At 73.1% G+C, this 92,040-nt stretch carries 78 protein-coding genes, 1 rRNA gene, 2 pseudogenes and 1 riboswitch; of the genes and pseudogenes, 49 read left to right on the forward strand and 32 right to left on the reverse strand.

Annotated elements, in window-relative coordinates; genetic code table 11:
* From rrf to ABZ951_RS13720, 11 genes are all read left to right on the forward strand, one after another.
* Positions 1 to 93 (forward strand): 5S ribosomal RNA (gene rrf, locus ABZ951_RS13670); the annotation flags it as partial.
* 154 nt (positions 94 to 247) lie between these two features.
* Positions 248 to 868, forward strand: coding sequence for a CDP-alcohol phosphatidyltransferase family protein (locus ABZ951_RS13675; RefSeq protein WP_344090346.1), 621 nt, complete (start codon positions 248 to 250; stop codon positions 866 to 868).
* A 106-nt stretch (positions 869 to 974) separates the two neighbouring features.
* The gene (locus ABZ951_RS13680; protein WP_344090348.1) at positions 975 to 3,470 is read left to right on the forward strand and encodes a mannose-1-phosphate guanyltransferase; all 2,496 of its coding nucleotides are present in this window, start codon (positions 975 to 977) and stop codon (positions 3,468 to 3,470) included.
* 150 nt (positions 3,471 to 3,620) lie between these two features.
* Positions 3,621 to 4,520 carry a DUF881 domain-containing protein gene (locus ABZ951_RS13685; RefSeq protein ID WP_344090350.1) on the forward strand — a complete coding sequence of 300 codons (900 nt, stop codon included), beginning with the start codon at positions 3,621 to 3,623 and terminating at the stop codon, positions 4,518 to 4,520.
* Positions 4,517 to 4,849: a small basic family protein gene (locus ABZ951_RS13690; protein WP_344090352.1), complete on the forward strand. Its 333-nt coding sequence runs from the start codon at positions 4,517 to 4,519 to the stop codon at positions 4,847 to 4,849. The genes ABZ951_RS13685 and ABZ951_RS13690 overlap by 4 nt, the downstream gene beginning before the upstream one ends.
* Before the next feature lie 353 nt (positions 4,850 to 5,202).
* Positions 5,203 to 5,991 (forward strand): DUF881 domain-containing protein, encoded by a 789-nt coding sequence (locus tag ABZ951_RS13695; RefSeq protein ID WP_344090486.1) that lies wholly within the window; start codon positions 5,203 to 5,205, stop codon positions 5,989 to 5,991.
* 82 nt (positions 5,992 to 6,073) lie between these two features.
* Positions 6,074 to 6,952 (forward strand): FHA domain-containing protein, encoded by an 879-nt coding sequence (locus tag ABZ951_RS13700; protein WP_344090488.1) that lies wholly within the window; start codon positions 6,074 to 6,076, stop codon positions 6,950 to 6,952.
* Between the two features lie 17 nt (positions 6,953 to 6,969).
* Positions 6,970 to 7,752, forward strand: a complete 783-nt coding sequence (locus ABZ951_RS13705) for a MerR family transcriptional regulator (protein WP_344090354.1) — start codon at positions 6,970 to 6,972, stop codon at positions 7,750 to 7,752.
* A gap of 52 nt (positions 7,753 to 7,804) precedes the next feature.
* On the forward strand, positions 7,805 to 8,278 hold the full coding sequence (locus ABZ951_RS13710) for a bifunctional nuclease family protein (protein WP_184736688.1): 474 nt from the start codon (positions 7,805 to 7,807) through the stop codon (positions 8,276 to 8,278).
* A 216-nt stretch (positions 8,279 to 8,494) separates the two neighbouring features.
* Positions 8,495 to 9,112 carry a MerR family transcriptional regulator gene (locus ABZ951_RS13715; RefSeq protein ID WP_344090360.1) on the forward strand — a complete coding sequence of 206 codons (618 nt, stop codon included), beginning with the start codon at positions 8,495 to 8,497 and terminating at the stop codon, positions 9,110 to 9,112.
* 88 nt (positions 9,113 to 9,200) lie between these two features.
* Entirely contained in the window at positions 9,201 to 10,658 is a 1,458-nt protein-coding gene (locus ABZ951_RS13720; RefSeq protein ID WP_344090362.1) for a DNA polymerase IV, read from the forward strand.
* Here the strand turns inward: ABZ951_RS13720 and ABZ951_RS13725 are convergent.
* Positions 10,556 to 10,951 (reverse strand): PRC-barrel domain-containing protein, encoded by a 396-nt coding sequence (locus tag ABZ951_RS13725; RefSeq protein ID WP_344090490.1) that lies wholly within the window; start codon positions 10,949 to 10,951, stop codon positions 10,556 to 10,558. The two genes, ABZ951_RS13720 and ABZ951_RS13725, sit on opposite strands and share 103 nt — an antisense overlap.
* A gap of 151 nt (positions 10,952 to 11,102) precedes the next feature.
* Positions 11,103 to 11,210, forward strand: a riboswitch (glycine riboswitch).
* Positions 11,211 to 11,399: 189 nt separating this feature from the next.
* Here ABZ951_RS13725 and gcvP point away from each other — a divergent pair.
* Positions 11,400 to 14,285, forward strand: a complete 2,886-nt coding sequence (gene gcvP, locus ABZ951_RS13730) for an aminomethyl-transferring glycine dehydrogenase (protein WP_344090364.1) — start codon at positions 11,400 to 11,402, stop codon at positions 14,283 to 14,285.
* Between the two features lie 156 nt (positions 14,286 to 14,441).
* Here the strand turns inward: gcvP and ABZ951_RS13735 are convergent, their stop codons facing one another.
* Both ABZ951_RS13735 and ABZ951_RS13740 read right to left on the reverse strand, forming a co-directional pair.
* The gene (locus ABZ951_RS13735; protein WP_344090366.1) at positions 14,442 to 14,648 is read right to left on the reverse strand and encodes a DUF5999 family protein; all 207 of its coding nucleotides are present in this window, start codon (positions 14,646 to 14,648) and stop codon (positions 14,442 to 14,444) included.
* 304 nt (positions 14,649 to 14,952) lie between these two features.
* Positions 14,953 to 15,540 carry a hypothetical protein gene (locus ABZ951_RS13740; RefSeq protein WP_344090368.1) on the reverse strand — a complete coding sequence of 196 codons (588 nt, stop codon included), beginning with the start codon at positions 15,538 to 15,540 and terminating at the stop codon, positions 14,953 to 14,955.
* Between the two features lie 497 nt (positions 15,541 to 16,037).
* On the opposite strand from ABZ951_RS13740, the gene ABZ951_RS13745 reads away from it, so the two are divergent.
* Positions 16,038 to 17,540 (forward strand): glutamate--cysteine ligase, encoded by a 1,503-nt coding sequence (locus ABZ951_RS13745; protein WP_344090370.1) that lies wholly within the window; start codon positions 16,038 to 16,040, stop codon positions 17,538 to 17,540.
* Between the two features lie 181 nt (positions 17,541 to 17,721).
* Positions 17,722 to 18,513 (forward strand): CPBP family intramembrane glutamic endopeptidase, encoded by a 792-nt coding sequence (locus tag ABZ951_RS13750; RefSeq protein WP_344090492.1) that lies wholly within the window; start codon positions 17,722 to 17,724, stop codon positions 18,511 to 18,513.
* An 18-nt stretch (positions 18,514 to 18,531) separates the two neighbouring features.
* Here ABZ951_RS13750 and ABZ951_RS13755 read toward each other — a convergent pair whose 3' ends face one another.
* The gene (locus tag ABZ951_RS13755; protein WP_344090372.1) at positions 18,532 to 19,347 is read right to left on the reverse strand and encodes a PhzF family phenazine biosynthesis protein; all 816 of its coding nucleotides are present in this window, start codon (positions 19,345 to 19,347) and stop codon (positions 18,532 to 18,534) included.
* A 167-nt stretch (positions 19,348 to 19,514) separates the two neighbouring features.
* Between ABZ951_RS13755 and ABZ951_RS13760 the strand changes: the two genes are divergently transcribed.
* The 3 genes from ABZ951_RS13760 (at position 19,515) to ABZ951_RS13770 (ending at position 21,910) form a co-directional block, all read left to right on the forward strand.
* Positions 19,515 to 20,165: a PadR family transcriptional regulator gene (locus ABZ951_RS13760; protein WP_344090374.1), complete on the forward strand. Its 651-nt coding sequence runs from the start codon at positions 19,515 to 19,517 to the stop codon at positions 20,163 to 20,165.
* 184 nt (positions 20,166 to 20,349) lie between these two features.
* Positions 20,350 to 20,883 (forward strand): Clp protease N-terminal domain-containing protein, encoded by a 534-nt coding sequence (locus tag ABZ951_RS13765; protein WP_361279873.1) that lies wholly within the window; start codon positions 20,350 to 20,352, stop codon positions 20,881 to 20,883.
* Positions 20,884 to 20,914: 31 nt separating this feature from the next.
* Positions 20,915 to 21,910 carry an EamA family transporter gene (locus ABZ951_RS13770; protein WP_344090378.1) on the forward strand — a complete coding sequence of 332 codons (996 nt, stop codon included), beginning with the start codon at positions 20,915 to 20,917 and terminating at the stop codon, positions 21,908 to 21,910.
* A gap of 27 nt (positions 21,911 to 21,937) precedes the next feature.
* Here ABZ951_RS13770 and ABZ951_RS13775 read toward each other — a convergent pair whose 3' ends face one another.
* Positions 21,938 to 22,966, reverse strand: a complete 1,029-nt coding sequence (locus ABZ951_RS13775) for a DMT family transporter (RefSeq protein WP_344090380.1) — start codon at positions 22,964 to 22,966, stop codon at positions 21,938 to 21,940.
* 75 nt (positions 22,967 to 23,041) lie between these two features.
* On the opposite strand from ABZ951_RS13775, the gene ABZ951_RS13780 reads away from it, so the two are divergent.
* The gene (locus tag ABZ951_RS13780) at positions 23,042 to 23,947 is read left to right on the forward strand and encodes a LysR family transcriptional regulator (RefSeq protein ID WP_344090383.1); all 906 of its coding nucleotides are present in this window, start codon (positions 23,042 to 23,044) and stop codon (positions 23,945 to 23,947) included.
* Positions 23,948 to 23,972: 25 nt separating this feature from the next.
* Here ABZ951_RS13780 and ABZ951_RS13785 read toward each other — a convergent pair whose 3' ends face one another.
* On the reverse strand, positions 23,973 to 24,440 hold the full coding sequence (locus ABZ951_RS13785; RefSeq protein WP_344090385.1) for a pyridoxamine 5'-phosphate oxidase family protein: 468 nt from the start codon (positions 24,438 to 24,440) through the stop codon (positions 23,973 to 23,975).
* A 129-nt stretch (positions 24,441 to 24,569) separates the two neighbouring features.
* On the opposite strand from ABZ951_RS13785, the gene ABZ951_RS13790 reads away from it, so the two are divergent.
* Positions 24,570 to 25,235, forward strand: a complete 666-nt coding sequence (locus ABZ951_RS13790) for an isochorismatase family protein (RefSeq protein ID WP_361279877.1) — start codon at positions 24,570 to 24,572, stop codon at positions 25,233 to 25,235.
* Between the two features lie 75 nt (positions 25,236 to 25,310).
* Here ABZ951_RS13790 and ABZ951_RS13795 read toward each other — a convergent pair whose 3' ends face one another.
* Positions 25,311 to 25,790 (reverse strand): Rieske (2Fe-2S) protein, encoded by a 480-nt coding sequence (locus ABZ951_RS13795; protein ID WP_344090392.1) that lies wholly within the window; start codon positions 25,788 to 25,790, stop codon positions 25,311 to 25,313.
* Positions 25,791 to 25,966: 176 nt separating this feature from the next.
* Here ABZ951_RS13795 and ABZ951_RS13800 point away from each other — a divergent pair, with 176 nt between their 5' ends.
* The 5 genes from ABZ951_RS13800 to ABZ951_RS13820 all read left to right on the forward strand — a co-directional run bounded on the left by ABZ951_RS13800 (position 25,967) and on the right by ABZ951_RS13820 (position 29,673).
* Positions 25,967 to 26,791 (forward strand): HipA family kinase, encoded by an 825-nt coding sequence (locus ABZ951_RS13800; RefSeq protein ID WP_344090394.1) that lies wholly within the window; start codon positions 25,967 to 25,969, stop codon positions 26,789 to 26,791.
* On the forward strand, positions 26,788 to 27,183 hold the full coding sequence (locus tag ABZ951_RS13805) for a DUF3037 domain-containing protein (protein ID WP_344090397.1): 396 nt from the start codon (positions 26,788 to 26,790) through the stop codon (positions 27,181 to 27,183). Before ABZ951_RS13800 ends, ABZ951_RS13805 begins: the two co-directional genes overlap by 4 nt.
* Positions 27,184 to 27,337: 154 nt before the next feature.
* Entirely contained in the window at positions 27,338 to 28,099 is a 762-nt protein-coding gene (gene fabG, locus ABZ951_RS13810; protein ID WP_344090399.1) for a 3-oxoacyl-ACP reductase FabG, read from the forward strand.
* A 14-nt stretch (positions 28,100 to 28,113) separates the two neighbouring features.
* The gene (locus ABZ951_RS13815) at positions 28,114 to 28,869 is read left to right on the forward strand and encodes an SDR family oxidoreductase (protein WP_344090401.1); all 756 of its coding nucleotides are present in this window, start codon (positions 28,114 to 28,116) and stop codon (positions 28,867 to 28,869) included.
* Between the two features lie 117 nt (positions 28,870 to 28,986).
* Entirely contained in the window at positions 28,987 to 29,673 is a 687-nt protein-coding gene (locus tag ABZ951_RS13820; RefSeq protein ID WP_344090403.1) for a uracil-DNA glycosylase, read from the forward strand.
* A gap of 26 nt (positions 29,674 to 29,699) precedes the next feature.
* On the opposite strand, the gene ABZ951_RS13825 is transcribed toward ABZ951_RS13820, so the two are convergent.
* From ABZ951_RS13825 to ABZ951_RS13835, 3 genes are all read right to left on the reverse strand, one after another.
* Positions 29,700 to 30,365 carry a hypothetical protein gene (locus tag ABZ951_RS13825; protein WP_344090405.1) on the reverse strand — a complete coding sequence of 222 codons (666 nt, stop codon included), beginning with the start codon at positions 30,363 to 30,365 and terminating at the stop codon, positions 29,700 to 29,702.
* 72 nt (positions 30,366 to 30,437) lie between these two features.
* A complete protein-coding gene (locus ABZ951_RS13830) occupies positions 30,438 to 30,950 on the reverse strand; it encodes a DinB family protein (protein WP_344090407.1) in 513 nt (170 codons plus the stop codon).
* Positions 30,951 to 30,992: 42 nt separating this feature from the next.
* On the reverse strand, positions 30,993 to 31,598 hold the full coding sequence (locus ABZ951_RS13835; protein ID WP_344090410.1) for a TetR/AcrR family transcriptional regulator: 606 nt from the start codon (positions 31,596 to 31,598) through the stop codon (positions 30,993 to 30,995).
* A gap of 147 nt (positions 31,599 to 31,745) precedes the next feature.
* Here ABZ951_RS13835 and ABZ951_RS13840 point away from each other — a divergent pair, with 147 nt between their 5' ends.
* On the forward strand, positions 31,746 to 32,651 hold the full coding sequence (locus ABZ951_RS13840; protein ID WP_344090412.1) for a Gfo/Idh/MocA family oxidoreductase: 906 nt from the start codon (positions 31,746 to 31,748) through the stop codon (positions 32,649 to 32,651).
* Here ABZ951_RS13840 and lnt read toward each other — a convergent pair.
* Positions 32,623 to 34,173, reverse strand: coding sequence for an apolipoprotein N-acyltransferase (lnt, locus tag ABZ951_RS13845; RefSeq protein ID WP_344090414.1), 1,551 nt, complete (start codon positions 34,171 to 34,173; stop codon positions 32,623 to 32,625). The genes ABZ951_RS13840 and lnt overlap by 29 nt on opposite strands.
* A gap of 425 nt (positions 34,174 to 34,598) precedes the next feature.
* Between lnt and ABZ951_RS13850 the strand changes: the two genes are divergently transcribed.
* Positions 34,599 to 35,732: a hypothetical protein gene (locus ABZ951_RS13850; RefSeq protein ID WP_344090494.1), complete on the forward strand. Its 1,134-nt coding sequence runs from the start codon at positions 34,599 to 34,601 to the stop codon at positions 35,730 to 35,732.
* Here the strand turns inward: ABZ951_RS13850 and ABZ951_RS13855 are convergent.
* From ABZ951_RS13855 to ABZ951_RS13875, 5 genes are read right to left on the reverse strand one after another with little or no spacing between them, the layout of a single operon-like run.
* The gene (locus ABZ951_RS13855; protein WP_344090416.1) at positions 35,630 to 37,057 is read right to left on the reverse strand and encodes a cytochrome P450; all 1,428 of its coding nucleotides are present in this window, start codon (positions 37,055 to 37,057) and stop codon (positions 35,630 to 35,632) included. The genes ABZ951_RS13850 and ABZ951_RS13855 overlap by 103 nt on opposite strands.
* On the reverse strand, positions 37,054 to 37,692 hold the full coding sequence (locus tag ABZ951_RS13860; RefSeq protein WP_344090418.1) for an ATP/GTP-binding protein: 639 nt from the start codon (positions 37,690 to 37,692) through the stop codon (positions 37,054 to 37,056). The genes ABZ951_RS13855 and ABZ951_RS13860 overlap by 4 nt, the downstream gene beginning before the upstream one ends.
* Positions 37,673 to 38,041, reverse strand: coding sequence for a DUF742 domain-containing protein (locus ABZ951_RS13865; protein ID WP_344090421.1), 369 nt, complete (start codon positions 38,039 to 38,041; stop codon positions 37,673 to 37,675). Before ABZ951_RS13865 ends, ABZ951_RS13860 begins: the two co-directional genes overlap by 20 nt.
* Complete coding sequence (locus ABZ951_RS13870; RefSeq protein ID WP_344090496.1) at positions 38,038 to 38,424, reverse strand: roadblock/LC7 domain-containing protein; 387 nt, start codon at positions 38,422 to 38,424, stop codon at positions 38,038 to 38,040. Before ABZ951_RS13870 ends, ABZ951_RS13865 begins: the two co-directional genes overlap by 4 nt.
* Before the next feature lie 25 nt (positions 38,425 to 38,449).
* Positions 38,450 to 39,976 (reverse strand): ATP-binding protein, encoded by a 1,527-nt coding sequence (locus tag ABZ951_RS13875; RefSeq protein ID WP_361279897.1) that lies wholly within the window; start codon positions 39,974 to 39,976, stop codon positions 38,450 to 38,452.
* A gap of 438 nt (positions 39,977 to 40,414) precedes the next feature.
* Here ABZ951_RS13875 and ABZ951_RS13880 point away from each other — a divergent pair, with 438 nt between their 5' ends.
* Positions 40,415 to 43,120 (forward strand): AAA family ATPase, encoded by a 2,706-nt coding sequence (locus tag ABZ951_RS13880; RefSeq protein ID WP_344090424.1) that lies wholly within the window; start codon positions 40,415 to 40,417, stop codon positions 43,118 to 43,120.
* Between the two features lie 40 nt (positions 43,121 to 43,160).
* On the opposite strand, the gene ABZ951_RS13885 is transcribed toward ABZ951_RS13880, so the two are convergent.
* A complete protein-coding gene (locus ABZ951_RS13885; RefSeq protein ID WP_344090426.1) occupies positions 43,161 to 44,228 on the reverse strand; it encodes a Ku protein in 1,068 nt (355 codons plus the stop codon).
* A gap of 32 nt (positions 44,229 to 44,260) precedes the next feature.
* On the opposite strand from ABZ951_RS13885, the gene ligD (ABZ951_RS13890) reads away from it, so the two are divergent.
* Positions 44,261 to 45,163: a non-homologous end-joining DNA ligase gene (gene ligD, locus ABZ951_RS13890; protein WP_344090428.1), complete on the forward strand. Its 903-nt coding sequence runs from the start codon at positions 44,261 to 44,263 to the stop codon at positions 45,161 to 45,163.
* 31 nt (positions 45,164 to 45,194) lie between these two features.
* On the opposite strand, the gene ligD (ABZ951_RS13895) is transcribed toward ligD (ABZ951_RS13890), so the two are convergent.
* Together ligD (ABZ951_RS13895) and ABZ951_RS13900 are read right to left on the reverse strand one after the other, a co-directional pair.
* Complete coding sequence (gene ligD / locus ABZ951_RS13895) at positions 45,195 to 46,148, reverse strand: non-homologous end-joining DNA ligase (protein WP_344090430.1); 954 nt, start codon at positions 46,146 to 46,148, stop codon at positions 45,195 to 45,197.
* Entirely contained in the window at positions 46,145 to 47,179 is a 1,035-nt protein-coding gene (locus tag ABZ951_RS13900; protein WP_344090432.1) for a PHP domain-containing protein, read from the reverse strand. Before ABZ951_RS13900 ends, ligD (ABZ951_RS13895) begins: the two co-directional genes overlap by 4 nt.
* 123 nt (positions 47,180 to 47,302) lie before the next feature.
* Between ABZ951_RS13900 and ABZ951_RS13905 the strand changes: the two genes are divergently transcribed.
* Positions 47,303 to 48,724: an FAD-dependent monooxygenase gene (locus ABZ951_RS13905; RefSeq protein ID WP_344090434.1), complete on the forward strand. Its 1,422-nt coding sequence runs from the start codon at positions 47,303 to 47,305 to the stop codon at positions 48,722 to 48,724.
* A 3-nt stretch (positions 48,725 to 48,727) separates the two neighbouring features.
* On the opposite strand, the gene ABZ951_RS13910 is transcribed toward ABZ951_RS13905, so the two are convergent.
* Complete coding sequence (locus ABZ951_RS13910; RefSeq protein WP_344090437.1) at positions 48,728 to 50,161, reverse strand: lipase maturation factor family protein; 1,434 nt, start codon at positions 50,159 to 50,161, stop codon at positions 48,728 to 48,730.
* 330 nt (positions 50,162 to 50,491) lie between these two features.
* Between ABZ951_RS13910 and ABZ951_RS13915 the strand changes: the two genes are divergently transcribed.
* From ABZ951_RS13915 to meaB, 4 genes are all read left to right on the forward strand, one after another.
* Positions 50,492 to 52,606 carry a SpoIIE family protein phosphatase gene (locus tag ABZ951_RS13915; RefSeq protein ID WP_344090440.1) on the forward strand — a complete coding sequence of 705 codons (2,115 nt, stop codon included), beginning with the start codon at positions 50,492 to 50,494 and terminating at the stop codon, positions 52,604 to 52,606.
* A gap of 96 nt (positions 52,607 to 52,702) precedes the next feature.
* Positions 52,703 to 54,604, forward strand: a complete 1,902-nt coding sequence (locus ABZ951_RS13920; protein WP_344090442.1) for a methylmalonyl-CoA mutase family protein — start codon at positions 52,703 to 52,705, stop codon at positions 54,602 to 54,604.
* Positions 54,604 to 56,820 (forward strand): methylmalonyl-CoA mutase, encoded by a 2,217-nt coding sequence (gene scpA, locus ABZ951_RS13925; RefSeq protein ID WP_344090444.1) that lies wholly within the window; start codon positions 54,604 to 54,606, stop codon positions 56,818 to 56,820. Before ABZ951_RS13920 ends, scpA begins: the two co-directional genes overlap by 1 nt.
* A gap of 4 nt (positions 56,821 to 56,824) precedes the next feature.
* Positions 56,825 to 57,829 carry a methylmalonyl Co-A mutase-associated GTPase MeaB gene (gene meaB / locus ABZ951_RS13930; protein WP_344090446.1) on the forward strand — a complete coding sequence of 335 codons (1,005 nt, stop codon included), beginning with the start codon at positions 56,825 to 56,827 and terminating at the stop codon, positions 57,827 to 57,829.
* A 37-nt stretch (positions 57,830 to 57,866) separates the two neighbouring features.
* On the opposite strand, the gene ABZ951_RS13935 is transcribed toward meaB, so the two are convergent.
* The 6 genes from ABZ951_RS13935 to ABZ951_RS13960 form a co-directional block, all read right to left on the reverse strand.
* Complete coding sequence (locus ABZ951_RS13935; RefSeq protein ID WP_344090449.1) at positions 57,867 to 59,180, reverse strand: aldehyde dehydrogenase family protein; 1,314 nt, start codon at positions 59,178 to 59,180, stop codon at positions 57,867 to 57,869.
* 171 nt (positions 59,181 to 59,351) lie between these two features.
* A complete protein-coding gene (locus tag ABZ951_RS13940) occupies positions 59,352 to 59,771 on the reverse strand; it encodes a type II toxin-antitoxin system VapC family toxin (RefSeq protein ID WP_344090451.1) in 420 nt (139 codons plus the stop codon).
* A 114-nt stretch (positions 59,772 to 59,885) separates the two neighbouring features.
* A complete protein-coding gene (locus tag ABZ951_RS13945; protein ID WP_344090453.1) occupies positions 59,886 to 60,488 on the reverse strand; it encodes a hypothetical protein in 603 nt (200 codons plus the stop codon).
* A 63-nt stretch (positions 60,489 to 60,551) separates the two neighbouring features.
* Positions 60,552 to 61,445, reverse strand: a complete 894-nt coding sequence (locus ABZ951_RS13950) for an undecaprenyl-diphosphate phosphatase (protein WP_344090455.1) — start codon at positions 61,443 to 61,445, stop codon at positions 60,552 to 60,554.
* Between the two features lie 173 nt (positions 61,446 to 61,618).
* The gene (locus ABZ951_RS13955; protein WP_344090457.1) at positions 61,619 to 61,942 is read right to left on the reverse strand and encodes a nuclear transport factor 2 family protein; all 324 of its coding nucleotides are present in this window, start codon (positions 61,940 to 61,942) and stop codon (positions 61,619 to 61,621) included.
* A 120-nt stretch (positions 61,943 to 62,062) separates the two neighbouring features.
* Entirely contained in the window at positions 62,063 to 62,773 is a 711-nt protein-coding gene (locus ABZ951_RS13960) for a TVP38/TMEM64 family protein (RefSeq protein ID WP_344090459.1), read from the reverse strand.
* A 370-nt stretch (positions 62,774 to 63,143) separates the two neighbouring features.
* On the opposite strand from ABZ951_RS13960, the gene ABZ951_RS13965 reads away from it, so the two are divergent.
* Together ABZ951_RS13965 and ABZ951_RS13970 are read left to right on the forward strand one after the other, a co-directional pair.
* The gene (locus ABZ951_RS13965; protein ID WP_344090461.1) at positions 63,144 to 64,322 is read left to right on the forward strand and encodes a GTP-binding protein; all 1,179 of its coding nucleotides are present in this window, start codon (positions 63,144 to 63,146) and stop codon (positions 64,320 to 64,322) included.
* A gap of 75 nt (positions 64,323 to 64,397) precedes the next feature.
* A complete protein-coding gene (locus ABZ951_RS13970; RefSeq protein WP_344090463.1) occupies positions 64,398 to 65,243 on the forward strand; it encodes a fused MFS/spermidine synthase in 846 nt (281 codons plus the stop codon).
* A 36-nt stretch (positions 65,244 to 65,279) separates the two neighbouring features.
* On the opposite strand, the gene ABZ951_RS13975 is transcribed toward ABZ951_RS13970, so the two are convergent.
* On the reverse strand, positions 65,280 to 66,299 hold the full coding sequence (locus ABZ951_RS13975) for a hypothetical protein (RefSeq protein WP_344090465.1): 1,020 nt from the start codon (positions 66,297 to 66,299) through the stop codon (positions 65,280 to 65,282).
* A gap of 82 nt (positions 66,300 to 66,381) precedes the next feature.
* Between ABZ951_RS13975 and ABZ951_RS13980 the strand changes: the two genes are divergently transcribed.
* The 5 genes from ABZ951_RS13980 to ABZ951_RS14000 all read left to right on the forward strand — a co-directional run bounded on the left by ABZ951_RS13980 (position 66,382) and on the right by ABZ951_RS14000 (position 71,060).
* Positions 66,382 to 66,834, forward strand: coding sequence for a DUF4442 domain-containing protein (locus ABZ951_RS13980; RefSeq protein ID WP_344090467.1), 453 nt, complete (start codon positions 66,382 to 66,384; stop codon positions 66,832 to 66,834).
* 113 nt (positions 66,835 to 66,947) lie between these two features.
* Positions 66,948 to 67,628, forward strand: coding sequence for a DedA family protein (locus tag ABZ951_RS13985; protein WP_344090469.1), 681 nt, complete (start codon positions 66,948 to 66,950; stop codon positions 67,626 to 67,628).
* A gap of 354 nt (positions 67,629 to 67,982) precedes the next feature.
* Positions 67,983 to 68,732 (forward strand): hypothetical protein, encoded by a 750-nt coding sequence (locus tag ABZ951_RS13990; RefSeq protein ID WP_344090471.1) that lies wholly within the window; start codon positions 67,983 to 67,985, stop codon positions 68,730 to 68,732.
* A 2-nt stretch (positions 68,733 to 68,734) separates the two neighbouring features.
* Complete coding sequence (locus tag ABZ951_RS13995) at positions 68,735 to 69,469, forward strand: tRNA-dependent cyclodipeptide synthase (RefSeq protein WP_344090473.1); 735 nt, start codon at positions 68,735 to 68,737, stop codon at positions 69,467 to 69,469.
* A 34-nt stretch (positions 69,470 to 69,503) separates the two neighbouring features.
* Entirely contained in the window at positions 69,504 to 71,060 is a 1,557-nt protein-coding gene (locus ABZ951_RS14000) for an MFS transporter (protein ID WP_344090475.1), read from the forward strand.
* 13 nt (positions 71,061 to 71,073) lie between these two features.
* Here the strand turns inward: ABZ951_RS14000 and ABZ951_RS14005 are convergent, their stop codons facing one another.
* Together ABZ951_RS14005 and ABZ951_RS14010 are read right to left on the reverse strand one after the other, a co-directional pair.
* On the reverse strand, positions 71,074 to 71,601 hold the full coding sequence (locus ABZ951_RS14005) for a gamma carbonic anhydrase family protein (protein WP_344090477.1): 528 nt from the start codon (positions 71,599 to 71,601) through the stop codon (positions 71,074 to 71,076).
* 73 nt (positions 71,602 to 71,674) lie between these two features.
* A complete protein-coding gene (locus ABZ951_RS14010) occupies positions 71,675 to 71,896 on the reverse strand; it encodes a helix-turn-helix transcriptional regulator (protein WP_344090479.1) in 222 nt (73 codons plus the stop codon).
* 295 nt (positions 71,897 to 72,191) lie between these two features.
* On the opposite strand from ABZ951_RS14010, the gene ABZ951_RS14015 reads away from it, so the two are divergent.
* From ABZ951_RS14015 to ABZ951_RS14030, 4 genes are all read left to right on the forward strand, one after another.
* On the forward strand, positions 72,192 to 73,472 hold the full coding sequence (locus ABZ951_RS14015) for an MFS transporter (protein ID WP_361279889.1): 1,281 nt from the start codon (positions 72,192 to 72,194) through the stop codon (positions 73,470 to 73,472).
* Complete coding sequence (locus ABZ951_RS14020; protein WP_344090483.1) at positions 73,469 to 76,765, forward strand: type I polyketide synthase; 3,297 nt, start codon at positions 73,469 to 73,471, stop codon at positions 76,763 to 76,765. Before ABZ951_RS14015 ends, ABZ951_RS14020 begins: the two co-directional genes overlap by 4 nt.
* Positions 76,762 to 84,366 (forward strand): MupA/Atu3671 family FMN-dependent luciferase-like monooxygenase, encoded by a 7,605-nt coding sequence (locus ABZ951_RS14025; RefSeq protein WP_361279891.1) that lies wholly within the window; start codon positions 76,762 to 76,764, stop codon positions 84,364 to 84,366. The genes ABZ951_RS14020 and ABZ951_RS14025 overlap by 4 nt, the downstream gene beginning before the upstream one ends.
* 139 nt (positions 84,367 to 84,505) lie before the next feature.
* On the forward strand, positions 84,506 to 85,267 hold the full coding sequence (locus ABZ951_RS14030) for an acyltransferase (protein WP_344097592.1): 762 nt from the start codon (positions 84,506 to 84,508) through the stop codon (positions 85,265 to 85,267).
* 169 nt (positions 85,268 to 85,436) lie between these two features.
* On the opposite strand, the gene ABZ951_RS14035 is transcribed toward ABZ951_RS14030, so the two are convergent.
* Positions 85,437 to 86,306 (reverse strand): DMT family transporter, encoded by an 870-nt coding sequence (locus ABZ951_RS14035; protein WP_344097595.1) that lies wholly within the window; start codon positions 86,304 to 86,306, stop codon positions 85,437 to 85,439.
* A 97-nt stretch (positions 86,307 to 86,403) separates the two neighbouring features.
* Here ABZ951_RS14035 and ABZ951_RS14040 point away from each other — a divergent pair, with 97 nt between their 5' ends.
* Entirely contained in the window at positions 86,404 to 86,976 is a 573-nt protein-coding gene (locus ABZ951_RS14040; protein WP_344097597.1) for an XRE family transcriptional regulator, read from the forward strand.
* A gap of 22 nt (positions 86,977 to 86,998) precedes the next feature.
* On the opposite strand, the gene ABZ951_RS14045 is transcribed toward ABZ951_RS14040, so the two are convergent.
* On the reverse strand, positions 86,999 to 87,895 hold the full coding sequence (locus ABZ951_RS14045; protein WP_344097600.1) for a methyltransferase domain-containing protein: 897 nt from the start codon (positions 87,893 to 87,895) through the stop codon (positions 86,999 to 87,001).
* Between the two features lie 79 nt (positions 87,896 to 87,974).
* Between ABZ951_RS14045 and ABZ951_RS14050 the strand changes: the two genes are divergently transcribed.
* Positions 87,975 to 88,574, forward strand: a complete 600-nt coding sequence (locus ABZ951_RS14050) for a helix-turn-helix domain-containing protein (RefSeq protein ID WP_344097602.1) — start codon at positions 87,975 to 87,977, stop codon at positions 88,572 to 88,574.
* Positions 88,575 to 88,611: 37 nt separating this feature from the next.
* Here ABZ951_RS14050 and ABZ951_RS14055 read toward each other — a convergent pair whose 3' ends face one another.
* On the reverse strand, positions 88,612 to 89,106 hold the full coding sequence (locus tag ABZ951_RS14055) for a rhodanese-like domain-containing protein (protein WP_344097605.1): 495 nt from the start codon (positions 89,104 to 89,106) through the stop codon (positions 88,612 to 88,614).
* 296 nt (positions 89,107 to 89,402) lie between these two features.
* On the opposite strand from ABZ951_RS14055, the pseudogene ABZ951_RS14060 reads away from it, so the two are divergent.
* The 3 genes and pseudogenes from ABZ951_RS14060 to ABZ951_RS14070 form a co-directional block, all read left to right on the forward strand.
* Positions 89,403 to 90,034 (forward strand): annotated as a pseudogene (locus tag ABZ951_RS14060) (HAD family hydrolase).
* An 84-nt stretch (positions 90,035 to 90,118) separates the two neighbouring features.
* Entirely contained in the window at positions 90,119 to 91,369 is a 1,251-nt protein-coding gene (locus ABZ951_RS14065) for a helix-turn-helix transcriptional regulator (RefSeq protein ID WP_344097607.1), read from the forward strand.
* Positions 91,370 to 91,694: 325 nt separating this feature from the next.
* A pseudogene (locus tag ABZ951_RS14070) lies at positions 91,695 to 92,040 on the forward strand (hypothetical protein); the annotation flags it as partial.

Here is a 92,040-nt window from a genome sequence, read left to right on the forward strand (position 1 = left end):
ACGCCCGGTAACATTCCGAACCCGGAAGCTAAGCCTTTCAGCGCCGATGGTACTGCATGGGGGACCGTGTGGGAGAGTAGGACGCCGCCGAACAATTTTTGATGAAAGCCCCGGTGGGAACTTCGGTTCCTACCGGGGCTTTCTGCATTTACGGGGGCTCTTCCCCGACCCCTCTGCAGCCCCCCACGCCCGCTGCGGGTAGGGTCATGAGGCATCGTTGGTACATATCCCCACAGGAGGCCCCCGGGTGGAGGTCCAGGAGACGCGCGTACAGACCAACCGCGTCCTCACCATCCCGAACATCCTCAGCATGGCCCGCCTCGTCGGCGTACCCCTCTTCCTGTGGCTGATCCTCCGGCCGGAGCTCGACGGCCACAACAGTGACGGGTGGGCGCTGCTGGTGCTCGCGCTCAGCGGCATCAGCGACTACCTCGACGGAAAGCTCGCCCGGCGCTGGAACCAGATCAGCAGCCTCGGCCGGCTCCTCGACCCCGCCGCCGACCGGCTCTACATTCTCTCCACCCTCGTCGGCCTGACCTGGCGCGAGATCCTCCCGCTCTGGCTCACCGCGGCCCTCGTGGCACGCGAGGCGATGCTGCTGGTCATGGTGTGGATTCTGCGCCGCCACGGCTATCCGCCCCCGCAGGTCAACTTCCTCGGCAAGGCCGCGACCTTCAATCTGATGTATGCGTTCCCGTTGCTGCTTCTCAGTGACGGAGACGGCTGGTTGAGCGAGCTCGCCGCCATTTTCGGATGGGCGTTCGCCGGATGGGGTACAACCCTCTATTGGTGGGCAGGGATTCTCTATGTGGTCCAGGTCCGCCGACTCGTCAAGGCGGACCGCCAGGCCCGACTGACCTCGCCGTAGTACCTGAGTCATGCCGGGGCCGGACGGCGTATCCCAGATACGCAGACCGGCCCCGGGGCGTGCAGTCGGGAGGGACCGTCGTCTCGTCAAGGAGGATCCTTCCGACATGAAGGCCGTCGTGATGGCCGGCGGCGAAGGCACCCGTCTTCGCCCCATGACCTCGAGCATGCCCAAGCCGCTCCTCCCCGTGGCCAATCGGCCGATCATGGAGCATGTGCTGCGACTGCTCAAGCGGCACGGACTCACCGAGACCGTGGTGACCGTGCAGTTCCTCGCCTCTCTGGTCAAGAACTACTTCGGGGACGGCGAAGAGCTCGGCATGGAGCTCACCTACGCCAATGAGGAAAAGCCACTCGGCACCGCGGGCAGCGTCAAGAACGCGGAGGAGGCGCTCAAGGACGATGCCTTCCTGGTGATCTCCGGAGACGCCCTCACCGATTTCGATCTGACCGACCTGATCCGTTTCCACAAGGAGAAGGGCGCCCTCGTCACCGTCTGTCTGACGCGCGTCCCCAACCCCCTCGAATTCGGGATCACCATCGTCGACGAGAACGGCAAGGTCGAACGCTTCCTCGAAAAGCCCACCTGGGGCCAGGTCTTCTCCGACACCGTGAACACCGGCATCTACGTCATGGAGCCGGAAGTCTTCGACTACGTCCAGGCCGATGTGCCCGTCGACTGGTCGGGCGATGTCTTTCCCCAGCTCATGAAGGAAGGCAAGCCGATCTACGGCTATGTCGCCGAGGGCTACTGGGAGGACGTCGGCACCCACGAGAGCTACAACAAGGCCCAGGCCGATGTCCTCGAAGGCCGGGTCGACGTCGACATAGACGGCTTTGAGATCTCGCCCGGCGTCTGGGTCGCCGAAGGCGCGGAGGTCCACCCGGACGCCGTGCTGCGCGGGCCGCTCTACATCGGCGACTACGCCAAGGTCGAAGCCGGCGCCGAGATCCGCGAACACACCGTCGTGGGCTCCAACGTCGTCGTCAAGACCGGTGCCTTCCTCCACAAGGCCGTCGTCCACGACAACGTCTACGTCGGCGAGCAGAGCAATCTGCGCGGCTGTGTGATCGGCAAGAACACCGACATCATGCGGGCCGCCCGCATCGAGGACGGAGCCGTCATCGGCGACGAGTGCCTCGTCGGTGAGGAATCGATTATCCAGGGCAATGTCCGGGTGTACCCCTTCAAGACCATCGAGGCGGGCGCCTTTGTCAACACCTCGGTCATCTGGGAGTCCCGCGGCCAGGCACACCTCTTCGGCGCCCGCGGGGTGTCCGGCATTCTCAATGTGGAGATCACCCCCGAGCTCGCGGTACGGCTGGCCGGCGCGTACGCCACCACGCTCAAGAAGGGCTCCACGGTCACCACGGCCCGTGACCACTCCCGGGGCGCGCGGGCCCTCAAGCGGGCCGTGATCTCCGCGCTGCAGGCCAGCGCCATGGACGTCCGCGACCTGGAGAACGTGCCCCTCCCGGTCGCCCGTCAGCAGACGGCGCGGGGCAGCGCCGGCGGCATCATGATCCGCACTTCCCCGGGCGTGCCCGACTCCGTGGACATCATGTTCTTCGACGAGCGCGGCGCGGACCTCTCCCAGGCCGGCCAGCGCAAGCTCGACCGCGTCTACGCCCGCCAGGAGTACCGCCGCGCCTTCCCCGGCGAGATCGGCGACCTGTCCTTCCCCTCCAGCGTCTACGACTCCTACGCCGGGTCGCTGCTGCAGTCCGTGGACACCACCGGTGTCGCCGAGGCCGGGCTCAAGGTCGTGGTCGACGCGTCGAACGGCAGCGCCGGGCTCGTCCTTCCCAGCCTGCTCGGCCGGCTGGGGGTGGACGCGTTCACGATCAACCCCGGGCTCGACGAGTCCCGGCCGACCGAGACCGCCGACACGCGCCGCTCCGGGCTGGTGCGGCTCGGGGAGATCGTCGCCTCCGCGCGGGCCGCGTTCGGCGTGCGGTTCGACCCGGTCGGGGAGCGCATCTCCCTGGTCGACGAGCGCGGGCGCATCGTGGAGGACGACCGGGCGCTGCTCGTCCTGCTGGACCTCGTCGCCGCCGAACGGCGCAGCGGGAAGGTGGCCCTGCCGGTGACCACGACCCGGATCGCCGAGCAGGTGGCCGCCTACCACGGTACGCAGGTGGAGTGGACCACGACGTCGCCCGACGACCTGACCAGGGTGGGCCGGGCGGATACGACGATCTTCGGCGGTGACGGCCGCGGCGGCTTCATCGTGCCCGAGTTCAGCAGTGTCTTCGACGGTACGGCCGCGTTCGTCCGGCTCGTCGGGCTGGTGGCCAGGACCCAGCTCACGCTCAGCCAGATAGACGCCAGGATCCCGCGGGCCCACGTCCTCCGCCGGGACCTGGCCACCCCGTGGGCCGTCAAGGGGCTCGTCATGCGGCACGTGGTCGAGTCGGCCGGCGACCGTTCGGTGGACACCACCGACGGCGTGCGGGTCGTCGAGGCCGACGGGCGCTGGGTGCTGGTGCTCCCCGACCCCGCCGAGGCCGTGACCCACCTGTGGGCGGAGGGGCCTGACGAGGCGTCCGCCCAGGCGCTGCTGGACGAGTGGTCGGCCGTCGTGGACGGCGCCGGGCGCTGACCCACCCGCCGTGCCGGGGCGTGCCGGGGCGCCGACGCCGTAATTCCCGGCGTGTCCCGGCGTGTCCTGGCGTGTCCGGTGCCCGCGGGCGTTTCCCGGGCCCGGCACGCCGGTGGGGCCATTGGGAGACGGCACCTCCCACGTGCGACGATGTGCGGCATGTCGCAGCAGCCCCCCGTTCGGAGGACGGCACCGCCGTCCCCGCGCCCCGATGCTTCCATGTCGCTGCTGACCAACGTGATGGACCACAGCCTCGACGAGGGCTACGCGGAGGCGGCCGCCCGGCGCGGCGCGGACGGCGGCAAGGGGCTGCCGACCACACTGCGCGCCAAGTTGGGGCTCGCGGCCGCGCTGCTGCTCGCCGCGGTGGTGGTCACCATCGGTGCCGCGCAGGCGCGCATATCGGCACCCACCCTGGCCAAGGAACGCCAGCAGCTCATCGGCCGCATCCAGAAGGAATCCTCGGACGCGGACACGCTGCAGAAGAATGTCGACACGCTCCGGCACACCGTCGGCAGCAAGCAGCGTGACGCGCTGGAGAAGCACGGCGGGGACAAGGCCGACTCGGTGGCCCTGCTCGCCGGTGCCACCCCCGTTCGGGGGCCCGGCGTCAAGCTCGTGGTGGACGACGCCAAGCAGACCAAGCAGAGCGGTGGCGGCGGGCCGCGGGAGAGCAGCGGCTTCTCCGATACCGGGCGGGTGCGCGACCGCGACATGCAGCGCATCGTCAACGGTCTGTGGCAGTCCGGGGCGGAGGCGATCGCGGTGAACGGCCAGCGGCTGACGGCTCTCTCGGCGATCCGGGCCGCCGGTGACGCCATACTGGTCGACAACAAGCCGCTGGTGCCGCCGTACACGGTCCTGGCGGTAGGGGACGGACAGCGGCTGAGCTCCGCTTTCCAGCGCAGTGCCGACGGCCACTACCTGCGCGTTCTGCAGCAGGACTACGGGGTGCGCTCCAGCATTTCCGCTCAGGGCGAGGTCCGGCTGCCGGCCGCTCCGAGCCTGATCGTACGAACCGCACAGCCGCAGGGGAAGGGCACATCGTGATCGCCGTATTGGGCCTCGTCGTGGGAGTCGTGGTCGGACTGTTCGTCCGCCCCGTGGTGCCGACGGCGGTCGAGCCCTACCTGCCCATCGCCGTCGTGGCGGCGCTCGACGCGGTGTTCGGCGGCCTGCGGGCCATGCTCGACGGGATCTTCGACGACAAGGTGTTCGTCGTCTCGTTCCTGTCCAACGTGGTCGTCGCCGCGCTGATCGTCTTCCTCGGCGACAAGCTCGGCGTCGGGGCGCAGCTGTCCACCGGTGTCGTGGTCGTCCTGGGCATCCGGATCTTCTCCAACGCGGCCGCCATCCGGCGGCACATCTTCCGGGCGTGAGGCCGATGAGCACCGACGACACCCCGGAAGAGCCCACGCCCGACAAGCCCGGTACCGGCGATCCCGCCTCGGCCGAGCCCGGCCGGCCGGAGAAACCCGGTTCCGCCGGGAAGCCGGAACCGGCCGGGAAGCCTGAACCCGCCGCGGAGCCCCGGCCCGCGCAGCCGGCTGAGCGGCCGTCACCGGCGGAGGGCGCCGGGCAACCGGAAACCTCCGGGGCACCTGACGCACCTGAGACATCCGAGGCACCCGAGGCCCCGGGAAAGCCCGGGAAGCTCCGCAAGGGCAAGAAGCCCCCGGCCCCCGAAGAGACGGAAGCGGCGGAGGTGACGGAAGAGGCCCCGGGCGTGCCGGTGAGCCCGCCCGAGCCGGACGCCGAGCCCCTTCCGGCACCCCCGGAAGAAGTTCCCGCCGCCGGGCCGTTGACGGGCCGTCAACGCCTCGTCAACGGCCTCTGGCCCCCGAGGCTGACGCGCGCGCAGCTCACCGTGGCCGTGTTGCTCTGCGTCCTCGGGCTGGGCCTGGCCATCCAGGTCCGTTCGACGAACGACACCAGCGCCCTGCGCGGGGCCCGTCAGGAGGACCTGGTGCGCATCCTGGACGAGCTGGACAACCGCAGCAAGCGGCTGGAGGACGAGAAGCGGCGCCTGGAGAACCAGCGCACCGAGCTGGAGAGCAGCTCCAACCAGGCCGCGGAAGCCCGCAAACAAACCGCGCAGAAGGAGCAGCAGCTCGGGGTACTGGCGGGTACGGTGGCGGCCCAGGGGCCGGGCATCGAGCTCACGGTGAGCGACCCCAAGGGCCTGGTCGAGGCGGACAAGCTGCTGGACACCATTCAGGAACTGCGGGCGGCGGGTGCGGAGGCGATCCAGATCAACGACGTGCGGATCGTGGCCGACACCTATTTTTCGGGCACGGCGGGGAAGGTGGAGATCGACGGCAAGAAGGTCTCCCAGCCCTACCGGTTCAAGGTGATCGGCAAGCCCCAGGACCTGGAGCCCGCGCTGAACATCCCCGGAGGTGTCGTGCAGACCCTGGAGAAGGGGCAGGCGGGCGTGACGGTCACCCGGTCTGAGAAGATCGTTGTGGACGCCTTGCGCCCGGTGAAGCGGCCTGACTACGCTCGGTCGTCATCGCAGTGAGCCGGGCCGGGACGGAGGCTCCACGCGGAGGCATCGAGCTTGCGGGGGGTCGGCGCACGAAGTCGAGGGTGCGTGGTGGAAACTGTCTGTTGACCACGGACGTTATAAGGATGTCCAGGTCGGACGGTGTGTGCATCGAGGGTTTGTCCTGCCCCACGGGCGGGTCTGTTTCGGTCAAGGGGAATCGCCCGTGAAGTTGTTTGCGAAGTTGTTCGGCAAGAGCGCACGCCAGGAGGGCGGCAGCCGCCACCGCGCCTCGCGCCCGGTCGCGGGCGGGCAGGAGCCCCAGGAGGGGCGCCCGCTCTTCCGTGACCAGGTGGGTACACCCGGCGCGGACATTCCGGGTGAGCAGGGCGCTGTTGACCCTGCGGCCACGGGCCGCATAGGTTTCGGGGCACCAGCGACCTCAAGCGCGGGTGGAGGGTTTGCCTTGCCGGTATGCACGCGGTGTGGCCACCGGAACGCCGAGGCCAGTCGGTTCTGTTCCAACTGCGGTGCGCCGCTGCGGCCCGGTGCCGTCGCCGAGCGCGCCTCGGAGACGACCTCGACCATCTCCATCTCCGGTCTGGAGGCGTACGACTCCGAGACCACCGGCCAGACGCCGATCCCGACCCTCTCGCCCGAGGCGCAGGCCGCCGTCGACGCCCTGCCGCTGGGCTCGGCGCTCCTGGTGGTCCGCCGGGGCCCGAACTCCGGCAGCCGCTTCCTGCTGGACGGCGAGCTCACCACGGCGGGCCGGCACCCGCAGAGCGACATCTTCCTCGACGACGTCACCGTCTCGCGGCGTCACGTCGAGTTCCGCAGAGGACAGGACGGTGGCTTCACCGTCGCGGACGTCGGCAGCCTCAACGGCACCTACGTCAACCGCGAGCGGATCGACTCGGTGCCGCTGTCCAACGGTGACGAGGTGCAGATCGGCAAGTACCGGCTGGTCTTCTACGGTAGCCAGCGAGGCATCTGACCGCCCGGGGAAGGGCCATGCTGCGAACACCGTCGGACGGCGCCGGGAGTACCGGGGCCGTCGGCGCGGACGGGCGGCTGGTGAGCATCGGCACGGTGCTCACCCTGCTGCGCGAGGAGTTTCCCGAGGTCACCATCTCCAAGATCCGTTTCTTGGAGGCGGAGGGCCTGGTGGAGCCGCAGCGCACCCCCTCCGGCTATCGCAAGTTCAGCGCGGCGGATGTCGAGCGGCTCGGGTACGTCCTGCGCATGCAGCGCGACCACTATCTGCCGCTCAAGGTCATCAGGGAGCACCTGGACGCCCTCAGCAGGGGCGAGCAGGTGCCCTTGCCGTCCCCGGGGGCCTCACGTGACGCTGTGGCCCCAGGAGGCGCCTCCGAGGCGGAGAGCGGCCCGGCAGGGGCCGCGGAGGGGGCACCCCACCGTGCTCCCGTCCCCCGGATCGGGCGGGCGGAGCTGCTGGGCGCCGTCGGGGTCACCGAGGGTGAGCTGGTCGAGTGGGAGTCGTACGGCCTGGTCGCCGCCCACCCGGACGGCGGATTCGACGCCGATTCCGTCGCCGTCGCCAAACTGGTCGTGGACCTGGGCCGTTTCGGTCTGGAACCACGGCACCTTCGCGCCATGAAGGGCGCCGCAGATCGCCAGGCCGGTCTGGTCGAACAGGTGGTCGCACCGCTGATGCGGCACCGTAACCCCCAGACCAGGGCCCGTGCCGAGGCCACCGCGCGGGAGCTGGCGACGCTGTCCGTGCGGCTGCACGCGGCGCTGGTGAAGGCCGCTCTGCGCACCGGTTCGCACTGACCGGCGAGTGCCCGACTACCCAAACCTGCCAGGCACGTCCTAGGGTTGCTGTGTGAACGAGCTCGATGTCGTGGGTGTCCGGGTGGAAATGCCCTCCAACCAGCCGATCGTGCTCCTGCGTGAAGTGGGAGGCGATCGCTACCTCCCGATCTGGATCGGTCCGGGGGAGGCGACGGCTATCGCCTTCGCCCAGCAGGGCATGGCTCCGGCCCGCCCGCTGACCCACGATCTCTTCAAGGACGTGCTCGACGCGGTCGGGCAGCAGCTCACGGAGGTCCGGATCACGGATCTGCGCGAGGGCGTCTTCTACGCGGAGCTCGTCTTCGCCAGCGGCGTGGAGGTCAGTGCCCGGCCGTCCGACGCCATAGCGCTGGCCCTGCGCACCGGCACGCCGATCTACGGCAGTGATGGGGTGCTGGATGACGCGGGGATCGCGATTCCGGACGAGCAGGAGGACGAGGTCGAGAAGTTCCGTGAGTTCCTCGACCAGATCTCGCCGGAGGACTTCGGCACCAACAGCCAGTGAAGCGCGCGGCCAGTGAGGCACGCGGGCCGGTGGGGGGCGTCGGCCGAGGGTCGTGCGCCGGGTGGTAAAGGCGCATTCGGGTAGTTATTCCCGGCGCGAGGATACGTAAAACCACCCTCTGGGTGATTATCACTCGGCGTGCCGAGTGTGGCGATCGTTGACGCACCCCGGGTGACTGCCTACCGTCGACAGGGCAGGTCAAGGACGGAGGTCGGCGTGAGAAGCATGGGCGACGGTACGGCGGTCGGCAGTCCGTATCCGCTGTTCGGGGGGACAGTCGAACAGGCCTCCCGTCCTGTTGTTCCGGCGGCGGGGCTCGGCGCACCGCAGGGTCCGGAGACCGACAGCATCGGATACCGGGGGCCGACGGCGTGCGCGGCGGCGGGCATCACCTACCGCCAGCTCGACTACTGGGCTCGGACCGGGCTGGTGGAGCCGAGCGTGCGGCCCGCGTACGGATCGGGCAGCCAGCGGCTGTACAGCTTCCGGGACGTGGTGGTCCTCAAGATCGTGAAGCGGCTCCTGGACACGGGGGTGTCCCTCCAGAACATCCGCACGGCCGTGCAGCACCTGCGCTCGCGCGGGATGGCGGATCTGCCGCGGATGACGCTGATGAGCGACGGCGCGACGGTGTACGAGTGCACCTCGCCGGACGAGGTCGTCGACCTCCTCCAGGGCGGGCAGGGCATCTTCGGCATCGCGGTGGGCGTCGTGTGGCGTGACGTCGAGGCGGTGCTGGCCCAGCTCCACGGCGAGCGGGTGGACACCGGCGAGACGCTCGTCGGGCACAACCCGGCGGATGAGCTCGCCCGCCGCCGCAACCGGGCCGGCTGAGCCGGCGGCGCACCTGCCGCACCCGCCGGCACCCGTCGGCAGGGGCACATGCGTGCGATTGTCAGTGGTGTGCGGCAGCATCAAGGGTGTGAGAGGTGCACCGACGATCCTGCATCTGGACATGGACGCCTTCTACGCCTCGGCGGAGCAGGCGGCCAAGCCCAGCCTGCGGGGAAAGCCCGTGGTGGTCGGCGGGATCGGCCCCCGGGGGGTAGTGGCCACGGCGTCCTACGAGGCGCGGGTCTTCGGCGTCCGCTCGGCCATGGCCACGGCACAGGCCCGCCGCCTGTGCCCAAATGCCGCCTACCTCACGCCCCGGTTCACGCTCTACCGGCAGGTCAGCGAGGCCGTGATGGAGCTGCTCGGCCGGCTGTCGCCGCTGGTGGAGCCCCTCAGCCTGGACGAGGCGTTCGTCGACCTCGAAGCGGGGGGCGTCGAGCCCACGTCGGCGGCCGTCCGGGCCGTCGGCGAGCAGCTGCGGCGGGACATCCGGGCGGTGACGGGGCTCAGCGGGTCGGTGGGGCTCGCCGGCTCCAAGATGCTCGCCAAGATCGCCTCCGAGGAGGCGAAGCCCGACGGCCTCCTCCTCATCGAGCCCGGTACCGAGAGCGGGCTGCTCGGCCCCATGTCGGCCCGGGTCATCCCGGGGGTCGGCCCCGCCACGGCCGAGGCGCTGCGCCGGGCCGGGATCACGACGGTCGCCGAGATCGGTGAGGCGGGCGAGGCGGAGCTGGTGCGGCTGCTGGGCAAGGCCCACGGCGCGGGGCTGTACTCCATGGCGACCGGCCATGACGACCGCCCCGTCGTCGCCGAGCGGGACGCCAAGTCGGTGTCGGTCGAGGACACCTTCGAAGAGGACCTGACCGACCGGACACGGGTCCAGCTGGAGATCGCCCGGCTCGCCGACCGGTGCGTGCAGCGGCTCCGCGCGGCCGGGCGCTCCGGCCGCACGGTCGTCATCAAGGTGCGCCGCTACGACTTCTCCACGCTGACCCGCTCGGAGACCCTGCGCGGGCCCACCGACGACCCCGGGGTGGTCCGGGAGGCCGCCGCCCGCCTGATCGAGACCGTCGACACCACCGCGGGCGTCCGGCTGCTGGGCGTGGGGGTCACCGGGCTCGCCGACTACACCCAGGAGGACCTCTTCGCCCAGGCGGCGAACGAGGCCGCCGAGGCCCTGGCCCGGACGCCGGACCCCGAGGACGCGGCGGCGCCCGAGGCCACCGGTGCCGAGCCGGTGGCCGAGCGGCCCCGGCGCTGGTTCCCCGGGCTCGACGTGCGGCACCGCGAGTACGGGACGGGCTGGGTCCAGGGCAGCGGGGTCGGGCGCGTCACCGTCCGCTTCGAGCAGCCCTGGTCGGCCCCGGGCCGGGTGCGGACCTTCGCCGTCGACGACCCGGCGCTCGAACCGGGCGAGCCCCTGCCCCTGGTCGGGGCCGGGGATCAGCCGCCCGGGCCGCCCGCCGAGCCGAGTTCCCCGGAGGACGGCGAGGCCGGCGAGCCGGCCCTCCCCGGGCCCTCCGGCGTGGGGAGCGTGAGCCCGTAGTGGTGGTAGAGCTGCAGCTCCTGCTCCGGGGAGAGGTGGCGGCCCACCCCGAAGTCCGGGGCGTCCTTGATCAGGGAACGCTCGTAGGGGATCCGCAGGGCGTCGTCCACGACCACGCTCGGTTCCAGGGGGACGAAGGCGTCCCGGCCGAACAGCCCGGTGCGCACGGCCGCCCATTCCGGTTCACCGGTCGCGTCGTCGAGGTACACCTCGTCCACGGTGCCGATCTTCGCGCCGTTGCGGTCGAACGCCTTGCGGCCGATCAGGCTCCGCGGGTCGATATCGGTCTGCACCGTTCCTCCCATGGTTCGCTTCCCCGAGTCCCCCCGCGGGGCGCAGGCACCCCCTTGCGCACCTCCCGACAACAACGAAAAGCCACAAAGCGGGAACCGGCCACTCGAGGGTTCGCCTCGGACCCGCGCTGGTAGTCTGGCCAGTGGCCGCAGACCCCGTGCGGGAGAGTCCCCCGAGAGCCCTCACCGGCTTCGACGGGGGCGCCGAAGGAGCAAATCCTCCCCGGAATCTCTCAGGCACACGTACCGCACGGACGAGGTCACTCTGGAAAGCAGGGCGGGCCCCGGTCAGGCACCACGCCGAAGCCCCTCCTCACCGACGGTGAAAGCCGGTCCGCTCCCTGCGGCCCGGTGAAGCTCTCAGGTTGAGATGACAGAGGGGGAGGCCGTCCGGGTACCCGCGCCGTGGTACCCCTCGCAGGTCGTGACGACCAGGAGGCCTCCGCAGATGACAGCCCACCGCATCCCCCTTTCCGACCTCGAGCGCGGCACGCCCTTCGAGCGCCGCCACATAGGTCCTGACGGCGGGGCGCAGGCGAAGATGCTCGCCCAGGTCGGCTTCGGGTCGCTCGACGAGCTCACCGCCGCCGCCGTGCCGGATGTGATCAAGAGCGCCGAGGCGCTGGACCTGCCCGAGGCCCGCAGCGAGGCCGAGGTCCTGGCCGAACTCCGCTCGCTGGCCGCCCGCAACGCCGTGCTGACCCCGATGATCGGCCTCGGCTACCACGGCACGTTCACCCCGCCGGTGATCCTGCGCAACGTCATGGAGAACCCCGCCTGGTACACGGCCTACACGCCCTACCAGCCCGAGATCTCCCAGGGCCGGCTGGAGGCCCTCCTCAACTTCCAGACCGTCGTCGCCGACCTCACCGGGCTGCCCACCTCCGGCGCCTCCCTGCTCGACGAGGGGACCGCGGCCGCCGAGGCCATGTCGCTCGCCCGCCGCGTCGGCAAGGTCAAGAACGGCGTCTTCCTCGTGGACGCCGACACCCTGCCGCAGACCGTGGCGGTCATCGAGACCCGCGCCGAGCCCACCGGCGTCGAGGTCGTCGTCGCCGACCTCACCGGGGGCATCCCCGAGGAGATCGCCGAGCGCGGCGTCTTCGGCGTCCTGCTCCAGTACCCCGGTGCCTCCGGTGCCGTGCGGGACCTGCGCCCGGTCATCGAGCGCGCCCACGAGCTCGGCGCGATCGTCACCGTCGCCGCCGACCTGCTCGCCCTGACCCTGCTCACCTCGCCCGGCGAGCTGGGTGCCGACATCGCCGTCGGCACCACCCAGCGGTTCGGCGTGCCCATGGGCTTCGGCGGTCCGCACGCCGGCTTCATGGCCGTGCGCGAGCAGTTCGCCCGCAGCCTCCCCGGCCGCCTCGTCGGTGTCTCCGTCGACGCCGACGGCAACCAGGCCTACCGGCTGGCCCTGCAGACCCGCGAGCAGCACATCCGCCGCGAGAAGGCCACCAGCAACATCTGCACCGCCCAGGTCCTGCTCGCCGTCATGGCCGGCATGTACGCGGTCTACCACGGCCCGGACGGCCTCGCGGCCATCGCCCGGCGCACGCACCGCTACGCCACCGTGCTCGCCGAGGGGCTGCGCGCCGCCGGCGCCGAGGTCGTGCACGGCGCGTACTTCGACACCCTGACCGTACGCGTGCCCGGCCGGGCGGCCGAGGTCGTCGCCGCGGCCCGGCAGCGCGGCGTCAACCTCCGCCTGACCGACGCCGACCACGTCGGCATCGCCTGCGACGAGACCACCACGCGCGCCGACCTGGCCGCCGTGTGGGCCGCCTTCGGGGCCGGCGACGCCGACATCGAGGCGCTCGACGCCCGCACCGAGGACGCCCTCCCGCAGGGTCTGCTGCGCGGCGACGCGTACCTCACCCACCCCGTCTTCCACGAGCACCGCTCCGAGACCGCGATGCTGCGCTACCTGCGCCGCCTCGCCGACCGGGACTACGCCCTGGACCGCGGCATGATCCCGCTCGGCTCCTGCACCATGAAGCTGAACGCGACCACCGAGATGGAGCCGGTCACCTGGCCGGAGTTCGGCGCGCTGCACCCCTTCGTGCCCGTCGAGCAGGCCGGCGGCTACCTCACGCTCATCACGGAGCTGGAGGAGCGCCTCGCGGAGGTCACCGGCTACGACAAGGTGTCCATCCAGCCGAACGCGGGCTCCCAGGGCGAGCTCGCCGGCTTGCTGGCCGTGCGGGCCTACCACCGCGCCAACGGCGACGAGCAGCGCACCGTCTGCCTCATCCCCTCCTCTGCGCACGGCACCAACGCCGCCAGCGCCGTGATGGCCGGGATGAAGGTCGTCGTCGTCAAGACCGGTGAGGACGGCGAGGTCGACGCGGCCGACCTGCGGGCCAAGATCGAGCAGTACCGCGACGAGCTGTCCGTCCTGATGGTCACCTACCCCTCCACCCACGGGGTGTTCGAGGAGCACATCAGCGAGATCTGCGGGCTCGTCCACGACGTGGGCGGCCAGGTGTACGTGGACGGGGCGAACCTCAACGCCCTGGTGGGCCTCGCCAAGCCCGGCCACTTCGGCGGCGACGTCTCGCACCTGAACCTGCACAAGACCTTCTGCATCCCGCACGGCGGCGGCGGCCCGGGCGTCGGCCCGGTCGGGGTCCGCGCCCACCTGGCGCCGTACCTGCCCAACCACCCGCTGCAGCCCACCGCCGGGCCCGAGACCGGTGTCGGCCCCATCTCGGCCGCCCCCTGGGGTTCGGCGGGCATCCTGCCGATCTCCTGGGCCTACGTGCGGCTCATGGGCGGCGAGGGGCTCAAGCGGGCCACGCAGGTCGCCGTGCTCGGCGCCAACTACATCGCCAAGCGCCTGGAGCCCCACTACCCGGTGCTCTACACCGGCCCGGGCGGCCTCGTCGCGCACGAGTGCATCGTGGATCTGCGGCCGCTGACCAAGGCGACCGGCGTGAGCGTGGACGACGTCGCCAAGCGCCTGATCGACTACGGCTTCCACGCGCCCACCATGTCCTTCCCGGTGGCCGGGACGCTGATGATCGAGCCGACGGAGAGCGAGGACCTCGCCGAGCTGGACCGGTTCTGCGAGGCGATGATCGCGATCCGCGCCGAGATCGAGAAGGTCGGCTCGGGCGAGTGGGCGAAGGACGACAACCCGCTGCGCAACGCCCCCCACACCGCCGGCTCGGTGACCGGCGCGTGGGACCACCCCTACACCCGCGAGGAGGCCGCCTTCCCGGCCGGGGTGTCCGCCGACAAGTACTGGCCGCCGGTGCGCCGCGTCGACGGTGCGTTCGGTGACCGCAACCTCGTCTGCTCCTGCCCTCCGATGGAGGAGTACGAAGGCTGAGGGGCTCAACGAGCCTGAGGGACCCCGGGGCTGACGGCCCGGGGCACAGATCGGGGCCGGTTCGGCGAGTGCGCCGGGCCGGCCCCCTTGTGCGTGGTGCGACGAGATGTGGTGCGTCAAGCTGTGGTGCGTCGAGCTTCCGTGCGAACTGCGGGATCAGGCAGCTGTCACCACGTGGTCGGTGTCCAGCGGCCGGTGCGGTGCGATGATCTGCCCGTCCGGCAGCAGCTCACCGGTGTCCTCGAAGAACAGGACGCCGTTGCACAGCAGGCTCCAGCCCTGCTCCGGGAAGTGCGCCACAAGGTGGGCGGCCTCCCGGTCGGTGGAGTCGGCTGACGGGCACGTGGGCTGGTGCTGGCACATGGGCGGGTTCTTTCGCTGTGATGTGGAGACTGTCCTGCGGCTCGATGCGGTCATGCCGCCCCCCGTTGGCGAATCGGTTGGTCGATACCAGTGTTGCCCTACGGGCGTCATTCCGCAGGGATTTCCCGGCAGCGCTCCTCACTGGGTGAGGACGCGTCACCCGTGCGGGCGGTTGCTCCCAACAGGACTGTCCTGCCGGGTGGTTAGGAATGGTCCCGGCGGACTAGTCCGAGAGGGTGAGGAGGGGGCACGTATGTGCGCCCCGCGGCGCCGGGCCGCGGGGCGGAGACGGGGAGTGCGTCGCTCAGGCGGGCGTCTTGAGCAGCGGGGGCGGGGCCAGCCGGAGGGTGAGGACGGGCAGCAGCTCGGTGAAGCGGTGCGGCCGGTAGGCGGCGATGCCCGGCGGCGCGGGGGCGAGCGGCACCAGGAGGTCCCCGGGGGTGGGCAGGGCCGACGAGGCGTCGGCCGTGATGTCGCCGTGGAGCCAGAGGGTGAGCATGTACAGCTCCGGGACCGACAGCAGCCGGGGCTGGTACGGCGTGGCCATGGCCTCGGCCTGGCGCAGCGCCCGCTCGGTGGAGGCGAGGTAGGGGCCCTCGAAGAAGTGGGAGAACACCCAGCCGTCGGGCGCCGGTGCCGTCTCGGCCGCGGCCACCACGCGCTCGGCCCCCCGGATCAGGAACCGCCAGCCGGTGAGCCGGGTGCGGGGTGTGGCGCCGCGGTGGCTGGCCTGGTCCAGCACGTGTACGGGCAGCGGGAGTTCGGGGGTCAGCGGCCCCGGCGCGGACTTCAGGGACGGGGTGCGGGCCTCGCGGACGGCGGTGGGGGAGCCGAGCGCGGTGACGACGCTGAGCAGGGCGGGCGCGGGGGCAGGGGGGACATGCAGCGGCATGGTGGGTCGCCTCTCACTTCGGAGACACGTGGTGCTGGCAGGGTGCGGACGGCGCTGTCGGCTTGCGGGGTCAGAGGGGGGCCGGGGACCGAACCGACTTGCCGCGGCCAGGGCGCCTGCTCTCTGCCTCGTTCCCGGAGTTTATACGACACGTGTTCACATGGTGTTTCGGCTAGCTGTCGTGAGTATTTCCGGCAAGGGGATATCAGGGCGCCGTGCCGGGGTGATTTCGGTGATTCTGTGCCGGATTCGCGCGTGCCACCTCGGGTTATTCCCCGGGCACGGTAGGCTGAATCTCGCCCGTGTTTATTGCCAGCGTCGTGCGCAAAAACGGAGTTTCGTGCCATGCCGACGGAATGTGCCGTCGCGCGCGTAGCGGAGAGCCTACTGGGTATGCGGCGGCCGCGGGGCGTTATCGATCACATCGGCTGGGCATCATCGACCGTGACATGGGCGGCCGACAGCCGCGGGCGACCCACATGAGGAGGGACGCTGCGATGGGTGAGAAGGTCGGGGCCGAGGGGTTCGACCTGGCCGACCGGCAGCGCCACCGGGACAAGCTCCATCAGTGCCTGGATGTGTTGGCGAGGCTCTTGGCGGAGAAGCGGTTCGACCGCCCGAGGAATCTCATGGGCCTGGAGATCGAGCTGAATCTCGCGGGGGCCGATGGGATGCCGAGCATGGTGAACAGCGAAGTGCTGAATCGTATCGCCAGTGGGGATTTCCAAACCGAACTGGGCCGGTTCAACCTTGAAGTGAACATTGTGCCGCACCGGCTCTCCGGGCGGGTCTTCGATCAGCTCGCGGAAGAGCTGCGCACGGGGCTGTCCTATGCCGACCGCAAGGCCCGGGAAGTCGATTCCGGCATCGTGATGATCGGTATTCTGCCGACGCTGGACGACCGGCATCTGGTCTCCGCGAATCTCTCCGAGGCCGATCGCTACACGCTGCTCAACGAGCAGGTACTGGCCGCCCGCGGCGAGCATTTCACGATCGATATCGAGGGTGTCGAGCGGCTGACCTGCACCGCGGCGTCGATCGCCCCCGAATCGGCCTGTACGTCCGTGCAATTGCATCTCCAGGTCACTCCGGGGCGTTTCGCAGCCGTGTGGAATGCCGCGCAGTGCGTCGCGGCCGCGCAGATCGCCGTCGGCGCCAACTCCCCGTTCCTCTTCGGCCGGGAGCTGTGGCGCGAGTCCCGGCCGCCGCTGTTCGTCCAGTCCACCGACACCCGCCCGCCCGAGCTGACGGCGCAGGGCGTCCGGCCGCGCACCTGGTTCGGCGAACGCTGGGTGGAGTCGGCGTACGACCTCTTCGAGGAGAACCTCCGGTACTTCCCGCCGCTGCTCCCCATCTCCGACGAGGAGGACCCGATGCGGGTCCTGGACGCCGGCGGGGTGCCCATGCTGCACGAACTCACGCTCCACAACGGCACCGTCTACCGGTGGAACCGCCCCGTCTACGGCATCGCCGACGGGATACCGCACCTGCGCGTGGAGAACCGCGTCCTGCCCGCCGGCCCCACCATCACCGACGTCCTGGCCAACGCCGCCTTCTACTACGGGCTGGTCAGGGCCCTGGCGGAGGAACCACGGCCGCTGTGGACCCGGCTGCCCTTCGCCGTCGCCGAGGAGAACTTCGACGCCGCCTGCCGGCACGGCATCGACGCGTGGCTGCGCTGGCCGAAGGCCGGCCGCAACGGTGCCCTGGCGCGGGTGCCGGCCGTCCGGCTCGTTCTGGACGAGCTGCTGCCGCTGGCGGCGGCCGGGCTGGACGCCTGGGGCGTCGAGCCCGCCGACCGGGACCGGTACCTCGGCGTCATCGAGGGGCGCTGTGCGCGGCGGACGAACGGCGCCTCCTGGCAGGCCGCCACCTACCACCGGGCGCTGGAGCAGGGGCTGGACCGGGACAAGGCACTGGCCGCCACCACACGCCGCTACAGCGAACTGATGCGGACCGGTGAGCCGGTGCACACCTGGCCGGCCGGTCCCGCCGGCTGACGGACACTGCCGCACCCCCTGCCGCGGGCGCGCCGGGCCGTCGGGCAAGCTGTGACGACGGTCCCGCGGCCCCGCGCGGACCCGGGGAAACCTCCTCTCCACCCGGCCGGAGCGCCGGAGCCGGAGAGGGCGGGCGGAAGTGGAGGCGGTTGTGCGGCGACACGCGGGCGAGGGCGACACCCTGCCCGGGGCCCGGCCGGGCCCGCAGGGCGGCGCGGCGGCGGGGCGGCGCACGCTCCGCGACGAGCTGCTGCTCGTGCTGGCGCTCTCGGTCGGCGCCAGTGCCGTCTCGGCGCTGATCAGCTTCGTCGGCTCGGTCACCCGGCCCGGCGGGCTGAAGGACCAGGCCGCCCACCTCAACGCCTCGCAGGCCCCCGGACGGCCGTGGCTGGACCTGTCCTGGCAGGTCTTCGGCATCGCGACCGCGCTCGTGCCCGTCCTGCTCGTGATCCATCTGCTGCTGCGCGAGGGGTCGGGACCCAGGGCCATCGGCTTCGACCGGGCGCGTCCCGGCTTCGACCTCGCGTGGGGCACGGCCGTCGCGGCGGCCGTCGGCGGCACCGGGCTGGCCTTCTACCTCGGGGTCCGGGCGGCCGGCTTCAATCTCACGGTGGTGCCGGAGTCGCTGCCGGACGTGTGGTGGAAGCTGCCGGTGCTGATCGCCTCGGCCGTGCAGAACGCGGTGCTGGAGGAGGTCGTGGTCGTCGGCTACCTGCTGCGCAGGCTCGGGCAGCTGGGCTGGACGCCGGCGGCCGCCCTGGCGGCGAGCGCCGCGCTGCGCGGCTCGTACCACCTGTACCAGGGGATCGGCGGGCTCGTCGGCAACATGGTGATGGGCGTGGTGTTCGTCCTGCTCTACCGGCGCTGGGGGCGGGTCGGGCCGCTGGTCGCCGCGCACGCGCTGATCGACATCGTGGCCTTCGCCGGCTACGCGCTGCTCGCGGGCCGGGTGGGCTGGCTGCCCACGGCCTGATCCCGCCCCCGGCCGGGCCTACGCCAGCAGTTCGCCCTCGATGACGGTGACGGCGTCGCCGGTCAGCAGGGTGCGGTCGCCGCGCAGGGCGGTCCGTACGACGCCGGTGCGGGCGGAGCCCTGGAGCCCCGTCAGCTCGTCGCGCCCCAGGCGGGCGGACCAGAAGGGGGCCAGCGCGGTGTGGGCGCTGCCCGTCACCGGGTCCTCGTCGATGCCGACGTTGGGGAAGAAGCCGCGCGAGACGAAGTCGTAGCCGCGGGCGGGGTCCTCGGCTCGGGCGGTGACGATGACGCCGCGGCCGGAGTGGCGGGCCAGGGCCGGGGTGTCAGGGGTCAGTTCCCGCACGGTCCGCTCGTCGGCCAGCTCCACCAGGAGGTCGCCGGTGTGCGGGCCGGTGTCGTACGTGCTGAGCGGCTCGGCGCCGAGCGCGGCGGCGACGCCCTCGGGGACGGCGGCCGGGGTCAGCGGCGCGGTCGGGAAGTCCAGGGTGATGGAGCCGTCCTCGTGCGCGGTCGCGGTGAGGACGCCGCAGCGCGCGGTGAAGCGGACGGTGCCGGTGGCGGCGCCCGTGGTGTGCAGGACGTGCGCGGTGGCGAGGGTGGCGTGCCCGCACATGTCGACCTCGGTGGCCGGGGTGAACCAGCGCAGGGCCCAGTCGGCCGCGCCGCCGGCGGGCAGCGGGTGCGCGAACGCGGTCTCGGAGAGGTTGACTTCGGCAGCGATCCGCTGGAGCCGCGCGTCGTCGGGGAACCCGGAGTCGGGGAGCAGGACGACCCCCGCCGGGTTGCCGGCGAAGGGGCGGTCGGTGAAGGCGTCGACGATTCGAATCCGCATGCCCGGACCGTAGGGAGCCGGTGCTGCCGCAGGCCAGGGCCAATCCTCGAAAGCTGGACCGGAAGTGTTGTCGTTCGAAAGTTTCCGATATATCGTTGAAACATCGCGAACTATACGCGACTGATCAACGAATGTGGTCACGAGCACGATCGACGAGGAGGATCACCATGTGGCGTTCTCATGGACACGGACACCCCGGGGCGCACCCCGGGCACCCGCACCACGGCCCCGGCCCGCACGGCCCGGGTGAATTCGAGGGCCGGCGCGCCGCGTTCGGGCCCTTCGGTCCCGGGTTCGGCGGCCCGCCCTTCGGTGGTCCCCCCTTCGGCGGTCCGCCCTTCGGCGGGCGGCCCGGGAGGCGCGGCGGCCCCGGCGGCCGGGCCCGCCGCGGCGATGTCCGCGCGTCGATCCTGGCCCTGCTCCAGGACCGGCCGATGCACGGCTACGAGATGATCCAGGAAATCGCCGAGCGCTCCGGCGGGGCCTGGAAGCCGAGCCCGGGATCGGTCTACCCCACCCTGCAAATGCTGGAGGACGAAGGTCTGATCGTGAGTGAGAGCGAGGGCGGCAAGAAGCTGTTCACGCTCACCGACGCGGGCCGGACCGAGGCCGAGGCCGGGGAGCGGACGCCCTGGGAGGCGGTCGGCCGCGGTGTCGACTGGGAGTCGGTGCAGGAGACCCGCCAGGCGGGCTTCGCCCTGATGGAAGCCTTCGGGCAGGTCTGGAAGACCGGCAGCGAGGAGCAGCGGAAGAAGGCGCTGGACGTCATCAACGAGTCGCGCAAGAAGCTGTACCTGATCCTCGCCGACGAGGGCTAGGGCACCGGGCGGGCCCGGCACGGGGATCGCTCCGAGGATTTTCCCTCGGGGCGATCCCCGATGCGTTTCCCCCCTCGTCATCCTCAAGGAGGAGAGCCCGGCCGCTCGCGCCCAACCCTCGTCGGAGGCGCGAATGGTCCGCGTCGGGGATGTTTTATGGGCATGTGGCTGATGGGGTGAGAAGGTGCAAAGCCGTACACGTGAGACAGAGCCGGCCGGCACCGTCCGCGCGAGCCGCCTCAGCGCCGAGCTGGCCGCCGCGGCGGCGGGCGCCCGCCGCCGCGCCGTCCGCGACGGCGAGCGGCAGGCCGACACCGCCCATCTCCTGCACGCCCTCCTCGAAGCGGACCCCGAGGCGTGCCGCGTCCTGGCGGAGGGAGACGCCGGGCAGGTCGGGCGGCTGCTGGGCTACCTCGTGCAGCGCACCATCGGCTACGGGCTGCGCTGGAGCGGGTCCGTGGAGGACTCCGGAGCGCTGTCGCGGCTCCCCTGCGACGAGGTGCCGGGCTGGTCGCCTGCCGCGACCGCGGCCATGGCCGGCGCGCTGGCCCGCGCCCGGGCCCGGGGGACCGGACCGGCGACGGGGACCGACCTGCTCGCCGCCCTCGCCCGCGACTCCCGCTGCCGGGCGGCCGAGGTGCTGGGCCGGGCCGGGGTCGACACGGGACGCGTCACCGCCCGGCTGGACGCCGTCTCACGCCATGAGCAACAGGGGTGACGGTCCTGTCGTCGACTGCCATGATGATCCGATGCACGCGTCTGAGCAGTCTCGGGGGAGGAGCGTCGGCCTGGGCCTGGCCCTGGTGTCCGCGCTCGCGTTCGGTGGATCGGGGGTCGCGGCCAAGCCGCTGATCCTCGCGGGTCTGGACCCGCTCCACGTCGTATGGCTGCGGGTGGCCGGGGCCGCGCTGGTCCTGCTGCCCGTCGCCTGGCGCCACCGCGCCCTGGTGACGAGGCGGCCGGCGCTGCTCGCCGGCTTCGGCCTGCTGGCCGTCGCGGGCGTCCAGGCGTGCTACTTCGCCGCGATCTCCCGGATCCCCGTCGGCGTCGCCCTGCTCGTGGAGTACCTCGCCCCCGCCCTGGTGCTCGGCTGGGTGCGCTTCGTCCAGCGGCGCCCGGTGAGCCGGGCCGCGGCCGTGGGCGTCGTCCTCGCCGTCGGCGGGCTCGCGTGCGTCGTGGAGGTGTGGTCCGGGCTGAGCTTCGACGCGGTGGGCCTGCTGCTGGCCCTCGGCGCGGCCTGTTGCCAGGTCGGTTACTTCGTCCTGTCCGACCACGGCAGCGACGGCGACGAGCCCGCCGACCCGGTCGGGGTGATCGCCTACGGCCTCCTCATCGGCGCCCTCGTCCTGACCGCCGTCGCCCGCCCCTGGTCCATGGACTGGTCCCTGCTCGCCGGCAGCGCCGACATGAACGGGACGAGCGTCCCCGCCGCGCTGCTGCTCGCCTGGATCGTGCTGGTGGCGACCGTGGTCGCCTACCTCACCGGAGTGATCTCCGTGCGCCGGCTCTCGCCGCAGGTCGCCGGGGTCGTCGCCTGCCTGGAGGCGGTCATCGCCACGGTGCTGGCCTGGGTGCTGCTGGGCGAGACCCTCTCCGCGCCGCAGGTCGTGGGCGGCGCCGTGGTGCTGCTGGGCGCCTTCATCGCCCAGAGCTCTACGCCCAAGCCGGCCGCCGAGGGCCCCGTGGCCCGGGGCGAGGGGCTGCCCGCGGCGGAGGAGGAGACGGTGCCCGCGGGGCGTCCGTAGGAAGGCCGCGGCCGGGGAGGCCCGGGGTCAGACCCGTGCCTTCCCGGCTTCCTTCCCCGCCGTCTTCGGCCGTGCCGCCCCGCGCAGCCGGATCCGGCTCACCGATGGGCCCTTGCTCTGGGTGAGGGCCGCGCCGATCAGCACGATCACCGCCCCCACCGGGGTGTTCCACGTCAGCTCCTCGCCGAGGACGGCGACGCCCGCGACGGTCGCGATGACGGGCAGGAAGTACGTCGTCAGGGTCGCGGTGGTCGGCCCCACCTCGGCGACCAGGCCGTACTGCAGCAGGAACGCCAGGCCCGTGCCCAGGGCGCCGAGCGCGAGGACGGCCAGCAGCGGCACGGCGGGGAAGGAGGTGGGCAGGGGGCTGAAGAGCGGGGCGACGACGGCGAGCTGGACGGTGCCCAGGAGCAGTTGGGCGCCCGACATCGACAGGTGGGAGTCGCCCGTCGAGGCGAGGGTGCGCCGCACGTAGATCCAGCCGACCGCGTAGCTGGCGGAGGCCACGAGGGCCATCACGGTGCCCGCCGGGTCCTGGCCGGCGAAGCCGCGCCAGGCGCCGAGGACGGTGAGGACGCCGAGGAAGCCGATGCCCAGGCCGGCGAACCGGCGCCGGGTCGGCCGGTCGTCCGAGAGGGCGACGAGCGAGAGCACCATGCCCCACAGCGGGGTGGTGGCGTTGCAGATGCCCGCCAGGGTGGAGGGGATGCGCAGCTCGGCGTAGGCGAAGAGCGTGAAGGGGAGGGAGTTGAGCAGGAAGGCGGCGACGACGAGGTGCCCCCAGGTGCGGGCCGCCCGCGGCAGGCGCTGCCGCTTGACGGCCAGCGTGGCCAGGAGCACCACGGTGCCGAACAGCATGCGGCCGAGGGAGACGTACAGCGGTGCGAAGCCGTCGGTGCCCAGCTTGATGAAGAGGAAGCTGCACCCCCAGATGAGGGTGAGCACACCGAAGCGGATCCTCCAGTCGAGGGCGGGGCGCCCTCGCTGGCCGGGGGGTGCCGAGGCGGTGCCGGAGGGTATCGAGGGCGGAGAGGCCGGGGTGCTCGTGGTGCGCATGAGCATAACCATGACGTGATCTCAAACCTTAGAACAAGCAAATAAAAATGCGCACTATCGCGTAGTGTTGCTTACATGTTGAACCTGGACCGCCTGCGGACCCTTAACGCCGTCGCCCGCCACGGCTCCGTCAGCGGCGCGGCGGACGGCCTCCACGTGACCACCTCCGCCGTCTCCCAGCAGCTCGCCAAGCTGGAGCGGGAGACCGGCCAGCAGCTGCTCGCGAAGCACGGCCGCGGCGTGCGCCTCACCGACGCCGGCCGGCTCCTCGCCGACCACGCCTCGCGCATCCTCTCCCAGGTGGAGCTCGCCCAGGCCGACCTGGAGGCCCAGCGCGGCCAGGCCGTCGGCGAGCTGCTGCTCGGCGCCTTCCCCACCGCGGCCCGCGGCCTCTTCCCCGCCGCCCTCGCCGAGCTGCGCGACGTCCACCCGCAACTGCGCGCCCGGCTGGAGGAAATGGAACCGGACGACGCCGTACCGCGCGTCGTCCGCGGCGACATCGACGTCGCCATCGTCCTCGACTGGTACAACAAGCCCCTGCCGATGCCCGACGGGCTGGCCAAAGCCCCCATCCTCGACGACCCCGCCGATGTGGCCGTCCCCGTCGGCCACCCCCTCGCCGGCCGGGCGGAAGTGGACCTGGAGGACTTCGCCGACGACGAATGGGTCTCCTGGCCCCGGGGCGAGTTCTGCCACGACTGGCTGATGCTCACCCTGCGCGGCAAGGGCATCGAGCCCCGCATCTCCCACATGGCCGAGGAGCACCACACCCAGCTCGCCCTGATCGCCGCCGGCCTCGGGGTCGCCGTCGCCCCGCGCCTGGGCCGCGGAGCGGTGCCGGAAGGGGTGCGGATCCTGCCCGTACGCCACTCGATACGCCGCCACGTCTACGCCATCTGGCGCGCGGACGCCGACCGGCGGCCGTCGATCAGGGCGGCGGTCGACGCGCTGCGCAAGGCCGGGGAGTCGCTCACCGGCTGACTCCGGAAGCGGCGGCCACCACCCCTCAGGCACGGGCCAGCTTGCGGAAGTCCCACGAGGCCACCGCTTCCGGGGTCAGCCGCAGCCAGGCGTGCCGGCCGTCGTGCGGCATGGCGGGCAGGCCGAAGTACTTGGCGGCGAACAGCGCCTCCGGACCGTCGAGCTCGGGGCAGGGGGCACCCGTGCGCGGCGCCTCCCCGACGAAGACGGCCGTGCCGGACAGCTCGGCCCCGCGCAGCTCCCCGTACTCCCGGCCGTCGTCGACCACCACCGCGACGCGGGCGTCCCGCCGCAGCTCGGCCCACCGCCGGCTGCGGACGATCGAGTACAGCCACAGCGCCCCGCCCTCCCAGACGAACCACAGCGCGCCCACGTGCGGGCGGCCGTCCCGGCCGACCGTCGCCACCCGGCAGGTGCGCTGCCCGGTGAGGAAGGCGTCCAGCTCCGCCGCCGTCATCATGATCCGGCGGCCCCGCCGCTGGGTGGCGACCATCCCCGCACCTCCCGGTACCTGACTGAGTATCAGAAAGCATGCGCCCCGCTTCCCCCGCGCGCAATGCCCCGCTACCCTCACGCGGCCCCGCCCGCACCCGCCGGGCCCGCACGCGACGAGGGAACCACCATGGCGCCGACGCCCCGCGCAGCCGCACCGGCCACCCCACCGCTCGAACCGCTCGACCCCGCCACGACCGTCCTGCTGACCGTCGAGTGCCAGCGCGGTGTCGTCGGCCCCGACAGCGCCCTGCCCGAACTCGCCGCGGCCGCGCGCACCTCCGGGGCCCTCGCCGCCGTCGCCCGGCTGGTCGCCGGCGCCCACACCGCCGGTGTCCAGGTCGTGCACGCCGTCGCCGAGCGCCGCCCGGACGGCCGGGGAGCGAGCCGCAACGCCCGCCTCTTCCGCGCCGCCGAGCGACTGCCCGTCCAGCAGCTCGCCGGCACCACGGCCGTGCGCGTGGCCGAACCGGTCCCCGTCGGCGACGGCGACCTCGTGGTGCGGCGGCTGCACGGCCTCTCGCCCCTCGCCGGCACCGGCCTGGACGCCCTGCTGCGCAACCTCGGCTGCCGCACCCTGATCGTCACCGGCGTCTCCGCGAACATCGCGATACCCAACGCCGTCTTCGACGCCGTCAACCTCGGCTACACCGCCGTCGTCCCGGCCGACGCGATCGCCGGGGTCCCCGCGGACTACACCGCGGCGATGATCCGCCACACCCTCGCGCTCGTCGCCACCGTCACCACGGCCGACGCCGTCCTGCGTGCCTGGCGGCCCCCGCGCCGGGCACGGTGACGGGCCCGGCGCGCCGTGCGGCGCCGGAGGCGGGCCCCCGGCGCCACGGGCCCGCCCCCGGCGCCGCGGGCGCGCTCAGCCCAGGCGGACGGTCCCCCCTTCGACGGTGACGCGCTCCTCGGGCAGCGGCCGCTGCGCCGGACCCGCCTGCACGCTGCCGTCCGCCACGCTGAACCTGCTCCCGTGACAGGGGCAGTTGACGGTGCCGCCGGAGACCTCCTTCACCAGGCAGCCCGTGTGGGTGCAGACCGCCGAGAAGGCTTTGAACTCACCCTCCGACGGCTGCGTCACCACCACCTTCCGGTCCGCGAAGACCTTTCCCCCGCCCTTCGGGATGTCCGCGGCCGAGGCCAGCACCCCTTCCCCGGCTTCCCCGGCGTTCGGCGGCCTCTCGGACCCGGGGGTCCGCTGCCGCGGCGGCGTGGCGGCGTCCTCCCCGCCGTCCCCGCCGTTCGAGCCGCAGGCGGCGAGCGCCGCGGCCAGCCCGGTGACCCCGGCGGCCGCGACGACGGTGCGGCGGCTCGTACCCGCCCGGACCGGTGACGTGTGTGCCATGTGCGCTCCTCTGGCCTTACTGGTGGGCTTGCTGGTTCACATGAGACATACGGCTCCGGCGGCGCCGGCGTTCAGCGGCCCGGCGCGCTTTCCGGCGAAACCCCCGCGGGCGGCGGCGGGGAACGGCCCGGCCCGCCGTGGCCGTGCGGCGCCCGCGACCCCAGTAGCCTGGGGCAATGCTCCCCGAAGTCACCGCCACCCGCTATGTCACGCCCTTGCGTGAGGGTGGCTCGCTCCCCGGCATCGTCGAGGCCGACGATCTCGGCACCTACGTCATGAAGTTCACCGGCGCCGGCCAGGGCCGCAAGACCCTCGTCGCCGAGGTCATCTGCGGCCGCCTGGGCAGCGCCCTGGGGCTGCGCGTCCCCGACCTGGCGCGGATCCAGCTCGACCCGGTCATCGGCCGGGGCGAGCCCGACCAGGAGGTGCAGGGGCTCCTGAAGGCCAGCGGCGGGCTCAACCTCGCCATGGACTTCCTGCCCGGCGCCCTCGGCTTCGACCCGCTCGCCTTCGAGGTCGGCGCGGCGGAGGCCGGGCGCGTGATCTGGTTCGACGCGCTCATCAACAACGTCGACCGCTCCTGGCGCAACCCCAACCTCCTGGTGTGGCACGGACAGATGTGGCTCATCGACCACGGTGCCACCATGATCTGGCACCACAACTGGCCGGCCGCCGGCGCCGCGGCTGCCAAGCCCTACGACGCCTCCGACCACGTCCTGGCGACCTTCGCCCCGGACATCGCCGCGGCCGCGGCCGCCCTCGCCCCGCGCGTCACCGAGGAACTGCTCACCGAGGTCGCCGCGGACGTCCCCGACGAGTGGCTCGCGGACGAGCCGGGCTTTGAGAGCCCGGACGCCCTGCGCCGCGCGTACGTGGAGGTACTGCTGGAGCGCGCGGCGAGTGTCGGCGAGCGGATCACGCTCGGCGAGCGCAGCAAGGACAAGCCCTCGCAGGCCCCGGAGTGGGTCCGTGTCAGGCTCGACGGAAGGGCCGGAAAGTGACCGGGCGCCACAACGGACGCGATGTCTTCGAGTACGCGCTGCTGCGGGTCGTCCCGCGCGTCGAGCGCGGCGAACTGATCAATGCCGGAGTCGTCGTCTACTGCCAGGCGCGCTCCTACGTCGCCGCGCGCGTCCACCTGGACGAGGCCCGGCTGCTGGCGCTCGACCCGGCGGCGGACGTCGCTGGGGTACGGGCCGCGCTGGGCGCCGTCGAAGGCGTCTGCCTCGGCGGGGACCGGGCCGGTCAGGCCGCCCGCGACGACGCCGGGCGGCGCTTCCGCTGGCTGATCGCGCCCCGCAGCACGGTCGTCCAGCCCGGGCCGGTGCACAGCGGGCTGACCGCGGACCCGGAGCGGGAGTCGGAGCGGCTGCTGGAGCTGCTCGTGCGGTGAGGCCGGGCGGGGCGCGGGAGAGCCCGGGAGAGCGTTGACAGCAGGTGGCCGGGCTTCTAGCGTCAGCTCTGCTCACGCTACTAAGCGGTTGCTCACCCACGGATCCGGGTCGGTGAGCCGCCGTGTCCTGTTGTCCGAAGCGAGGAGAACCCGCATGTCCACCACCGAGCAGCGCGTCGCCGTCGTCACGGGCGCCGCCCGTGGCATCGGCGCCGCCACCGCCGTCCGCCTGGCCGAGGAGGGGCACGCGGTCGCCGTCCTCGACCTCGACGCGGCGGCCTGCGCGGACACCGTGGAGAAGATCACGGCAGCGGGCGGCAAGGCCCTCGCCGTCGCCTGTGACGTCTCCGACTCCGCCCAGGTGGACGCGGCCGTCGCCCGGATCGCCACCGAGCTCGGCGCGCCCGTGATCCTCGTCAACAACGCGGGCGTGCTCCGGGACAACCTGCTGTTCAAGATGAGCGACAGCGACTGGGACACCGTCTTGAACGTGCACCTGCGCGGGGCGTTCCTGATGTCGCGCGCCTGCCAGAAGCACATGGTCGACGCCGGCTTCGGCCGGATCGTGAACCTCTCCAGCAGCTCCGCGCTCGGCAACCGCGGCCAGGCCAACTACGCCGCCGCCAAGGCCGGCATGCAGGGCCTGACCAAGACCCTGGCCAAGGAGCTCGGCAAGTTCGGCATCACCGCCAACTCCGTCGCCCCCGGCTTCATCGCCACCGACATGACCGCGGCCACCGCCGCCCGCGTCGGCATGGGCTTCGAGGACTTCAAGACCGCGGCGGCGAGCCAGATCCCCGTACAGCGCGTCGGGGAGCCCGCCGACATCGCCCACGCCGTCGCCTTCTTCACCGGCGAGCAGGCCGGCTTCGTCTCGGGCCAGGTCCTGTACGTGGCCGGCGGACCGCTCAACTGACCGGGGGCACGGACATGACCGCACAGGAACTCTCCGGCAAGGTCGCCCTCGTCACGGGCGCCAGCCGCGGCATCGGCTACGGCATCGCCGAGACGCTGGTGGCCCGCGGCGACCGCGTCGTGATCACCGGGCGCAACAAGGACTCCCTCGAACAGGCCGTGCAGGCCCTCGGCGCCGACCGGGTGATCGGCGTGGCGGGCAGGGCGCACGACGAGGCGCACCAGGAGGCCGCCGTCGCGCGCGCGATGGAGGCGTTCGGGCGCGTCGACTTCCTCGTCAACAACGCCGGTACCAACCCGGTGTTCGGCCCGATGGCCGAGGTCGACCTCGCCGTCGCCCGCAAGGTCTTCGAGACCAACGTCATCTCGGCGCTCGGCTTCGCCCAGCAGACGTGGAAGGCGTGGCAGAAGGACAACGGCGGGGCGATCGTCAACATCGCCTCCATCGCGGGCGTCACCGCCGCCCCCTTCGTCGGCGCGTACGGGATGAGCAAGGCCGCCATGGTCAACCTCACCCTGCAGCTGGCCCAGGAGATGGCACCGGGCGTCCGGGTCAACTCCGTGGCCCCGGCCGTGGTGAAGACCAAGTTCGCCGCGGCCCTCTACGAAGGGCGCGAGGAGGAGGTCGTGGCCTCCTACCCGCTCGGGCGGCTGGGGACGGCGGAGGACATCGGGGGAGTCGCCGCCTTCCTGCTCTCCGACGCCGCCGCGTGGGTCACCGGCCAGAACCTCGTCGTGGACGGCGGGCTCTTCCTCAACGCCGGGTTCTGACCGGCCGCACGCCCCCGGGCCGCGCGTCCCCGGCCCGAGGGGTCTCGCGTCAGGCGTTGTCAGTGGTCGCCGGTAGGTTCTCGGGTGAGAGCTGATCGAACCCCGGAGGTTGTCGACGTGACCGTCACCGACTTGCTGCCCGCGTCCTGGCGCGGTGTCCTCGGCGAAGAGCTGGAGAAGCCCTACTTCAAGGAGCTCATGGACTTCGTCGAGCAAGAGCGGGCGAAGGCGCCGGTGTACCCGCCGCGCGGCGAGGTCTTCGCCGCCCTGGAGGCGACCCCTTACGACCAGGTGAAGGTCCTCATCCTGGGCCAGGACCCCTACCACGGGGCGGGCCAGGGCCACGGGCTGTGCTTCTCGGTCCGGCCCGGGGTGCGGACGCCTCCCTCCCTGCGGAACATCTACCGGGAGATGAGCGAGGAGCTCGGCCACGACGTGCCGGACAACGGCTTCCTCATGCCGTGGGCCGAGCAGGGCGTCCTGCTGCTCAACGCCGTGCTGACGGTCCGCGGCGGGGAGCCCAACTCCCACAAGGGCAAGGGCTGGGAGAAATTCACCGACGCGGTCATCCGCGCCGTCGCCTCCCGGCCGGACCCGGCCGTCTTCGTGCTCTGGGGCAACTACGCGCAGAAGAAGCTGCCGCTGATCGACGAGGAGCGGCACAGCGTCGTCAAGGGCGCCCACCCCTCACCGCTGTCGGCGAAGAAGTTCTTCGGCAGCCGCCCCTTCACGCAGATCAACGAGGCGATCGCCGCCCAGGGGCACCAGCCGATCGACTGGCGCATCCCCAGCCTCGCGGTCTGAGCACGCCGCCCGCGCGGGCCGGCCGGTCAGTGTCCGTAGACCTGGCCGCAGATGCGGTTGGCGTCGCTGTTCGGCTGCCACTGGCCGTAGGTACGGCCCGCCGCGCAGACGCCGTTGCCCGAGCGGGGCGCCGGCGCCGGGGCGGGGGCCTCGCGGCGGGGCTCCCGGGCGGGCTCGGGGTCGGCCTGCCGCTGGGACGCCGGGGGCGGCGGTGGCTCGTACCGGGGAAGCGGCTCGCCGCGGGAAGGATCCGAGCGGCGCGGGGACGCCTCCCCGCGCTCCCTCCGCCAGGACGGGCCCGCCGAGCCCGGGCGGGGGCTGCGGACGTCCGGGTGCGGGCTGCGGACGTCCGGCGGGCCGCCGGGCCGCGAGGGGTCCGTCCGGTGTCCGCGGAACGAGGGCAGCGAAGCGTCGGCGCGGTACGGCCCGTCCGTGGCCGGCAGACCCGGGGGCGTGCCGGAGGGCCGGCCCTCGCGCGCATGCCGGGAAGGATCCTCCAACAGGTCGTCCGAGCCGTCCGGGCCCGTGTAGACCAGGGCCTCCCGTGCGGGGCCCTGCGCGATGCCCGGCGCCGCCGGGCGTGAGCGGCCGGGCGGAGCGTCGGGCGCGGCGTGCGGGGAGACGGAGACGCAGCCGACGGCTGTCGCCATCGCCACCGCCGCCAGGGCCGCCGCTGCGGGCATGCGATACATTCGCTCAACTCTGCCGCCCCGGCGGCCGGGTTGGGAATTCCCCGCACGGGTGACGCGCCGGAGCCCGGCGCGTCAGGCGCCGGTGGCGCCGTCTATCCGCTCACGGACGAGGTCGGCGTGGCCGTTGTGGCGCGCGTACTCCTCGATCATGTGGACGTAGATCCACCGCAGGTCGTACATCTTGCCGTGGTGGGACGGCCGCAGGCCGATGTCGTCCAGCGTGCGGCCCCGGGCCGCCTCGCGGGCCGCGGCGATCTCCGCCTGCCAGGTGGCGTGGGCCTCCTCCCAGGTGTCCCCTTCACCGACGCGGAAGTCCCCGTCGAGGTCGTCGTCGCTGTAGTAGATCGGCTCGGCGTCCTCCCCGGCGAGCACGCGCCGGAACCAGTTGCGCTCGACCTCGGCCATGTGCCGGACGAGCCCGAGCAGGCTGATCGACGACGGCGGCACCGACGCCTCGCGCAACTGGGCGTCGCTCAGCCCCTCACACTTCAGGGCCAGGGTGCTCCGGTGGAAGTCGAGCCAGCTTTCCAGGCCGGTGCGCTCGTCGGAGATGGTGGGCGGCACGGGCCGCTCGGATGTCGACATGGCGACCATCCTGGCGTTCCGCCCCACCTCCCGCCACGGGTTTTACCGGAGCAGCATGCCGCGCAGGAGCTCGCCGACCCCTTCGCGCAGCCGCTCCCGCTCCGGCGCGCGGGCGTGGAAGGCGCCCGCCACGCACGAGAACATCAGCCCCTCGCACCAGGCGACGAGGGACAGCGCGTGCCGCTCGGGGTCGGCGGACCCGGCCGCGGCCATCAGGTGGACGAGCGGCTCGCGGAACACCCGGCCCGCCGAGTCGTAGACCTCCCGCAACTCCGGTCGCCGCGAGGCTTCCAGGGCCAGCTCGTAGCGGGCGACGAGCAGCTCCCGGTGCCCGGTCAGGGCCCGGTGCAGGGTGAGCGCGACCGCGTCGGCGAGCCGCTCGTGCCCTTCCGCCGGGTCCGGCAGCTCCCCCAGCGCCAGCGCCTCCGTCTCCCGCGCGGCGAGCCGCTGCACGGCGGCCTCCAGCAGGGCCAGGCGCGTCCGGGCGAGGTTGGACGTCGACCCGGCGGGCAGCCCGGCCGCCTCGTCGACCGCCCGGTGGGTCAGCCCGCGCATGCCGCGCTCGGCGAGGAGGGCGAGCGCGGTGTCGGCGACCAGCCGGGCCCGTTCCCGCGCGGCGGACTTCGGGGGGAGGTTTTCCACTGCCATGCCCTCAACCTATCCGGCGCGTCCCCCGGGGGCCGTGGCGCTGTGTGACCGCCGCCCCGCTGCCCGTCGGCCCCCGGAGCGGCCGGCCGGCGGCCACCCGTACCCCCGTATGCTGCTCGAACGCACAGCACACGCCAGGGAGGCTCAGTGAAGGTCGGCTGCATCGGGCTCGGGGACATCGCACAGAAGGCGTACCTGCCGGTACTCTCCGCGCGGCCGGGGATCGAGCTGCACCTCCACTCCCGGACACCGGCCACCGTGCACCGGGTCGCCGACACGTACCGCATCCCCGCCGCCCGGCGCCACACCGACCTGGACGCCCTCCTCGCCGCCGGCCTCGACGCGGCGTTCGTCCACGCGGCGACGGCCGCGCACCCCGGGATCGTCACGCGCCTCCTCGACGCCGGCGTCCCCGTCTACGTGGACAAGCCCCTCGCCTACGACTTCGCCACCAGCGAGCGCCTCGTCCACCTCGCCCGGGAGCGGGGCGTGAGCCTGGCCGTCGGCTTCAACCGCCGCTACGCGCCCGGGTACGCGCAGTGCCTGGACCACCCCCGCGACCTCGTCCTGATGCAGAAGAACCGCGTCGGGCTCGCCGAGGACCCCCGCACGCTCGTCTTCGACGACTTCATCCACGTCGTGGACACCCTGCGGTTCCTCGTGCCCGGCACCGTCGACCACATCGACGTCCGTGCCAGGGTCCGCGACGGCCTCATGCACCACGTCGTGCTCCAGCTCTCCGGCGACGGCTTCACCGCCATCGGCTCCATGAACCGGCTGAGCGGCTCCACCGAGGAGGTCCTGGAGGTCTCCGGCCGGGACACCAAGCGGCAGGTCAGCAACCTCGCCGAGGTCGTGGACCACCGGGGGCAGCCCACCGTCCGCCGCCGCGGCGACTGGGTGCCCGTGGCCCGCCAGCGCGGCGTCGAGCAGATCACGCTCGCCTTCCTCGACGCGGTGCGCGAGGGCAGGCTGCTCGACGCCGGGGACGCCCTGAGCACCCACGAGCTGTGCGAGCGGATCGTCAGCTCCGCTCTGGAGCAGGCTTCCTGACGCGCCGCCGCAGGGTGCGCAGGCCCTCGGCCGCCAGGTAGCAGCCCAGGGCGGCGAGGGAGCCGGCGACGACCCAGTCGCCGGCGCGGACGTACGGGCTGGTGCCCTCCGCGAGGGGCACCTCGTAGACGGCGGCCGTGCTGCGGTCGGTGCCCAGCGGCGGGCCGACCGCCCTGCCGCGCGCGTCCACGACCGTGCTGACGCCGGTCAGGGTCGCGTGCACCATGGGCCGCCAGGTCTCCGCGGCCCGCAGCGCGGCCAGCGAGGCGTGCTGCCGCGGCGCCCAGCTGTGCTGGAAGGTGGAGGTCGCCGACTGGGCGACGAGCAGGGCGGCCCCGTCCCGCGCCAGCCTCCGGCTCATGTCGGGAAACGCCGACTCGAAGCACACCAGCGGCCCGATCCGCAGCCCGTCGGGCAGCCGCATCACCACCGGGTGGTCACCGCGCCTGCGATCCTCGCCCGCGGCCTTGCCCACGGAAGTGGCCCAGCCCAGGACCGAGCGGGCCGGCACGTACTCCCCGAAGGGCACCAGCCGCATCTTGTCGTAGCGGTCCCCGGTCGGACCGTCCGGGCCGACCAGCACGGAGCTCTTGAAGATCCCCGGCCGGCCGGAGCGCCGCGCGTCGACGTTCACCAGCAGCTCGGCACCGACCGTCCGGGACAGCGCGGTCAGCCGGTCCCTGAGATCGGGCCGTTGGTCCAGGTCCTGGCCCACGCTGCTCTCGCCCCACACCACCAGGTCCGGGTGCTGCCCGGCCAGGCCCCGGGTGAGCTGCTCCTGGCGGTCGAAGCGCCGCTGCGGACTGTGGCTGCCGGAGATCACTCCCGGCTGGACGACCGCGATCCGTACCGAGCCCGCGCTTTTCGGGACCGGCGCCCAGACCCATACGCCCGCGGTCGCCATGGCGCAGACAAGGACCCCTGCCACCCCCGCGATTCGGGACCGAGGGGCCCAAATCAGGGCGGTGAGCGCGGTGTTGAGGCACACCAGGAGGAAAGTAACCAGCCAGATCCCACCGACGGAACTGAGCCGCAGGGCGGGGGAAACCTGCCATTGGCTCGCCCCGAACAGACCCCATGGTCCGCCCAAATACTCCCATGAGCGAACAAGTTCGACCATCAACCAGCCGGCCGGGATCAGGAACAGCGCTGCCAGGGCCCGTCCCGGCCCTGGCGTGCCGTTGAGCAACCGGTGCACCAGCAGCCCCCAGGGTGCCCACAACAGCCCCAGCAGCGCGGCCAGTACCAGAATGAAGACATGCAGGCTCGGCAGCAGCCAATGGTGAACCGAAAGGAGGAATCCGCCCCCGCCGAGCCATCCGTAGCGCGCCGCCACGCGACCCGTGGGAGCGGAGCGGATCAGGAGCAGCCAGGGGACGAGGGCGGCGTACGCGAGCCACCACAGCCCCGGCGCCGGAAAGGTGAGAGCGGGCAGCGCGCCTGCGGCGACCGCCGCCGCGCCCCGCCACCGGGGCCGGGTGCGGGGCGGGCGGTGCCGCTCGACCGACGGCGCCATGGTCATGCCGTGCCTCCCTTGGGTGTGTGGATCAACAGCGTGGATCAGCGGCGTGGATCAGACGCGTGGATCACAGTGTGGCGAGTCTTCGCTCGCTCATTCGTCAAGCAGGTGGTCGGGTTCCGGCTGCCCTCGGGATTTCGAACAGTTGTGGATCATGGGGAAAAATCCTTGTCATCGGTGTGCAATATTCAACCGTTTTTTGTCTTCTGGAAAACGCACTTGGCTAGATCCGCTCTAAAGTGATCCGAAGTGGGCCTTGCCTCCCGCGCTGGAAAGGTGTGACCGGATATGCGGTCCGGGTTATCCGTGGTCCACCCTGGGCAGGTACCGCGCAAAAGTGGACAGGAACAGTGGACAGGAACGCTGCGGCCCGGGGAGACGGCGTGTCAGGCGTGCGAGACCGTATTTCAGTACAGCCGTTGGAGATCATGCCCTTCTACTGTCCGGTACCGCCGGCCGTCCATCCCCGCCTCCGGGAGATCGACAACGCCTCGGTGGACTGGATGCTCGACCAGGAGCTCGACACCTCGCCCCACCAGCGGCAGCGGCTGACCCGGTGCGACTTCGGCGGCCTGACCGCCAGGACCATGCCGTACGGCCAGGCCGGCCCGCTGACCGTGGTCGCCAAGCTGCACTCGGTGCTCTTCTCCTTCGACGACGCCGTTTGCGACGAGTCCGGAGCGACCGCCCACGGCCTGGCCCGGGCGACCTCGCGCATCATGCGCGTCCTGGAAGCGCCGGTTCCGTCGTGGCCGGACGACTCGCCCCACGCGGCGGCGCTGCGCGGCGTGCGGAGGGAACTGGCCGCGCACGCGACACCGCGTCAGTTAAGGCGCTGGACCGAGGGCATGCGGGTCTACCTGTCCAGCCTGGTGTGGGAGGCCGCCTGCCGCCGCGACCGGGCGCTGCCGTCCGTCAACGACTACACGGCCATGTGGATGCGCGCCATCGGCATGGCGCCCTCCACGGCGCTGATGGACATCGCGGGAGGCTATGAACTCCACGACCGGGACCTGGACCGGCCCGAGGTGAAAGCCCTCACCGAGATGACGTGGACCCTCGTGGCCTGGGACAACGACTTCTACTCGCGGAACAAGGAGATCCAGCGAGCCGGTGACAACCTCAACCTGATCGACGTCCTCGCCGCGGAGCGGGGCTGGGAGCCCGCCCGCGCGCAGGAAGAGGCCATGGCGATGCGCGATCGCGTCATGACGCTCTTCCTGCGGCTGCGCGAACAGCTGTGGCCGCGGGCCGGGGTCGAGCTGCGCTGCTACCTGGTGGCCCTCGGCCACTTCGTCCGCGGGCACCTGGACTGGGCTTCCCGGTGCGCCCGCTACGTCGACCCTTACGATCCCGCCCGGCCCGTCCAGTGGTGGAAGCCGCTCCCCGCGGACGACAGCCCGGAGCCCGTGCCGATTCCCGCCATCGCCTGGTGGTGGGGCCAGCTGGAGACCGCTGCCTACCCGCGCCGCAGCCAGCTGCGCAGCGACCGCCACCACGACCGCCGGGAAGGCGCCGGCCGGTCGGCGGTGACCGGGGTGAGAACCGGCTGCGCCGGCTGAGAGGGCACCGCCGGCTCCACCACCACGGGGTCGGCGGGCACCTCCGGTCGCGGCCGCTGCGCGGTGAACTTCACCGGCAGCGACTGGAGATGACGGGACATCAGGACAGAGGAGTAGTCGAGCGACGACTCGTCCACCGCGAGGGTGAGGTCGGGCAGCCGCAGGAGCAGGGCGTCGATGCCGGTGTCCGCGATGGCCCGGCCCACGTCCTGCCCCGGGCACTCGTGCTGGCCGCCGCTGAACGCCAGGTGGGAGCGGTTGCCGTGGATGGGGGCGTCCGGATCGGGCCGGACGACCGTGTCCATGTTGGCGGCGGCGAGCCCGAGGACCAGGGCGTCCCCCTGCTTGATCTGCTGCCCCGCGAGCTCCGTATCCTGGGTCGCCCAGCGGCCGAGGATCGCGATGAAGGGCGGCTCGTCCCACAGGACCTGCTCCACCGCGTCCGGCAGCGTCATGTGGCCGCCCGCGAGCGAGGCCCGGAAGCGGACGTCGGTGAGCACCATCTTCAGGGTGTTGGCGATGAGGTTCGCGGTGGTCTCGTAGGCGGCGATGAGCACCAGCCGCAAGTGCTGCTGCACCTCGTCGTCCGAGAGCCCCGCGGGGTGCTCCAGGAGCCAGGTGGTGAAGTCGGCGCCGGGCTCGACCCGCTTGCGCGCGACCAGCTTGCGCAGCGTCTCCTGGACGAAGGCGTTGCTGGAGACGGCCGTCTCGGTGCCCTTGATCATGTCGCGGGCGGCGTCGACCAGCCGCTGGCTGTACACCTCGGGCATCCCGAGCAGCTGCGTCATGGCCATCATCGGAAGGTGGTCCGCGAACTGGCTCACCAGATCCGCCCGGCCCGAGGCGCAGAAGCGGTCGACCAGCTGGTTGGAGAAGTGGGTGACGTGGCGGCGGATGCCGCGCTTGTCGAAGCGCGCGATGGCGTCGTTCACGGCACCGCGCCAGCGCTCGTGCTGCGTCCCGTCGGCGAAGACGCAGATCGGCTGGTAGGTGGTGATCGGCGCCAGCGGGTGGTCGGGGGGCACCTTCCCCTCCCGCGCCAGGTTCCACAGCCGGGAGTCCCGCGAGAAGCGCGAGGGGGTCCGGGCCACGTCGAGGTTCTCGCGGTAGCCGAGGACGAGCCAGGCCGGGAGGTCGCCGTACAGCAGGACGGGCGCGACCTGGCCGTGCTGCTGGCGGAGCCGCTCGTACAGCCCCATGGGGTCGGCCTCGGCCTCCTTCCCGTACAGCCGGGTGACACCGCCGGGGCCGAGGTCGTGGGCCGGGCACTGCGGGGGAGGCGCGACCACGGAGTCGGCGCGGGAGTGTTCGGGGGGGAGGGTCACTGTGGCTCCGGGGCGACGGTCGTGAGGGTGTAGAGGTAGCGCATCAGGGTCATCAGGGTGTCGCGGCAGGAGCCGCGGTCGCGGGCGTCGCAGTCGACCATGGGAACGCTGTCGTCCAGGTCCATGGCGGCCCGCAGTTGCTCCATGGGGTAGCTGGGGGAGCCGGGGAAGCGGTTGACGCCGACGACGAACGGCACACCGCGCTCCTCCAGGCGGCCGATCACGTCGTAGCTGACCTCCAGGCGGCGCGTGTCGAGCAGGACCACCGCTCCGAGGGCGCCTTCGAAGAGGCCGTTCCACAGGAACCAGAAGCGCTCCTGGCCGGGGGTGCCGAACAGGTACAGCACCAGCTGCTCGTTGATGCTGATCCGGCCGAAGTCCATGGCCACGGTCGTTTCGGTCTTCTGCTCGATGCCGGCGAGGTCGTCCACGCCGACACCGGCCTGGGTCATGGTCTCCTCGGTGGTCAGCGGCCGGATCTCGCTGACGGCGCCCACCAGCGTCGTCTTGCCGACGCCGAAGCCACCGACGATCACCACCTTGACGGCAGCGGTGGCCGACGCCGGGAGGACGTCCTCCGTCCGCGGCCCCGCGTGGATCTCGGGGCCGTAGGCGTCAGAGCCGTTGTAGTCCATTCATCACCGCCTCCAGAAGTTGGATGTCGGGCAGTGCCGCCGCCGGGACCGGGGGACGGGCCTCCACCTGCCTGCTGGCCAGCAGATCCGTGAGCAGCAGGGTGAGCGTGCTGACGGGGAGCTCCAGGTACGCGGATATCTCGGCGACGGACAGCGGGTAGTCGCACATCCTGACGATGGCGGCGTGCTCGGGCTGCAGGCCGGGGTCGGTCTCCGAGCGGGAGACGATCAGTGTCACCAGATCGAGCTCTGTCTTTTTCTCCCCACGGGCCTGGCCGCCGGTGAGGATGTAAAGCCGGTCCGGACTGCCTGGTGCCTTCCCCGGGTCGGGTCCTCCGGCTCCGTTCATGTCACCGGGCCGCTGACCCGCGGCGGGCTCGTCAGGTGCGAACCGATCCGGGCCACCAGATCCCGCATCCGCAGCCCCATCAGGCCGGCGTCCACGTCGTCGTCGGCCAGGACGGCCAGGAACGCCCCGGCTCCGGCGGCCATCAGATAGAAGAAACCACCGTCGACCTCGATCACGACCAGGCGCATCTCCCCGTCCCCGTTGGGGAATTCGGCGGCGATGGCCGTCGAGAGGCTCTGCAGTCCGGCACAGGCGGCGGCGAGCCGGTCGGCGGCGTCCGGGTCCGTGCCGTGCTGGGCCATGCGCAGGCCGTCCGAGGACAGCACGATCACGTGGCGGGTCTGCGGAACGCTGGTTGCCAGGTCCTTGAGCATCCAGTCCATGTTGAACCGCGGCTGCGTCACTTGGCTACTCTTCCTTGTCTGACGAGGTATCACTGTTCGGCCGGCCGGCGTCCGGCTCCGGGAGCTCCCCGTTGATGCCGCTGGTGAAGGCGGCCAGCCACATGCCCGGCTGCTTGGGTGCCTCCTCCGGTTCGGCCGGCCGGGCGGGGTGCCGGGCCGGGGCGGCCGGCGCCCGGTCCCGCTGGGCGGCCGCCGCCCGGCCGAACGGCAGGGGCGCGGGACCCTGGCGCCGTCGGCGCTGCGGCAGTCCGCTGTCCCCGAGCGGCGGCGGGATGGGGTGCTCCATCATCGGCGGGGCCGTCTGGGGGCCGGGGGCGGGGATCTTCTGGCCGGGGCGCCGCTTGGACTTGATGGGGGGAAGCTTGGGAGCGCGCGCGATATCGCCTCCGGGGTGCTTGCTGGCGGTGATGAGGTCCATGGGGATGACCAGGACCGCGCGGACGCCTCCGTAAGCGGAAGGCCGCAGCGACACCAGGAAGTTGTAGCTGAGGGCGAGTCGGCTGACCACCGCCAGGCCGAGCCGGGGCGCCTCGCCCAGGTCGTCCAGGTCCAGCGCGCCTTCCCGGGAGAGCACCCGGTCGGTGCGGCGCCGGGCCTCGTCGGTCAGGCCGACGCCGGCGTCCTCGATCTCGACCGCGATGCCGGACTGGATGTCCACGGCGGTCAGGTGCACCCGGGTCTGCGGGGGCGAGTAGCGGGTGGCGTTGTCCAGCAGCTCGGCCAGCGCGTGGATCACGGGTTCGACGGCGGGTCCGACCACGGCGACGTCCGCCACCGAGTGCAGGTCGACCCGCCGGTACTCCAGGATCCGCGACATCGCGCCGCGCAGCACGTTGTAGAGCGGGATCTCGTTCTTCCACTGGCGGCCGGGGCGGGAGCCGCCCAGGACGGCGATGCTGTCCGCGAGCCTGCCGGTGAGGGCGTTGCCGTGGTCCAGGTGGAGGAGGTCGCCGAAGACGTCCGGGTCGTTGCCGTGCTTGTGCTCCATCTCCCGGATGTCGTAAGCCTGTTGGTGGACGATGGCCTGCACCCGGCGGGCGATGTTCACGAAGGCGCGCTGGGCGGAGTCGCGCAGGCCCTCCTCGGCCTGGACCGCCTCGATGACGGACTTCAGCACCGACCGGTGCGCGGCCGCGTACCCCGGCTCCAGGTCATGGGCGGGCAGGGTGTGGCGCAGGACGACCTCGGTGGGCGCCCCCCGCTGGAGCAGCTGGATCGCCTTGGGCAGCAGCTCGCGGGCCAACCGCCGGGTCTCCGCCTCGTGTTGGTCGAGCTGGTAGCGCAGCACGGCTTCCTGCTCGGCGGACCGCCGGCGCAGACCGGCGATCACGCGCCCCCGCCGCGCGGCCTCGGACGCGGCCAGTGCCACCGCGACCGTGGCCGAGGACCCGCACCAGGCCACCGGCGCGCGGGCCGCGGGGGTGACGGCGATGACCGCCGCCACCGTGCACACCGCCAGTACCAAAGGGGAGATCAGCCATATCAGGGCGGAGGCGGGCCGCCGCTGAGCTGACGAGCCAGTACGAACCATCAAGATCCTCGGACTCCTGGAAAGGGCGTGGGTGCCGGGGCGCAGCGTTCTCGGGGTTCACCCGGAGAACGGCGACAGCGCAGCACTTGTCCGCAACGTGAAGTAGTCACCGCAACCCGCTGCGCGACATGGAGCGTAGCCTGTCGCGCGCCGCTCCGGCGCGAAGTTGTCATATTCGCGGATTGGCCTGACGAGGGAATTCGAAAGCCTGCATAATGGGCCTTCGTTTTAAACTCCGAATATATTTCCGAACCCCAGGAATGGGAGTTCGAAGAAATCCGGCCAGCGGGACGGTGACGCTACCGGTGCGCTACGGTCCCGTGTTCCGCGCGCGGCCCGAAGGTCACGCTCTCGGGTGGTGCGTCCGTCGAACCCTGCCCCTCGCGCGACGGACGGGGCTAGGCTCGATCCACCACCATCCTCCCGGGAGACCTCGCCATGTCAGGGCTTCAGCGTGAACAGAACGCATCCGCCGCCCTGTTCGAGCGTGAGCTCGAGCTCACGACCGCGGAACAGGCGGTGCGCCGCTTGTGCGGCCACGTGACAGAAGGGAGGAACCGGCTCGGAGGGCTGCTGCTCTACAGCGGCGAAGCGGGCCTGGGCAAAACGGCGTTGCTCACCGAGGTCCGCAGGTTCGCCGCGGAGGTCTGCCGGTGCACCGTCCTCTTCGCACGCGGCAGCGAGTCGGCGCGCTCCGTCCCCTTCCACGTCGTCCGCCAGCTCCTGCAGCCCGCCCTCGCGCCGCTGGCCCCGGCCGCGCGCCAGGAGCTGCTCAGCGGCTGGTACGACATCGCCGGGCCCGCGCTCGGCATCTCCCCGCCCAGCGGCACGATGCAGGACCCCCAGGGCGTGCGGGACGGCATCGACTGGCTCGTCACCCAACTCGCCCTGAAGGGCGAACCCGTGGTGCTCGTCATCGACGACGCCCACTGGGCCGACGCCGAGTCCCTCTCCTGGCTGACCGCCTTCACCGTGCGGCTGCGGGAGATGCCGCTGCTGGTCGTCCTCGCCTACCGGCCGGATGAACTTCCCGATCACACCCCGGCCTTCCGCGACCTGGTCGCCAGCCGCGCCGCCCGCCCCGTGGAGCTGCGGGCGCTGACCCCGGAGGCCGTGGCCGGGCTGACGCACGCCGCCTTCGGCGGGCGGCCCGACCCGGCCTTCTGCCGCGAGGTGTGGGCGGTCACCGCCGGAAATCCCTACGAGGCCGTGGAGCTCATCGCCAAGGCCCAGGACCGCAATCTGAAGCCGATCGAGGAATCCGCGCCCCTGCTGCGCGACCTCGGCGCCACCGCCCGCGGCAGCGGCCTGGTCGCCCGGCTGGAGCGGCTGGGGCCCGCGGTGACGCGGTTCGCCTGGGCCGCGGCGGTCCTCGGCACGGAGATCTCCCCGATCCTGGCCGCGAACCTCGCGGGCATGGGCCCGGCGCAGGCCGCCCAGTGCGCGGACCGGCTGCGGGAGGCCCGGATCCTCGCCGGAGCCGTCGATCTCGAATTCGTCCACCCGCTGATCGCCACCGCCGTCTACAGTGCGATCCCGCCGGCCGCCCGCACCGCCATGCACGGCCAGGCCGCCTGGGCGGTCGCCGAGGCCGGGCACGGCTCGGCGGCGGCCTCCCGGCACCTGCTGGAGGTCCACCCCGATCACGACTCCGATCTGGTGGAGAAGCTGCGGGCAGCGGCCCGTGAGCACCTCGCGGTCGGCGCGCCGGACGCGGCCCGCCGCTGTCTGGAGCGCGCCCTCCACGAGCCGCCGCCCGAGGAAGAACGCGCCGCCGTCCTGTACGAGCTGGCCTGCACCGCCCTCCTCACCTCCCCCTCCGCCACCGTCAACCACCTCAGGACGGCCCTGGGCCTGCCGCACCTGACCGACGACCTGCGCATCGACGCCACCTACCGGCTGTCCCAGGCGTACGCCCACAACAACCAACTCCAGGAAGCGGCCAGGGTGGTGGCCGAGCAGGCCGAGCGCACCCCGCCGGGCCCCGGGCGGATGCGGCTGCAGGCGGCGCACTTCCTGTGGCGCGGCATTCAGGTCGAGGAGGAGGACTCCCACGGCCGGTCCCGGCAGATGTCCGAACTCGCCGACGACCTCCCCGGCCGGGACAACTCCGAGCGGGCCATGCTCGCGCTCCGGGCCTTCGACGGCGTGATCCGCGGTGAGGACGCCCTGGCCGTCGCCGATCGCGTCGACCGCGCCCTGTTGGACGGCGAGCTGGCGCCCGGCATGGGGTGGACCAACACCGAGTGGGGCTTCGAGATCCCCAGCGTCCTCGGCATCAGCTGTGCCTACACCGACCGGCTCGACCAGGCCCAGCGCCTGTTCAGGGGCGCGGTGCGCGCCTTCGAGATCGCCGGGTGGAGCGGTGCCCACCTCTCCTTCGCCCATGACTTCCTCGGCCTCGTCCACCGGCGCCGGGGGGACCTGTGCGAGGCGGAGCGGTCGCTGCGCGAAGGGCTGCGGCTGGCCTCCCGGCTGGGCCCCGGCCTCCCCATGCACTGGGACGGCTTCTGCCTGCTGATCGAGACCCTGCTCTCGCGCGGCCGGGTCGACGAGGCACAGGCCATCGCGGACGAGCACTCCTTCCACGCCCCCTACTCACCGGCGATCGTCCTCCCGGATGCCGCGTGCCTGGCCGGACGGCTGCTGCTCGCCCGCGGCCGGACGAAGGAGGCGATCGTCGAGCTGGAGGCCGCGGGGCGCCGACTCGACGAGCGCGGCCGGAACAACGTCCTCTGGGCGCCCTGGGCGTTCGACCTGGCCGACGCCATCCTCCCCGAGGACCCCGAGCGTGCCCGCGCTCTGGCCGATCAGGCCGTGCAGCACGGTTACCGGTTCGGCACCGACACCGCCATCGGCGAATCGCTGCGCCGGGCCGCGGCCGTCCACGAGCCGGAGGAGGCGCTGCGCAGGCTCGATCAGGCCGTGACGCATCTGCGCAGATCTCCGTGCAAGTTCGAGTTCGCGGCCGCCCTGGTCGATCACGGTGTCGCGCTGCGCCGGGCCGGCCGTCCGGCGGAGGCCGCCGACCGGCTCCGGGAAGGGCTGGATCTGGCCCGGGAGTGTTCGGCGGACGGGCTCGTCACCACCGCCCAGGCCGAGCTCGACGCGGGGGCGTTCGCGAAGGCCGAGCCGAGGGTGTGACCGCCGGGTCCTGAGCCGCTCCCGGGTGGGCGGGAGCGGCTCAGGACGCGCGGCGGCCCGCCTTCTTCGACGCGGTCTTCTTCGCGCCCGAGCCGGCCGTGCTTTTGCCCGTCGTGCTTTTGCTCGCGGTGCTTTTGGTGGCGCTCTTGGCGGTGCTCTTTTTGGCCGTCGTCTTCGCCGTGCTCTTTGCCGCCCGGGAGGAGCCGGAGGAGGCTGCCGGTGCCGCCTTCTTGGCCGGCGTTCGCTTATTCGATTCCGTGGTCTTCTTCGCCGTGCCCCGCGCCGTTTTCCCGGCCGGGGCGGCTTTCTCGGCCCCGTCCGCCTTCCCGGCGGGCTTTCCGGCGGCCGTGTCGATGGACGCCTGGAGCGCGGCCATCAGGTCGATGACGTTGTCGGGCGCGGGAGTGGTGTCCTCCTTGGGGACCGGCCTGTCCTCCAGATGGGCGTTGATGAGCTCGCGGAGGGCCACCTCGTAGTCGTCCTCCAGCTCCTCGAAGTCGAAGTCCTCGGAGAGTGTGTCCATCAGGCTGGTGGCCATCTTCAGTTCCTGCGGCCGCACGGTCACCGACGAGGGCGGGGCCAGGCCGCCGCTGTCCCGGATCTCGTCGGGCCAGTACATGGTGTGGAGGGTCAGCAGGTCGCCGTGGACCCGCAGCAGCGCCAGCGACTCCCGGGTGCGCAGCGCGATCTTCGTGACGGCCACCCGCTCGGTCTGCTTGAGCGTCTCCCGCAGCAGGACGTAGGGCTTGTTGGCCGCCGCGCTGTCCGGCGCCAGGTAGTAGGTGCTCGACAGCTGCAAGGGGTCGATGCGGTCGGCGTCGACGAAGGCGAGGACGTCGATGAGCTTCTTGCTCGGCAGCGGCAGCCCCGCCAGCTCCTCCTTGGTGACGACCGCGGTGTGGCCCTCGTCGTCGTCGAAGCCCTTGGCGATGTGCTCGTAGTCGACCTGCTCGCCGCAGATGTCGCACACGCGTTTGAGGTGGATCCGGCCGCCGTCCGCGTCGTGGACCTGGTGCAGCCGCAGGCCGTGCTCCTGCGTCGCGGCGTACAGCCGTACGGGGACGGACACGAGCCCGAACCCCACCGCCCCTTTCCACATGGTCCGCATAGTTCTATCCCTCCACGGGGAATTCCTACCTTATGCCCGCATCTTCGGACCGGCAGGTGGTGGAGATCGACGGCCACCGGCTGGCACTCTCGCACCTCGACCGGGTCCTCTTCCCCGCCTCGGGCCACACCAAGGCCCAGGTCCTGCACTACTACGCCCGGGTCGCCGAGGTGATGGTGGCGCACACCGCCGGGCGTGCCGCCTCGTTCGTCCGGGCGCCGGAGGGGCCGCAAGGGCAGAGCTGGGTCGCCAAGAACCCGCCGGGCGGGGTGCCCGGCTGGGTGCCGGTGGCCCCGGTCGAGCACCGCGAAGGGGTCACCGAGCAGGTCGTGATCGACTCGACCGCGGCGCTCGTCGCGATGGCGAACCTGGGGGCCTACGAGGTGCACGTCCCCCAGTGGACGGTGGCCGCCGGGCCCGGCGCGCACGACCGCCTCGTCCTGGACCTCGACCCCGGGCCGGGCACCGACCTGGTCGTCTGCTGCCGCATCGCCCAGCGGCTGCGCCAGCTCCTCGACGCCGACGGCCTGACCGCCCACGCCGTCGTCTCCGGCTCCAAGGGGCTGCACCTCTACGCACCGCTGCACCCGGTGCCCGGACGGGCCGCCTCCGCCTACGCCAAGGGCCTCGCGGGCCGGATGCAGGGCGAACACCCCGGGCTGGTCGTCGTCTCCATGGCGCGCGCCGAGCGCTCCGGCAAGGTGCTCATCGACTGGTCGCAGAACGCGAGCGCGAAGACCACCGCCGCCCCGTACACCGTCCGGCTGCGCGAGCGCCCCGGCGTCGCCACCCCGGTCACCTGGGAGGAGGTCGCCGGCTGCCAGGACCCGGGCGACCTCCTCTTCACCCCCGAGGAGGTGATCGACCGCGTGGCCGCACACGGCGACCTGCTGGCCCCGCTCACCGACGACCGCGCCCGCGGCCGCCTGCCGTGACGGGTGTCCGCCCGCACGCGCCCGACCCGCCTCACCCGAGGCGGGTCAGGTCGGGCCGCAGGCGGTGCCAGGTCGGGTGGCGGAGCCGGCCGGAGGCCGTCCAGCCGGAGAAGGCGACCTCGGCGACGAGCCGGGGCTCGACCCAGTGCGCGCCCGGCACGTCCACCGGCCCCGCGAAGGGGGAGCCGGGGCGGGCGAGCACCTCCAGGTACCGCGCCAGCTCCCGCCGTTCCGGCAAGGACAGCCCCGATCCGACCGACCCGGCGTACCGCAGACCGCCGGCCTCCTCCACGCCGACCACGACCGCGCCGGGCAGCCCGCCCAGCGCACCGCGGCCCTCCGCCCAGCCGCCGATGACCACGTCGAGGGTCACGACGTGCTTGGTCTTGCGCCACTCGGGTGACCGGACGCCCGGGGTGTACGCCGACGACAGCCGCTTGGCCAGGACGCCCTCGAAGCCGCTGCGCAGCGTGGCGTCCCAGGCCCGCTGCCCGTGGCCCTCCAGGTGGGTGGGCGCCGACCAGTGGGAACCGCCGAGGCCCAGCCCGTACAGCACGGCCCGGCGTTCGAGGTAGGGGAAGCCGAGCAGCGACCGGCCGTTCAGGTGCATGACGTCGAACAGGACGAGGTGCACGGGGCACTGCATCGCCAGGTGGGCGGCGCGGCGCGGGTTCACGACGCCCATGCGGCGCTGCAGGAGCCCGAAGTCGGGCCGCCCCTGGGCGTCCAGGACGACGACCTCGCCGTCGAGGACCGCGCTCCGCCCGCGCAGCTGTTCGCCGAGCCCGGCCAGCTCGGGGTAGGTGGGGGTGGCGTCGTTGCCCGCCCGGGTGGTCAGCCGCAGCGTTCCGTCGCCGGGTGCCCCGACGACGCAGCGCACCCCGTCCCACTTGACCTCGAAGGCCCACGCCGCGTCCTCGCCCGCGGCGGGCAGCGGGCCCGGGGTCGCCAGCATGGGCCGGATCTCCGGCAGGGGGGCGCTCATCCCGACCGGGTCCACCGCAGCAGCTCGGCCTCGGTCCAGGTGGTGATGATCCGTTCGGCGGGCACCCCGCACTCCTCGGCACGCGCGCAGCCGTGGATCTGCCAGTCGAGCTGGCCCGGGGCGTGGGCGTCGCTGTCGACGGAGAACAGCACGCCCGCTTCGAGGGCCTGACGGATCAGCCGGCGGGGCGGGTCGAGCCGTTCCGGGCGGCTGTTGATCTCCACGGCCGTCCGGAACCGGGCGCACGCGGCGAAGACCATCGCCGCGTCGAACTGCGACTGAGGGCGCCCGCCGTCGCCGTCGCCGCGCCCGATCAGCCGGCCGGTGCAGTGCCCGAGGACGTCCACGAGGGGGTTGGCGACGGCCGCGACCAGGCGGCGGGTCATGGCATCGGCGTCCATGCGCAGCTTGGAATGGACCGAGGCCACCACGACGTCCAGCTCGTCGAGCAGGCCCGGCTCCTGGTCCAGGGAGCCGTCGGCGAGGATGTCGCACTCGATGCCCGTCAGCAGGCGGAAGCCGTCGCCTTCGGCCGCGAGCCGCTCGTTGACGCCGGCGACCACCTCCAGCTGGGCGCGCAGCCGTTCCGGCGTCAGTCCGCGGGCGATCGTCAGCCGCGGGGAGTGGTCGGTCAGGACCGCCCACTCGTGGCCCAGCGCGCGGGCCGTGCGGGCCATCGCCTCGATCGGGCTGCCGCCGTCGGACCAGTCCGAGTGCAGGTGGCAGTCGCCGCGCAGCGCCGCCCGCAGGGTTTCGCCGCCCTGGGCGAGCGGGTGGGCGGCCTCCGCTTCCAGCCGGGTCAGATAGCCGGGCACGCCGCCCGCGAGGGCCTCGGCCACCACGCCGGCCGTCTTCGGGCCGATGCCCTTCTCCTTGGTCAGGGTTCCGGCCGCGGTCCGCTGCGAGACCTCGGCCGGCGGCAGCTGGGAGATCACCTCGGAGGCCGTGCGGAACGCCTTGACCCGGTAGGTGGGCGCGTGGGCGCGTTCGAGCAGGAAGGCGATGCGGTCCAGCGCCTCCACGGGGTCCATCGCTCCTCACCGCCTCGCGTCGCGGGCCGCCCCACCTTCCTACCGTGCGGGATGCGGGGGCGGCGCGCACGCCGTCCCGGTGAGGCGTGCGTAGCGGCACCGCCCGCGGGGGAGGTTCCGGGCATGAGTACCCCTGACGACACCCCTGCCGGCCGGCCCCGGAGCCGGGCGGTGGTCCTCGGGGCGGGCATGGCCGGGCTGCTGGCCGCCGCCGTCCTCTCCGGCCACGCCGACGAGGTCGTGGTCGTCGACCGGGACCGGATGCCCGAGGGCACCGGGCCGCGCAAGGGGCTGCCGCAGGCCCGCCACGCGCACCTGCTGATGTCCGGTGGCGCGCGGGCCGTCGAGTCGCTGCTGCCCGGCACGGTCGAGGCGTGGGTCGGGGCGGGCGCCCGGCGGATGCCGCTGCCGTCGGGCATCGTGGTGATGGGGCCGCGCGGCTGGTTCCCGCGCCGGCCGGGCACCCAGTTCATGATGGCCTGCACCCGGGACCTCCTCGACGGGGTGGTCCGGGAGCGGGTCCTGGCCCTGCCCGGGGTGACCCTGCGCGAGGGGAGCGAGGCCGTCGCCCTGCTGGGTGACGCCCGCAAGGTCACCGGGGTGCGGCTGCGCGACTGCGGCACCGACGCCGTCGAGGGGCTCGACGCCGACCTGGTGATCGACGCCTCCGGGCGCGGCTCGCAGGCCGCGCGGCGGCTGACGGAGCTGGGCCTGCCCGTCGTCCACGAGGAGACGGTGGACTCCGGTCTCGTCTACGCCACCCGCATCTTCCGGGCGCCGCCGGGCACCGAGCGGTTCCCCGTCGTCAGCGTCCAGCCCGACCCCCGCTCCGGCCTCCCCGGCAGGGGCGCCACGATGCTCCCCGTCGAGGGCGGCCGCTGGCTGGTCACGGTCTCCGGCACGCGCGGGAGCGAACCCACGCGGGAGGCCGGTGACTTCGAGCCCTTCACGCGTCGGCTGCGGCACCCGCTGATCGCCGACCTCATCGCGGGCGCCGAGCCCCTGACGGACGTGCACCTGACCCGGAGCACCGTCAACCGCCGCCGTTTCTTCGAACGGCTGCCGTCGCCGCCCGAGGGGTTCGCGGTCCTCGGTGACGCGGTGGCCACATTCAACCCCGTCTACGGGCAGGGCCTGTCGGTGGCCGCCCAGTGCGCCGTCGCGCTGCGCGGCCTCCTGGCGGAGCACGGCGTGGCCGCGCCGGCGCTGGCCGGGCGCATCCAGCGGGAGGTCGCCCGCGTGGCCTCCGGCCCGTGGGACCTGGCCACCGGTGAGGACATCAACTACCCCGGGGCGATCGGTGAGCGGCCCCCGGCGGCGGCCAGGCTGCTGCGGGGTTACGTCCAGCGGGTGATGTGGGCCGCGACGGGCAGCCCGGTCGTGCTGGCGGCCCTGATGGATGTGATGACGCTGTCCGCGCCCATGACCGCGCTGGTCAGACCGGCGGTCGTGCTCGGGGTGGCGCGCGGCCCCGGCCGCTTCGCTCAGCGCGGGCCGTCGATCACCGCGGCCGAGCTGGAGCTGTGCGGGCCGGCGCCGCGCTGAAGCTCACTCGGGCCGCAGGGCCACCGGCGGCAGGTACTCGCGCTCCAGCGTGCGGTGCCACCAGGCGCCGGTGGCCGCCCGCTCCTGGCGGGTGGTGTAGCGGTAGCGGTAGAGGCGGGCCCGGACGTGGGTGGGCGGGGCACCGGGGAAGGGGTTGTGCCCGAGCAGCCGCAGGGTCGCCGGGTCGCCCGCCAGCAGCCGTTCGACGAACGGGCCGAACCACGACCGGGCGTACGACGGCGAGATCCCGGCGAACCACATCATCCAGTCGAGCCGCAGGTGGTACGGGGCGAACTGGCGCGAGCGCCGGCGGACGTCCCCGGGCTTGCCCTTGAACCCGTACTCCCGCCACACCGTGTCCGGGCCGAGGTGCTGCGCGTCGGTGCCCTCGACGACGACCTCGTAGCGGGTGCGGTTGATGCTGCCGAAGGCGCCATAGGTGTTGACCAGGTGGAACGCATTGAAGGACATGTTCATCCGCTGCCCGCGGGAGAGCATGTTGCGCACCGGCCACCAGCTCAGCACCACCACCAGGGCCGTCGCGGCGAGGACGAGGACCTCGAACCAGCGCGGGGCGGGGCCGGCGGGCGGCGGGTACGCGGGCAGCCCCAGGACACCGGCCGCCGCGGCCCCGTCGACGGCGGAGAAGGCGAGAACGATCGTCAGCCAGTTCAGCCAGGCGAAGTTGCCGGAGGCCACCAGCCACAGCTGGGTGCAGATCACCACGGCCGCGGCGACGCTCGCGACGGGCTGCGGGGTGAACAGCAGGACGGGGACGACGAGCTGGGCGACGTGGTTGGCGGCGACCTCGACGCGGTGCACGGGCCGGGGCAGCCGGTGGAAGAGCCGGCTCAGCGGGCCCGGCATCGGCTGGGTCTCGTGGTGGTAGTACAGGCAGGTGAGGTCCCGCCAGCAGGTGTCCCCGCGCATCTTGATCAGCCCGGCGCCGAACTCCACGCGGAAGAGCAGCCAGCGCATCAGCCACAGCACGAGAACGGGCGGGTCGGTGCGGGCGTTGCCGAGGAAGACCGCGAGGAAACCCGCCTCCAGCAGCAGCGACTCCCACCCGAAGCCGTACCAGGTCTGGCCGACGTTGACGATCGACAGGTACATCACCCACAGGGCCGCCCACAGCACCACCGACGCCCAGAGCGGCACCGCGTCCGCGGCGCCCGCCACGACCGCCACCGCGAGGGCGGCGCCCGCCCACGACCAGGCGGCGAAGAAGCGGTCGGAGTAGTGGAGCTGGAAGACCCCCGGAGCCCGCAGGAACGGCAGCCCGCGCAGGAAGCGCGGCACCGGCAGCATGCCGCGTTCGCCGATGAGCGCGCGGAACTGCAGGGCCGCCCCCAGGAAGGCCACCGCGTAGAGCGCGGCGAGCCCCCGCTGGAGGATCAGCCGGCTCAGCCCGTACCCGGACGCGGTGAACCACTCCATGCCGTATCCGTACCACCGTTAGCGCTCCGCTGGTGTCGGGTGTGTTCGGGCGTGTCGGGTGCGGGCGCGCGGTTCCTCGCGCCCCTTTGGGTGTGGTTGTGCGGTGTGGGGTGTGTCGGGTGCGGGCGTGTTGTGGCTGGTCGCGCAGTTCCCCGCGCCCCTTCGGGTGTGGCTGTGCGGCGTGGGGTTTGTCCGGTGCGGGCGCGTCGTGGCTGGTCGCGCAGTTCCCCGCGCCCCTTCGGGCGTGGCTGCGCCACATAGGGTTCGTCCGGCCTGTCCGGAGTACTCCGTCGCATCGAAGAAACGGGCAAAAGGTGGCAGAGTGGCTCTATGGTCGATCGGGGAGCGACGCCTGCCGCCGTACCGGACGGCGCGGTGCCGCAGGAGTGGCCCGCTCGCCCGGAGCTGAACCTCGCCCTCAACCGCGTGGGCCTCTTCGACTGGGACCTGGAGAGCACCCGGATCCACATGGACGCGACGGCACTGGAAATCCTGCACGTGCCGCCGGAGCGCTTCGAGGGCCGGATCGGCGACCTCGGCGGGCGGGTGCCGAGAACCGACGGGGCCATGCTCGACGCCGTGGTGTCCCGGGCGATGAAGGACGGCAGCGAGGTCTACGGCGCCTACTACCGGGCCCGGGACGACGAGGGGACCCTGCACTGGGTGTACACCCAGGGCCGGATCCTGCGCGACGGGGACGGGCGGCCCTGCCGCATCATCGGCCTCCTCCGCGACGCCACCCAGGAGCTCAGCCACGGCCTGGAGCCGCGCGAGCCCGCCGAGGAGCGCCGCCACCAGACGTCCGTCGTCGAGACGATCACCGCTGCCCTCGCCCACGCCCGCACCGTCCAGGACGTCATCGACTTCTTCAAGGACTCCCGGGCCGTCGAACACCTGGGCGCCGACCTGCTGGTCCTCGGTCTCGTCGAGTCCGGCCGGATCCACCTGGTCGCCGAGGGCCCGGAGCAGCACTACATCCCCGGCACCCGCTACACCCGGCTCGACGACAACTTCCCCATGAGCGAGGTCATCCGCACCCTCTCCCCGCGCTTCGTCGAGTCCCGCGAGGAGTTCGCCGAGTGCTACCCGTGGCTGTGGGAGCGCATCAAGGACATCGGCATCTCCTCCGCCGCCTACCTCCCGCTGATCGCCCAGGCCCGGCCCATCGGCGCCCTCGGCCTCCTCTACCGCGGGACCCGCGGCTTCACCCGGCAGGAGCGCAACCTCTACATCGCCCTGAGCAGCAGCCTCGCCCAGTCCCTGGCCCGGGCGATGCTCTTCGACCAGGAGCACGACCTCGCCGAGGGCCTCCAGCAGTCCATGCTGCCGCGCCGCATCCCCGACATCCCCGGCGCGCAGATCGCGGTGCGCTACCGCTCCGCCCGGATGGGCCGCGACATCGGCGGCGACTGGTACGACGTGATCCCCCTGCCCGGCGGCCGGGTGGGCGCGGTCATCGGGGACGTGCAGGGCCACGACACCCACGCCGCCGCGGTCATGGGCCAGCTGAGGATCGTGCTGCGGGCGTACGCCACCGAGGGCCACTCCCCGGCGACCGTGATGGCCCGCGCCTCGTCGTTCCTGCACGAGCTGGACACCGACCGCTTCGCGACCTGCCTCTACGCCGAGGCCGACCTCACCACCGGGGTGCTCCAGCTCGTCCGCGCCGGCCACATCGACCCCATGCTGCGGCACACCGACGGCACCTGCCGGCGGCTGCCCGTCCAAGGCGGGCTGCCCCTCGGCCTGTCCGCCGAGTTCGGCCGGCTCGACTACCCCGTGGAGACGGTGGAGATGGACCCGGGGGAGACCCTCCTGCTGTTCACCGACGGCCTGGTGGAGCAGCCCGGCGCCGACCTCGACGACGGCATGCACGCTCTCGCCGAGCAGGTCCGCACCGGCCCGAGCGAACTCGTGAGCCTGGCCGACCAGCTGTGCGACGTGGTGGAGGAGCGGGTCGGCGAGGACGACATGGCCCTGCTCCTGCTGCGCCGCCACGGCGCAGCCGCCCGCGACAGCGGCCGGCTGCGGCAGCACATCGCCCCCGCCGACCCCGAAGCCCTGCAGGCCGCCCGGCAGATGATCCGCACGGCGGTTCGGGCCTGGGGCGCCCGGGAGCGCTCGGACGAGATCGAACTGGTCGCCGACGAGCTCGTCACCAACGCCCTGCTGCACACCGACGGCGCGGCGGTGGTGACGATCCGGATGCTCCCCGGCCGGGAACGGCGGGTGCGCGTCGAGGTGGAGGACAAGTCCAGCGCCCTGCCGCGGCGCCGCGAGCCGGGCGAGGCGGGGGTCTCCGGCCGGGGGCTGCTGCTGGTGGACCGGCTGGCCGACGTCTGGGGCGTCGAGCCGCGCGGCACCGGCAAGGCCGTCTGGTGCGAATTCGTCGTACCGGGACGCCACGCGTTCACCGAGGAGGACCCGGCGGCGGACCGCCCATAGCCCAACCGGCCCGCGACACGCCAAAACCGTCGAAGAGGTCAAGGTCACAGCGGTAGCCCCTGCTCCGGAGCCCGTCGGCTCCCCTAGCCTTCCCCCATGACGGTCCTGCCTGACGAAGGCTTCTCCCTGGCCGCCGAGTTCCCGGACCCGTCCCGGGAGCAGTGGCAGCGCCTGGTGGAAGGTGTGCTGCGCAAAGCGGGCACGACGGATGTATCCGGCGCCGCCGCCGAGGGCGCGCTCGCCACTCCGCTCCAGGACGGGCTGGCCACCAGCCCGCTCTACACCGCCGACGACGGCACTCCCGGTGACGGCACGGCCGGGCCCGGCTTCCCGGGTTTCCCGCCGTTCGTCCGCGGCGGGCGGGCCGAAGGGACCGCGGTGGCCGGCTGGGACGTCCGCCAGCGCCACAGCCACCCCGATCCCGCGAAGACCAACGAGGCCGTCCTCGCCGACCTGGAGAACGGGGTCACTTCGCTCTGGCTGACCGTCGGTGCCGGCGGACTGCCCGTCAGCGGCCTCGCGGCCGCTCTCGACGGCGTCTACCTCGACCTCGCCCCCGTCGTCCTCGACGCCGGAGCCGGCTTCGAGGCCGCGGCCCACGCCCTGCTGGACCTCCACGCCGAGCGCGGGACCCCGGGCGGCGCCGCCACCGGGAACCTGGGCGCCGACCCGCTGGGCACCCTCGCCCGCACCGGCACGGACGCCGACCCGGCACAGGCCCTCACGGCCGCCGCCGCCCTCGCCGACCGGTGCCTGCGCGACCACCCCGGCATCCGCGCCCTGACCGTCGACGCCCTGCCCTACCACGACGCCGGCGGTTCGGCGGCCCAGGAACTGGGCTGTTCCCTGGCCACGGGCGTCGCCTACCTGCGCGCGCTCACCGCCGCCGGACTGAGCGCCGAGCAGGCGTGCGCACAGCTGGAGTTCCGCTACGCGGCCACCGCCGACCAGTTCCTGACCATCGCCAAGTTCCGTGCCGCGCGCAGGCTGTGGGCCCGCGTCGCCGAGGTCAGCGGTGTCACCACCGCCGCCGCGGCCCAGCGCCAGCACGCCGTCACCTCCTCCGTGATGATGACCCGCCGGGACCCGTGGGTGAACATGCTCCGTACCACCCTCGCCGCTCTGGGTGCCGGGGTGGGCGGCGCCGACGCCGTCACCGTGCTGCCTTTCGACGACGCCCTCGGCCTCCCCGACGGCTTCGCCCGGCGCGTCGCCCGCAACACCTCCTCGATCCTCCTGGAGGAGTCCCACCTGGCCCGCGTCATCGACCCGGCGGGCGGCTCCTGGTACGTCGAACGGCTGACCGACGAACTCGCCCACGCCGCCTGGGCCTGGTTCCAGGAGCTCGAAGGAGCCGGCGGGCAGGCCGCGGCGCTGCGCTCCGGGCTGGTGGCCCGGCGTCTCGCGGACACCTGGCGCGAGCGCTCCGCCGACCTGGCCACCCGCCGCGAACCCATCACCGGCGTCAGCGAGTTCCCCCACCTCGGCGAGCCCCCCGTCCACCGCGAGGCCCCGCCCGCCCCCGCCTCCGGCGGCCTGCCCCGGGTCCGCCGCGACGAGGCGTACGAGGCGCTGCGCGCCCGCTCCGACGCCCACCTGGCCGCCACCGGCGCCCGGCCGCGCGTCTTCCTCGCCGCGCTGGGCCCCGCGGCCGCCCACACCGGCCGCGCGGCCTTCGCCGCCAACCTCTTCCAGGCCGGCGGCATCGAGACCGTGCACGACCCGGTGACCGTCGACGCGGCCTCGGCTGCCGGGGCGTTCACCGCGAGCGGCGCCACCGTCGCCTGCCTGTGCTCCAGCGACAAGCTCTACGCCGAACAGGCGGAGCCCGTCGCCGCCGCCCTGAAGGAGGCGGGCGCCCTGCGGGTGTTCCTCGCCGGCCGGCCGGGCGAGCGGCGGGAAGCCTACGAACGAGCCGGAGTCGACGAGTTCGTCTTCGCGGGCGGCGACGCGGTCGCCGTCCTCTCCTCCGTCCTCGACCGCATGGGAGTGGCGTGATGCAGGCCAGCACGGGCGGAATCCCCGACTTCACCGGTGTCGGACTGGGCCCGGCGGCCGGCCCGCACGCCGACCCCGGCCCCTGGCGCGCCGCCCTGAAGGAGAGCACCGGCAAGAGCGTCGAGGACCTCCTGTGGGAGACCCCGGAGGGCATCGGCGTCAAGCCGCTCTACGGCCCCGAGGACCTGGAAGGGCTCGACTTCCTCGCCACCTACCCGGGCATCGCGCCCTATCTGCGCGGCCCGTACCCCACGATGTACGTCAACCAGCCCTGGACCATCCGGCAGTACGCCGGATTCTCCACGGCCGAGGAGTCCAACGCCTTCTACCGCCGCAACCTGGCGGCCGGTCAGAAGGGCCTGTCCGTCGCCTTCGACCTGCCGACCCACCGCGGCTACGACAGCGACCACCCGCGCGTCACCGGCGACGTGGGCATGGCGGGCGTCGCCATCGACTCCATCTACGACATGCGCCAGCTCTTCGACGGCATCCCGCTCGACCGGATGAGCGTGTCGATGACGATGAACGGCGCGGTCCTGCCCGTCCTCGCCCTCTACATCGTCGCCGCCGAGGAACAGGGCGTACCGCCCGAGAAGCTGGCCGGGACCATCCAGAACGACATCCTCAAAGAGTTCATGGTCCGCAACACCTACATCTATCCGCCCCAGCCCTCGATGCGGATCATCTCCGACATCTTCTCGTACACCTCGCAGAAGATGCCGCGCTACAACTCCATCTCCATCTCCGGCTACCACATCCAGGAAGCCGGGGCGACGGCCGACCTGGAGCTGGCCTACACCCTCGCCGACGGGGTGGAGTACCTCAAGGCCGGCCTGGAGGCCGGGCTCGACGTCGACGCCTTCGCGCCGCGCCTGTCCTTCTTCTGGGCGATCGGCATGAACTTCTTCATGGAGATCGCCAAGCTCCGCGCCGCCCGGCTGCTGTGGGCCAAGCTCGTCAAGCGCTTCGACCCGCAGAACGCCAAGTCGCTGTCGCTGCGCACCCACTCGCAGACCTCGGGCTGGTCGCTGACCGCGCAGGACGTCTTCAACAACGTGGCCCGCACCTGCGTCGAGGCCATGGCCGCGACCCAGGGCCACACCCAGTCCCTGCACACCAACGCCCTCGACGAGGCGCTCGCCCTGCCCACCGACTTCTCCGCCCGCATCGCCCGCAACACCCAGCTGCTCCTCCAGCAGGAGTCCGGGACCTGCCGGGTGATCGACCCGTGGGGCGGCAGCGCCTACGTCGAGCGGCTCACCCACGACCTCGCGCGCCGCGCCTGGCAGCACATCGAGGAGGTCGAGGCGGCCGGCGGCATGGCCAAGGCCATCGACGCGGGCATTCCCAAGCTGCGCGTCGAGGAGGCGGCCGCCCGCACCCAGGCCCGGATCGACTCCGGGCGGCAGCCGGTGATCGGCGTCAACAAGTACCGGGTGGACAGCGACGAGCAGATCGACGTGCTGAAGGTCGACAACTCCTCCGTGCGCACTCAGCAGATCGAGAAGCTGCGGCGGCTGCGCGCCGAGCGCGACGAGGCCCGCTGCCAGGACGCGCTGCGCGCGCTCACCGCCGCCGCGGCCTCCGGGCCCGGCGCGGGCCTGGAGGGCAACCTGCTGGCCCTCGCGGTGGACGCCGCCCGCGCCATGGCGACCGTGGGCGAGATCTCGGACGCCCTGGAGAAGGTGTACGGCCGCCACGCCGGGCAGATCCGTACGATCTCCGGTGTGTACAGAGACGAGGCCGGACCGTCGTCCGGAGTGGAGCGCACCCGCGCCGTGGTGGCCGCGTTCGAGCGGGAGGACGGGCGCAGGCCCCGCATCCTCGTCGCCAAGATGGGCCAGGACGGCCACGACCGCGGCCAGAAGGTGATCGCCACCGCCTTCGCCGACCTGGGCTTCGACGTCGACGTCGGCCCGCTCTTCCAGACGCCGGAGGAGGTCGCCCGGCAGGCGGTGGAGGCCGACGTGCACATCGTCGGCGTCTCCTCGCTGGCCGCCGGCCACCTCACCCTCGTGCCCGCGCTCCGGGAGCAACTGGCCGAGCAGGGACGGGAGGACATCATGGTCGTCGTCGGCGGGGTCATCCCGCCGCAGGACGTCCAGACGCTGCGGGACATGGGCGCCGCCGCCGTGTTCCCGCCCGGAACGGTGATTCCGGACGCCGCCCACGACCTGCTGAAGACCCTCGCCGGGGTCCTCGGCCACGAGCTGTGAGCCCATGCCGCCCCTCGCGCGCAGGACGATCGACGTCGACGCCTACGTCAAGGGCGTCCTGGACGGCAAGCGGGCGACGATCGCCCGTGCCATCACCCTGGTGGAGTCGACCCGGGCCGACCACCGGGAGTTCGCCCAGCGGATGCTGATCGAGCTGCTCCCGCACGCGGGGGCGGCGCGGCGGATCGGCATCACGGGCGTGCCCGGCGTCGGCAAGTCCACCTTCATCGACGCCCTCGGCACCATGCTGACCGCGGCGGGCCACAAGGTCGCGGTCCTCGCCGTCGACCCGTCGTCCTCCCGGACCGGCGGCAGCATCCTGGGCGACAAGACCCGCATGGAACGGCTCGCCGTCGACCCGGCGGCGTTCGTCCGGCCCTCGCCCACCGCCGGCACGCTCGGCGGCGTGGCCCGGGCCACGCGCGAGACGATCGTCGTGATGGAGGCCGCCGGCTACGACGTGGTGCTGGTGGAGACCGTCGGCGTCGGCCAGTCCGAGACCGCCGTCGCCAACATGGTCGACACCTTCCTGATGCTCACCCTCGCCAGGACCGGGGACCAGCTCCAGGGCATCAAGAAGGGCGTCCTGGAGCTGGCCGACCTCGTCGCCGTCAACAAGGCGGACGGCCCCCACGAGCGCGACGCCAAGGCCGCCGCCCGGGAACTGGCCGGCGCGCTGCGCCTGCTCCAGGCCCCCGACGCCGCCTGGAACCCGCCCGTCCTGACGTGCAGCGCGCGGGAGGGCTCGGGTCTGGACACCCTCTGGGAGCGCCTGGAGCAGCACCGCAGGGTCCTGGAGGCGACCGGCGAGCTGGCCGCCCGGCGCCGTGAGCAGCAGGTCGACTGGGTCTGGACCATGGTCCGCGAACAGCTGCTGTCCGAGCTGCGCGACCACCCCGAGGTGCGCCGCCAAGGCCCCGGCCTGGAGGAGCGGGTGCGGGAGGGGACCCTGACGGCGACCCTGGCCGCCGAGCGGCTGCTGGCGGCCTTCCGGTCCCCGCCCGGCTGACGGTCCCCGCCCGGCCGGCGTCCCCCGGCGGACGGGCTCAGCCCAGCGGCTTGTGCAGCACGGCCTTGCGGTGGCTGAACGTCTCGATCGACCAGCGCCCGTGGTAGCTGCCCATGCCGCTCTCGCCCACCCCGCCGAACGGCAGGTCGGGCACGGTCAGGTGCGCCACCGGCAGCCCGAAGCCGACGCCGCCCGAGGAGGTCTCGGCCAGGAGCCGCTCCCGGGTCTCCTCGGACTCGGTGAAGGCGTACAGGGCGAGCGGCTTGTCGCGTTCGTTGACGAAGGCGATGGCCTCGTCCAGGCCGCCGACCTCGACGATCGGCAGGATCGGGCCGAAGATCTCCTCCCGCATGACGGGGGAGTCGGCGTCGACGCCGCCCAGCACGGTCGGCGCGATGTACTTGGCGGCGCGGTCCGTCCCGCCGCCGGTGACGAGCCGCCCGGAGTCCAGGAGCGCGGCCAGCCGGTCGAAGTGCCGGGTGTTGACGATCCGGCCGTACGCGCCGGAGGCCGCCGGGTCCGCGCCGTACAGGGCCTCGACCGCCTCGGCGAGGGCGGCCTCCAGCTCCCGGGCGGTGCCGGGGTCGGTGAGGACGTAGTCGGGGGCCACACAGGTCTGGCCGGCGTTGAGGAACTTGCCCGCGGCGAGCCGGGCGGCGACGGTCTTCACGTCGGTGCCGCGGTCGACGAAGACGGGGGACTTGCCGCCCAGCTCCAGGGTGACGGGGGTCAGGTGCCGGGCGGCCGCGGCCATCACGATGCGGCCGACGGTGCCGTTGCCGGTGTAGAAGATGTGGTCGAAGCGCTCTTCCAGCAGCGCCGTGGTCTCGGGCACGCCGCCCTCCACGACGGTCACCGCCCGCGGGTCGAGGTAGCGGGGGAGGAGGCGGGCGAGGGCGGCCGAGGTGGCCGGGGCGAGCTCGCTGGGCTTGACGACGGCGCAGTTGCCCGCGGCGAGGGCGCCCACGAGCGGGGCCAGCAGGAGCTGGGCCGGGTAGTTCCAGGGCGCGATGACCAGGACGACGCCGAGCGGGTCGTGGACCGTCCACGCGGAGGCGTCGTCGCCCAGGCGGGCGGGGACGGGGGCGGCCTCGGGCCGCAGCCACTCCGTCAGGTGCTCCAGGGTGTGGTCGATCTCGCGGACGGTGAAGTCGATCTCCGTGCGGTACGCCTCGGCCTCGCTCTTGCCCAGGTCGGCGTGGAGGGCGCGGGCGAATTCCGCGCCGTTCTCGGTGAGCATCGCCCGCAGGGCCGTCAGCTGACCGGTGCGCCAGGAGAGGGGCTTGGTGCGGCCGGTGCGGAAGTACGCGCGCAGCGGGGCGGCGGCGCCGGTGGACGGGTGGGGGCTCATGCTGTCCTCGACTTTCGGGCCATCCAAAGCTTGATGCGCTCAAGCAATTGTTGGATGTAAACACCAATGATTGAGGGAGTCAAGTGAGTGCCCTGGTGGCGCCGGGGCTGAAGGGGCGGAGGGAGGCGGGGCGTGGGCCGGGGGAGCGGGGGCCGGCGGGCCGTCGGAGGCTCAGGCCCGGCCGGGGGCTCCGGCCACGGGGATGCCCTGGATCGGGCACCGCGGCCCGGTGGCCCGCTGCAGCCGCAGGTCGGCCGTCACCAGGGTCGCCCCGAGCTCCTCGGCCACGGCGACGTACGCCGCGTCGTCCGGCGTGAGGTTGTCCTTCAGCTGCCAGATCCGCCCCAGCAGCGGCGCGACCTCGACCTTGCGCAGGGCCAGCCCCGGCAGCAGCGCCGCCACCTCCGCCACCCGGTCCGACGTCACCTGCCCCGCGAGGTGGATCCCCCGCAGCGACTGCATGACCTCGACCAGGACGTGCTCGGGGGCGGCCCACTCGCTGTCGGCCGCGAGCGCGGCACGGGCCGCGTCGCCGCGCGCTCCGTCGTCGGCGAGGGCCAGGACGAGGGCGGAGGCATCGACGACGATCAAGGTGGCTCCCGGTGCTGCGGCGGCCGGGCGGGTGCCCGGGCCGTCACGATAGCGCCGCCGGTGCCGGGACGATCCGGCCGGGGTCGGCCCGGAAGAAACCGAAGTGACGGGAGGTCAGCGCGCCGCACCGACCCAGTGGACGCCGGGGTACGCCGCGCCGAAGTCGGGCCGCACTTCGACGTCCAGCCTGCCCTTCGCGTCCTTCGGCACGTCGAAGGCGAAGGTCGTCGCACCGGCCGCCCCGGGCGCCAGAGCGCCCGTGAAGGGGGTGCCCACACCGCGGGCGGTGTCGAAGACCTGCTCGGCGCGTGCCCCCTTCTCCCCTGCCTTCACCATCACCAGCATTCCGGCCACGTCGAACGACTTCCTCGTGCCGTTCGTCAGCGTCACCGAGAACGTCACGGGCTCGTGGTCCGCCTTGTGCCCGAGGGAGGTGTCGCTCGGCGTGAAGGGCTCCGGCCGGGACACCTTCACCTTCAGCCCGTCGGGGTAAGCGAACGTGTCCTCGAACGCGACCACCCGCGAGCCTTCCGCCGAGGTCGGCGCGCTCCCCGGTGACAGCGTCCGCCCGGCGGGGGCCTTGCCGCCGCCGTCCCCGCACGCCATCAGGAGGGCTGCCAGCGCGGCCGCGCCGGCCCCGGCCAGGATGTGTCCGACAGGCCGCCTGCGGTGCGCGCCCTGCGGGCGCGTCCGCGCAGCGGTGGTGCGCGTACCCATGCCCACAGGGTGCGCCCCGGCGCACCGGCCCGCATCCCGGCTCAATGCCGAGCGCGCGCCGGCTCAGTGCTCGCCCGCGTGCGGGCTGAGCGCACCCGCCCCGACCAGGGCGAACAGCAGCAGCCCCAGCAGGATCCGGTAGACCACGAACGGCATGAAGCTCTTGTGCGAAATGAACCGCATGAACCACGCGATCACGGCGTACCCGACGAAAAAGGCGATGACCGTGGCGAAAATCGTCGGCCCCCACGCCGTGTGCCCGCCCCCCGCGTCCTTGAGCTCGAAGAGGCCCGAGGCCAGTACGGCCGGGACGGCGAGCAGGAAGGAGTAACGGGCCGCGGCCTCCCGGGTGTACCCCATCAGCAGGCCGCCGCTGATCGTCGCGCCCGACCGCGAGACCCCGGGCACCAGGGCCATGGCCTGGCAGACCCCGTAGACGAGACCGTCCCTGACGTTCAGGTCCGCCATCTCCTTGCGCTGCCGGGGCGCCCGGTGCCGACTCCGCCTGCCGTCCCCGCCGGCCGTCGCCGCCTTCTCCTCCCGCGCCGCCAGCCGGTCGGCGAAGCCCAGCACCACGCCCATGACCACGAGCGTCGTGGCGATCAGCCGCAGGTCTCGGAACGGCCCCTCGATGGCGTCCTTGAGGACGAGCCCCAGCACCCCGATGGGGATCGAACCGACGATCACCAGCCAGCCCGTCCGGGCGTCGGGGTCGTGACGCATCGTCCGGTCGGACAGGGACCGGAACCAGGCGGTGACGATCCGGGCGATGTCCCCCCGGAAGTAGAGGAGGACCGCGGTCTCCGTACCGATCTGGGTCACCGCGGTGAACGCCGCGCCCGGGTCCCGCCAGTCCGCGAAGGCGGCGGTCAGCCGCAGGTGGGCGCTGGAGGAGATCGGCAGGAACTCGGTCAGCCCCTGGACGAGACCGAGGACGAGTGCTTCGAACCAAGACATAGGGCCTGTGCCATCCAAGTGACGATCGCGGACCCGGGCCCGCCGTCGCCGGCCGGCCCGGCGGTAAGCCGGCTGCCTGCCGCCCTCCGGGGCGCCGGCCGACAGCGATCATCCACCGGACGGGAGGCAGCCCGGCGTCTTGGCGGTAAACGTTTCCTGAACCGGCCGGGGGTTCAAGCCTGCCCGGTCTCGAAGCGGCTGACCCTTCCGTCCGTGACGTCGAACCGCCACGCCGTCAGCATCTCGCCCCAGGTGTCGTTGCGGTAGCGCGCGATCAGCGACAGCCCGCCGTCGGACTCCGACTCCACGTCCAGATGGCCGCGCGAGGAGAAGATCTCCTTCTCGGCCCACTGGGTGAGATTGCGGTCCGACCCGTCGTCCGACATCGTCGCGCCGGCGGTCAGGGCGGCGTCGAACGCGGCGCGGTCGTGGGCGTTGATGGCGGTCACCAGGGCACGGACGGCGGGGTCGCTGAGCCGGTCGGTGGGAATGGTCATGCACGCTCTCCTCGAACAGGGCGGGAACAGGGCAGGTGCGCGGGGTCTCCAGGACAGCACTGCCGCGGGCCGGCCGCGCGCTGGACGCACCCGTTCGACGGCCCCCGAGGCCCGGCCGGGTCAGGGGCGCGGCGCGGGCCGCACCCGGCCCCGCTTGCGCCACGCCACCACGACCGCGGCGAGCCCGGTGACGGCGAGGAAGGCCATGGCCGCCAGGAAGGCGGGCGACGTCGGCGACGACGCGTGGCTGCCCGCGATCACGTAGGCGGCGGTGTTGGGCACCGTGCCGACCGCGGTCGCCAGGAGGAACGGCGTCCAGCCCATCCGGGAGACGGCGGCGCAGTAGTTCGCGGCGGCGAACGGCACCCCGGGGAACAGCCGGACCGCCAGCATCGAGCGGAAGCCGTGCCGGCTCAGCTGCCGGTCCGCCGCCGAGAGCCACCGGCCGCGCAGCAGCGGGCGCAGCGCGTCCTGCCCCAGCAGCCGGCCCAGCCCGAAGGCGATGCCCGAGCCCAGCACCGTGCCCGCCACGGCCGCCGTCGTCCCCATCGGGGCACCGAAGAGCGCGCCCGCGGCGAGGTTGAGGATCGGCCGCGGCACGAACGCCGCGGTGCACAGCCCGTACGCGGCCGCGAACAGCACCACGGCCGTGCCGCCGGACAGCTGGGGCGGCCAGCCGTCGGCCAGCATCCGCTCCGGACGGAGCGCCAGCACGGTCGCCGCGGCGCCGGCGAGCAGCAGCAGGAGCAGGCCCAGCCGGAACCAGGGGGACAGCAGCGCGCGGGTGCGGCGCTCGGAGAGGCCGGGGGACGGCACGGCGGATTCGAGCATCGATGGAGCCTAACCGACGGGGGGCGTAAAGGGACCGTGATGCCGGAAAGCCGGTACAGAACCCGGACGTTCGTCCGCCCGCGCTTTACCGGCCGGACATCCGCACCGTACCCGCGAAAATCGTTCGACGCGCTGCGCACCGTGAGCGAGCATCGACGGCATGTGCAGGCAGGCCGCTCCCCAGCCGACGTCCGCGGCCGCGGACGCGCCGACGGCCGCCGGCGATCCCCGCCCCGCCGTGCCGGGCCCCCGCCGGGCCGGAGCGCGACGACGCTGACCCTTCCCGGACCGCCCGGCGGACCCCTCGGGGAGGGCCGGCCGGCCGGGGGTCCGCGCGCTCGCACCGCTGTCACGCACCGGGGAAGGAAACATGTCCGAGCAGGCATACGTGCGCACCATGCCGCACCTCAACATCGCCACCATGGGCCACAAGGGTCACGGCAAGACCACTCTCACCGCCGCTGTCGCCGCGGTCCTCGCCGCCCGCGCCCCCGGCGGTCGGCCCCTGCCGCCGCCCGGCCGCCCGCCACGGGCGACCCCGTCCGGCCGCACCACCGACTTCACGCACCTCGCCTATGCGACCGACACGCGCCGCTACACCCACACCGACCTGCCCGGCGACGCCCGCTTCACCACCAACATGATCGCCGGGGCGGCCCGGCTGGACGGGGCGATCCTCGTCGTCTCCGCGCTCGACGGCGTCGGGGCCCAGACCACCGAGCACGTCCTCCTCGCCCGCCAGGCCGGGGTGCGCCACCTCGTCGTCGCCCTCACCAAGGCCGACGCCGGCCGGCCCGAACGCACCGGCCGCGTCGAGCGCGACGTCCGCCGGCTCCTGACCGCCCACGGGCACGACGGCGAACGGACCGCCGTCGTCAGGGTCTCGGGGCTGCGCGCCCTGGAGGGCGACCCGCGCTGGACCGGCTCGGTCGAGGCCCTCCTCGACGCCGTCGACACCTATGTGCCCACCCCGGTGCGCCGCACCGAAGCGCCCTTCCTGCTGCCCGTGGAGAAGGTGCTCACCATCAGCCGGCGCGGCACGGTCGTCACCGGAGCCGTCGAGCGCGGCACGGTCAGCCTCCGCGACCACGTCCAGCTGATCGGCCCGCCGGACGGGCCCCGCGACACCCACGTCACCGGCCTGGAGATCTTCGGCACCCCCCTGACGACGGCGGCGGCGGGCGACAGCGTCGCCCTGCTGCTGCGCGGGGTGCTGCGCCACCAGGTACGCCGGGGCGACACCGTCACCGCCCCCGGCGCCACCGTCGCCCGGCGCCGCTTCACCGCCCGGGTCCGGCTGCGGCCCGCCGCGGAGGGCGGCCGGCACACCCCGGTCTCCACCGGCTACCGGCCGCAGTTCCACCTCCGCACGGCCGATGTCACCGGCACCGTCGACCTGGGCGGCCGCGGTACCGCCCGGCCCGGTGAGACCGTCACCGTGGCCGTCCGCCTGGACCGCGGCCTGCCCGTCGAGCCGGGCCGTTCCTTCTCCGTCAGGGAGGGGGGCCGCACGGTCGCCACGGGCACCGTCACCGCCGTCCCGGAGTGAACGGGCCCGCGCACCCCGGGAAAAGCGGCCGGAAACGGTCCGGAGCACCCCGGGCGCATCGGCACAATAAGGGGTGTGGACGAACCGATACCCGTGACCCGCGACGTGGACCAGGGCACCGCCAAACTGCTGCCCGACGTGGACCGGCCGCGGGCCTGGCTCCTCACCGTCGACGGCTCGCCCCAGTCCTACGTGGACCTCGACGACCCCACCCACCTCGAATTCGAGTACGCCCGCCGGATCGCGCACGTCCTGGACGCCGCCGCCGAGCCGAACCGCGCCCTGGACGCGCTCCACCTGGGCGGCGGGGCGCTCACCCTGCCCCGCTATGTCGCCGCCACCCGGCCCGGCTCCCGGCAGCGGGTCGTCGAGGCCGACCGGGGCCTGCTCGCGCTGGTCGCCGAGCACCTCCCGCTGCGCGCCGGTGCCGGGGTCGAGCTCCGGGCGGGCGACGCGCGCGCGGAGCTGGAGGCCGCGCCCGACGCCTCCGCCGATGTGATCGTCGCCGATGTCTTCGGCGGCTCCCGGGTGCCGGCCCACCTCACCTCGGCCGAGTACGCGCGCTCCGCGGCCCGGGTGCTGCGCCCCGGTGGCCGCTACGCCGCCAATCTCGCCGACGGCGCGCCGTTCGCCTTCCTCCGGTCGCAGGTGGCCACGTTCGCCACCGTCTTCGCGCACCTGTGCCTGATCGTGGAGCCGTCGGTGCTGCGGGGCCGGCGCTTCGGCAACGCCGTCCTCGTCGCCTCGCACCGCGAGCTGCCGGTGGCGGCGCTCGCCCGCCGGGCCGCCGCCGACCCCTTCCCGGCGCGCGTCGAGCACGGGGAGGCGCTGGCGCGGTTCGCGGCCGGGGCGGCCGTCGTGCGGGACGCGGACGCGGTGGGGTCGCCGGAGCCGCCGGGCGGGGCCTTCAGCGTCGGCTGACCGCCGCCCGGCGGGGTGACCCGGGGTCAGCGCCGGTCAGGAGCTCTTGAGGGGCCGCAGCGAGCTCATGATCTTCTTGATGGTGGCGTCGGGGACCTCGTCCTCGGTGCCCGTCGCGCTGTAGAGCGACCAGGTGGCCAGGTCGCCCTTGATGTCCTTGTACGTCACCGTGAAGGCCTTGCCGGCGGTGGCGCAACGGGTCTTCTTACCGATCCCGGTGACCGTGGCCGAGGAGGAGTACCCCGTCAGGCCGTGGTCGCTCTTGAACTCCTTGGCCTTGGAGTAGTTGAACTTGCCGGTCTTCTTCTGGTCGAAGGCGTAGAACACCCAGTTCAGGGCCTCGTTCTCCGCGGCGTCGGCCTCGCTCTTGGCGCCCTGGGCGCCCTTGGTGCCGGCGGCGACCGGGTTGGTGTTCTTCTCGCACCGGTCCTCGTTGAAGAACGCCGTCCCGGACATGGCGATGCCCTTGGGCGTGAGGGACTTGTCGCCCTCCTCGGTGATGCTGAAGCTCATCCCGGGCGCGCTCACGTTCCACTCCGGCGGCACGTCGAAGGCGTTGAGGCGCTTGTTGTTGGTGACGACCTTCCAGCCCGCGATCACCGGCTTGATCTCGACGTTGCCGCGCGGGTTGTCCAGGGGCTCCTGCGAGCCGGAGGCGGACGGGGCCGGCGAGGCGGAGGCCGAGGACGACGGCTTGGGGTCGTCCTTCGCCACGTTCTCCTTGTCGTCGTCCTTCAGCACGACGACGCCGGTGACCACGGCCGCCGCGACCACCGCCAGCGCCGCGCCGATCGCGATGACGGCCGTCCGCTTGCTCTTGTCCTGCGGCGGCTGCGGGCCGCCGGGCGGGGCGGCAGCCGGCCACTGCGGGCTGCCCGGCTGCCCGGGCCCGCCGGGCTGCTGATACGGATTCGGCGCCCCGAAGCCGGGCTGCGCGTACCCCGGCTGCTGGTACGGGTTCGGCTCCTGGGACCCCGGCTGAGGTGCCGGTGTCCGGTACGGATTCTGGTCCTGCGGGTTCTGCTCGCCCCCGGGCGGCTGCTGTCCTGGCCACATGGCGGATAACCATAGAGGGGTTCCGGCCGTCGGGTGACGGGAGCCCCTTCCCGCCATTGCTACCGACTGGTAACTTTCGGGTATGTCACAGACCCAGCCCTCGATCGGCGACATGCTCGCGGCCACTGTGCCCATGGCCCGCACGCTCAACCTCGAATTCGGGGAGATCACCGCGGAGCGCGCCGTCGTCCGTCTGCCCGACCAGCCCGACTACCACAACCACGTCGGGGGCCCGCACGCCGGCGCGATGTTCACCCTCGCCGAGTCCGCGAGCGGCGCGATCGTCCTGGCCGCCTTCGGCGACCAGCTCTCCCGGGCCGTGCCGCTCGCCGTGCGCGCCGAGATCGGCTACAAGAAGCTGGCCAAGGGCCCCGTCACCGCCACCGCGGAGCTCGGGCGCCCGGCGGCCGAGGTCGTCGCGGAGCTGGACGAGGGCCTGCGCCCCGAGTTCCCCGTGAAGATCGCGATCACCCGCGAGGACGGCGACGTGACGGGCGAGATGACCGTCGTGTGGACCCTGCGCCCGAACAAGTAGCCCGGCCGCGGCAACCCGCGGACGTCCGAGCGGGTCTTCTCCTCCAGTAGGCTGCCCGGCGTGCGCCCTCATGGCGCACGCCGGGCACAGGTCGTCAACGGGAGGAACCGGCGTTGCACATCCAGGAGTGGCTCGAAACCGTACCGGCGGTCGCCGTCTACCTCATGGTGGGCGGGGTCATCGGGCTGGAGAGCCTGGGCATCCCGCTTCCCGGTGAGATCGTCCTCGTCAGCGCCACCCTGCTGGCGGCCACGCAGGACCACATCAACCCCTACATCCTGGGCGCCTGCGCCATCGCGGGCGCCATCATCGGCGACTCCATCGGCTATCTGATCGGCCGCAAGGGTGGCCAGCCGCTGCTGGACTGGCTCGGCCGGAAGTTCCCCAAGCACTTCGGGCCCCGCCACGTGGCCACCGCCGAGCGCTCCTTCCAGAAGTGGGGCATGTGGGCGGTCTTCTTCGGCCGCTTCATCGCCCTGCTGCGGATCTTCGCCGGGCCGCTGGCGGGCGTGCTGAAGATGCCGTACTGGAAGTTCCTGATCGCCAACGTCCTCGGCGGCATCGTCTGGGCCGGCGGCACCGTCGCGGTGATCTACTCCGTCGGCAAGGTCGCCGAGGAGTGGCTGAAGAAGTTCTCCTGGCTGGGCCTGCTGGCCGCCGTGCTCTTCGGCCTGGGCTCGCTGGTCGTCATGCGGGCGCGCGCCAAGAAGGCCGAGCGGGCCGAGGCGGCGGAGGCCGCCGCGGCCCCGGCCGCGCCGCGCCCCGAGACGGAGGCGGCCGCCGTCGCCGAGTGACGGCACGCGGCACCACACACAGGGAAGGGCCCGCCGGCGGATCGCCGGCGGGCCCTTCCGCATGTCTGCCCTCAAGGGCGTGAACGCGCAGGCGCACGCCCATGAGGAGGCATCGGGGACGCGCCCCCTGCCCCGCGACCGAGAAGCCGTGCGGCGTCTCCGCCGCCGGAAGGAACGTCCGGCGGCCCTGCCTCCGTCCAAGGGCGCACTCGCTAATCACTACACAGCATGAGGATCCGGCAGTTAATGGTCGGGATGATGGCATTACCTGCGAAAACCCCGCATCACCCTCGGTGATGCGGGCCGCACACACGGGGGACCATCATCAACGTCAAGCGCACCACCTCACGTCAGTTGTCCCAAGAGGACATCCTCTCGGTCGTCGAAGGCACCACACTGGCCGTCCACGTCCCGGGGTTCGTCCACCCGGAGGCGCTCGCCTCGGCGCGACGGCAGCTCTTCGACCACCCCGACCGCGGCAGCCTGAGCCAGGCCGCTGAGTTCCAGCGCATCGGGTTCGCCTACTCCGAGATCAGCGACAGCGCTTCGCGCGACCGCTATCACGCCGAGGCGCGCAGCAACATCCAGCGGATGCGCGACCTGTTCGCGCCCTACGCCTCGCCCAGCGACGTCCTGCGGCTGCTGCTGGAGGAGACCTGGGCCGCCGGGGCCGGCTTGATGCACGTCGAAGGCCGCAAGGCGTTCGTCGGCATCTGCCGCTTCCAGGGCAGGGACGTCGACCTCAACCCGCACACCGACGCCCTGGAGCGCAACCTGCCCGCCGCGCACGCGCACGGCCTCAAGGCGCAGCTCTCCGTCAACATCTACCTCAACATCCCCCGCGTCGGCGGCGAGCTGGAGCTGTGGGGGACCGAGCCCGGGGAGGACGCCTACCGCGCTCTCATGGGCGGACGGACCTGGGGGATCGACCGCGAGCGGATCGGCCCGCCCACGGAGGTCGTCAAGCCGGCCCCGGGTGACCTGCTCCTGCTCAACCCGCGTCAGATCCACGCCGTGCGCCCGTCGGGGGACGAGCCCCGCATCACCCTGGGGCACTTCCTCGGCTACTACGGCACCGACCTTCCGCTCGAACTGTGGAGCTGACGGTGAACGACGACGTCAAAGACATCGGCCGGCCCCCTTTCGTCCTGGACGGCCGCAGCAAAGCGAGTTTCGGGGAGAGGGCCGCATCGCTTTCCCTCGCCGGGAAACGGGCCGTCCTGCTGGTGAGTGTCGGCCAGCGCTACCACGAGGGCGATAAACTGCGCGCCACGGTGGAACTCGTCCAGCGCAGTGGATTTCAGCGGGTGACCATAGCCGTGGCTGATACTCTTCAGCGCAGCAACTACCTCGGTATTTCCCGGCAGGACGCTTACGACCGCGCACTCAGGGCGGGGGACGAGTGGCTGCGGCGCAACGAGAAAACACTCGAACGGCTCTCCGCGATCAGCGATGTCCTCCGCTGGGACGAGGCGCTGAGCGACCCGGTCTACCCCCGGTTCCGGCAGCGCGTCGAGGACGCCTTCGAGCACGACCCGCGCTACCGGCAGGCCCTGCTCCGCACCGTCGGAAAGTTCCTCGACCGGCTCACCGCCCGCGACCCGGCGGCGGATACCGCCATGGCTTCCCGGAATTGCCTGAACTACCTCATCGAGGAATGCCCCGTCATCATGCCGACCTGGGCACACCGCGGATACGACCATGTCATTTATCCGCAGCCCATGACGATGGCCATGGCGGAGACCCGCCGGCTGTTCGTCGAAGAAGCGTATCCGGGCAAGGCGGATTGGCTCGCCCTGAAATTCAAGAAACGGGCCACCGCCGCCCAGCACACCAGTTGACCGCCCTTTGACCCGGTGCAGGGGAAACTTCGCCGTGACAGCATCGACCGACCGCAAGTGGTGGGCATTTACCGGTGTCAGCCTCATCAGCTTCCTCGGCTGCATCGACCTCACCATCGTCAATACCGCCGCCCCACAGATCCAGGCCGATCTCGGTGCCTCCGTGACCGACCTCCAGCTCATCGTCAACATGTTCATCGTCGCCCTGTCGATGTTCATGGTGACGATGGGGCGGCTGGCCGACACCTACGGCCGGCGTCGCGTCCTCTACACCGGGTCCGTCGTCTTCGCCCTGGCCTCCCTCGGCGCCGGGCTCGCCCCGGGCACCGGCTGGCTCATCGCCTTCCGATTCCTCCAGGGCGCCGCGGGGGCCGTGCTCTACACCTCCACGGGCGCCATCGTCCAGAACGCCTTCCCCCGGTCCCAGCGCGGCCGCGCCATCGGCGCCCTCTACGGCGTCAACGGCCTGGGCCTGGCCGTCGGCCCGCTGCTCGGCGGAGTCATCGTCTCCTCCGTCGGCTGGCACTGGGTGTTCTGGCTGAACGTCCCCCTCATCGCTCTCGCCCTGCTCCTGTGCTCCTTCAGCGTCAAGGAGTCCCGCAGCGACCGGGACACCCCCGCGCTGGACCGGCCCGGGCTCGTGCTCATCAGCCTGGGCGTCCCCGCCGTGGTCCTCGCGTTCACCCTCGGCGACCACTGGGGCTGGTCCAGCGCCCGCACCCTGGGCCTGCTGGCCTTCGCGGCGGCCTCGCTCGCCGCCTTCCGCGCCGTCGAGCGCCGCGCGGCCGACCCCATCATCGACTTCCGGCTCTTCCGCCACCGCGCCTTCCTCGGCGCCATCGTCTCCGACTTCGCCCTGGCCTGCTTCTACGCCACCGTGCTGTTCCTGCTGCCCCTCTACCTGAGCGGCGTCCGGGGCTTCGGCGGATACGCCACCGGTGCGCTGCTGTTGCCGTGCACCGCCGTCATGGCGGCGCTCTCCCCGGGCGTCGGCCGGCTGACCGACCGCTACGGTCCCAGGAAGCTCCTCGCCGCCGGCTTCGCCGCGTTCACGCTCTCGGCCCTGCTGCTCGCGCGGATCGCCCCCGACAGTTCCCTCGGGTACCTCGTCCTCGCGCTGGCGGCCATGGGCCTGGGCTGGGCGCTCATTCTCGGCCCCGCCACCGTCTCCGCGCTGTCCGCCGTGCCCGAACGGCAGGCCGGGCTCGCCGTCGGTTCCTCCTGGACCTTCCACAACCTCGGCGGAGCCGTGGGACTCGCGGCCGCCGTCAACCTCTACCGCCTCCAGGGCGAACGGGCCCTGAACGCCGAACTCGCCGCACGCCACGCACCCACCGGCCCCTGGACGACGTCCGTGGTCGGCGACCCGGAGCACGCCACCGCGCTGCTCCGGCAGCACACCTCCCTCAGCGGGCCGGAGGCCGGTGAGGTCTACGGCCAGGTCTTCTCCCACGGCATGCAGGCCGCGATGTGGATGGTGGCCGGCACCTCGCTGGCCGCCCTCGCGGTCCTCGGCCTGCTCGGCCTGTCGGCGCGCCGGTCCACGCCCGCCGCCCGCGAGGTGGCGGCCGACAACGAACCCGCCCGGTGAGCGCGCCGGCCGCTCACGCCGTCACGTCGCGGTGGGCCTTCGCCAGCTCCACGTACATCGCGGCGTTGTGCCGGATGTGCTCCCGCTCCTCCGCGCTCAGCTCCCGCCTGACCTTCGCGGGCACGCCCGCCACCAGCGAACCGGGCGGCACCCGCATCCCCTGCGGGACCATCGCCTGCGCGGCGATCAGGGAGCCCGCGCCGATGTGCGCGCCGTTGAGCACGGTGGCGCCCATGCCGATCAGCACGTCGTCCTCGACGGTGCAGCCGTGCAGCACCGCGTTGTGGCCGACGGTGACGCGCTCGCCGACGCTCACCGGGAAGCCGGGGTCCACATGGACCGTGCAGTTGTCCTGGATGTTGCTGTCCGCGCCCAGCACGATGGGGCCGCAGTCGGCCCGCAGGACGGCGTGGTACCAGACGCTGGCCCCCGCGGCCAGCGTGACCTCGCCGATCACCACGGACGTCGGCGCGGTGAACGCCCCCGGGTCGACCTTCGGCTCGTGGCCGCCCACCCCGGAAATCAACGCTCGCTCCGCCACGGATCTCTCCTCGCCGTTCCCTCCAGCACCTGGGGGCACTGTAGGCGACGCCACCGGGTGAGCTGACGGCAGGTCAGCCGCCGTCCTGGGCGATGCTCAGCCGCACCAGATCGGCCAGCGTGGGAGCCGAGCGCTTGGCCCGGATGCGGCGGGTGTACGTGCCCACGGTGTGCACGCTGATGCCCAGCCGCCTGGCGATCTGGTGGTAGGTCAGTCCGGCACCGATATGGGACAGCACCTCGCGCTCACGGGGCGACAGGCTCGGTGACGGGCTCTGGACGCTGTGGCCGGGCATCTCTTCTCCATGAGGTACGGAGGCGGAGCCGACGGGTGTGGGTGGCCTACGGCCGCCGCCTCTCCGTGAGCGCACGCCTCCTGTGCGCGACACTCAAGGGGATCTAACCACGAAATCGGTGAAATGCAAGCAAAAAGAGGCCCCTCCTCTCCCAACACCCCTATGACGCGGGCCTGCGGGCATGTCAAGTCCCCAACTCGCGTGGCTCCAGGCGCGCTTCGATGCGGGCGAGTGTGAGGGGGTCCGCCGCCGCTCGCGGAGGCATCCGAAGAGGCCGGCCGGAGGGGGAACACGCGTGGGGCACTTTCGTCTGCTCGTCGTCGGCAACGGGATCTCGGCGTACGGCAGCTACCTCAACATGGTGGCGCTGAACGTCTTCATCTACCACGTGACGGGCAGCGCGCTCACCGCCGGCCTCTTCATGGCGTTACGCCTGGTCACCAACGTCCTGGCGGGCTTCGTCGCCGGCCGCCTCGTCTCCCGCCACGACCGCAAGCGCCTGATGGTCGGCGCCGACCTCACCCAGGCCACCGCGCTGGGCGTGCTGCTGCTGACCCCCGACGGCGGACGGGTCGCACTGCTCTTCGCCCTCGCCGTCGTCACCGGCTCCTGCTCGACCCTCTCCCAGGTGGCGCTGCGCAGCAGCGTCCCGGAGATCGTCGGGGCCGAGCTCCGCACCCGCGCCAACGGCCTGCTGGTGACCGGCCGCTCCCTCGCCATGATCGCCGGATTCGCCTCCTCCGGTGTCGTCGTGGCGCAGCTCGGCTACGCCACGGCCTTTGCACTCGACGCCGCCACCTTCGTGATCTCCGCGGTGATCCTCTTCCTCCTGCCCTTGCGCACCCGGGCCGCCGCCGGGGCCCCGGCGGGCGGCGGCGCGCCGGAGGGGGCCGGCACCGGGGGCCGCTGGGCGTCCCTGACCATGCTGCGGGCGGCCCCGCTCCTCGCGGTGATGATCGCCGTCCGCTCCGTCGACGGGCTGGGCTCCTCGTCCCACAACGTCGCCCTGCCCATCTACTCCAGCAGCCTGGATCCCGGCCATCCGGCGACGTTCATCAGCCAGTTCTGGGCGACCTGGGCGATCGGCAACATCGTCGCCCAGCAACTGTGCGGCCGCTTCACGGGCAAGGGCGGGCTCGCGCCCGGCGAGCGGGCCTTCGCGCTCGGGTCGATCGTGATGTCGGCGGCCTTCATCGTGGTCTTCAGCGGCCTGCCCACCGTCCCCGCCGTCATCGCCGCGCTGATCGCCGGAATGGCCGACGGCTTCACGGAGATCGTGTACGTCACCCGCCTCCAGGCCGCCCCCGACGCACAGCGCGGCCGCCTCTTCGGCCTGTCGGCTTCCGCCGAGAACGCCGGCTTCGGCCTGGGGATGATCGTCAGCGCGGCCCTGCTGGAGTACGTCGCGCCGCTGCCCGTCGTGGCCGCCTTCCACGGCCTCGCGATCGCCCTGTGCGCCGGCCTCCTCGCCGTGCTCCTCAGACGCGGCGCCGCTCCCGCCCGCCGGGAGCAGGAGCGAGGCGAAGGCCCCGCGCCGGGCCGGGACGTCTCCACGGCGGAGGGCCGGAGCTCATGAACCTCCCCCGCGACACCGCCGTCGCCGTCATCGGCACCGCCTTCCGCTACCCCGGCGCCGACACCCCCGAGGAGTTCTGGCGGATCATCCGCGACGGTGAGGACCGCATCACCCGCTTCACCGACGGGGAACTGGCCGCGGCCGGCGTCCCCGAGGACCGGTACCGGGCGCCGGACTTCGTCGGCGCCACCGGCCTCCTGACGGACATCGCAGGCTTCGACGCCCGGCACTTCGGCATGAGCGCCCGCGAGGCGCAGCTCACCGACCCCCAGCAGCGCCTGTTCCTGGAGTGCGCCCAGCACGCGCTGGAGGACGCCGGGTACCCGGGCGAGCGCGACGGCTCCCGCGTGGGCGTCTACGCCACCACCGGCTACCACCTGTACTCCATGGAGAACTACCTCCTGAACAACGTCCTGCCCGCGGAGCCCGGCGACGACTGGCTCTCCAGGATGCAGGCCATGGTCGGCAACTACACCGACTTCACCGCGACCCGCGTCTCCCACCGGCTCGGCCTCACCGGGCCGTCCGTCAACGTGCAGACGGGCTGCTCCAGTTCCCTGGTGGCCGTCCAGCAGGCTGCCCAGGCGCTGCTGCTGGGCGACTGCGACATCGCCCTCGCCGGCGCCACGGCCGTGCACGTGCCCCAGGTCCTGGGCTACCGCTACGTCAAGGGATCCATCCTCTCCAAGACCGGCCGGCTGCGGGCGTTCGACGCGGGCGCCGACGGCACCGTCGGCGGCACCGGCGTCGCGGCCGTCGTCCTCAAGCGGCTGGACCGGGCGGTCGCCGACGGTGACACCGTCCACGGCGTCATCCGCGGCTGGGGCGTCACCAACGACGGCGCGGACAAGAAGGCGTACGCCGCGCCCAGCGCGCGCGGGCAGCGGGACGCCATCCGCCTGGCCCTGCGGCGGGCGGGCGTCGGCGCCGGCACCATCGGCTACCTGGAGACCCACGGGACCGGCACGCTCAAGGGCGACCCGATCGAATTCGCCGGCGCCGCGGCCGCGTTCCGCGAGGACACCGACCGGGCCGGCTACTGCGCGCTCGGCTCCGTGAAGGCCAACATCGGCCACCTCGACGTCGGCTCGGGACTGGCCGGCCTGATCAAGACGCTCCTCGTCCTGCGGCACGGCGTCGTCCCGCCGATGGCCAATTTCAGCCGCCCCAACCCGCTGCTGGCCCTGGAGGGCAGCCCCTTCTACATCCCCCGGGAGCCCCGGCCCTGGCCGCAGGGCGACACCCCGCGCCGGGCGGGCCTCACCTCGCTGGGCGTCGGCGGCACCAACGTCCACCTCGTCCTGGAGCAGGCCCCCGAGCCCGCCCCCCGGACCGGCCGGGCGGCACCGCCCGGGCTGCTGGTGCTCTCCGGCAGCGCCCCGGAGGCGCTGACCGCCAACGCCGCCGCCTTCCGCGACCGGCTGCGGGAGCGGCCCGGCACCGACCTCGCGGACCTCGTCACCACCGCCGCGCTCGGCCGGACCCACGGCCGGTACCGGCTGGCGGCCCGGGGGAGCACCACCGCGGCCCTCGCCGACGCGCTCGACGCCTGGCTGGCCGCCGGCCCCGGCGGCCGCCCGGCGGTGACGACCGGCACGGTGCCCCGGGAGGCCACGGCGGACGTCGTGTTCCTGTTCACCGGGCAGGGCAGCCCGTACCCCGGCATGGCCCGCCCGCTGTACGAGCGGTTCCCCGCCGTGCGCGAGGTGCTCGACACCTGCGAGCGCCACTACCGCGACCTGCGCGGCGGCTCCCTCCTCGACGGGCTCCTGGGTACCGGCGCCGCCACCGCGGAGACTTGGCCGACCGACATCGCGCAGCCCGCCCTGTTCGCGCTGCAGTGCGCGCTCGTCCGGCTGTGGCGCGACGCGGGCGTCACACCGGCCGCCGTCGCCGGGCACAGCGTGGGCGAGTACGCCGCCCTGTGCGCCGCCGGGGCGCTGTCCCTGGCAGAGGGCCTGCGGCTCACCGCGGAGCGGGGCCGGCTGATGCGGCGGCTCGGACGGCCGGGCGCGATGGCCGCGGTACCGGTCGGCTGTCCCACCGCGCTGGCCCTGGCGGCCGAGGTGCCGGGCGTCGAGGTGGCCGTGGCCAACGGCGAACGGAGCCACGTCCTCGCCGGGTCCGCCGCGGCCGTCGACCGGCTGTGCGCGCTGCTGGACGGGCGCGGCGTACGGGCCGAGCGGCTCGCGGTGGACCACGCGTTCCACACCGCCGGGACGGACCCGGTCCTGGAGCCCTTCCGGACCGTGCTGGAGAAGGTGACGTTCCGCCCCGTCACCGTCCCGTTCGTCAGCGGGCTCGACGGCACGCCACGGGCACCCGGCTGGACGCCGGACGCAGCTTACTTCGTCCGGCAGACGCGCGAGCCCGTGCGCTTCGACCGGGTGCTGCGTGCCCTCGGCGGGCAGCAGCCCGCGGCGCTCGTCGAGATCGGCCCGCACACCACGCTCAGCGGCCTGGCGCGGCGCGCGCTGCCCGGGGTGCCGGCGGTGCCCTCGCTGCGGCGCGGCGCCGGGACGGCGGCGCTGTGGTCGGCGGTGGGGGAGCTGCACTGCGCCGGGGCGGACATCCGCTGGCAGGCACTTCTGGACGGCAGCGGGGGGCGGCGGATCCCGCTGCCCGGTTACCGATTCCAGCACGAGGACCACTGGACGGGCCCGGAGCTCTTCGCCGTCCGGTCCGGAACACCAGCGAGAAATGGAGCCGTAGTGGCACAGCACGAGGCAGCGGTCGAGCGGATTCTGCGGAGCATCGTCGAGCTCACCGCCAGATATCTCAGCCATGACCCGGAGACGATCACCGGAGAGACGTCCTTCTTCGACCTCGGCGCGGACTCGTTGCAGATGATCAGCGTGCTGCGCGAGCTGGAGCAGGAGTACAGCGTCAAGGTGGCGATGCGGGAGCTGTTCGAGGAGACGGGCACGCCGCGGCAGCTCGCGGTGCTGATCGCCGGCCGGATGGCCGGTCCGGTGACGGCCGGGCCGACGGCCCCAGCGGTGATCGTTTCCGAGCCGGCCGCTCCCGAACCCGCTGTCGCCGTCGAACCGGCCGCTCCCCAGCCCGCTGTCGCTGCCGAACCGGCCGCCCCCGAACCCGCCGGCGCGGCCGTCACCGGGCCCCGGGGCGGGGCCGCGCCGGAGTACGCCACCCGCGCCGAGCTGGAGGACCTCGCCCAGAAACTGCACCAGATAGCGCAGATACAGCTGCAGATGATGTCCCAGCTCTCGCAGTTGCTCTCCTTGCAGACCGCCGCCGCGACGGTCCGGCTGAACGGCACGGTGGCCAAGTGAGCGGGCTCGGCGCCGCGTCCGCGGCCCTCGACCAGGATCTGGCGGCCATGGCCGAGCTCGCGCAGCGCATCGCCGGACAGCTCGGCACCACTCGGGAGGACGGGCCGGGGGAGCGGCGGGTGCACGGGCCCCGGGTGAGCGTCGCGCGCTCCTCCGGCATGGTCCAGGGTGCCTCCCCGCGCTCCCAGCAGGCGCACCTCGACGACCTCGTCCGCCGCTACACCGCCCGGACCCCGACCTCCAAGGAGATCGCCCGGCGGTACCGCCGGGTGCTCGCCGACAGCCGGGCCGTCGTCGGCTTCCGCAGCGGCACCAAGGAGATGCTCTACCCGATCGCCGGGCGCCGGGCGAGCGGGGCGTCCCTGGAAGACGTCGACGGCAATCGCTATGTCGACATCACCATGGGCTTCGGGGTGCTCCTCTTCGGTCACGAACCGGCGTTCGTGACCGAAGCCGTCCGCGAGCACCTCTCCCGCGGCATCCAGCTCGGCCCCCGCAACGTCGAGACCGGCGAGGCCGCCGAGCTGCTGGCCAGGCTGACCGGCATGGAGCGGGTGGCCTTCGCCAACTCCGGCACCGAGGCCAACTCCGGCGCGATCCGCCTGGCCCGCGCCGCCACCGGCCGCACCAAGATGGTCATCTTCAACGGCGCCTATCACGGCCACTCCGACGGCGTCCTCGGCCGTTCCTCGGGGGCCGGCACGGACCGGGTGACCGTGCCCGTCTCCAGCGGCATCCCGCAGAGCGCCGTCGCGGACCTGCTGGTCCTCGACTACGGCAGCCGGGAGAGCCTGGAGGTGATCGAGCGGGACGCCGCTGACATCGCCGTGGTCGTCGTCGAACCCGTGCAGAGCCGGCACCCCGCCCTCCAGCCGGTCGAGTTCGTCCGCGAGCTCCGTGAACTGACACGGCGCCACGGCATCGTGTTGATGTTCGACGAGATGCTGACCGGCTTCCGCCCCGCGCCGCGCGGCGCCCAGGAGCTCTACGGCGTCACCCCCGACCTCGCGACCTACGGCAAGCTCCTCGGCGGCGGCTTCCCGATCGGGGCCATCGCCGGGCGCTCCGACATCATGGACGGCGTCGACGGCGGCTACTGGAGCTACGGCGACGACAGCTACCCGCCCGCCGATACGACGTTCTTCGGCGGCACGTACATCCAGCACCCGGTGTCGATGGTGGCGGCGCGCGCCGTGCTGACACATCTGGAGGAGCACAGCCCCGTGCTCCAGGAGCGGCTCAACGCCCGCACGGCCGGGATGGCGGACACGCTCAACGCGTTCTTCGAGGCCGAGGAGTTCCCGCTGCGGATGAGCCACTTCGGCTCCCAGTTCCGCTTCGAGCACCGCGCGGACATGGAACTCCTGTACCACCACCTGATGCTGCGCGGTGTGCACGTGTGGGAGTGGCGCAACTTCTTCCTGTCGACCGCGCACACGGACGGGGACATCGAGTTCGTCGTCGACGCGGTGCGGGGGTCGCTGCGCGAGCTGCGGGGGGCGGGATTCTTCCCCGGCGGGCCGGTGGCCGTGCCGGCCCCTGCCGGGGCCGGGTCGGCGCCCGCCGGGGTCGTCGGGACGGGCGTGCCGGACGGGTCCGACGGGCCTGCCGCCCCTGCTGGGGGCGCGCTCGGCGCGGGGCCGGACAGGCCGGCGACCCCGGCTGTTGAGCCGCCTGCGGAGACGGGAGCGCCCGCGGCGACGGGAGCGCCCGCGCCGGCGCCGGTCGCGGGCGGAACGCCCGGCCCGGCCGTCGCGCGGCCCATCGCCCCCACGATGGCATGGAACGCCGCCGCGTCCCGCACGACGGGCGGCGGGGCCGACCCCTACCCTGCGGCGGCGCCAGCGGGCCGGCTCCGCGCCCCGATTGGCGGGGGTGACGTCCACTCCGCCGCGCCGGCCGACACCGGCTCGGCGGCGTCCGCCGCGTCCCGCACGACGGGCGGCGGGGCCGACCGCCACCCGGCGGCCGCCGACCGGAACGCCGCCCGAGCCACCCCCCGCACCCCCGACTTCAGCATCTACTTCTTCGGTGACTACCCCCAGGACGACGCCCCCCGCCACGGCAAGTACGACCTCGTCCTGGAGACCGCCCGTTTCGCCGACCGGCACGGGTTTCACGCGCTCTGGATGCCCGAGCGGCACTTCCACTCCTTCGGCGGCCTCTTTCCCAACCCCGCCGTGCTCGCCGCCGCGCTCGCCCGCGAGACCGAGCGCGTCAGGCTCAACGCCGGGTCCGTCGTCCTCCCCCTCCACGACCCGATCCGGGTCGCCGAGGAGTGGTCGATGGTCGACAACCTCTCCGGCGGGCGGATCGGGCTCGGAGTCGCCTCCGGCTGGCACGCCCACGACTTCGCGTTCTTCCCCGACCGCTTCGGGCGGCACCGCGAGACCATGTACGAGCAGCTGGAGGACGTCCGCCGACTCTGGCGCGGCGACCCCCTGCGCCGTACCACCGGAGACGGCGAGGCCGAACTGCGGCTCTTCCCCCGGCCCGTCCAGGACGACCCGCCCCTGTACACGGCGGTGGTCGGCAACCCCGCCTCCTACGAGCTCGCCGCCCGCCACGGCCTCGGCGTCGTCACCAACCTCATGACACAGAGCGTCGAACAGCTCCGCGACAACATCGCCCGCTACCGGCGTGCCCGCGCCGACCACGGCCTGGACCCGGACACCGGCCGGGTCGCCGTCCTGCTGCACACCTATCTGGCCGCGGACCACATCGCCGCCCGGGCCGGGGCCTATGCACCGCTGTCGCGCTACATGCGGGCGTCCCTCTCGCTGTTCGGCGGCGTCACCAACAGCCTCGGGCACAAGGCGGACCTCGCGGGCCTCAGCGAGGACGACCTCGACGCCGTGTTCCACCGCGCCTACGACCGCTACTGCGACCAGCGCGCGCTCATCGGCACCCCGGACAGCGTCTCCTCCGTCGTCGACGAGGTGACCGCGGCGGGCGCCGACGAGATCGTCTCCCTCGTCGACTTCGGCGTGAGCCCCGACGAGCTGCGCACCGGCCTCACCCACCTCGACACCCTGCGCCGCCGCTACACCCGGGCCCCCCGGACCGGCACCCCGGCCACCGCGCCGCCCGCCCCGCTCTCGCCCGGCCAACTGCGCATCTGGTTCCTGGAGCGCATGCTGCCGGGCCGCACCGCCTACAACGAGACCAAGGCCGTCCTCCTGGAGGGGCCGCTCGACGTGCCCGCCCTGCGCGCCGCGCTGCGGGGCCTCGTGGCCCGGCACGAAGGGCTGCGCACCGTCTTCCGGGAGATCGGCGGCGAACCGCGCCAGCTCGTCCTGGACCACGGCGAACCGGACTTCGCCGTGGTCGACGGCACCGGGCCGGACGACGCCGTGCGGCAGGTCCTGGAGGCCGAGAGCGCCCGCCTGTTCGACCTCGGGAACGGGCCGCTGTTCGTCACCCGGCTGGTCCGGCAGGCGGCCGAGCGGCACGTGCTCGTCCTCTCCCTGCACCACATCGTGGTCGACGCGGCCTCGGCCGCCGTCCTGGCCCGCGACCTGTCCGCCCTGTACCGGGCCGAGCGGGACGGCAGCGACGCCCCCCTCCTCACCCTCCCCGCCCTCGACCTGAGCTACGCCGACTGCGCCCGTGAGCAGCTCGCGGCCCTCGACAGCCCCAAGGCCGCCGAAGACCTGGCCTACTGGCGCAAGACGCTCGGCGGCGAGCTGCCGGTCCTGGAGCTGCCCGGCGACCGGCCCCGGCCCGCGACGATGACGTCGAACGGCCGGGCGGTCTTCCACACCCTCGACGCCGCCCTGTCCGCGCGGCTGCGCGAGGTGAGCCGCGCCCACCGGTCCACCCTGTTCATGACGCTGCTCGCCGGGTACGCGGCCATGCTGCACCGGGTCACCGGGCAGGAGGACATCGTCATCGGCACCCCGATGTCGAACCGGCCGCAGAGCGCGGCCGACGTGCTCGGTTTCTTCGTCAACACCCTGGCCCTGCGCGTCGACCTCTCCGGCGACCCGGAGTTCGCCACCCTCCTCGGCCGGGTCCGCGGCGTCGCCCTGGACGCCTACGACCACGCCGACGTGCCCTTCGAGTCCGTGGTGCGCGACCTCGCGCCGCGCCGGGCCACCGACCGGACGCCCGTCTTCCAGGTGCTCGCCGAGTTCGAGCGCAGCGAGCCTTTCCGCTTCGAGCTGCCCGGGGTGAGCGCCACGCCCCTGGACGCGGGCCCGGACAAGGCCCTGGCGGATCTCGCCGTCTACTTCACCGACCAGCCCCAGGGCATCCGCTGCCACCTGGAGTACAACACCGACCTGTTCGACGCCGGGACCGTCGAGCGCTTCTTCACCACGTTCCGGGAGCTCCTCGAAGCGGCGGCCGAGGCACCGCGGACGCCGCTGTCCCGCCTCGCCGCGCCCGTGCCGCACGGCGGCGCCGTACCGGCGGCCTGGGAGCGCGGGCCGGTCCGCGCCGTCGAGGACACCACCGTGCACGCGCTGGTCGCCCGGCAGGCCGCCGCCCACCCGGGCCGGACCGCGGTGACCGACGGCTCCGCCCGGCTCACCTACGGCGAGCTGGAGGAGCGGGCCGAGCGGCTCGCCGCCGTGATCCGCGAGCGCGGCGGGAGCGCCGCTGAGGGTTCCGACGGGACGGTCGCCCTGTGGCTGCCGCGCTCCGCCGACCTCGTCGTGGCCATGCTCGCGGTCCTCAAGGCCGGCCGCGCGTACGTGCCGCTCGACCCCGCCCTGGGCGCGGCGCGGGCCGGGAAGGTGATCGCGGAGTGCGGGGCCCGCACCCTCGTCACCACCGGGGCCGCCGGCCTGGAACCGCCCGCCGGCGTCGCGGTCGTGACCCCGGACGACTGGCCGCAAGACACCGCCGCGCCCACCGGAGCCGCTTTCGGGACCGCGACTGACGGCTCGTCGCTCTGCTACGTCATCCACACCTCCGGCAGCACCGGCAGCCCCAAGGGCGTCGCGGTGCCCCACCGCGCTGTCCTCAACCTCTGCCAGTGGCACCACCGCCGCCTGGCCTTCACCGCGGCCGACCGCAGCGCCCTCGTGTGCAGCCAGAGCTTCGACGCCTCCGTCCTGGAGATCTGGCCGGCCCTCACGGCGGGCGCCTCGATCACGGTCGCCGACGACGCCGTGCGCAAGGACCCCCTGGAGCTGGCCCGCTGGTACGCGGCGCAGCGGGTCACCTTCTCGATCCTGCCCACCGCCCTGGCCGAGGCCGTCCTGGAGCTCCCCGCAAGCGACCAGCCGCCGCTGCGCCACCTGCTGGCGGGCGGTGACGTCCTGCGCACCCGGCCGCGCCCGGGCACCCCCTACGAGGTGTTCAACGTCTACGGCCCCACCGAGACCACCGTCCTGTGCACCGTCGAGCCCGTCACCCCCGAGGGCGGGGAGATCGCGATCGGGCGGCCCGTCGACAACGTCCGGCTGCGGGTGCTGGACGCGGCCGGGGAGCCGGTCCCCGTCGGGACGGTGGGCGAGCTCCACGTCGGCGGCGCGGGCGTGGCCCGGGGCTACCTGAACAAGCCTGAGGCGACCGCGGAGCGCTTCCTGCCCGGCCTCGACGGGGACCCGGACGCCCGGACCTACCGGACGGGCGACCTGGTGCGCTGGACCGGGGACGGCAAGCTGGAGTTCCGCGGCCGGACCGACGACCAGGTCAAGATCCGCGGCTACCGGGTCGAGCCGGAGGAGGCGTCCCGCGCGCTCAACGCCCTGGAGGGGGTGCGCGAGGCGGTCGTCCTCGCCCGCCGGGACGCCCGGGGCGACGCCTGCCTGGCCGCCTACGCCGTCCCCGCCGACCCGGTCGGCGACACCGCGGCCGACCGGCAGGCGTTCGCCGACCTCATGGCCGACGAACTGGCGGCCCGGCTGCCCGAATACCTCGTCCCCCGGGCCTGGGCCGTCCTGCCCTCGCTGCCGACCGGCGGCAACGGCAAGCTGGACCGCGCGGCGCTGCCCGCCCCCGGCCTCGTCACCGGCGTACCGTCGGCTCCCCGGCGGGCCCCGGCCCCTGGGACGTCCGTCGCCGGGCGGCAGGACATCGAGCGGCAGGACGTCGAGCGGCGGCTGCGGGCGGTCTGGGCCGCCCAGTTCGGCACCGACGCCGACGCCATCGGGCCCGACGCCTCGTTCTTCGACCTCGGCGGGCACTCGATCACCGCGATCCGGCTGATCAACCGGGTGCGCGAGGAGTTCGGCACCGAGTACCCGATGGTGAACTTCTACCAGGACCCCACGCTGCGGGCCATGGCCGCCCACCTGGCGGGCACCACCGACGGGGGCGATGGGGGCGACGGGGACACGGGGCACACCGCGGACGAGGTGGAGCACCGGGCCCCCGCCACCCCGCAGCAGGCCCGCTTCATCGTCGCGCACCAAGGGCACGCCCTGCCCCAGGTCTTCAACGTCGTCATGCGGCTGACCTTCTCCGGCTCCCTCGACGTCGACGCGCTGCGCACCGCCCTGTCGCACCTCGTGGCCCGGCACGAGGCACTGCGCACCCGCTTCGCCCCGGACGGCGAGGGGTGGCGGCAGGAGGTGCTGCGGGCCCGGCCCGTGGACCTGCCGGTCGTCGACCTCACCTCGTGGCCCGCACCGGCGGCGGAGGCCGAGCGGATCAGCGCGGAGGCGGCGGAGACGCCCTTCGACCTCGCCGCGGGCCCGGCCTCGGTGTTCCGGCTGCTGCGCACCGGCCCGGCGACATGGGTGCTGCTGTTCGCCCTGCACCACTCGTCGTGCGACGCCTGGGCGGTGAGCGTCCTGCTCAAGGAGCTCGCCGCGTTCTACGGCGCGGCCGTCGAGGGCGCCACCGACCCGCTCCCGCAGTCCCCGCCGCAGCCCGCCGCCTACGCCCTGTGGCAGCGGGACCACACCGACGCGGCGGACGACGCCCGCAGGACGGAGTACTGGCTGCGCGAGCTCGACGGCGTGCCCTTCCACCTCGACCTGCCGCTGGACCGGCCACGTCCGGCCGAGCCGAGCGGGCGGGGCGGCGTCCTGGTGTTCACCGTGCCCCCGGAGGTCCGCTCCGACGTGGAGGCGCTCGCCCGGCGCCGGGGCACCACCCCGTACGCGGTCGCCGCCGCGGCGCTGGGCCTGCTGCTCGCCGGCCTGGCCGGGCAGCGGGAAGTCCTCCTGGGCGTGCCCTACGCCAACCGCGAGCGCCAGGAGTTCGAGGCGCTGGTGGCCTGTACGGTCATCCCGATCGCGCTGCGGATCCGGGTCGGCGAGGCGGAGTCCTTCGCCGCCCTGGTGGATCAGGTCGCCCGCACCTCCCTGCGGGGCATCGACCACGTCATCCCCCGCGCGAAGGTCGCGGCGGCCTTCCGCGAGCGCCTCGGCGTGGAGATGCCGGCCCGGCTGCCGGCCGGCTTCGCCTACCAGAACTCGCTGGAGACGGACATCGAACTGCCCGGGGTGACGGTGGCCGTGGAGGACCTCGCGCCCGAAGCCGCCCGCACGGAGATCAGCTTCGGGCTGGTCCCGGCCGGGGAGACGCTGGCGGGGTTCGTCGAGTACTCGGCGGACCTGTGGGACCGCGCCACGGTCGAGGGCTGGGCGCGCGACTACACCGCGCTGCTGGCGAAGGAGGTCCGCGGGGCCCTGCGCGACTGAGCGAGGCGGGCGGGCGTGCCGGGACGCGTCCGGCGGGGCCGGAGTCGCAGGGGCCGGAGGGACCGGGCGGCCCGGGGTGGGGCGAAGATCACAGCGCACCGCCCCGGCCGCCGGTCGCCGGGCTGAGTACCGTGAGCGGGTGCCGAAGAACCGGAACACGTTCTCCTCCGGTGCCCCCGCGGCCCTCACGGCCTGGGGGCGCCGCGCCGCCTCCCGCGCGGTCCACCGCGGCTGGCGGTGGATCCAGTCGACCGGGGCGGTCACCGCCGAGCGCCCGGGCCCGTACCGCTTCCGCAGGATCGGCCCCGGCACCCGGCTCGCGTTCCCCCTGGGCACCGTGTTCGGCGAGCGGTGGATCGAGCTGGGGGACCACTGCATCGTCGGCGAACAGGTCACCCTGACCGCCGGGATGATGCCCGGCCTCGACCTCGGCCCGGATCCGGTGCTGCGCCTGGGCAACGGGGTGGTGCTCGGCCGGGGCAGCCATGTGATCGCCTCCGCGCCGGTGACCTTCGGCGACGACGTCTTCTGCGGCCCGTACGTCTACGTCACCAGCGACAACCACTCCTACGACGACCCCGCGGAGCCGATAGGCCGGCAGTGGCCGCGCAGCGCGCCCGTCACCATCGGCTCCGGCAGCTGGCTGGGCACCGGGGCGGTGATCCTGCCGGGCGCCCGGATCGGACGGAACGTGGTCGTCGCGGCCGGTGCCGTCGTCCGGGGCGAGGTGCCCGACCACACGGTGGTCGCCGGTGCCCCCGCCAGGGCCGTGCGGCACTGGACCGCCGAGACCGGCTGGGTGCCGCCGCTGCGCACCCCGGCGCCGGTGCCGTTCCCCGAGGGCATCACCCACGAGCAGCTGGCGGCGCTCGCCGACCTGCCGGGCGAGGCGGAGCGGTGACCTGACGGTCTTACGCCGGGGGAAGGGCGAGGCTTCCCCCGGCGATAGCTGGGGGAGTCTGACGATGCGCCCGCAGGGCGCCCGCCGCAGGCGGCAACGACGGACGCGCCGTGGGCGGGCGGCAACGCGGCCACGGCGGCCCGCAGCCGAAGCCCCGCCGGACCGGGGCCTACGCCCCCGACGCGAGAAGCACCGTGCCGACCAGCGCCAGCCCGGCGCCCGCGGCCTGCACCGAGCGCAGCCGCTCGCTGAGCACGCCGCGCGCGGCCAGTGCCGTCACCACGGGGTAGAGCGAGGCGAGCACCGCCGCGACGGTCACCGGGCCGCTCTGCGCGGCGAGGTTGTACGTGCCGTTGGCGGCCACGTCCGCGAGCCCGACGAAGGCGAGCGCGGGCAGCGCCGCCCGTACCGCGCCGAGCCCTTCCGCGGGCAGGGCCGGGCTGCCGCGCCGCACGGCCGCGGCGAGGGCGGTGCCGCCCACCGCCACGTTGCACACGCGCTGGACGAACAGCGCGAGGAAGAGCCCGGTCAGGGTGGTCGACGCCTCGGCGATCAGGGCCATGACCGCGCCGAAGCCGAACGCCGCGAAGAGGGTGTACAGCAGCGTCTGCCGGGCGACGGGCGTGCCGCCGCGCGCCGGGCCGCTCGCGAGGACGACGCCGCCGACGGCGATGGCGATGCCCGTGAACTGCCAGAGCCCGGGCCGCTCCCCGGCGGCGATGCCGACGCCGATGGGCACCACGACGCCGCCGAGCGCGCCGACGGGCGCGACGACGCCCATGGGCCCGAGGGCCAGCGCCTTGTAGAAGGCCAGCATGGCCGCCGGGCCCACCACACCGGCCGCCACGGCGAACCACAAACGGGGCCCGGCGTCCGTCCAGCCACCGGTGGCCAGGACGACCGTGCCCAGGACGAGGACGGCCAGCAGCTGGGAGACGACGACCACGGTGAGGGCGGGCAGACGCCGGGTGAGCAGCCCGCCGCCGAAGTCGGCCAGCCCCCACAAGAGGCTGGTGGTCAGGGCGAAGACCGCTGTCATGGGGAATACCTCGCAGTACAGTGTGCTCGACGGTGCAGTACAGCACACGGTAGTGCAGCGTATTAAACCAGGTCACTAAAATATTGGACTGAAGCCTGTGACGGACCTCGACCGGCTCACGCAGTCGCTCGCCCGCAACCTCAAGCGCTGGCGCGGTGAGCGCAGCTTCACCCTCGACGCCCTCGCGGCCCGCTCCGGGGTCAGCCGCGGCATGATCATCCAGATCGAGCAGGCGCGCACCAACCCCAGCGTCGGCACCACGGTCAAGCTCGCCGACGCCCTCGGTATCAGCATCGCCACGCTCCTCGACCACGAGCAGGGGGCACGGGTGCGGCTCGTGCCCGGGGAGCAGGCGGTGCGCATGTGGACGACGGAGGCCGGCAGCCACACGGCGCTGCTCGTCGGCGCCCAGGGGCGGGGGCCGGTGGAGCTGTGGGACTGGCGCATCGTCCCGGGCGACTCCAGCGCCTCCGACCCCCACCCGCCGGGCACGGTCGAGCTGCTCAGGGTCACGGCAGGCGAGCTCACCCTTGTCGTCGACGGCGAGGAGCTCACCGTGCCCGCGGGGACGTCGGCGACCTTCGGGGCCGACGTCCCGCACGTCTACCGCAACGACGGGGGCACGGTCGTGGAGATGACGATGGCGGTCTCCCTGCCGCCCGCCCACTGACCCGGCCCGGCCGGACGCCGGGTCAGGACGGCAGCGCCGCCCGGGCGGTGTGCACCGTCTGGGCCTCCAGGTAGAAGGCGTCGGGGCGCCGGAGGATGCCGGCGGGGGAGTCGTCGTCCAGCAGATGGTCCAGCGTCTTCCGGTCCTCGGGCGCCAGCTGCTCGGCCATGTGCTCGCGCCGCCGGGCCAGGTGGTCGCGCAGGACCTGGCGGGCGGCCCCGCCCAGGGGCGCGGGCAGGTCGGTGAGGAACGTCCGGCTGCCGGTGGGAACGAGACCGGCGCCGGAGAGCAGCGCCGGCCAGTCCTCGACCACGGCGGCGGAGCCGGGCAGCGCCGTGCGCATGGAGGCGAACCAGTCCTCCTCGGCGGCCTCCAGCCGCGCCTGGAAGCCCGGCCGGCCCAGGCCGAAGTCGCGGGGCAGGAAGCGCTGGGTGAGCCCGCCCTCGACGATGGCCAGCACCCCGCCCGGGCGCAGCGTCCGGGCCAGCGCGGCCAGGGCCGCCTGCTGGTCACCGAGGTGGTGGACGACCTGCCCGGCCCAGACCACGTCGGCCGGGTCCAGCGTGGCGAACCCCGCGGGCAGGTCGGCGCGGTGGGTGTCCACCCGCTCCGCCAGCCCCTGCCCGGCGGCGCGGTCGCGGACCCGCTCCAGTTGGGCGGGGGCGCCGTCGACGGCGGTGACGCGGGCGCCGGGGAAGCGGTGGGCGAGCAGGCAGGTGACGACGCCCGGCCCGCTGCCCACGTCCAGGACGCGGCCGGCGCCGGCCGGGGCGAGGCCGCCCAGCCAGTCCAGGGCCGCCGTCAGGAACGGGGTGCGCAGCTCGGCCCGGCGCTCCAGCATGGTGGCCATCGCGTCCCAGTCGAACGCCTCGGAGGGGTTCACGGTCGCGGCATTTTCGTGGTGGTGGTGTGTGCTCATGGGCCGGAGCCTGCTCCCGCCCTCCCCGGTCCGGCAAACTTTGTTGCCGTTTCCGGGACGCGTGCAGTGCAATGGGCCCATGGAACACTCACCCGGGATCGCCGACACCCTGGCCGGGGTGGGCCCCCGCCTCCGGCGGCTGCGCACCCGCCGCGGCGTCACCCTGGCCGGCCTGGCCGAGGCCACCGGCATCTCCAAGAGCACGCTCTCGCGCCTGGAGTCCGGGCAGCGCCGCCCCAGTCTCGAACTCCTCCTGCCCATCGCCCAGGCGCATCAGGTCCCCCTGGACGAGCTCGTCGGCGCCCCCGACACCGCTGATCCGCGCGTCCACCTCGCCCCGCGCCAGGTCCACGGCAAGACGGTGGTGCCCCTGAGCAGCCGGCCCGGGCCGCTCCAGGCCCTGAAGGTCACCATCCCCGGCACCCGGCAGGCCCCGGACCCCCGCGTCCACGAGGGCTACGAGTGGCTGTACGTGCTCTCCGGGCGCCTGCGGCTGCTGCTGGGCGACCACGACCTGGTCCTGGGCCCGGGCGAGGTGGCCGAGTTCGACACGCGGCTGCCGCACTGGTTCGGCAGCGCGGACGAGAACCCCGTGGAGATCCTCAGCCTGCTGGGCCGCCAGGGCGAGCGGATGCACGTCCGCGCGCGACCGCGGGTTGCGGGGCCGGCGCCGGACTGAGCCTGTTCTCGGGCCGTGCCCTGCCCGCGCCCGGGGCTCAGCAGCCGCAGTCCTCACCACCGAGGGGCGCGGTCAGCGGGTCCGCCGGGAGCTGCCGGGGACCTTCCCAGGTCTCCACGGCATAGCCCTCACGGATCCAGTACTCGATGCCGCCGAGCATCTCCTTGACGCGGTAGCCGAGCCGCGCGAGGGCGAACGCGGCACGGGTGGCACCGTCGCAGCCGGGCCCCCAGCAGTAGACGACCACCGGCACGGCCGGATCGAGAATCGTGGCCGCGAGCTGCGGGATCCGCGCGTGCGGAAGGTGGACGGCGCCGGGCACGTGGCCCTGGTCCCAGGACTCGGTGGAACGCGAGTCGACGACGACGAAGTCCGTTGCCCCGGCGGCGAGCGAGGCGTGCACGTCGGCGACGTCGGTGTGAAAGGCGAGGCGCGCGGCGAAGTAGACGGCGGCGTCGGCGGAGGCGGCGGGGGGCACGGTGAGCACGGGTGTGGGGGTGGGCTCGGGGCCGGAGGATGTGATTGCTGTCATGGCTGAAAATCTACGATCCATGATCGGTGGGTTGAAGGGATGTTCCCTGGTGGAATCGGCGTTGGGCCGGGGATTTCATGGGTGGTTGTTGCGGTTGACCGTCTATTCCCCGCCTGGGTGTGCGGGTGCCGTGCCGGCGTCTGCCGGTACGGAAGTCCGGGCCCGGCGGCGCCGACTGCACTGGGAGCCGCCCCGCTCGGCGGGCGGTGTCCCATCACATGACCATGCCCTCGAACTGGATAGCCGGGTGACCGGATTCCATGGATGAGGCAAGACCTCGTCATAGGCTTCCGTGCATGATCGAGGCAGTCGTTTTTGATGTCGGCGAGACCCTGGTGAGAGACGACCGAGGCTGGAACTCCTGGGCCGACTGGCTCGGCGTTCCCCGTTGCACCTTGTCTGCCCTGGTTGGCGCCGTCGTCGCGCAGGGCAGGGACAACGCGGATGCCATCAGGCTGATTCGCCCAGGCATCGACATCGGAGCAGAGGCCCGTGCCTGACAAGTAGCCGGGTACGGCGAGCAACTCGACGAAAGCGATCTCTACCCCGACGTCCGTCCCGCGCTCGAAGCTCTCCGTACCGCTGGCATGCGCGTCGCCATCGCGGGTAATCAGACCCCTCGTGTCGGTGAACTCCTGCGTGCCATGAACCTGCCTGCTGACGCCATCGCTGTCTCAGGTGAGTGGGGCGTCGCCAAGCCGGATGTCGAGTTCTTCACTCGCGTGACGTCACTTGTCGGGGTTGCTCCTGAGCGCACGGTCTATGTCGGGGACCACCCGGCCAATGACTGTGTGCCTGCGGCTGCTGCCGGGCTTCGCGCAGTCCATCTACGTCGGGGCCCCTCGGTCACCTATGGGCCCGCAGTCCCGAGGCGATGGCAGCGGACTGGCGGGTCGACTCGCTGGTCGGGTGGCCCGTCTTCGGCTGATCCGGCTCCCGCCCGACCCATGACAGAAATGCGGCCCCGCCCCATAGTCTGACAGTGACGAGCTGTTCAGAGAGGGGCGAGACCGTGTCACCAGATGCTACGCCCGACCCGTACGCCGAACCGATCGCCTTCGGGCAACGACTGCAATTGCTGCGAACACGGCGGGGGATGAGCCGCGTTGTCCTGGCCGGCCTCGTCGGCCGGTCGCCCAGCTGGGTGAAGGCCGTGGAGTGCGGTCGCCTCCAGACCCCCAAGCTCCACACGATCCTGCGCATCGCCGACGCACTGCGCGTCGGGGACCTGGCTGACCTGACCGGCGACCAAACCACCCACGTTGATCTGTTCGCCGGCCCCGGCCACCAACGCCTCCCAGCGGTGAAGGCGGCCGTCGACGCCTTTCTGCTCCCCTCCGACCTGGAGGCACCCCCGACGGAGCACCTCCAGGCCCGCCTTGCCCGAGCCTGGCGAGCTCGCCACTCGGCACCGAACCACCGTGACGTCATCGGCCGGTTGCTCCCCGACCTCATCCGCGACGCCCAACTCGCCGTACGGCAATCCGAGACCGGTGCGGCCCGTCGTGCTGCGCAGGCTGTCTTGTCCGAGGTCTACTCGCTGTCGCAGTTCTTCATCGCCTACCAACCGGATGCCCACCTGCTGTGGCGAGTAGCCGAGCGCGGCATGGTCGCCGCCCGGGAGTCCGAAGACCCGCACGCCCTCGGTGTCGCCGCGTGGCTCGCGGCGCAGGCACACCGCGACAGCGGGCCGGCTCACTACGACGCTGCCGATGCGGTCACCATGGAGACCCTGGAGTACCTCCAGCCGCTGCTTACCGACGCAGATGCAGACGTGCTGGCTATCACCGGTGCCCTCCGGTTCGAGGCCGGGTACACCGCCGCGCGACGGGGCGACAACGGGACTGCTTGGGGCCACTGGGACAAGGCCAAGGCCATGTCGAAGTCGCTGCCTGCTGGTTACTACCACCCGATCACGTCCTTCTCCGAGGCGATCATGGGCGCCCACGCCGTGACCGTCGCCGTGGAACTCCGGGCCGGGGGCGAGAGCGTCAAGCAGGCCGCAGCCGCGGACGCTCTCACGATTCCCTCCCTGCCGCGCCGGGCGCGGCACCGCATCGAGGAAGCCCGCGGATACCAGTTGGACGGCCAGCCGGACACCGCGCTGGCCACCCTGGACAAGGCCTTCGAGTCGGCGCCGGAGACCATCCGGTACAACGGCTACGCCAAGGGAATCATCCTCGAAGGGACCGAGTCCCGGACGCCGGCCCGCCGCCGCCGGGCTGCTGAACTGGCAGTGAAGATCGGCCTCCTCGCTGCGTAACAGCGCGTCTCCGAGGGGGCACAAACTGTGCCCCCTCTTCCCTTGCGGCGGTCCTACGGTCATCTCCATGTCCGTTCACCGATGAACGTGGGGATCGCCATGAACAACGCCGACCACATGGTCCGCGACGCGGCGCGGCCAAGAAGGATGGCGCCGTGCCCGTAACCCGCCCTGCCCGCCCGCACACCACGGAGAGCTGCCGGATCGGCCGGCACCGGGACTGCCTCGGGGCGACTCCGCTGCGCCGGATCGGCTCGCCTTCCCGCTCGGCTCAGACGGAGCCGCTTCCCTGTAAGTGCACCTGCCACCGGCCCGAGGTGACGCGATGACCCAGGCTTCCCCCGACACGACCTGGGACGCCGCCCGCTGGCTCTTGTGCCGGACAGACCTGCCCTACCGTGCCCGTGACACCTGGGCCCGGGGGGCCGGCGCCGGTATTCGCGTCGGTGAGCACTTCGACGTCTTGTACCTGCCCGCTCCCATGGTGGAGAGGGCGTTGGTCATCCGTGACCGTGACGCCGTTGAGGCGCACCTGCGCGAGGCCGGGCTCACCCATGGCGTCATCGTCCCCCGCAACCGGCTCGACTACGTCCTGCTCGTACCGCCCGGCACGAGCAGGGCCTGGGCCGAGCCCCGGACGGAATGCCGCGGCCGCGGCTACCCGAGCCACT

The organism is Streptomyces sp. NPDC046215 (assembly GCF_040646215.1).
Taxonomy (GTDB): domain Bacteria; phylum Actinomycetota; class Actinomycetes; order Streptomycetales; family Streptomycetaceae; genus Streptomyces; species Streptomyces stramineus.

Coding starts and splice junctions, on each gene's coding strand:
- ABZ951_RS13915 (WP_344090440.1), top strand. CDS start 50,492: ATGGTCGATCGGGGAGCGACGCCTGCCGCCGTACCGGACGGCGCGGTG.
- ABZ951_RS13865 (WP_344090421.1), bottom strand. CDS start 38,041: ATGAACGGAGCCGGAGGACCCGACCCGGGGAAGGCACCAGGCAGTCCG.
- ABZ951_RS13745 (WP_344090370.1), top strand. CDS start 16,038: ATGGGTGAGAAGGTCGGGGCCGAGGGGTTCGACCTGGCCGACCGGCAG.
- ABZ951_RS13850 (WP_344090494.1), top strand. CDS start 34,599: ATGCCCTTCTACTGTCCGGTACCGCCGGCCGTCCATCCCCGCCTCCGG.
- ABZ951_RS13860 (WP_344090418.1), bottom strand. CDS start 37,692: ATGGACTACAACGGCTCTGACGCCTACGGCCCCGAGATCCACGCGGGG.
- meaB (WP_344090446.1), top strand. CDS start 56,825: ATGCCGCCCCTCGCGCGCAGGACGATCGACGTCGACGCCTACGTCAAG.
- fabG (WP_344090399.1), top strand. CDS start 27,338: ATGTCCACCACCGAGCAGCGCGTCGCCGTCGTCACGGGCGCCGCCCGT.
- ABZ951_RS13800 (WP_344090394.1), top strand. CDS start 25,967: ATGCTCCCCGAAGTCACCGCCACCCGCTATGTCACGCCCTTGCGTGAG.
- ABZ951_RS13680 (WP_344090348.1), top strand. CDS start 975: ATGAAGGCCGTCGTGATGGCCGGCGGCGAAGGCACCCGTCTTCGCCCC.
- ABZ951_RS14010 (WP_344090479.1), bottom strand. CDS start 71,896: ATGCCCGGCCACAGCGTCCAGAGCCCGTCACCGAGCCTGTCGCCCCGT.
- ABZ951_RS13875 (WP_361279897.1), bottom strand. CDS start 39,976: ATGGTTCGTACTGGCTCGTCAGCTCAGCGGCGGCCCGCCTCCGCCCTG.
- ABZ951_RS13795 (WP_344090392.1), bottom strand. CDS start 25,790: ATGGCACACACGTCACCGGTCCGGGCGGGTACGAGCCGCCGCACCGTC.
- ABZ951_RS14055 (WP_344097605.1), bottom strand. CDS start 89,106: ATGACAGCAATCACATCCTCCGGCCCCGAGCCCACCCCCACACCCGTG.
- ABZ951_RS13980 (WP_344090467.1), top strand. CDS start 66,382: ATGTCACAGACCCAGCCCTCGATCGGCGACATGCTCGCGGCCACTGTG.
- ABZ951_RS13790 (WP_361279877.1), top strand. CDS start 24,570: ATGGCGCCGACGCCCCGCGCAGCCGCACCGGCCACCCCACCGCTCGAA.
- ABZ951_RS13815 (WP_344090401.1), top strand. CDS start 28,114: ATGACCGCACAGGAACTCTCCGGCAAGGTCGCCCTCGTCACGGGCGCC.
- ABZ951_RS13825 (WP_344090405.1), bottom strand. CDS start 30,365: ATGTATCGCATGCCCGCAGCGGCGGCCCTGGCGGCGGTGGCGATGGCG.
- ABZ951_RS14035 (WP_344097595.1), bottom strand. CDS start 86,306: ATGACAGCGGTCTTCGCCCTGACCACCAGCCTCTTGTGGGGGCTGGCC.
- ABZ951_RS13945 (WP_344090453.1), bottom strand. CDS start 60,488: ATGGGTACGCGCACCACCGCTGCGCGGACGCGCCCGCAGGGCGCGCAC.
- ABZ951_RS13785 (WP_344090385.1), bottom strand. CDS start 24,440: ATGGTCGCCACCCAGCGGCGGGGCCGCCGGATCATGATGACGGCGGCG.
- gcvP (WP_344090364.1), top strand. CDS start 11,400: ATGACAGCCCACCGCATCCCCCTTTCCGACCTCGAGCGCGGCACGCCC.
- ABZ951_RS13770 (WP_344090378.1), top strand. CDS start 20,915: ATGCACGCGTCTGAGCAGTCTCGGGGGAGGAGCGTCGGCCTGGGCCTG.
- ABZ951_RS14050 (WP_344097602.1), top strand. CDS start 87,975: ATGGAACACTCACCCGGGATCGCCGACACCCTGGCCGGGGTGGGCCCC.
- ABZ951_RS13760 (WP_344090374.1), top strand. CDS start 19,515: ATGTGGCGTTCTCATGGACACGGACACCCCGGGGCGCACCCCGGGCAC.
- scpA (WP_344090444.1), top strand. CDS start 54,604: ATGCAGGCCAGCACGGGCGGAATCCCCGACTTCACCGGTGTCGGACTG.
- ABZ951_RS13740 (WP_344090368.1), bottom strand. CDS start 15,540: ATGCCGCTGCATGTCCCCCCTGCCCCCGCGCCCGCCCTGCTCAGCGTC.
- ABZ951_RS13685 (WP_344090350.1), top strand. CDS start 3,621: ATGTGCGGCATGTCGCAGCAGCCCCCCGTTCGGAGGACGGCACCGCCG.
- ABZ951_RS13950 (WP_344090455.1), bottom strand. CDS start 61,445: ATGTCTTGGTTCGAAGCACTCGTCCTCGGTCTCGTCCAGGGGCTGACC.
- ABZ951_RS13775 (WP_344090380.1), bottom strand. CDS start 22,966: ATGCGCACCACGAGCACCCCGGCCTCTCCGCCCTCGATACCCTCCGGC.
- ABZ951_RS13975 (WP_344090465.1), bottom strand. CDS start 66,299: ATGTGGCCAGGACAGCAGCCGCCCGGGGGCGAGCAGAACCCGCAGGAC.
- ABZ951_RS13735 (WP_344090366.1), bottom strand. CDS start 14,648: ATGTGCCAGCACCAGCCCACGTGCCCGTCAGCCGACTCCACCGACCGG.
- ABZ951_RS13935 (WP_344090449.1), bottom strand. CDS start 59,180: ATGAGCCCCCACCCGTCCACCGGCGCCGCCGCCCCGCTGCGCGCGTAC.
- ligD (WP_344090428.1), top strand. CDS start 44,261: ATGCCCGCATCTTCGGACCGGCAGGTGGTGGAGATCGACGGCCACCGG.
- ABZ951_RS13905 (WP_344090434.1), top strand. CDS start 47,303: ATGAGTACCCCTGACGACACCCCTGCCGGCCGGCCCCGGAGCCGGGCG.
- ABZ951_RS13885 (WP_344090426.1), bottom strand. CDS start 44,228: ATGCGGACCATGTGGAAAGGGGCGGTGGGGTTCGGGCTCGTGTCCGTC.
- ABZ951_RS13955 (WP_344090457.1), bottom strand. CDS start 61,942: ATGACCATTCCCACCGACCGGCTCAGCGACCCCGCCGTCCGTGCCCTG.
- lnt (WP_344090414.1), bottom strand. CDS start 34,173: ATGACCATGGCGCCGTCGGTCGAGCGGCACCGCCCGCCCCGCACCCGG.
- ABZ951_RS13780 (WP_344090383.1), top strand. CDS start 23,042: ATGTTGAACCTGGACCGCCTGCGGACCCTTAACGCCGTCGCCCGCCAC.
- ABZ951_RS13870 (WP_344090496.1), bottom strand. CDS start 38,424: ATGGACTGGATGCTCAAGGACCTGGCAACCAGCGTTCCGCAGACCCGC.
- ABZ951_RS13880 (WP_344090424.1), top strand. CDS start 40,415: ATGTCAGGGCTTCAGCGTGAACAGAACGCATCCGCCGCCCTGTTCGAG.
- ABZ951_RS14045 (WP_344097600.1), bottom strand. CDS start 87,895: ATGAGCACACACCACCACCACGAAAATGCCGCGACCGTGAACCCCTCC.
- ABZ951_RS13910 (WP_344090437.1), bottom strand. CDS start 50,161: ATGGAGTGGTTCACCGCGTCCGGGTACGGGCTGAGCCGGCTGATCCTC.
- ABZ951_RS13705 (WP_344090354.1), top strand. CDS start 6,970: ATGCTGCGAACACCGTCGGACGGCGCCGGGAGTACCGGGGCCGTCGGC.
- ABZ951_RS13900 (WP_344090432.1), bottom strand. CDS start 47,179: ATGGACCCCGTGGAGGCGCTGGACCGCATCGCCTTCCTGCTCGAACGC.
- ligD (WP_344090430.1), bottom strand. CDS start 46,148: ATGAGCGCCCCCCTGCCGGAGATCCGGCCCATGCTGGCGACCCCGGGC.
- ABZ951_RS13830 (WP_344090407.1), bottom strand. CDS start 30,950: ATGTCGACATCCGAGCGGCCCGTGCCGCCCACCATCTCCGACGAGCGC.
- ABZ951_RS13965 (WP_344090461.1), top strand. CDS start 63,144: ATGTCCGAGCAGGCATACGTGCGCACCATGCCGCACCTCAACATCGCC.
- ABZ951_RS14020 (WP_344090483.1), top strand. CDS start 73,469: ATGAACCTCCCCCGCGACACCGCCGTCGCCGTCATCGGCACCGCCTTC.
- ABZ951_RS13755 (WP_344090372.1), bottom strand. CDS start 19,347: ATGCGGATTCGAATCGTCGACGCCTTCACCGACCGCCCCTTCGCCGGC.
- ABZ951_RS13835 (WP_344090410.1), bottom strand. CDS start 31,598: ATGGCAGTGGAAAACCTCCCCCCGAAGTCCGCCGCGCGGGAACGGGCC.
- ABZ951_RS13960 (WP_344090459.1), bottom strand. CDS start 62,773: ATGCTCGAATCCGCCGTGCCGTCCCCCGGCCTCTCCGAGCGCCGCACC.
- ABZ951_RS13920 (WP_344090442.1), top strand. CDS start 52,703: ATGACGGTCCTGCCTGACGAAGGCTTCTCCCTGGCCGCCGAGTTCCCG.